This is a genomic window from Paractinoplanes durhamensis (assembly GCF_016862175.1).
In the GTDB taxonomy this organism is placed as follows: Bacteria; Actinomycetota; Actinomycetes; order Mycobacteriales; family Micromonosporaceae; genus Actinoplanes; species Actinoplanes durhamensis.
In genome coordinates this window covers 57,672-173,014 of sequence record NZ_BOML01000031.1, presented here as the reverse complement: position 1 = coordinate 173,014, position 115,343 = coordinate 57,672, and the positions used below count along the sequence as shown (strand labels likewise).

The window sequence follows — 115,343 nt, the reverse complement described above, 5'->3', positions numbered from 1 at the left end:
TCCGCCGCGCCCACGCGGTGCACCCGGTCACCGCCCTGCAGTCGGAGTACTCGCTGTGGACCCGCGACCAGGAGGAACTGCTCCCGGTGCTGCGCGAGCTGGGCATCGGCCTGGTCGGGTACTCGCCGCTCGGCCGCGGTTTCCTGACCGGCGCCCTGCGGACCCCGGCCGACGTGGAGAAGCTGGACGACAGCGACTTCCGCAAGGGGCACCCGCGCTTCACCGGCGAGAACTTCCAGCGCAACCTGCGCCTCGCCGACCAGGTGCAGGAGATCGCCGGCCAGATCGGCGCCACCCCCGCCCAGGTGGCCCTGGCCTGGCTGCTGAGCAAGGGCGACGACATCGTGCCGATCCCCGGAACCAAGCGGGTCACCCGGGTCGAGGAGAACATCGCCGCCGACACCGTCGAGCTGACCCCGTCGCAGATCGGGGTCCTGGACGCGATGGCACCCGCCGAGGGCGGCCACCACACCGACACCCAGATGCAGATGATCGAACGCTGACTTCTCGGTTGTGCAGGACCGCCCGCGCCGCGTGGGAGGTCCTGCCAGTACCGGGTCCGACCGATACTCCCTGACCTGCGGTTTTCCGGCCGTTTCGACCTGATCGGCGCGATGTGCGCGACGCTGGGCATGACCGCACTGGTGTACGGCATCATCGAGTCCACTTTCGCGGCGATCGGCGTGGGCCTGCTGCTACTGGCAGCGCTGGTCGCCAACGAGGCCCGAGCCGACCAGCCGATCATGCCACTGCCACTGTTCGCCGACCGCCGCCGCACCGGCGCCTACCTGGTCCGGATGCTCTACCTGGGCGGCATGATCGGATTCTTCTTCTTCACCTCGCAGTACCTGCAGGGCGTACTCGGCTTCAGCCCTCTCGACGCCGGAATCGCATTCCTGCCGATGTCCGCGGTCAACTTTGCGGTCGCCGTGCTGGTCAACCGGGCGGTGCGCCGCTTCGGCGCCACCGGAGTGCTGATCGCCGGCGTAGCCGCCACCCTCGCCGGTCTGGCCCTGCTGAGCCGGGCCGGCGCGGACAGCGACTATCGCACCGCGGTAGCACTGCCGATGGTGCTCATCGGCATCGGCCAGGGCCTGGCATTCGCCCCGATGACCGCAGCCGGCCTGGCCGGCGTAGCCACCGAAGACGCCGGCGCCGCCGCCGGCCTGATCAACACTTTCCACCAGCTCGGCAGCGCACTCGGTCTGGCCGTCCTGGCCGCGATCGGCTCCGCCGCAGTCCCACCCGACGCCGTTGGCACCGAAGCCTTGGTCGACCGGGTAAGCGCCGCCCTGACCGGCAGCAGCATCCTGATCGCAGGCGCGCTGCTGCTGGTCATAGCCTTGATCGCTCCCCACGGGCGAAGCCGTAAGGACAAGGTGGAACGGCGCCGGGACCGCGAGCCGTCGCTGAGCTGACTGCGGGTTTCGGCCTGCGGATGGTAGGCACGACTATGGCTCGCACCATCGTGATCTGTTGCGACGGCACCGGTAACACCTTCGACGAGCCGTATCGCCAGTCAAGCTTCCGCACCTGCGGCACAACCCGATCGTGCGGAACGTGGCGCACGCGCTCGCGCTCCACGAACGGCGAGCGTGGTTCAAGGCCACCACGTGGGGACAGCTCGACATCGATTGCTGCCGGGCAACGACGCGAGTGCACGAACAGCGAGACCGCCGCGCTGGGCTCCCACGTTGCCTGCAAGACATGGCGGGCGCCAAGCGGATCCGTGCAGCACGCGCCGCCGGCCGAGCCGCCGGGCAGCTGACCCCAGACCCCGCAGCTAGATCACCCGGCTCAACGAGCCAACCGAGCCCGCTCACGATCGGCCGGCTCGGCCTGGTTCGACGTTGTTCCTGTTGCAGGTGGCCGTGGCGGAGCGCGTTGGGTGTGAGGTTGGGGTGTGGCGGCGGGTAGGGCCGCTGTCGTGGCGGTGGGTTCATGGGCGTGGGTGGTAGAGGTTGCGTCGGGGGTGTTGCTGCGGGTCGATGTCGGGTGGAGGGATGAAGTCGGGTAGCCCGTCGGGGCCGAGGCGGATCTTCCAGCCGGCGGCGGGGTGGTGGATGAGTCGGTTGGTGGTGTCGGCAGAGCAGGACCAAATTGTTGAGGGAGGTAGTGCCGCCGTTGGTCCAAGGGGTGATGTGGTGGGCGTCGGTCCAGTCAAGCGGTTCATTTGTCACATTCGGTGGATCCGATGATTCGACGGCCGTCCGTACCGATCCAAGTCGGGCGGTTGGCCCGCAGCCTCCGGCAGGTGTGAGAATGAGCGGGTGGGTATCAACCAGATGCTGTCCCGCGCAGGCAATGTTGCCGACCGTATTCCCGGCCAGGGCGAGTTTGCCGGTCCAGCCGTCGGCCTGGTCGAGCTGCCCAATCGCCTGTGCTGGTCGGGCAGCCCCGTGTTCGACGTCACGAACCCGCCCCGGCGACTGACCCTGTACACAACATTGATCGGCGAAGGGCAACGGGCTGACCTGGCCCGGTGGATCAACTGGGCACACCTGATCGAGGATTGGCCGAAGGTCCGGCGACTGACCGCCAGAGACCTGATCGGCGTCTGGGAGAAGCAACTCCCGGATCTCGCAGCGGTCTGACCCGGGCGTGGATCCGTTCCACCAACAGCTCGCCCGGATAGCCTTCGCCGCCTCCGAGGACCTCGGCCTCGTCCTGGCCGGCGGGTATGCGATCAGCGCCCACCAGCTGACCAGCCGACCATCTCGCGACCTCGACTTCGCGACCGTGTCCACCCTTCCTCTTGACGTCATCACGGACCGGCTCTCCGACGTTTACCGCGCCGCCGGTTACGACGTTCAGGTCATCGAATCAGCTCCGACCATGGCCCGCTTCGAGGTCCACGACGGGAACCAGCGCTGCGAAATCGACCTGCTGAAGGCAGGTATCCAGCCGCCGGTACGGTTGGGCATCGGCCCGGTCCTCGCGCTCGACGATGCGGTCGGACTGAAAGTCGGCGCGTTGCACGACCGGGGCACCCACCGCGACTTCATCGACGTGCACGCCGCACACACCCGAGGCGGCTATTCGCTGCACGAGCTCGAACGCCTCGGTGCCGCCCACCTCTCACGGTTCACGCCTCGCGAACTACTCGACCGGCTCGAATCGGTCGAATTTCTGGACGACGAGACTTTCACCTCCTACGGCCTGACCGACGACGACGTCACCGCCCTGCACCACTGGTCGCGATCCTGGGCCGGCGACATACGTACCCGGATCGTCACGGACGACGATATGAGCCTGCCGGCCGAACCGGATCCAGACTGGGACTCGTACCTCGACGATTGAGTCGGCACTTACGAAACACCGCTTCCGCTTCACCGGATGTAATGCGCGATTCGCGCCCTCGTCGACGGCGTCGTCGCTCCTGCGGCAGGATCGAGCACAGCGTGGTGCAGGCCAATATGGCAGCTACGTTCCACGCCCGGCTCGGTCCCGCAGGCGTCGACCCAATGTTCTTATGGTGCCCGCCGCCCCAGCGGGGTGGGCGGTCGCAGTCGGGGTGGGCGCAGCCGCGGTCGCGGATGGCGAGTGCTTGGCGTAGGACTCCGGTGGCCGGGCGTCGGCTGCGGCCGGCGTCGAGGATCTGCCCGGGGGCCGCCGAGAGTCATTGGCAGGATGCGGGCGTCGCAGGCGAGCCGGCGGGCGGTGGTCGCGGAGAGTCGGTGGCCGGTGTCGGTTGTCGTGGTGCCCAGGGCTTGGGTGAGTGGGTCGTAGGCGACGGTGACGGTGACCTGGGGTGGCTGGCCGCCGTCGTCGGGTAGTTGGTTGGTGCGTAGGGCGAGGCGGCAGATGTCGATGAGGGCGTCGGCGCGTTGTTGGGCTGGGCTGCGTTTGTCGCCGGGTGTGGGTGTGCACAGGGGGTGCAGGGCGGCTTGCAGGGTGGCGGCGTCTTCGAGGCCCAGGGTCCCGCGTAGGTGGATCATGCCGTTGACCGGCGCTGACAGGGTGAAGCCGCGGCGGGTGTGGGCGCGGGCTTCTTGGCGGGCGAGGGCGGCTTCGTCGGCTTGGTCGGCCAACATGGGACCATCTTCGAACATGCGTACTACAGTTTTCGGCCTCCCGGACCCGGCTGTAGATCCACATTCACCATCTGCGAACAGGGGCCAACGGGCTGACGTGAAAGCTCGCGTGAGCCTGTGGCTCGGGCCGCGACGTAGCCGTGGGCGACCGATCTGTGCAGGCCGGCCTCTGTGCGGCCGGGCCGCACCTGCTGCTTCGGGTCTAGCGGGTGGGCGGCTTGCGGCGGTGCGCTCGTGTTTGTTTTCCGGGCGGTTCGGGTCGCCAGGTGGCCTGCGGTGGTCTGGAAGCAGATGGTCTGAGATCCGCCGGCGATGGGGAGCGCAATCCCCGCGGCGTTCCCCATCGCCTCCCTCGCGTTCGCGCAGTCCACGCGGTCGAGTCGGCCGTAGTCCTCGTTCATGGCGTGGCGGGCCGGGCCGCCTTTGTGCTGGTGGGTCACCCATGGGGGCACGGCTACCTCGGTGAAGCGAGAATTGCTCAGCTCGGTGGGGCGTCTCTGATGAAAACGATCCCGTCGAAGCGGGGCAGGTGGGCCGGGTCCAGCGGGGCGTAGCCGAACCACGGGGACACGCGCGGGGTGAGCGTCTCGGCGGCCAGTCGGCGGGGGTCCGCGATGAATCGGTCGCCTGGTTGGGCGTACAGGAAGCCCTCGATGGTGTTGGGGGGTGGGGTTTCCACGTTGTGGGTGCGGAGCGTGCCCACGGCGGTGGGCAGGAAGGCGTAATCGTCGCCCAGCCGGCTGCTCACCGTTGCGCCGGCGCTCCACCACTCCAGCGGCATGCCGCCCATGCGCATGCTGCTCCGGTCGCGCTGCAGGTGGCTGTTGTGCGCGTACACCAGGGTCGGCGAGCGCTCGGCCAGGGCCAGCAGGTTGGCGGCCATCATCGCGGCCCGGATGCCCAACAGCCACGGCAGCCGGCTCGGCGAGCTGTCGGCCATCCAGAAGTGGTAGCGCAGCAGGCCGACGGCGGTGCGGGCGTTCAGCCACGCCCGGGACCAGCCGTCGGCGATCAGCAGTGGCGTCTGGATCTCCAGCAGCGCCACCAGATTGTCGGCCAGCCGGCGCAGGCGGTCGGCCGATGCGGTCTGGCCCACCGACTGGGCCGGGTCGCGCATCGCGGCCGGATTGGTCCAGAGGTCGTCGGCGCCGAGGAGGTCCTCCAGCGTCTCCAGAGTGCACGGGAGCAGGCCGGGGTCGACCCGGTCGGCCAGGTAGCCGTGCAGGGCGGTCAGGGCCTGGCGCGGGCTGGAAGCGGCGGTGATCTCCAGCGGGCCGTCGAAACCGGCGAAGCGCACCTGCTCCGGCGCGGGGCGGTCCTCGTTGTACGAGCGCATCCAGCTCACCAGCGAACGGTTGGGCGGGTAGGCGCCCCACTCGTGGCTGAAGCCCTGGGCCATGACGGCGTCCAACGAGCCGGCGCCGGATGTCACGTAGTCGTCCACGAGCTGGGCTCGCAGGCAGTCGATCTCCAGGACGATGGTCCGGTAGCCGGCCTGCTCGACGAGCTGGCGGAACAGGTCGTTGCGGACGTCCAGCAGGACGTCCTCGCCGTGGGTGGGCTCGCCCAGGGCCAGCAGGCGCGGACGAGCCGGAAGCAGACTCAGCACGGTGTCGGCGTTCATGCCGTAAACGCTATCGTTGAACCTTCGGTGGAAACTTTTGCGCGATGAAGGCGAAAAAGTGCGGCGAAACCTTCAAACCAGGCCGGTTGATCTGGCGCGGCGGCACGGGCTCTCGACCCAGGCGGTCCGCAACTATGAGGACGCCGGCATCCTTCCGGCCGCCGATCGCACCGAGCACGGCTATCGCATCTACACGCCGCGGCACGCGCAAGCCCTCGGCACCTTCCTCGCCCTGGTGCCGGGGCACGGGCATCCGGCGGCCACGGCGATCATGCAGGCGGTCAACCGGGACGACGTGGGGGAGGCGCTGCGGCTCGTCGACGAGAGTCACGCCCAGCTGCTCGAGGATCGCCGCACCCTCGAAGCCGTCGAGGCGGCGCTGAAAGACCTGGTGCCGGTGGCGGCGGAACGTGGTGACACGTTCGTCGGGCCGCTCGCCGGAAAGCTCGGGATCCGTCCGGCCACGCTGCGCAAATGGGAACGCGCGGGGCTGATCGAGCCGGGCCGGGACCGGCAGACCGGCTATCGGGTCTACCGGGCCGCCGACGTGCGCGACGCCCAGCTCGTCCATCAGCTGCGGCGCGGCGGCTACCCGCTGGCCCGGATCGCCCCGCTGATCGCGCAGGTCCGGACGGCCGGCGGCGTCGCACCACTGGCGTCGATGCTGGCCGATTGGCGGGCCCGCCTCGCCGACCGCGGCCGCGCGATGCTGGCCGGCGCCGCGGCGCTGGACGGATACCTGGGATCAGTTGGTGTTGACGGTCAGGGTGCCGATGCCCTCGACCGAGTCGATGTCGATCCGGTTGTCGGCGTCCGCCCAGCCGGCTGAGTTGATGACCTTCCCGGGGGTGGTGTCGTTGCGGATCACCCCGTCGAGGACCACCCGTCCGGCGCCGACGCGCAGGGTCATCCGTACCGGAACGCCGTTGGTCTTGATCTTCAGTTGGTTCATGCCGTGGGTGATGCGGAGCGGCAGGGTTCCGCTGGCCGGGGGCGGGGTGAGGGTGAAGACGTGGGCGCCGCCGGCCAGCTCGAGGGCGGCGAGTTTGCTGTTCGCCAGGTTGGCGGTGGTGTCGTAGTTGCCCGCGCTCAGTTTCAGGCTCCAGCGGACGCCGGAGTTCAGCGTGATCGTGATCGCCGGCGCGGCGGTGCTCGCCGCCTTGACCAGGGTGAGGCGGTGGTTGGTGCCGCTGTCGGCGACCTTCGCGGTGACCTTGCCGGTGGTCTTGCCCAGGGTGACCCGGTAGAGGTCGGTCCCGAGTTTCTGGCTGCGTACGGTCACCGAACCGGAGCTGGCCGCCACGTCGAAAGTGCCGTTCGCGGGCAACTTCGGCGCGACCGTCGTCGGCGGTGGTGCGGCCGGCGCCGACGACGGTGGCGCCGAGGACGTGGTGACCGACGGCTCGGGTGCGATGACCGCGGGACCGGTCGGGACGGGTGAACCGGTGGCGTCGTCGGGGCTGGTCGCGGTGGCGGACGCGGCGTTTCGCTCGGTGATGTGCCGGGCCAGCACGCCGCCGCCCACCATGAGCAGGGCCAGCACGACCGAGCCGGCGAGGATGAGGCGCGGGCGGCGGTCGGGCCGCTTGATCACGGGGGCGGGTGGGAGATCGTCGGTCGCGTGTCGCGGGCCGGTGGTGGGCCAGAATTCGGCGACCGGCGGTGCGGGGTCGGCCCTGGGCAGATCCACGAGGTTCTCCTCCCCAAAGGTGCACGATGCATCCATGGGTACGGAGGAAGGGGGCGGAATGGATCAGGAGGTCGACACACTCCCCGCCCTTCTTAACGTATAGCGCACCCGGGGTCTTGCGGCAAGACCCCGGTGGTGACGGAGAATCGTCGGGCTACCGCGGAAATACCCCCAAATGGGAGCTGCTGACGTGAGTGCCGTTACGGACAGTGTTTTCGATCTATCTGAGCATCCGGCCAAGGCGGGGGCGGCGTCGATCGCGGCGGACGAGCTGCACTTCGCCGGGATGGCGGCGAGCCTGGCGCAACTGCTGGCCGAGCTCACCGATCGGCTCGATGTCGCGCGCCGGGCGCCCGCCCGGATGGGCCGGCAGGCGGTCGACCGGGATCAGGAGGTCCGCCGGCTGAGTGGTCGCCTGCGCACCCTGCGGCGCTTCAGCCTGGACCTTTGCCTCGGGCGCATGGTGGGTACGGACGGCGCGGACCCGGTCTACATCGGCCGGCTCGGGCTCGCCGACGTCAACGGGCAGCGGCTGCTGGTCGACTGGCGGTCGCCGGCCGCCGAGCCGTTCTTCGCGGCCACCCACGCCGCGCCGATGGGCCTGGCCAGCCGCCGCCGCTACCGCTGGAACCGCGGCCGGATCACCGACTACTGGGACGAGGTGTTCACCCCGGACGGCCTCGACGGGAACGCCGCGCTCGACGACCAGTCGGCCTTCATCGCCAGCTTGGGCAGCAACCGGTCGGCCCGGATGCGCGACGTGCTCGGCACGATCCAGGCCGACCAGGACGCGATCATCCGGGCCGGGTCGGCGGGAGCGCTGGTGGTCGACGGCGGTCCGGGCACCGGCAAGACCGTCGTCGCCCTGCACCGCACCGCCTACCTGCTCTACTCCGATCCGCGGCTCCACCAGCGCCGGGGCGGTGTGCTGGTGGTCGGCCCGCATCAGCCCTATCTGAACTACATCGCCGACGTCCTGCCCAGCCTCGGTGAACAGGACGTGCAGACCTGCACGCTGCGCGATCTGGTCCCGGAGGGCGCGTCCGCCGGGCCGGAGACCGACCCGGAGGTGGCCCGGCTGAAGTCGTCGGCCGACATGGTCACGGCGATCGAGGCGGCCGTCCGGTTCTACGAGGAGCCGCCCGTGGGCAACCAGGACTGGGCCGCGGCATTCGACGCGGCCGAGCCGGGGACCCCGCACAACGAGGCGCGCGAGCAGGTCTGGGCGGAGCTGCTTTCGCTGCTCAACCCGCCAGAAGAGCAAAAACGCGATTTGCGTACGGCGTTCAGCCGCGCCTGGCCACTCCTCGAACCGACCGACCTGGTCGCCGACCTGTGGTCGGTGCCCGCCTATCTCCGCAAGTGCGCGCCGTGGCTGACCCCGGCCGAGGTTCGCACGCTGCAGCGCCCGGACGCGCAGGCCTGGACGCTCGCCGACCTGCCGCTGCTGGACGCGGCCCGGCAGCGGCTCGGCGATCGGGAGGTCGCCGCCCGGCAGCGCCGCAACGACGCCGCGCTCGCCGCCGACCGCCAGCGGATGGACGTGGTCGTCGACGACCTGATCGCGGCCACCGCCTACGACGACGGTGAAGGAGTGTGGACGATGCTGCACGGCGAGGACATGCGGACCTCGCTGGCCGATGAGTCGGGGCTGCGGTCCGCCGACCCGGATCGGCTGGCCGGCCCGTTCGCGCACATCGTCGTGGACGAGGCGCAGGAGCTGACCGACGCGGAGTGGCAGATGCTGCTGCTGCGCTGCCCGTCCCGCAGCTTCACCATCGTCGGCGACCGCGCCCAGGCCCGGCACGGCTTCACCGAGTCGTGGCGGGAGCGCCTGGAACGGATCGGCCTCCACCGGATCGGCCTGGCGTCGCTGAGCATCAACTACCGCACCCCGGCCGAGGTGATGACCGAGGCCGAGCCGGTGATCCGCGCGGTGCTCCCGGACGCCAACGTGCCCACGTCGATCCGCAGCAGCGGGATCCCGGTCCGGCACGCGCCCGCGACGGAGCTGACCGCGATCCTCGACCGCTGGCTCGACGAGAACGCCGAGGGGATCGCCTGCGTCATCACCGTCGACCGGCCGACCTTGAAAGCCACCGACCGGGTCCGGTCACTGACCCCGGAGCTGGCCAAGGGCCTGGAGTTCGACTTGGTCGTGCTGGTCGATCCGGAGCGATTCGGCGACGGCATCGAGGGCGCTGTCGACCGTTACGTTGCGATGACCAGGGCGACCCGCGAGCTGGTGGTGACTCAGGGCTTGCGGGCAACGCCGCAGTAGGCGGAGAGGACCAGGGACGGGTCGGGGTCGTCGACGGCCGGCCGCCAGCGCGGCAGCTGGACCAGGCCGGGCGCGACCAGTTCCAGGCCGGTGTAGTAGGCGGCCAGCTGCGCTGTCGTACGCAAATGCTGGTTGGTCGGCATCCGCTTGTTGAGGCCCTCGGCGGAGGCGGCGACGTTGGCGTCGGCGCTGATGTCGAGCGCGGTGTCCGAGTGCGCGAGATAGCTGCCGGACGGCACCGCGTCCATGATCTCGCGGACGATCCGGGCCGGTTCGTCGGCGTCCGGAATGTACTGCAGGATCATCAGGAACAGCACCGCCACCGGTTGGCTGAAGTCGAGCGTGCCGGCCGCCTCGGCGAGGATGCGGCCGGTGTCGCGGGCGTCGGCGTCGACGTAGGCGGTGGTGCCGGTCTGGCTGGTCAGCAGGGCCCGGGCGTGGGCCAGCACGATCGGGTCATTGTCCACATAGACCACCCGGCTGTCCGGCGCCACCTCCTGCGCGATCTGGTGGGTGTTGCCGGCGCTGGGCAGCCCGGTGCCGATGTCGAGGAACTGCCGGATGCCGGCCTCGGCCGCGAGGTAACGAACGGCCCGCCGCAGGAAGGCCCGGTTGGCCCGGACGCCGGGCAGGATCTTCGCGCCGCCGGCCAGGGCCCGCTCGCCGGCCTGCCGATCGGCCTCGAAATTGTCCTTGCCGCCGAGCCAGTAGTTGTAGACCCGGGCCGGGTGCGCAACGGTGGTGTCGAAGGGGAACTCAGCGGTCGCCAACGCGGCCTCCTCAGGATCGCAAACGCCGCCAACATCCTCTCGCGCCGGGCCACCCGCCCGCTACCCGAGATCACGCAGTGCGTCGGTGACGGCCGGGTCGGCCGGTGAGGTCACTGCCGGTGGGCGGCCGCGGACCGCGTCCCACGCCGCCTTGCCGCTGGCCAGGTAGTCGCGGATCGACTTCGACGTGCGCAGCGTCCATGAGCAGTGGCAGGGGGCCACCACCCCGTCGGCGTCGACGTCCAGGTGGCGACAGAGGGTCACGGCCCGGTCCACATGGTACGACTGGGTCACCACCAGGGCGCGCTTGATTCCGTAGACGTCGCGGGCCCGGGTGCAGGAGTCGTAGGTGTCCAGGCCGTGCGGGTCGCGGACGATCCGGGCCGCGGGCACGCCCAGCGACACCAGGTAGGCCGCCATCGCCGCGGGCTCGTCACCGGACGAACCGTCGCCGTCGCCGGAGACCAGGAGCACCTTGGCGCGGCCGCCGGCGATCAGCGCGGCGGCGGCCTCCAGGCGGCCGCGCAACCGGGGCGACGGCCGGCCGTCGATCACCTCGGTGCCGAGGACGATCGCGACGTCCGCGGTGGGTGCGTCACTCTCCGCGTACACATGGCCTTGTGCGGAGAGTGAAGTCCAGGCCCAGGGGGTACTGACCGCGATGAGTGCGGCGACGGCCGCGGCGGACAGCCGCTTGATCTTCATGGCGGAGCCGAGCCTAGCCCCCACGCGCCACCGACAAACTGGTATACATCGATGCATGGGGAACCGATGACCGACGCCAATGTCCTTGCCGCTCAGCAGTGGGTGAATGCCACCTATCAGTCCGCGCCCGGCTACCTCCGCTGTCCGGAGGACGGGCTCACCGGGTGGGCGACCGTGCTGTCGCTGACCCAGGGGCTGCAGTTCGAGCTGGGCATTTCGCCGACCGTCCAGAACTTCGGGCCGGGCACCTTCACCGCGGTGAAGAACCGCAACCGGCTGCCCGCCGCCGAGACCAACGCCAACCTGATCCGCATTGTCAACGCCGGGCTCTGGTGCAAGGGCTACTGGGCGTCGAGCGACCTCGGGGTGTGGACCGCGCAGTCGCAGTCCTCGCTGGTGCAGCTGTTCGCCGACGCCGGCCTGGTCTACGGCAGCACGGCCTGGCCGCACATCTGCAAGGCGCTGATGCGGATGGACCAGTTCCGCCTGGTCGGCAACGGTGACCTCACCGTGCAGAAGCTTCAGCAGCGGCTCAACTCGCGCTACACGGTGGGGCTGGCCATCCCGGCGATGAGCCTGGTGCCGTGCGACGGCGTGGCCTCGCGCGACCTGCAGAACGGCCTGATCATGGCCGTGCAGTACGAGGTCGGCATCGCGGTCGCCTCGATCAACGGGTATTTCGGGGCCGGCACCCAGGCCGGGCTGAAGAGCAAGGGCACGGTCGTGCCGCTGCCGGCCGACCTGCGCTACCTGTTCCGGTCGGCCTGCTACCTCAACTCGCCGGCGCTGGGCGTCGCCTACGACCCGGCCGACATCGAGACCGGCACCGACACCGCGAGCCACCTGGCCTGGCTGCGCGCGTTCCAGCAGTTCAGCCAGATCCCGCAGACCGCCACCAACGACTTCACCACCTGGGCCGAGCTGCTGGTCGCCAGCGGCGACACGGCCCGGCCGGCGACCGGCTCGGACGGCATCGCCGAGATCACCGCCGAGCGGGGCCAGGCCCTCTACGCGGCCGGTTACCGCATCGTCGGCCGCTACCTCGACGAGCACCTGCCGCCCACCGACCCCTATTACCTGGGCAAGGCGCTCAAGCCGGGCGAGCCGCAGACCATTCTGGACGCCGGGCTCCGGCTGTTCCCGATCTTTCAGTACAACGGGACGGTGCTCACCAACTTCACCTACGAGAAGGGGTACGACCAGGGCACCATCGCGCACGCGAAGTCGGTCGAGCACCGGCTCCCGGCCGGGACGTGCATCTACTTCGCGGTCGACTACGACGCGCTGGACGCCGACGTCGACACCAACATCAAGCCGTACTTCGAGGGTGTGAAGCAGGCGCTGGCCGCGGCGGGCGAGCGTTACACGTTCGGCATCTACGGCGCCCGCAACGTCTGCACCCGGGTCTCCCGCGAGGTCGGCGCGACCTGGTCGATGGTCGCCGCGATGTCCTGGCAGTATTCCGGCAACCTCGGCGTCCGGATGCCGGAGAACTGGTCGTTCAACCAGATCCGCGAGTACGACTTCCAGCCCGGCTGGGGCCTCGACGCCGACGTGTGGCGCGACGGCGCCGACCCTGGCGTGTCCATTCTCGACGCTCTCCCGGAGGTCTGACCCGTGGTTACCCGACGCACCCTTTTCGGCGCCGCGGCCGGCGCCGGCGCGATCACCCTGGTCCCCGGCACCGCGGAAGCCGCCGGCCGCAGCACGTTCAACGGCTGGCGGATCGACCCCGGCGCGATCACCGAGTACCGGATCGAGGGCTCCCGGGCCACCGTCCTGCTGCGCACCGGCGCGGCCGCGGCCGTCCTGCTGCACGTCGCCCGCCGCTGGCACTACGAGATCGCGCCGCTGGACACCGGCGAGGGTGGCGTCACCGCCTTCAGCACCGACCGCACGGCCGGCGCCGCCTTCGAGTCGGCCTACCTGTCCGGTACGGCGATCGCCCTGCACCCGCACGCCTACCCGCTCGGTGGCAGCGAGACGCTGTGGCCGCACCAGGAGGCGATCGTCCGCGACATCCTCGCCGACCTGGACGGCACGGTGGTCTGGGGCGGCGACCTGAAGCCGGCCAAGCTGTCGCACTTCCACCTGGCCGTCGGCCCGGCCGACAAGACCCTGCGGGCGGTGGCCGCGCGGGTCGACACGAGCCGCCCGGTCAGGGTGCGCCGGCAGACCGCGGGAGCGGTGGCCGACCCGGCTGATCACCGAGCAGGGCGGCGCCCAGGGGTGTGATCGTGTGCAGCACCGCCTTGCCGACCCGGCTGGTGTGGATGAGCCTGGCCTCGCGCAGCACCGCCGTGTGCTGACTGACCGAGGCCGGGCTCACGCCCACCCGCCGGGCCAGCTCGGAGGTGGTGCTGCCGGCCCCGATCGACTCGAGGACCGAGGTGCGGGTCTGCCCGATCAGCGCGGCCACCGCGGTGTCCGACATCCTGCGGTCGCCGATCACCGACGGGTCGCGCGGAACCGGGTAGACCAGCACCGGCGGCAGCGACGCGTCGCGCAGCACGTCGGGCTGACCCCAGGAGAAGTAGGACGGGACCAGCCACAGGCCGCGCCCGTCGAGCGAGAGCTCCTGGTCGAACGGGGTCTCCACCTCGAGGACCGGGGAGCTCCACCGCATGATCGGCCGGAAGCTGTCGAGCAGGCCGTCGTAGCCGTGGTCGAGCAGGGCCCGGGCGCGGCGGGACCGGTCGGCCTCGATGTGCGCCTGCGCCTCGGCCCAGAACGGCTCGACCACCGACTGATATTGCGAGTGCATGGCGGCGGCCAGCCGCTGCAGCATCGGCCGGTCGCCCTCGGCGAGCTTGCGCATCCACGACGGGGTCGGCTCGCCCAGCCGGCTGAGCTCGACCATGTCCTGCATGAGCCGGGTCTTCGGGGTGGACAGCAGGGCCTCGATGCCGTCCGGCATGCCCCGCCGGCCCTCGGCCGGGGTGAGGAAGTCGGGGTAATAGCGCCTGCGGATCAGCGGGATCAGCATGTCGAGGTCGGTGCGCCGGGCGGCACGCACCGCGTGCTCACGCCACGGCCCGTAGATCGGGGCCGGGCCGGGTCGCTGGAGGCGGAAGACGCTGAACACCGTCTCCCACATCGGGTCCGGCTCGCCGGCAATCCGGACGCGGCCGATGTCCTCCGGCGTGAAGAAGATGCGCAACACGTCGGCTCCCGGGGGCTGCCTTGCTGTCCCGGAATCTTAGCTCGGCGATCAGGAGGGGCCGAGCCGCCGCCGCACGCACCCCCGGCTGGGACCGTCCCCCGTATTACGCAACCGCCACAGCAGTCAGCTCGCCCGGTGGCCGGCTCGACCAGATGACCATCCCCGGCCCGCGCAGTTGCAACAAGACATTTAATGCCTCGCTGAATAGTTAAGACTCCGAACTGCCCAGGTTCGTTGCCTTCCGATGGCGGATGTCCGATCCCGGACGGGCTCCTCCGCACCCGCCACGAATGGTTTCCTACAGGCATGCCGACCGCCATGACGTACGCGGAGTTCGCGGCCCGGGAGGCGCACGGTGTCTCGCCCGCCTACGAGACGCTGTCCGTCGCCGTGTCGCACGACCCGGACGTGCTCGCCCTTCTCGACACGCTGCCGCCGGCCAAACGCCAGCCCAATTTGCTGTACGCGGTGGTCACCTTCCTCGGCGGCCCGGTCACCGACCAGGCCGCGTTCCGCGCGTTCGTCCGGGAGCGCTGGGCGTCGATCGTGCCGGAGATGCGCACCCGGGCGACCCAGACCAACGAGACCGGTCGCTGCGCGCTGCTGCTGCCGGTGCTCGCCGCGCTGCCCCAGCCCCTCGCCCTGCTGGAGATCGGCTGCTCGGCCGGCCTCAACCTCTACCCCGATCGCTACGCCTACCGCTACGGCGATCACCCGCTCGGCGACAGCCCGGTGGTCCTCGGCTGCGACCTGACCGGAACCCCGCCGCCGGCCGCGTTGCCACAGGTGGTGTGGCGGGCCGGCCTCGATCTCAACCCGCTCGACATCACCGATCCGGCCGACGTGCGCTGGCTGGAATCGCTGATCTGGCCCGAGCACCACCACCGCCGCGAACGGTTGCGGGCGGCGGCGCGCATCGCGGCGGCCGATCCGCCCCGGCTGCGGCGCGGTGATCTGGTCGACGATCTTGCGGTAGTGGCCGAGGCGTCGCCCGAGGGCGCCACGCTCGTCATCTTCAACACGTCGGTGCTCTATCAGGTGCCGCCGGACCGGCGGCGTGCGTTCACCGATCGGGTACGCGACCTGCCCGGCCACTGGATCTCGGTGGAAAACCCGGCAACCTTTGCGTACGCCGGAATCCCGGACCCACCGGACGAGACGCTCTACAACATCCTCGCCCTCGACGGCCGCCCGCTGGCCTGGACCCGGCCGCACGGGCAGGCGATGAGCTGGTTCGGACGGGAATAGGCTCGGCGGCATGCTGACCCCGCTCGTCGTCGCCCCGATGGCCGGTGGTCCGACCACCACTGACCTGGTGATCGCCGCGGCGAAGGCGGGCGCGACCGGGTTCCTGGCGGCCGGCTACAAGACGCCTGCGGCCGTCGAAGCCGAGTTGCGAGCGGTGGCCGGCGAGCCGCACGGGCTCAACATCTTCGTGCCGATGCCGGCCCCGGCCGACCCGGCGCCGCTGGACGCATACCGGCGGTTGCTGCAGGCCGAGGCCGACCGGTACGAGGTGGACCTGCCCCCGCTGCGCCTGACCGACGACGACCACTTCGCCGCGAAGGTCGAGCTGGCGGTGGCGTACCGGGTGCCGCTGGTCAGCTTCACGTTCGGCGTACCCGATCGGGTCGTTGTCCAGGCGTTGCGCGACGCCGGCAGCAGCGTACTCATCACGGTGACCTCGGCCGGCGAAGCCCGCGCCGCCCTCGCCGCCCGCCCGCAGGCGTTGATCGCCCAGGCCGGCACGGCCGGCGGGCACGCCGCCACCACCCACCCGGACGGCTATCGCGGAGCCGGCACCGCACTCGAGGTTCTCGCCGCCGTGCGCGCGGTCGCCGACGTCCCGGTGGTCGCGGCCGGCGGCACCGCCACCGCCGCCGATGTGCACGCCCTGCTCGACGCGGGCGCCACGGCGGTGCAGTGCGGCACCGTCTTCCTGCTGGCGGAGGAAGCCGGCACCCGGGCTCCGCAGCGCGCCGCCATGCTGTCCGGCGACTATCGCGAGACCGTGGTGACCAGGGTGTTCACCGGCCAGCCGGCCCGGGCGCTGCGCAACCGCTTCACCGACACCTACGGCGATCGCGCGCCGATCGGCTACCCGGCGATCCATCACCTGACCGCCCCGATCCGCGCCGCGGCCGCCGCCCGCGGCGACGCGAGTGCCCTCAACTTATGGGCGGGCACCGGCTTCGCCGATGCCCGCCCTGCCCCCGCCGCCGACATCATCGGCGGCCTCATCAACGCTTGAGAATCAGGTCGCGCACACCGCGTACGCGGTCCGGGACCAGTTGCTCGCATAGCCGTTGCGGTCCTCGGCCGAGCTGAAGTTGACGTGGTCACCGCTCACGAACAGGCTGGCCGAATCCACCTGGCCGAAGCCGGAGTTGATGGTGCCGCCACCGCTGAGCGCCCGGGTGCCGGCCGGGCAGAACACCTGGGTGGCCAGCTGGGCCGGCGGGGACGCCGTCTCGGACGAGTTGAACTGCACGCTCAGGCCGGCCACCGGGTTGGCGCAGACCGCGAACGCGGTCACGAACCAGGTGTTGGCCGCGCCGGTCTCGTCCTCGAACGCCCGCACGGTGACGCTGTTGAGGTTCAGGCTCGGCTGGATGTCGTCGAGGATGACGTTGAAGTTGCCGGTCGACACGTCGCCGAACCCGCCGAGCATCTGCTTGCCCGGGCTGCACGTCGCGGTGGCCTCCCGGCTGCTCGCCGAGTTCTCCCCGGCGAACGGCGAAATGATGAGCTCGTAGCCGGGCGGCGTGACGGCGCAGATCGCGGTGATGGTCAGCGCCCAGTTGCCGGCCGAGCGGGTCTCGTCCTCCTCCGCGCCGTAGACGATGGTGCCCTGGTCCTGGCCGTTGATGCCGATGATCGGACCGGTGACCCGGACGAAGACCCCCGGCTCGCCGAAGGCGATCGCGGATCCGCCGACGATCCGCTGCCCGACCGGGCAGTTCGCGGCCACCCCCTTGTTGTCGAAGGAGTTGGTGGCACTGATGGCGTTGACCCGGGTCAGCGCCGAGACGGTGGTCGCGGCGAGCGCCGCGTTCGCGGCCGGTACGCCGCTGAATACCGCGGTGACCGCGACGACCACGGCCAACGCGACCCGAACGGGCCGGAAGTGAATAGTCATGGGCCACACGGTCGCCGGGGCCGATGGGCAACCGATGGGGAACCGATGGGAAGTCCACTACGCGACATCACGGTCAACTGCGGCGTCGCGAACGGTTAGCGTGCATTTGTGCGCTTCGATTTTCTCGGACCCTTGGAGGTACGGGACGGCGAGCGGCTGGTGGCGCTCGGCGGGCCACAGCAGCACACGGTGCTGGCCGTGCTCCTGGCGCACGCCGGCCAGGTCGTGTCGGTCGACCGGATCGCCGACCAGCTCTGGGGTGAGGCGGTCCCGCCGCGAGCCCGGAGCCTGGTGCAGGGATGCGTGGCCGGCCTGCGCCGGGCGCTGCGCGACGGCCCGGCCGGCCTGCTGGCGACACGCAACCACGGCTACCTTCTCCAGCTGCCACCGAGCTCGTCGGACTTGCAGCGGTTCGAGGAGCTGGCCGAGGCGGCCCGGCGCTTCGCGGCCGAGGAGTCGCCGGCCGACGCGAGCGCCCTGTTCCGGGAGGCCCTGGCCTGGTGGCGCGGCCCGGCGTTCGACGGCATCGACGCCCCGGCCTGCCGGGCCGAGGCCGCCCGCCTCGAAGAGCGCCGGCTGAGCGTGCTCGACGAGTGCATCCGGGCCGAGCTGCTCCTCGACCGGCCCGCGAGCCTGGTGGCCGAACTGCGCGGCCTGGTGCAGGACCACCCGCTGCGGGAGTCGTTCTGGGCGCACCTGATCACCGCGCTGCACCGGGGCGACCGGCGGGCGGACGCGCTCGCCGCCTACCGCACGGCCCGCCGCACCCTGGTCGAGGAGCTCGGCATCGAGCCCGGCCCGGCCCTGCGTGAGCTGCACCGCCGGATCCTCGACCCCGGGGAGCAGACCCCACCGCCCGGCCGCCCGGCGCCCGCCCAACTGCCCGCCGCGGTCTCCGCGTTCACCGGTCGTGCCGCCCACCTCAAGCGCCTCGACGCACTGGTCAGCCAGGACACGGTCGCGATCGGCGTCATCTGCGGCACGGCCGGGGTCGGCAAGACCACCCTCGCGATCGAGTGGGCGCACCGGGTCGCCGACCGGATGGACGGCGGCCAGCTCTACGTCAACCTGCACGGCTACGCGACGTCGCCGCCGCTGCAACCGGCCGAGGCGCTCGGCGGCTTCCTTGCCGCCCTCGGGGTGCCCGCCGACCAGATGCCGGCCGAACCGGACCAGGCCACGGCCCTCTACCGAACGCTGCTGGCCGGCCGGCGGATGCTCGTCGTGCTGGACAACGCGTCCAGCGCCGAGCAGGTCCGGCCGCTGCTGCCCGGCGGCGCCGGCTCGGTCGTGCTGATCACCAGCCGGCAGACGCTCGGCGGCCTGGTCGCCCGGGACGGCGCCGAGCATCTTCGACTCGGCGTGTTCGACCCGCGGGAGGCGGACACGCTGCTGGCCCGGGTGCTGGGCGCCGAGCGGGTCGCCGCCGAACCGGCCGCGGTGGCCACCCTGGCCCGGCTCTGCGCCTACCTGCCGCTGGCCCTGCGGATCGCGGCCGCGAACCTCAAGCTCGCGCCGGAGTCCACGGTGGCCGAACACGTCGCGGAGCTGCGCGGCGACCGCGGGCTCGGCGCGCTGGCGGTCGGCGGGGACGACGCCAACGCCGTACGGGCCGCGTTCGATCTTTCCTACGCCCGGCTGGACCCCTTCACCCGGCGGCTGTTCGGCCTGCTCGGCGCCGCGCCGGGCCGGGATGTCACGGTCGCCGACGCGACCGCCCTGGCCGGAACGGACGCGGCCGCCGCACTGACCCGGCTCGCCCAGGCCCACCTCATCGACGTCCGCGGCGGCCGGTACGCGTTCCACGACCTGCTGCGCCTGTACGCGGCCGAGCGGGCCGCGGCCGAGGACCGCGACGACGCGCTCGGGCGGCTCTACGACCACTACGTCCGGCACGCCGAGGCGGCCGCCGACGCGCTCTATCCGCACATGTTGCGGCTGCGCCCGTCGCCGCCGGACCTGCCTCCGATGACCCATGCGACGGCGCTGGCCTGGCTGACGGCCGAGCATCACAACCTGGTGCTGGCGGTAGCGGCGGCCGCGGGAGGGGCCGGTTGCCTGCTCGCCGACGCCCTCCGCGGCTATTTCCACCTGTCCCGGCACACCGCCGACTGGCTGACCGTCGCCGAGGCGGCGTTGGTCGCGGCGCGGCGCGGTGGCGATGTCCGGGCCCAGGCCGCGGCGCTGCACAGCCTCGGCACCGCGCGGCGCAGCATGGGCGAGTTCGACGTCGCGCTCGACCACTACACCGAGACCCTGCGGCTGGCCCGGGCCTGCGGCTGGACCGAGTCGGAGGCCACCACCCTCGGCAACCTCGGCATCGTCTGCCGCAAGCAGGGCCGGCTGGCCGAGGCGGCCGCGCACCTCGACGCCGCGCTCGCCGTCGACCGGCGCAGCGGCCGCCGGGCCGGCGAGGCCAACAACCTGGGCAACCTCGCCGCCGTCTACCAGGACATGGGCCGCCTGGCCGAGGCCGCGGACTGCTACGCCGCGGCGCTCACCCTGAACGGCACCCTCGGCAGCCGGCACGGCGAGGCACTGGCGCTGACCGGGCTCGGTCAGGTCAGCCACCAACTCGGCCGGCTCGACGATGCCCGCCGGCACCTCGACGCCGCGCTCCGGCGCTACCTGCAGGTGGGCGACCGGGACGGCCAGACGGTGATCGAGTGCTGCCTGGCCGAGCTGGACTGCGACCTCGGCCGGCCGGCCCGGGCGCAGGAGCGGGCCGCGGCGGCGCTGGAGGTGGCCCGGGAGACCACCGACCGGCAGACCGAGATCATGGCGTTGAACGCGCTCGGCCGGGCGGACGGCCTGCTCGGCCATCATCGCCGGGCGATCGACCAGCACCAGCTCGCGTACGACCTGGCCCGCCGGACGGCCAGCCTGCAGTTCGAGGGTCTGGCCCTGATCGGCCTCGCGGTCGTGCACCGCAAACTCGGCCGGCACGACGACGCCGCCGGGTTCGCGCTGCGGGCCAAGGCCCTGGCCGGCCGGGCCGGCATGCGCCTGCTCGCCGATCAGGCCGAGGCGACGCTCACCGCGGCGTGAGCGGGCCGGTGAGCCGGGCCGTGAGCCGGACCGTGACCACCAGACCGCCGGCCGGGCCGGGGACGAGGTCGAGGGTCCCGTCGTGGGCGCGGACGATGCGGTGCACGATGGCCAGCCCGAGCCCGACGCCGGGGTGTTCGTCGGTGCGGACCCGTTCCGCGCCACGCTGGAACGGCTCGGTGAGGGTCGGCACCAGGTCGGGGGCGAGCCGGGGACCGGTGTTCGCGACCCGCAGCACGCTCGAGTCACCGTCCGTCCCGGTGTGGACCGTCACGGTGCCGCCGGACGGGAGATTGTGGACGATCGCGTTCTGGACGAGGTTCGTCACCATCCGGGCCAGCAGCTCGGCCGAGCCGGCCGCCGGGGCCGCGCCGCCGGTCACCTCCAGGGTGATCCGGCGCTGTTCGGCCGGCGGGAGCAGGGTTTCCGCGGCCTCCTCGGCGAGCAGCGAGAGGTCGACGGGGTCGCGGGTGACGCGGTCGCCGCGGCTGAGCAGCAGGAGGGCCTCGGTGAGGTCGATCGCCCGGGTGTTGACCTCGTGCAGCCGCTCGACCAGCTCGGCCCGGTCCGACGCCGGATCCTTGCGGGCGACATCGAGGAGCGCCCGGGTGATCGCCAGCGGCGTACGCAGCTCGTGCGAGGCGTTGGCGGCGAACCGGCGCTGCTCGGCGACGTGCGACTCGAGCTGTTCGAGCATCGCGTCGAACGCGTCGGAGAGCTCCCGGAACTCGTCCCGGCGGCCGGTCATCCGGATCCGGTGGGCGAGCGACCCGCTGCCCACCAGCCGCGCGGCCGCGGTGATCCGGGTCAGCGGGGCGAGCATCCGGCCGGCCAGGATCCAGCCGCCGACCAGGCTGAACACCAGCAGCAGGGCGAGGACCGCGGCGGCCCGCGGCGCGAAGGCGCGCAGCAGCTCGGACCGGACCGGGAAGACGCCGTCGACCGGCGGGTTGCCGGAACCGGGCGCGATCAGCCCTTGCTCGGGGACGTAACGCAGCAGGAACACCCACACCGTGGCGAGCAGCAGCACCCCGGCGACCATCAGGAAGGCGGCGTAGCTGAGGGTGAGTTTCAGCCGGGCGCTAGCCATGGGTCTCGATCCGGTAGCCGACGCCGGGCACGGTCACGATGATCCACGGCTCGCCGAGCCGCTTGCGCAGGGCCGAGACGGTGATGCGTACGGCGTTGGTGAGCGGGTCGGCGTTGCCGTCCCAGGCCCGTTCCAGCAGCTCCTCGGCGCTGACCACGCCGCCCTCGGCCGCGACCAGGACCTCCAGCACGGCGAACTGTTTACGGGTCAGGGCGACGTACCGCTCGTCCCGGAAGACCTCCCGGCGGAACGGGTCGAGGCGCAGCCCGGCCAGCTCGCGGACCGGCGGCCGGGCGTGCGCGCGCCGCCGGTCGAGCGCCCGCAGCCGCATGACGAGCTCGCGCAGCTCGAACGGTTTGGTGAGGTAGTCGTCGGCGCCGAGCTCGAACCCGGACGCCTTGTCGTCGATCCGGTCGGCCGCGGTGAGCATCAGGATCGGGATGCCGCTGCCGGAGGCGACGATGCGCCGCGCGACCTCGTCGCCGGACGGGCCGGGAATGTCGCGGTCGAGGACGGCGAGGTCGTACGAGTTGACGCCGAGCAACTCCAGGGCGGTGTCGCCGTCGCCGGCGATGTCGGCGGCGATCGCCTCCAGCCGCAGCCCGTCCCGGACCGCTTCGGCCAGGTAGGGCTCGTCCTCCACGATCAGTACGCGCATGCCCGCAGCCTAGGATCCGCCGGCTCCGCGGCGGGGCGGCGCCACCAGCGCCGCGACGCGAGCCCGGCCAGCACCGCGCCGGCCGCGTTGACCAGCACGTCGTCCACCGACGACACCCGGTCCAGTTGGAAGACGTACTGCGCGATCTCGACCAGGACCGAGCAGCCGGCGCCGAGCGCCAGGATCCGGGGCACCGACGCGAGCGCCGCGAACCGGATCGGGGCGAAGAACCCGAGCGCCGCGAAGATCACCAGGTTGCCGCCGATCCCGAGCGGTCCCATCGTGATCAGGTCCCGCAGCGGGATCAGGCTCAGCCGCCCGGGCACGACCCCGGCCCCCGGCCCCGGCTGCAGGGTCAGCCACACCATCGGCACCGTCCCGTAGACCATGCCCACCTCGGCCAGCGACTTACGCCAGGCGTCGGCCCGCGGCACACGGGACAGCGCCGCCACCACCAGCGCGGCCACCGGCAGCCCGGCCACCAGCATGAATACGATCCCGTTGTCGGTGTCGTAGCAGCCGTGCCAGTGCCCGGCCAGGCAAGACGGGGCGGCCATCAGGAACATCCGGCGCATGGCGAACAGCGCGCCGGCCAGGCCGACGATCGCCAGGCCGAGAGTCGCTTTACCCACCGGCGCCGCCGTCCGCCGTGGCTCCGGTGATGGCCTGCTCCTCCTGCGCGAGCATCTCCTGCAGCGGGGCACCGTCGGAGTTGCCGAGGATGACGGCGACCCAGCCGGTGTCCGGGTAGATGCTCCAGTTGGCGCCGACCCCCGGGTTGCCGCCGGCCCGCTGCCACTGCCACTGGCCGTTGGAGATGTGCATCGCGATCCCGTACGTCGCGAACGACGCCGGCCCTTGCGGGATCTTGGGCGCGAGCAGCACGTCGGCCCAGACCCGGTCGAGCAGTGTGCCGTCGCGCAACGCGGTCGCGAAGCGCACCAGATCCGGGGCACTGGCGAAACCGCCGTCGCCGGGCGCGTCGATGAAGGCGCGGCCCGGGTTCTTGCCGAGCACGTACGGGAGCGGGCTGCCCTGGCCGAGGTGGCGGAGGGCGTCCACCTGGCGGCCGTCGGCCAGCGCCATGTACGGATGCGCGAGGTGCCGGTCGGTCAGCCACTGCGGCCGGGTGGCGAACGACGCACCGGTCATCTTGGCGCGCCGGAGGATGTTCTCCTCGACGTAGTCCCAGTACGACTTGCCGGTCACCGCCTCCACGATCAGCGCCGGAATGGTGACGTCGGGCTCGGCATGGTCGGTGTTGGGGGTGCCGGGAACGCCCACCAGCTTCGCCTGCCGGGCCCGCCGTTCGTAGAAGTCGTGCACCTCGGCCCGGCTCTGGAAGATCCGCTGCACGTCCTCGGCCGGCCCTTCCAGCCGGGAGGTGCCGGACAGCATGTGGTGGATGGTCACCTGATCGGCGACGTCGGTGGCGAAGCCGGTCAGGTGGGTGCCGATCGTGTCGGTCAACGCCAATCGGCCCCGCTGGGCCAGCTGCAGGATGGCCACCGCGAGGAACGGCTTCCCGGCCGAGCTGAGGTTGAACGCGGTGCTCTCCCGGTTGGGGATGCCCCGCTCCCGGTCGGCCATGCCGTAGCTGCGGGACAGGACGGTCCGGCCGCGATGCGACAGCAGCACCACCCCGGAGAACTTGCCCGCGGCGGCCAGCTGCGCGACGTACCGGTCGTAGGCTCCGATGGTGTGAGGCTCGGCGCCCGTCAGTGGCACCCCGACGGCGACCAGCCCCGTCCACCCGAGCAGCCGCCGCCGGTCGATGCCCGCTCCCGAAAGATTCATGCCTTCACCCAAGCCGACGGCCTGTTGCAGGGGCGTATGCGTTTTCCGATACGCCGGCGATACATCGATCAGCCGGGGGCGAGCCGGACCGCGAGGATGTGCTTGCACGGCCCCCGCCCGAGACCGTGGCTCGCGAACCAGGTGCAGCGTTCCCCCGAGCTGCGCGGCTGCGCCTGCAGGAGGCGGCGCACCTGCGCGGCCGGATAGACGGCGGCCGGTCGCATGGCGCGGGCGATCACGGTCAGTTCGGCGAGGCTGCGCACCCAGCGCTCGGGCAGCGGAACCCGGCGCTCGACCGCCTCGGCATCCAGGGTGCGGACCCGGACCTCGTCGTCGCCGACCGCCAGGTGCATCGGGTCGGCGCCGGACAGCCCGGCGAGCGCGTCCCGCATCGGGCCGTTGAAGTCCACATTGGTGGTGCCGCGGGCGCGCGGCGCCGAGCCGAGACCGTCCGGCAGCACGTCCAGCCGGGCATAGACCCCGCAGTCCGCCGAGAAGCTCTCGAACCGCAGCATCGCGCCGTCGCTGGTCACGATCGGGTCGGCGGCGCGCAGGATCGCGGCGAGCATCGCCGGCGGCGTGTAGAAGCGGGTGCGGGCGACCCGGGCCACGGTGAGCAGCCCGGCCGCGACGATCGGCGGCCGTTCGATCAGGCCGCGCCGGCCATCACCGGCACCGGGATCCGTCGCGGGACCAGCGTCGTGAGCGCCTCGGCCGCCTGGATGCGGCAGCCCGCGTCCTGCGCGGTCAACGCGGCGGCCAGCACGGTCGCGGCCATCGGCCCGAGCCGCCCGGGGTGGGCGAGCAGCGCGTCGAGGCGTTCCGGGGTCCGGCCGTCGTTCTCCGGGTAGGCGGCCGACATCGCCTCCTCGATCTCGGCCGCGAAGAACGCCTCCGCGTCGTGCGGCCAGGTCTGCGCCTGCCACCGGACGAAGTCGGCCGCTCGGGCGGCCGCACCGGCTCGTCGAGGCGGCTCAGCTGGTCGGCGAACCGCCAGCCGAAACGGTCGTCGGCCGGGATGTCCGCGAGCGCGGCGACGATCTCGTCGACAGAAGCCATGATCGGATTCTGCCGGATCGAAATCAGTTCGACGAGGATGACAACCGGGCGGGCGGCCGTCCCCGTCCAAGGGGTGACGAACCTACGGAGGGCCGGGGCGATGCAGGTTGGTGCGAACGAGGAATACGTCGAATACGTCGCGGCGAAGATCCCTTCCCTGCGGCGACTCGCGTACGTCCTCGCCGGCGACCCGCATCGCGCCGACGACCTGGTTCAGCAGACCATCACCACGCTGTTCGTGAAATGGCGGCGGGCGCAGACCGCCGACAACCTCGACGCGTACGTGCGGACCATGCTGGTGCGCACGTTCCTGGACGAGAAACGACTGGCGTGGGCCCGGGTCCGGCTGTTCCGGGAGTTGCCCGAACCGCCGCCGTTCAGCGACGGCGGTATCGAGGATCGTCAGGTTGTCCGTGCCGCGCTGGGGCAGGTTCCCCGGCGGCAGCGGGCCGTGCTGGTGCTGCGGTTCTTCTACGACCTGCCGGTCGAGGAGGTGGCCGGCGCGCTCGGCTGCTCCGCCGGCACGGTCAAGAGCCAGACCGCACGCGGACTGGCCACCCTGCGGCGCCTGCTCGGAGAGCGGGAGCTCGCGGGTTACACCGTCCAGAACTGAGAGGAGCCGACCCACCATGCCTTCCGAAATCGATCTGCTGCGGTCCCTCGACGACGAACCGCCGGCCCCGTCCACCGTGAACATCGACCGTGCCATCCAGTCCGGGCGCCGCCGCAACCGGCGCCGGGGCTGGGGGTACGCCGGGGTCGCGGCGCTGACCGTGGTCGCGGTCGCCGGCGTCGCGGTCGTCAACGCCCGCACCACCAAGACTCCGTCCAACCTGGCGGCGACGAAGAAGCCGACCGCCACCGCCAGCGCCAAACCCAAGGCCGCCTACACGATCCCGGGCACGGCCGGCTGGGTCGCGCCGGTCGCGGCCGCGCCGACCAGCTGCACCATCGCCAAGCTGCCGGTGCCCAGTAAAGAACCGATGGCGCTGGTCTCCGGCGGCGACCCGACCGGGGCCTACCACGTCGGCCGCACCTATCCCAAGGGCGGCGGCTATCAGGCCGTCATCTGGCACGGCGGCACGGTGACGAAGGTGATGCTGCCCGGCGACCTGGAGGAGTCGCTGCGCGACGTCAACTCCGCCGGCACCGCAGTCGGCTGGAGCTACACGGGTGGCAGCGAGGAGGAGACCGGCTCGGTGCCGTACGCCTACGTCAACGGCAAGGTGGTCAAACTGCCCGGAGTGCAGCGGGGCGGCGCCGAGGCGATCAACGAGGCGGGCGCTATCGTCGGCGACGACGAGAGCGCACCGGCGACCGACGCGAGCTCGCACGCGATCTTCTGGCCGTCGGCGACGTCGAAGCCGGTCCGGCTGCCGGTCCCGGCCGGGGTGCAGGCGTCGGCCGCCGTCGACATCGACGAGGACGGCACCACGGTCGGCAATCTCGACCTGAAGACGCCGTACGTCTGGTTCGCCGACGGCACCCACCACGACCTGGCGCTGCCCACCAACAAGGGAAAGACGGCCGTGGCCGCCCGGGTCTTCTCGATCCGCAACGGCATCGCGGTCGGGGTCGCCGACGAGACCGACCGCAACGGGGGCGGAGCGGGCAAGATGTGGGCGGTCCAGTGGAACGTGCGCACCGGGGAGACCAAGGTCCTCGGCGGCTTCGACATGAGCCCGGACGCGATCAACGCCCAGGGCTGGATGGTCGGCATCGACACCAAGGGCTACGCGATCCTCGACACCGGGGGCCGCACGCTCCAGTTGCCAATGCTCGCCAAGCACGACCCGGGCAGCCTGACCAACATCCCGAACGCGATCAGCGACGACGGCCGCACCATCGTCGGTCAGTCGGACAACGCCAACGACGTGATTCAGCCGGTGGTCTGGCACTGCCAATAGTTTGCCGCGGCACAGGGGTCGCTCAGCCATCTCACAGAAAGTCGACGCACAGTAGTAGGAGCTACCCCGTTCGGTAACTGGAGGAAAGATGCTCGCCCTTCTCAGCCTGGTGCTGCTGCTGTTCCAACTGTTGCTGGTGGCGCGTGCGGTGCTCGACTGGTCCGTCGCGCTGGCCGGGCCGTCCATGGCCGGTTCACTCCGGTACCGATTGACACGCGGAGTGACCGCGGTCACCGAGCCGATCTTGGCCCCGATCCGCCGGGTGATCCCGCCGTTGCGGGTCGGCGGCATGTCGATCGACCTGGCTTTCATCATCGTGTTCTTCGGAATCGTGCTGGTCCGTTCGTTCATCTCCTGACGACAGAGCCGGGCCGGTTGTTGCCTCATCCCGCGAGGGGGATGCGAGAGGCACGACCGGCCCGGATTCTGTATCCATGACTGTTCAGTTCACCGCCGACGACTACGCCCAGCGGATGCGGCGGGCGGTCGAATCGGCGACCTCGGCCGGCCTGGCCGGCGTGCTGGTCGGCATCGGGCCCGACCTGGCCTGGCTGACCGGCTACAAACCGACAGCGGTGACCGAGCGCCTCACCATGCTGGTGCTCACCCCCGACCGGCCGGCCACCCTGGTGGTGCCGGCCCTCGAACGACCGGACGCGGCCGCCGCCCCCGGAGCGCCCGCGCTCACCCTGCTCGACTGGTACGACGCCGCCGACCCCTACCACGTGGTCGCGCCGCTGCTGCACCCCGGCGGCCGCTACGGCATCTCCGACTCCACCTGGGCGATGCACCTGATCGGCCTGCAGGAGGCGCTGCCCGGCACCGGCTATCACGCGTTGTCGGTCTGTCAGCCGATGCTGCGGGCGGTCAAGGACCACCACGAGCTGTCCCGGCTGGCCGCGGCCGGAGCGGCCGCCGACGCGGCCTACGGCGAGATCCTCGGCGTCCGCTTCGCCGGCCGCCGGGAGACCGAGGTCGCCGCCGACCTCGCCGCGCTGCTCCGCAAGTTCGGCCACGAGCAGGTCGACTTCACCGTGGTCGGCTCCGGCCCGAACGGCGCCAACCCGCACCACGAGGCCGGCGGCCGGGAGATCCACGCCGGCGACGCGGTGGTGCTCGACTTCGGCGGCCTGCTCGACGGCTACGGCTCGGACACCACCCGCACGGTCAGCGTCGGCGAGCCGGACGCCGAGGTCCGCGAGGTGCACGCGATCGTCCGGCGGGCCCAGCAGGCGGCGTTCGAGGCGGTCCGGCCGGGCGTGCCGTGCGAGGAGATCGACTGGGTGGCCCGGCAGGTGATCCAGCAGGCCGGCTACGGCGAGTACTTCATCCACCGCACCGGCCACGGCATCGGCGTCACCACCCACGAGCCGCCCTACATGGTCGCGGGGGAGAAGCAGCCGCTGGTCCCGGGCATGTGCTTCTCGATCGAGCCGGGCATCTATCTGCCCGGGCGCTTCGGCGTGCGGATCGAGGACATCGTCACGGTCACCGCGGACGGCGGACGCCGGCTCAACAACACCGACCACGGCCTGGCGGTGGTTTCCTGAATTGGGCCCGCCGCGAGCTGGGATTCGCGGCGGGCCCAACCATTTTGGGGGTGGATCAGGAGACGGTCTTCGGCTGGGTCAGGTCGTAGACCGTGCTGCTGCCGACGGTGGTCGCCGTGTAGTTGGCCGCGACCCACTCGCTGATCGACGAGCCGCCGCCACCACGGCCGCCGCCGCCCATGCCGCCGCCACCGATGTAGTAGTGGATCTCGCCGGCCTTCACGTAGGCCTGGAACTCGGCGAGGGTCGGGGACGGGTCGCTGCCGGTGAAGCCGCCGATCGCCATGACCGGCCGGCCGCTGCCGAGCTGCAGCGGCGCCGCCTGCATCGAGCCGTTCGTGGCCGCCGCCCACCGGTTGCCGGTGGCCTTGAGCAGCGCCACCACCTCGGCGCTGGCCTGCCCACCACCGAAGCCGCCACCGCCCCCGGTTCGCCCGGCACCGTTCTGACCGGCACCGCTCTGACCGGCACCGCTCGGCGGGTTGCCGCCGTTGTTCTGACCGGTGCCGCCACCGGGGAAGCCACCACCGGGGAAGCCTCCGCCGGCGTCCGCGGTGCCGCCCGGGGCGCCACCGGGGAACCCGCCGCCGGTGCGATCGCCGCCGAAGCCGCCGCCGCGACCGAAGCCGCCGCCGGACGACACCCCGGAGGGCCCGGAGGTCGGGATCGACCCGCTGTGCGCGACCCCGGCGGTGCTGACACCCCAGGCGGCCGTGGCCGCCCCGGTCGTCGCCACCGCCACGGTCGCGACCGCCACCACCCCGACCCGGCGGAGCAGCTTGGCCGGAACCAGCAGCGCGAGGCCGGCGACGATCCCGGCGATCAGCACGAACCAGCGCAGCCCCGGCGCCCACGACACCCGGCCGAGCAGCACGTAGTCCCAGACGCCGGTCACCACGACCATCGCGGCCAGGCCGAGACGGGCGAGGATGCTGTCCTTCCAGCCCCACAGCACCCGGGCACCGATCGCCACCAGCGCCGCGATGCCGGGCGCCAGAGCGATCGTGTAGTACGGGTGCACGGTGCCGCTCATGTAGCTGAAGACCAGGCCGGTGACGACGGTCCAGCCACCCCAGAGGACGGCCGCGGCCCGGGTGCGGTCGGTGCGCGGCGCCCGCGCCGTACCGATCAGCAGTGCCACCAGCGCGACCAGCGCGGCCGGCAGAAGCCAGGAGATCTCCAGGCCGAAGCTGTCGCCGAACATCCGGGCGATGCCGGTCGAGCCGCCGAAGCCGGTGTTCCCGCCGCCGCCGCCCGGCCCGCCGCCGCCCCCGCCGCCGCCGTTGCCCTCGCCGCCGAGGATCCGGCCGAGGCCGTTGTAGCCGATCGCCAGCTGCCACAGCGAGTTGTTGGTGGAACCGGCGATGTACGGCCGGGAGTCGGCCGGCCACAGCGACACCAGCAGCACCAGCCAGCCGCCGGAGACGATCAGCGCGAGCCCGCCGATCAGCAGGTCGCGCAGGCGCTTGAGCAGGCCGGTGGGCGCGGCGATCAGGTAGACCAGCGCGAACCCGGGCAGCACCAGGAACGCCTGCAGCATCTTGGTGAGGAAGCCGAAGCCGAGCAGCACGCCGACGAGCGCGAGCCACTTCCAGGACGCGGTCTCGACCGCCCGGACGGTGGCGTACGCGGCCGCGACCATCAGCAGCACGAGCAGCGCGTCCGGGTTGTTGAAGCGGAACATCAGCACCGCGACCGGGGTGAGCGCGAGCGCGGCCCCGGCGAGCAGGCCGGCGGCCGGCCCGAACCAGCGGCGCACCGCGGCGTACAGCAGCGCGACACTGCCGACGCCCATCAGTGCCTGCGGGGCCAGCATGGCCCAGCTGTTCACCCCGAAGATCCGCATCGACAGGCCCATCACCCACATCGCGGCGGGTGGCTTGTCGACGGTGATGGCGTTGCCCGCGTCGAGGGAGGCGAAGAGCCACGCCTTCCACGACTGGGATCCGGCCTGGGCAGAGGCCGCATAGAACTCGTTCGCCCACCCGGAGGCGGACAGGTTCCACAGGTAGAGCACCGCGGTGCCGGCGAGCAGCACCCACAGCGCGGGCCGGGCCCAGGCGGGGTCGCCGAGCCAGGCGCGGCGCCGGGGCGACGGCGGCTGCTCCTGCTGCTCGGCGGTGGTGGCGCCGTCGGCCGGCGCGGAGGACCCGCGCCCTTCCGGGGCGGAGTCGAGGGTCAACGTCATGGTTGCCACTTTCGCCCGGAGTGCTACGCGGACTCTAGGAGCAACCTGTGCGGTAGCTGTAGATCTCTGCTGAAGTTACGCGGGTATTACGCCTGATTTGAGCACCCGTAACGCCGTCGAAACGGTCTCCGCCATCGCCGAGCGCGCCGACGCCAGATATCGACGCGGATCGACGAGGTCGGGCTGGTCGCCGAGGGTCGCCCGGACCGTCCCGGTGAACGCGGTGTTCAGTGCCGTCCCGATGTTGATCTTCGCCATGCCGCCGCGCACCGCCGCGGACAACTCGTCGTCGGGCACCCCGGACGAGCCGTGCAGCACCAGCGGCACCGGGACGGCCGCGGCGAGCCGGGCGATCAGGTCGTGGTCGAGCCGGGCGCTGCGGGTGGTCATCGCGTGCGACGAACCGACCGCGACGGCGAGCGCGTCCACCCCGGTCGCGGCCACGTAGGCGGCCGCCTCGGCCGGGTCGGTGCGGGCGCCCTTGACGTGCGCGCCGCCCTTGCCGCCGATCTCGCCGAGCTCGCTCTCCACCCAGAGCCCGGCCGCGCGGCAGCGGCGGACGGCGGCCGCGGTGGCGGCGACGTTGTCGGCGTAGGAGAGCCGGGACGCGTCGTACATGACCGAGCCGAAGCCGTTCGCCGCCGCCTGCGCGAGCAGATCGTCGGACTCGACGTGGTCGAGATGCAGCGCGACCGGCACCCCGGCCGAGGAGGCGATGGCCCGGGCGGCCGCGGCGATCGGCGCGAGCCGGCCGTGATGGAACCGCACGGCGTTCTCACTGATCTGCAGGATCACCGGCAGCCCGGCGGCCTCGGCGCCGGCCACGATGGCCTCGGCGTGCTCGATGGTGATGACGTTGAAGGCGCCGACCGCCCCGCCCGCCGCGTGCGCGGCCGAGACCAGGTCACCGGTGGGTGCGAACACGAGAACCTCCTGATGCGGATGCGGGGATGGCGGCCCGGGTCTGCCGGTAGACCTCGGGATCGAAGGCGCCGGCGACCGGCGCGGCGACGGCGGCGGCGCTGAGCGCGACCGCGTCGGCGAGGAGTTCGGGCCAGGGTGTGTGGTCCCGCAAACCCCGGCTGAGTGCGGCGACGCACGCATCGCCGGCCCCCGTCGGGTTTCCGTCCACGGGTACGGGCGGGGCGCACTCCCAGACCTCGTCGTGCGCGACGGCCACCAGCCCGGCCGCGCCCCGGGAGACCACCACCGGCCCGGTCGCCAGCGCCCGCGCGGCCGCGACGACCGGTCCGGGAGCGAGGGCGGCGAGTTCCTCGGCGTTCGGCTTGGCCATGGCCGGGGCGGCGAGCAGGCCGTGCCGCAGGGCCGGCCCGCTCGTGTCGAGCAGGGTGGGCACGCCGGCCCGCTTGGCGTGGGCGATCAGGACGGCGTACGCATCAAGCGGGACGCCCGGTGGGAGGGAACCGCTCAGAGTGACTACCGTGGCCGGGCCCAGCAGCTCGCGGAACTCGGCGAGGAAGAGGGCCCACTCGGCCGGTGTGATGGTCGGGCCGGGCTCCCAGAAACCGGTGGCGTCGCTGCCGTCGACGACGGCGACCGTGCGCCGGGTCTCGCCGCCGATCCGGACGAAGCCGGACCGCACGCCCTCGTGCCGCAGCAACTCGGCGACCCGGGTGCCGGTGGCGCCGCCGAGCAGGCCGGTGGCCAGGACCGGCTCGCCGAGCTGGTGCAGGACGCGGGCGACGTTGAGGCCCTTGCCGCCGGGGCGTTCGGCGACCGTGGCGACCCGGTGGGTGCCGTACGGGACGAGCGCGTCGACCGCGTAGGTCAGATCGAGGGCGGGGTTGAGGGTGACAGTGACGATCATGATAATTGCCCCGTCTCGGGCCGAATACTGACCGAACGTGCCTGTAGAAACCAGCTATTTGCCGCGTACCGTGCTGCGGGATCGAAGAGGGAGACGGACATGGTCGAGTTCGACGTTCTGGTGGTGGGCGACGCCAACCCCGATCTGCTGTTGCGCGGCGACGTGCGGCCCCGGTTCGGCCAGGCCGAACAGCTGCTGACCGCGGCCGACCTGGTGCTCGGCGGCTCGGCGGCGATCACCGCGGCCGGCTGTGCCCGGCTCGGGCTGCGCACCGGGCTGCTGGCGGCGGTCGGTGACGACGTGTTCGGCGGGCTGGTCCGGGCGCAGTTGTCGGCGCTCGGCGTGACGCTGCTGGCCGCCGACGGCCGGGGCGCGCCGACCGGGCTGACCGTGGTGCTGTCCGAACCGGACGATCGCGGCATGCTGACCCTGCCCGGCACGATCGCCGCGCTGCGACCGTCCGATGTGACCGATGACCTGCTCACCCTGGCCCGGCACGTGCACGTGGCGTCGCTGTACCTGCAGCCGGGTCTGGCCGCCGGCCTCGACGACGTGTTCGCCCGCGCCCGGCGCCACGGCCTGACCACGTCGCTGGACACCAACTGGGACCCGGCCGAGGAGTGGCAGTCGATCGCCCGGATCCTCGAGCACACCGACGTGTTCCTGCCCAACGCCAACGAGCTGCGCGCGATCGCCGGCCTCGACGACACCGACGAGGCCGCGTCGAAGCTGGTCGCCAGCGGCACGACGGTGGTCATGAAGAACGGCGCGGCCGGTGCCAGGGCCTGGTGGCCGGGCGGCAGCTGCGACGCCCCGGGCCGGGTGGTCGACGTGGTCGACACGACCGGCGCCGGCGACAGCTTCAACGCCGGCTTCCTGGCCGGCCGGCTGAGCGGCCTGCCGATCGAGGAAGCGATCGGCTGGGCCGCGGTCGCCGGTTCGCTGAGCACCCGGGCGGCCGGTGGAACGGCCGCCCAGGCGACCCGGGCGGACATCGTCAGCCCTTGATGCCGGTGAAGGTCATCGTCGCGATGAACTTCCGCTGGGCGAAGAGGAACGCCAGGATCAGCGGCATGGTGGCCACCACGTTGCCGGCCATCAGCTGCGACCACTGGGTGCGCCGCATGCCCTGGAAGTTGGCCAGCCCCACCTGCAGCGTGAACGTGTGGTCGTCGGAGATCGCGACCAGCGGCCAGAGCAGGTCGTTCCAGCTCCACAGCAGAGTGATGATGGCCAGCGTGGTGAGCGCCGGCTTGGCCAGCGGCAGCACGATGCTGCGGAAGGTGCGCCACCGGCCGCAGCCGTCGATCAGCGCGGCCTCCTCCAGTTCGGCGGGCAGCCCGAGGAAGAACTGCCGCATCAGGAAGATGCCGAACGCCGAGGCCAGCCACGGCACGTACGCGGCGGCCAGGGTGTCGACGATGCCGAGCCGGGCGAACATCAGGTAGGTCGGGATCATCAGCAGCTGGATCGGGATCATCACGGTCGCCAGGATCAGCACGAACGCGAGGCCGCGACCGGCGAACTTGAGCCGGGCGAAGCCGTAGCCGGCCATCGAGCACAGCGCCAGGTGGCTGACTACGGCGATGCCGGAGACAAGCACCGTGTTGATGAACCAGCGCAGCGCCGGTGTCTCGCTGAACAGATGCCGGTAGCCTTCCAGGTGCAGGCTGGTCGGGATCAGCTTGGGCGGGAACTGGTTGATCTCGGCGCTGCTCATGAACGAGGTGAGCAGCATCTGCACGAGCGGCAGCACGAAGATCAGCGCGAGCGGCATGAGCAGCAAATGCCAGGGGCTGAACGGAAGTTTCCAGCGCATCAGAAGACCTCCGAACCGCGGCGCCGCGAATACCAGATGACGAGCAGGCTGAGCAGTAGCGTCACGATGAACAGCAGATAGGCGGCGGCCGCGCCGTACCCCAAGCGCTGGGTTTGAAAGGCCAGCTCGTAGATGTAGTAGACGATCGTCTGCGTGCTGTTCAGCGGCCCGCCGCGGGTGGTGGTGTAGATCAGGTCGAACAGCTGCATCGCGGTGATCGTCTGCCAGATCGCCGCGAAGACCGTGACCGGCCGCAGCTCCGGCAGCGTCACGTGCCGGAACACCCGCCACTTCGACGCGCCGTCCATCCGGGCCGCCTCGATCAGGTCCTTCGGGATGTCCTGCAGCGCGGCCAGGTAGATGACCGTGGTGAAGCCGACCTCACCCCAGAGCGCGATCAGGCAGATGATGTAGATCGCCTGGTGCTGGTTCTCCAGGAACTGCTGCTGCGGCAGACCGAGGTGGCGCAGCACGTCGTTGGCCACGCCGAACTGCGGGTTGAAGACGAAACCGGCCAGGATGCCGGTGGCCGCCGCCGACGCCACGTAGGGCACGAAGATGCAGGTGCGGTAGAAACCGATCAGCCGGATCTTCTGGTTGAGCGCGATCGCGATGACGATGCCGAGCACGATCGAGCCGGGCACGAACAGCGCGGTGAGCAGCAGCGTGTGCTTGGTCGCCGCGATCATGTCCGGGTCCTGCAGCAGCAGCTGGTAGTTGCGCCAGCCGACCTGGGTCGCCGGGGCGATGCCGTTCCACTTGGCCCGGGAGATGAAGAACGCCCAGACCGCCGGGAAGATCGACAACCCGATGACGATCGCGGTGGCCGGCCCGGCGAACGCCCAGCCGGTGAGGTTCCGCCGCAGAGCGCGGCCACGAGGGCCGCGCTGTGCGGGAGGCGGGGTGTGAGTACGCGGCGTCGCCGCGAACGTGAGCGCCATCAGTTCACCAGGGCGTCGGCCGACTTCTTGGCCGCCTCGTCCAACGCCTCCTTGGGTTGGCCCTGCCCCTGCATCACCTTGGCGATGGCGTCGCCGACGTTGCGGGACAGCACCTCGTAGCCGGGTGCGGTCGGCCGGGCCTGCTTGGCGTTGGCCAGGTTGTCGAAGAACTTCTGGCCGCCCGGGTACTCCTTGACGTAGGCGGCGAACTCGGGGGAGTCCTTCTCCGAGGTGCGCAGCGGCAGGTTACCGACCGCGAGGTTCCACTTCGGGTCGATCTCCTTGCTGGTCAGCCACTTGGTGAAGTCGCGGGTGGCACCGGCCCGGTTCACGTCGCCGTGGTCGAACAGCACCCACAGGTCGGGACCGGAGACGGTCTGGTGGTCGCCGTTGTAGCCGGGCAGGTCGACCACGCCGTACGCAAGCTTGGCCTCTTTGATCTCCAAGAGGGACCAGGGGCCGGAGAGCATCATGGCGACGTGTCCGCTGTTGAACAGCGGCGCGTACTTCTCGTCGGTCTGGTCCAGATACATCGACTTGTCGTCGACCGCCATCTGCCGGAACGTCTCCAGCGCGGCCACCCCGGCGTCCGAGTTGAAGGCCGGCTTGGTGCCGTCGAGGATCTTGCCGCCGTGCTGCCAGAGCAGCGGCCACAGGTGCCAGGTGGTGTCCTCGCTGCCGGAGACCGAGTAGGCCGTCCCGTACGTATTGGTGGCCTTGTTCGTCAGCTTCTTGGCCGCGGCCCGGAAGTCGTCCCAGGACCACTGGTCGGTCGGGTAGGCCACCCCGGCCGCGTCGAACAGCTTCTTGTTGTAGATCAGCGCCAGGTTGTCGACCAGCGCCGGGATGCCGATGACCTTGCCGTCGGCGGTGGCCACCTCGCGGGCCGCGGCCGGGAAGTCGTTCCAGTCGAAGGCCGCGTCGTTCACGTAGGACGTGAGGTCCTGGGTCTTGCCGCTCGCCCCGAGGTCACCGGCCCAGTTGCCGAAGGCGTAGGAGACGTCCGGGTAGCTGTCGCTGGTGAACCCGGCGGACAGCTTGGTGAGCAGGTCATCGGTGGTCGGGGCGCCCGGCGAGACCTTGATCGTGACGTTCGGATGCGCGGTGTGGTAATCGGCCGCGAGCTGCTCGGCGACCTTCTCCTGCTCCTCCGGTTGCCCGGTCCACCAGGTGATCGTGACGGCGGCCTTCGGGTCGTAGCCGGCCGCGGCGTCCTTGCCGGAGTCGGTCGTTCCGCCCATGCAGGCGGAGAGGGTCAATGCGGCGCCGAGGCCGCCTGCCAGCAGCCGGAACGACCGGCCGCGCCGAAGGTTGGTCATCTCGTGCACCTCTTCAGGGGGTAAGAACCACGGATCGGGTGAGCAGTCGAGGACGGTCCGGATCGAGACCGCGGTGCGCGGCCATGGCCAGCGCGAAGCGCTGGGCGAGCACCAGCTGAGCGAGGGGATCTTTCTTGTTGCGGTACGCCGTGGCCCCGGCCTCGCGGGCCACGTCGTCGAGCTCGATCGGGGTGGCTCCGAACGACCAGACCAGCGAATTGCGCCCGGCCACCGCGACCGGGCCGTGCCGGAAATCCTTGGCGGGGTACGACTCCGAGTAGGCCTGAGCCGCCTCGCGGACCTTGAGCGCGGCCTCATGAGCGAGTCCGACGGTCCAGCCGGTGCCGAGGTAGACCAGGTGTTCGATGTGCGCCGGGTCGGCCGGCAACGGCTCGTCCAGCGCCGCCCGGCCGTCCGCGATGACCGGCTCGATGTTCTCGCCGAACGCGTGCCGGGCCAGCACCAGCGTGGTGGTGGGGAACCGGGTCTGCACGACGCTGCGCTCGTCGGCGAAGTCGAGCACGAGCTGGCTGTTGGTGAGGCCGTCCACGGGTTCGCCGCGGACGGCGGTGATCGCGATCGTGCGGGTCGACGACGGGACCATGCGGAGCGCCTCGAGCACCTCGGTCGAGGTGCCCGAGCGGGTGACCGCCACGATGCGGTCGTAGTGGCGGCGGGGCACGAACTCGGATGCGCAGACCGCGTCGGTCTCGCCGAAGCCGGCGGACTCCCGCAGCTCGGCGAGGCTCTGCGCGACGAACCAAGAGGTGCCGCAGCCGAGGATGAGCATCCGCTCGCCCGGGGCGATCAGTTCCGCCCGGGCCTCGTCGGTCCGGCTGAGGCTCTGCCGCCACACGTCCGGCTGGCTGGCGATCTCGGCTGCGGTGTCATTCATGTTCGAGGATTATGCTCGTTTGCGCTCGCTTAACAAGATGTGCGCATCAAACGAACAGTCCAGAGTGCGCGCTTACCGTTGGAGTCATCGCAGGGCCTCCGGAAGCAGGTCGCCGTGGGCCGCGGTCAGCTCGTCGCAGAGGTCCCAGATCTGCTCCACGGTCAGGGTGGCGGCGGTGTTCGGATCGACCATCGCGGCCTGCCGGACCATCCGCTTGTCGCCGGTCAGCGCGGCCTGCACGGTCAGCTGGCCGACGCTGACGAAGCTGCGGTTGAGGGCGGCGCACTGGGCGGGCAGATCGCCGACGCGTTCCGGGCGCACCCCGAGGCGGTCGACGACGCACGGCACCTCGACCGCGTAGCTCTCCGGCAGGTTGCTGATCAGGCCGCGGTTGGCGACGTTGCCGTGGATCCGGCGCATGGTGCCGGTGACCATGCTGTGGATGACCTGCGGGGCGTACTCGGTGGCGTCCCGCGTCAGGTCGAGCTTCTCGCCGTTCTGCAGGGCCGCGCGGGTCGCGTGATATTCGGCCACGTTGTCCGCGCTGATCCGCAGGTAGTCGCCGACCGGGATGCGCAGCCGCTCGATCTCCTGGTCGTGGTGCAGATACCAGGGGACGTACTCGGCGGAGTGCTCGCTGGTCTCGGTGGGGAAGTAGCCGAGCCGCTTGTACATGTCCATGCGTACCCGTCGTCGCAGCTCCGGGGTCTTTTCGAGGAGCTCGTCGAGTTTCGGGTAGAGCGATTCGCCGCGGTGCTCGAACCGCAGCAGCCAGGCCTGATGGTTGACGCCGGCGCCGGTGTAGTCGATCTCGTCGAGCGGCACGTGCAGCAGCTCGGCCAGGTCGTGCACAGTCCAGAACACCGAATGGCAGAGGCCGACCGCCTTGATCTGGGGCGCCTTCGCCGCGAGGTAGCCGATGTTCATCGCCATCGGGTTGGTGTAATTCAGTAGCCAGGCATCCGGACAAATCTCTTGGATGTCGCGCGCGATGCCGTCCAGAACGGGAAATGTCCGGAGTGCTCGGAAGATGCCGCCGACCCCGAGCGTGTCCGCGATCGTCTGCCGCAGCCCGAACTTGGCCGGGATCTCGAAGTCGCGCACGGTCGCCGCGTGCATGCCGACCTGGATCGAGTTGATCACGAAGTCGGCGTCCTGAAGGGCCCGCCGCCGATCCAGCGTCGCCTTGATCATCGGGTGGCATCCGAGCTGGTCAGCGGTTTGCCGGGCGATCGCCTCGGCGGTCTGAAGGCGCTCGGGGTCGATGTCGTGCAGGGCCAGCGTCACGTCGCGCAGCTCGGGGAAGGACAGGATGTCGGCCAGCAGCTCGCGGGTGAAGACCACGCTGCCGGCGCCCAGGAAGGCGATCACAGTCATGGGCGGATTCTTGGCGTACGCGCTTGGAACGCGCAATACCAACTGGTGTATCGCTTGAAAACGAACTACATTGACTGCTCGTTTGATCATTGCCGATATCGAGGGATCCATGAGTTCGCTTCGCCGGGCCGACCGGGTGTCGGCCATCCTCGAACGGGTCGCCAGCAGCGGCTCGGTCGACGCCGGGCACCTCGCCGACGAGTTCGCGGTCTCACCCGCCACCATCCGCCGCGACCTGCAGGTCCTCGAAGATCAACGGCTGCTTTCCCGTACGCACGGTGGCGCGGTCGCCGTCGACGTCGCCTACGAGTTGCCGGTCCGCTACCGCACCGGGCAGCACCGCGAGGAAAAGGCGCTGGTCGCCAAGACCGTCGCCGCGCTGCTGCCGAAGGGCCCGCTGACCCTCGGCCTGACCGGCGGCACCACCACACACCTGCTGGCCCGGCTGCTCGCCGAGCGGGTCGACCTGACCGTGGTGACCAACGCGCTCAACATCGCGGCCGAGTTGGCCCTGCGCCCGCGACTGAAACTGATCATGACGGGCGGGGTGTCCCGCACCCAGTCGTACGAGTTGGTCGGCCCGATCGCCGACCAGGCCCTGAAGGGGCTGAACATGGCGGTGGCGGTGGTCGGGGTGGACGGCATCAGCGCCCGCGGCGGCCTCACCACCCACGACGAGATCGAGGCGAACACCAACGCCACGATGATCCGCCGCGCCGACCGCGTCATCGTGGTCGCCGACGGCTCCAAGGTCGGCAAGATCTGCCTGGCCGGCATCTGCCCGATAACCGACGTGTCGATGCTGGTCACCGACGCGAGCGCCGACTCCGTGGGGGTCGAGGCGATCCGCCGGGCCGGCACCGAGGTGGTCGTGGCGGGCTCAGCATGACGGTTCGATTGCTGCTTGTCGGTGCGGGGCAGCGCGGGACCACCTATGCCCGGCGCGCCGAAGCAACCGGGGCCGGGCGGGTGGTGGCGGTGGTCGATCCCGATCCGGCTCGGCGGGCGCTGTTCGCCGTTCCAGGCTTCGCCGACTGGACCGCGATCGACTCGAGGATCGCGGACGCCGCGATTGTGGCCACTCAGGACCGGGACCATGAGGGCCCGGCCGTTCATCTGGCCGGGCTCGGCTATCACCTGCTGCTGGAGAAGCCGATGGCGCCGGTCGAGGAGTCGGCCCTGCGAATCGCGGCGGCGGCTGACGACGCGGGGGTCATGCTCGCGGTGTGTCACGTGCTGCGCTACACGGCGTACACAAATTGGTTAAGTCTTTTCTTTTATCAGGAAAAGTCGGGCGAATAGTCAGCGTGCAGCACCTCGAACCTGTGGGGTGGTGGCATCAAGCGCATTCGTTCGTGCGCGGGCATTGGCGTGACACCGCGAGCTCGTCGCCGATGCTGCTGGCGAAATCCTGTCATGACATCGACTGGCTGCTCTATCTTGTCGGCGATGACGTGCGGCGAGTGAGTTCGTTCGGGGGGCTGGCGCATTTCCGGCCGGAGTCCAAACCGGCCGGGGCCGGCGATCGCTGCCTGGACTGCGCGGTGGAGCACGACTGTCCCTACTCGGCGCCGCGGTTCTATCGGAACGCCGGGCCGGGCTGGCCGGTCTCCGTCGTGACCGATGGTGATCTGACGGAGGCGCTGCGGACCGGGCCCTACGGGGAGTGTGTCTACAACGGGCAGAACGACGTCGTTGATCATCAGGTGGTCTCGATGGAGATGGTCGGCGGCGCGACGATCTCGTTCACGATGACCGCGTTCACGCCGGCCGAGCAGCGCAAGACCCGGATCTTCGGGACGCACGGCTACCTCGACGGGGACGGCGCGAGCGTCCGGTACGTGGACTTCCGGACCGGCGCCGAGGAGATCTTCACCGTGTCCGATGACCCGTCGGCCGGTCACGGCGACGGGGACGACGGGCTAGCCGACGCGTTTCTGGCCGCCGTTGCCGACGGCGACCCGTCGCTCATCCGGTCGGACGCCGCCACCAGCCTGGCCGGCCATCGCGTGGTCTGGGCGGCGGAGCGGGCCCGGCTCACCGGGACGGTCGTAACGCTTTCCTAGCCGCTGGCCGGGCAGCTCGATGTAGCGGTAGGCGAGCCAGGACAGGCCGAGCAGGGCGGCCAGGAACACGGTCGCCGCCGGGATCTGGGCCGCGCCGTGGAAGTGGTCGCGCAGCCAGGGGCCGGCGAGCACGAAGACCGGCACGTGGATCAGGTAGAGCGAGTAGCTGATCACGCCGACCCAGGCCAGCGAGCGCGGCACGCGGCGGTGCCGGCAGGCGAAGCCGATCGCGAAGGAGCCGCCGATGATCACCAGGGTGATCACCGCGCGGGTCATGTAGACCGGCGTCAGAGCGTTCAGCGAGCGCAGCTCGGCGAACCAGTTGATCAGGCACGCGACGCTCACCGCGGCCGCCGCGACGGCCGCGTGCCGTTTGCGGATCTGGCCCTTCTCGGCGCGGTAGATGGCCGTGCCGGTGAACATCACCGCCGGGATCAGCAGGCCGTCCCAGACGTGCGACGGATCCTGGCTCGCGAACAGCAGGGCCAGGACCAGGGCGATCAGCGCGAGGGCGCCGGCCACGACCGCGGCCCGCCGTTTGCTGAGCAGTCCGGCCAGGCCGGCGATCAGGACGGCGGCGATCGCCAGCGGCAGCATCGGGGAGAAGAGCTGGCGCGGGGGCAGCGGCACGGTGGCGACCGCGGCCACCGCGAGCACCACCGCGATCGGCGCGCTCGCCCGGTGCGCCCCGAGCGCGAACAGGCCGGCGACCAGCAGGTAGAAGGCCATCTCGAAGCTGAGCGTCCACATCACCGGTGTCACCAGGTCGTAGCCGCTGAACTGCGGAAGCATGGTGAGGTGGGCGATGGTGCCGGCCGCCGGGTGCTCCTTGAGGTAGGGCGCGACCGGCAGCACCAGGACGACGGCGACGCCGACCGCCAGGTAGAGCGGGAAGAGCCGGGCGGCCCGGGCGACCCAGAACCGGCGCAGGTCGCCGTGCCGTTCCAGCGACGCCGGGATGATGTAACCGCTCACCAGGAAGAACAGCATCACCCCGGCCACCCCGGCGTTCAGCCAGCTGGAGGTGAAGGCGCGGACGTCGCGGAACAGGAAGTGGGTGAAGTGCGCGTAGACCACGAGCAGAGCGGCGACCGCGCGCAGCGCATCGAGCCAGGCCATTCTCTGATGCGCTGCGGCGGCGGGCATCCGCGAAGGATACTCACGGTTTTTCTCAGTAGCCCACTCGGAACGTCGCGTCCTGCTTCTCGGTGGTGGTGCTGACCGGGTCGATGCGCAGCACGTAGTTGGAGTGCCGCAGGTATCGATCCGGATAGTTGTACGACCGGAACGACGTCCACGAACTGTCGGCCAGGCCGGCGGTCTTGTAGAAGGTCGCGTCGGCCTTGAAGGCGGTCGAGCCGTCGCTGGTGGCCAGCTGGATCGCGTAGTTGGAGTGCCGGAGATACATGGTCGGGTAGTTCACCGACTGGAACGACACCCCGGTGCTGTCGGCCAGCCCCGGCACCAGCTTCCACTGCTGGTCCTGCCACTGGTCGAACGGGTATTCGTCGATCCGCCCGACGTTGCTGTAGTGCCGGATGTAACGGCCGGGGTAGTTGTAGGACTTGACCCGGTTCCAGCTGGGCGAGCCCCACTTGGTGAGCAGGTTCGACATCTCGGTCGCGGTGAGCGGCGTGATGCCCAGGTGCTTGGAGTTCAGCGGCTGGGTGTAGGTGCGGTCGTTGAGCAGCGACCAACTGCCGGTGGACAGCGCGCTGGTCGACCAGGCGAAGAACCGCCCGTTCGGGCTGTAGGTGTCGCCCCACAGCGTGTACCCGTTGCCGGACAGGGCCGGCACCAGCTGCGGCGCCTCGACGCCGCGACCGGGATTGATCACGCTGGTGTAGGTGGTGAAGCTGCCCGGGTTGAGCGTCGACGACTTCGCGCCGAACAGGCCGCCGGTCCCGCGGTAGTAGAAGTAGTTCACCCCGCCCTGGCTGACCAGGTTGCCGTCGATGACGTCGGTGCCGTTGTCGAAGAACACCTGGCCCTCGGTGGCGGTCTTGAAGTCGGTCGTGTAGCTCACCATGATCACGTTGTGGCCGCCGACCACCGACGAGTAGATGACGCCGTACTGGTTGCGACCGGCGTCCCAGTAGGCCTCGGGCGCCCACGAGTGGGTGGCCAGCGAGTTGACCTTGAGCCGCCGGTAATTGGTGAAGGTGCGCAGGTCGGTGGAGTCCCAGACGTGGATGTACTGGCTGTTGTAGCTCCAGTCGGTGCCCTTGAGGTCGGTGGCCAGGACCTCGAAGGTGCCGTCCTGCTTACGCAGGATGTAGGGGTCGCGCAGGCCCTGGGCGCCGGCCGTGGCGGTGGCGACCGGGGCGTTCTGGTTGAGCGGCGTCCAGTTCAGGCCGTCGCCGCTGACCGCGATGTGCAGGTCGTAGTTGGCGGCCGACATGTTGGGGGATTCGGTGAAGTACGCCATGGCATAGCCGGCGTAGGTGGCTGCGGCGGCGGGGGAGGCCGAGCCGAAGACCACGGCGAGAACGGCGGCCAGTACGGCGCCGCCAAACTTCCGCTTTGAGGACATGTAGTGAACGTTAACAATCACTACTTTCAATGGAAAGAGCCGACGCTCTCCATCCCCGTGTCATACCGCTTCCAGGTGCCCTTGCCTGCGGATTTGGCGGCATACATCGCGACGTCGGCCCGCCGGATCACCGCCGAGACACCGTCGCCCGGCTCGGCGCCGGCCGCCCCGATGCTGGCGTTGGCGACGATCCTGGCCCCTTCGACGGAGACCGGCTCGGCCAGCGCGGCCAGCAGGCGCTGGGCCGTCTGCTCCGCCTCCGGGCCCTGGCAGTCGCGCAGCAGGATGCCGAACTCGTCGCCGCCGAACCGGGCCGGCAGATCGCCGTCGCGCACCGCGGCCCGCATCTTGTCCGCCACCGAGATCAGCAGCTGGTCGCCGGCCGCGTGCCCGAACGAGTCGTTCACCTGCTTGAACCCGTCCAGGTCGATGAGCAGCACCGAGGTTCGCTGGATGTCGGTGGCCAGTGCCGCCTCGACCTGCTCGTGGAAGTGCGTGCGGTTGGCCAGTCCGGTCAGGCCGTCGGTCAGGGCCTGATGGCGCAGCCGGGTCTCGTGCTCGCGCAGCTTCTTGATCAGGTCGGTGTTGTCGTGGAAGGCCACCAGTTGCCGGCCGGCGACCAGCGCACAGATCAGGCCGAGCCCCACCACGACGCCCCACAGCCGGAAGTCGACACCCTGCGGCAGCACCACGATCAGGGCGCCGAAGACGATCGCGATCGCGCCGTACGGCAACAGGCTGTAGGGCTTGCGGCGCCGCTCGGTGAACGGCGCCGGATCGAACTTGGCGATCACCAGTTGGATGCGCGGGCCGAGCGCGACCAGTAGCGACGGCATCAGCCGGATCAGGTAGATGGAGCCGGCCAGCGCGCCGCCCGGCTCGGGGGCGACGAAGAAGCCGAGCGCGGTGAACGCGGCTGCGGCCATCATCGTGATCGCGGCGGTCTTCCGCATCGGCGCGTTGCCGCTGAGGATCATCTTGACCGCGCCGAAGCAGGCGGTGATGGCGGCGCCCGCCGCGGCCAGGGTCGCGGCCAGGTCGGAGAAGTCGTCCTGCCCCGGGTGGGCGGCGAAACACCAGGCCACCACCGCGCCGGCGACCAGCACCGAGGCCGAGTCGAGCCAGAACGCGAGCCGGGTCCGTCCGGTGCGTCCCGGGTGTGGGTAGGCCAGCGTCGCTACCACCATCACCACGAGCCCGATCGCGAAGCAGCTGGACTGCACCAGGCCGCCGGTGGTCGACCAGGTTCCCGGCGGGTCGAGGAAGGTCAGGACCGTCTGAAAGGTGTCGCCGAACAGGAAGAGCACCCCGGACGAGGCCAGCACCCGCCAGAACCGCCGGACCGCCCCGGACGCGATGCGCGAGACCTGCCAGGACGAGATGACCAGCAGCGTGTCCAGCGGCAGCTGGAACGTCCAGAAGACCTGCACCTGCCGGTCGGCGTTCGCGGCGAGGAGGTAGAAGAGCACCGTCGCCAGCCCGGTCCACAGGATGGCGGCACTGATCACGGGATCGCGAATCCAGCTCCGCAACCGCTCAGCGCCCTTCACAGCCGTCCTGATCGACCGGGGCGCGCTCGGCTTGAGGATGTTGTGAATCCTGATCTTTGCAAAGCCTTCCAAGGCTCTGAACAGGCACTCGTCACAGCAGCCCCACAGGTCCTGCAAGATCTTTCAGGAAGTCATTGACGTATTTGAAACAATCAAGCATCCTCGTCGTAACGGACGGCCGTCCCATCCCTTTCGCCCCCGCATCCTTAGGAATCCCCTATGAAGCGAAGCCTGCGTGCGATAGCCGCCGGTGCCGTTCTCGCGGCGAGCGGCCTGGTCGCGTTCACCGTCCAGACGGTCACCGCGAGTGCGGCCGTCACCCTGAACAACAGCGATGTGACCGCCAACCTCTGGAGTTGGAACTGGAACTCCATCGCTAAGGCCTGCACCGACCAGCTCGGCCCGGCCGGCTACGGCGCGGTCCAGGTCGCCCCGCCCGCCGAGTCGGTCAGCCTGGCCAGCAGCGACAACGGCGCCCACCCGTGGTGGGAGATCTACCAGCCGGTCTCGTACAACCTGACCAGCCGCTTCGGCACTCGCGCGCAGTTCTCCACCATGGTCACCACCTGCCACAACGCCGGGGTCCGGGTCTACGCCGACGCCGTCGTCAACCACACGGCCGGGGCCAACAACACACTGACCACGACGTACGGCGGCAGCACCTTCAGCCCCACCGGCTACACCTACCCGGCGGTGCCGTACACGTACGACGACTTCCACCACGCGAACGACGGCTACTGCAGCGACGACGACGCCGTGATCGACGACTGGAACAACGTGTCGGAGGTCCAGAACTGCATGCTGCTGTCGCTCTCCGACCTCAAGACGCAGAGCACCACGGTCCGGGCGAAGATCGCCGCCTACCTGAACGACCTGATCGGGCTCGGCGTCGACGGCTTCCGGGTGGATGCGGCCAAGCACGTCGCCAAGACCGACTTCGCCGCTATCCTCGCGCTGCTCAACAAGACCACCGCCGAGAACAAGACGCCGTACATCGCCCAGGAGATCTTCACCGGCGCGAGCAACAGCGAGCTGCTGCCGTCCGCCTTCACCTCCAACGGTGACGTGCTCGGCTTCTCCTACGCGATGGGCCTCAAGACCCAGTTCAACAACGGGACGCTGGGCAACCTGGCGACCATCCCGTCCTGGAGCCTCGACGCGACCAGCGCCCAGACCGCCGCGATGGTCACCAACCACGACCTCGAGCGGGACGCCACCACCCTGCGGTACATGGACGGGACGAAGTACACGCTCGCCAACTACTTCCTTCTTGCCTACCCGTACGGCAAGCCGTTCGTCTACGACGGCTTCGCCTTCTCCACCTCGAACACCGGGCAGTCCCCGCCGGCCGACTCGAGCGGTTTCGTCACCGACACCAGCTGCACCAGCGGCGCCTGGCAGTGCATCACCCAGTCGACCGGGGTGAAGGGCATGGTCGGCTGGCACAACGCCACCGCCGCGACCACCACGGTCTCCGACTTCACCACCACCAACGCCAACGTGATCGGCTTCCACCGGGGCTCGCTCGGCTGGGTCGGGATCAACAACTCCAGCAGCGCCTCCACCGCCACCTACACCACCGGCCTCGCCGACGGCGTCTACTGCGACGTGATCACCGGTGCGGCCACGACGTCCGGTTGCGCCGGCACGTCCGTCACGGTTTCCGGGGGTACGGCGTCGGTCACCATCCCGGCCAACAGCGCGGTGGCGATCCACGTCAACGCCAAGTCCGGGGCCGGCAACCCGACCACGTCGCCGACCACCACACCTACTACTACACCTACCACTACACCCACCACCGCGCCGACGACGTCCACGCCCACCACGTCGCCGACCAGCAACCCGGCCACCGTCGCGGCCACCTTCAACGAGTACGCCACCACCGCCTACGGCACGAACGTCTACGTCGTCGGTAACGTCGCGGCGCTCGGCAGCTGGAACACCGCCAACGCGGTCGCCCTCTCGGCGAGCTCCTACCCGGTCTGGTCCGGCACGGTGAACCTGCCCGCCAACACGGCCATCGAGTACAAGTACATAAAGAAGGACGCCGCCGGCAACGTCACCTGGGAGACCAACGCGAACCGTACGGCGTCGACCGGCACCGCCGCGGTGACGTACGACGACACCTGGAACGTGGCCGTCGACGCCGCGGTCAACTTCAGCGTGACCGCGAGCGCGGCGACCGGCACCGGCGTCTACGTGATCGGCTCGATCGCGGCGCTCGGCAGCTGGGCGCCCGCCTCGGCCATTCCGCTGACCGCGAGCGGCACGACCTGGCGCCGCGCGGTGGCCGTGCCGCAGAGCACCAGCTTCGAGTACAAGTACATCAAGAAGGACGCGGCCGGCAACGTCACCTGGGAGTCCGGGAGCAACCGGACATACACCACCGGAACGGCGTTGACGTACAGCACAAGCGACACCTGGAAGTAGCCGTTCGGGCAGCCGGTCGTGGCGCACTTCGCCACGACCGGCGTGGCCTGCGTCGCAGGCGCGCGCTCATAATTAATGAAGGGTTATTGTGACCGCATGCGTGCACGTCTCTCGGATATCGCCCGACAGGCGGGCGTCAGCGAGGCGACGGTTTCGCGCGTCCTCAACGACCGCCCCGGCGTCTCGGCCGACACCCGCCAGGCAGTCCTTACTGCCCTCGATGTCCTTGGCTACGAACGACCGGAACGCCTGCACAAACGCAGTGCCGGTCTGGTCGGCCTGATCGTCCCCGAGCTGGAGAACCCGATCTTCCCGGCCTTCGCCCAGGTGATCGAGTCGGCTCTGGCCCAGACCGGTTTCACCCCGGTGCTCTGCACCCAGACCCCGGGCGGCGTGACCGAGGACGAATACCTCGAGATGCTCCTCGACCGTCAGGTCAGCGGCATCGTCTTCGTGGCCGGCCTGCACGCCGACACGACCGCCGACCACGACCGTTACCAGCGCCTGATCGACCGCCCGCTGCCGATCGTCTTCGTGAACGGCTTCGCCGACGGCATCTCGGCCCCCTTCATCTCCTGCGACGACAAGCAGGCGGCCGAGTCGGCGGTGTCGCACCTGGCCGCCCTCGGCCACGAGCGGATCGGTTTCGTCTCCGGCCCCGAGCGGTTCCGTGCCGTCCAGCGCAAGCTCGACGGCTACCACAGCGCGATGCGCCGGCACGTCCCCTCCTACGATCATCGATCCCCGTCCGAGATGGTCGCCCTGACCCTGTTCGGGGTCGAGGGTGGCGAGGTCGCGGCCGGCCAGCTGCTGGACCGGGACGTCACCGCCGTGGTGTGCGGCTCCGACCTGATGGCCCTCGGCGCGATCCGGGCCGCCCACCGCCGCGGCCTGCAGGTGCCGCGCGACATCTCGGTGGTCGGCTTCGACGACTCGCCGTTGATAGCTTTCACCGACCCGCCGCTGACCACGCTCCGCCAGCCGGTGGCCGCGATGGGCAACGCCGCGGTCCGGGCCCTGGTCGACGAGATCCACGGCCACGCCGCCCCGCGCTCGGAGTACGTTTTCCCGGCCGAGCTTGTGGTCCGCGGATCGACGGCGGCCGCTCCGACCCGCCGGCTGACCAAGCAGACCCACATCCCGGCGGCCTGACCTGGGGTTCCGCGTGATCGCGGGCGGGTACATGACGACGGGGACGGCATCCGGTGGCGGCCGGGTGCCGTCCTCCCCCTCCTCGAACTTGGTCAGGTGAAGCGGGCCGCGATCCAGGTGGCCACCGTGCTCGCCGAAAGAACCACGGACGAGTCGTGGGTGGCGCCGGCCAGCTCGGTGAACGTCACGGGCTGGGTGTAGGCCTGCAACTGCGGCAGCAGCAGATCGTGCGTGATGAAGTAGGGGACGGCCTCGTCATCGGTGCCCTGCACGATCAGGATCGGCGCGCTCGGCGCGGTCTGCGCCGGGTTGTCGTTGTTCGCGAGCTTGGTGACCACCGCGTCCGGCAGCGCCCCATCGACCAGGAGCTGCTCGGCGGTCAGATTCTCGTAGGCGGCCAGGATCTCCATCAGGCAGCCGCTGGTCAGGGCGGACGTCTTGGTCTTCGCCTGGGCGGCCAGCACCGTGTTCGGGTTGAAGGTGGAGTCGACCGCGGCCAGCCCGTAGAGGCCCATCACCAGGTAGCCCTGGCCGGGCGTGCCGGGGATCAGCGGGGCGAACGCGTCCACGTTGGAGACCGGCGCGATGCTGGCGGTGCCCTTCAGCACCAGGGCGCCGTCGTAGCTCGGGGCGATCTGGCTGGCGAAGAGCGCAGCCTGGCCGCCCTGCGAGTGGCCGTCGATCACGTACTGGGTGGAGAGGGCACTGTCGAGGTTGCGGGCGGCCTTGACGCTGTCGATGACCGCGCGAGCCTCGCTCCCGCCGACCAGGTAGGGGTGCGACTGTGTGGTGCCGAGGCCGGCGTAGTCGGTGGCGGCCACCGTCCAGCCGCGGCTGAGCAGGGCGGCGACCGCGGTGCGGGCCTCCGGCCAGAAGACGTTCTGGTTGGCGGACGGGGCGCACTGGTCGGCGAGTCCGGTGCTGCCGTGCGCCCAGGCGACCGTGCGGTTCTTCTTGTTGGTCTTGGGCGTGAGGATCAGCGCGGTGGCGTAGATCAGGCTGCCGTTGATGTCCGTTGTGACGTATTGGATGCGCTTGCCGGTCGCCAGCGGGCTCAGCTCGGACGGCAGGGTGGCCGTCGCGGAGGTGAGGACCACGCCGGGCAGCGAGGCGGCGGAGGCTGCCCCGGCCGGCGCGGAGAGGGTCCCGCAGACGGCCAAGATAACGACCAGTAGTAAGCGCGGACTTGTTTTCACACGTGTTCCATTCCCGTGAGTAGGGTTGATGATCAGAGCCGGGGCATAGCGTATGGCGATTACCGACCCCGGCTGAAGTACGCAGATGCGTAGTCCTTCTGGTACTGGCTCCGGAGTACTGATCGCAGCGCCGACCGAAAAACGATTCAAATGCGACCTGATTCGACAAACCATTCCGGGATTTCGAGGCGATCAAATTCCAAGATCAAAATCCGCGCCGAGTACGCCGTGAGCCGGCAATTCCGCAGGCCGCAGCCCTCGTGCCGGCGGTCGCGGAGATCGCCGCCCGGGGCCCGCCGAACCTCCACCGAACGTGATCGTCTGGTAGTCCGGCGCTTTTCCGGTCTGACCGATTCTGATAGGTCGGCCCACGAAGCCTTCAGCGGCTCGAATATCGCCCGCTAGCTGCTCGTACCTCTCCGTGACGCCGCCGCGGACGGCGCGCGGGGCGTCGAGGATGCATCGTGATCGACCGCCGGTGACCCCGTCCGAGATGACGTTGAGTATGCGCCTGGATCATCGTCGGCGAAAGAGGGGGATTCGCGAGCTTTCGCGCCTGGCGGCAACCGGCGCCGGCGTCGCCGAACGCACCTTTGCGCAGGTGGTGGGCGGTGGCGATCGGGATGATCGTCGTGTTAGGACAGCCAGGTCAGGCGGCAGTGTCGAGCGGTGTCGAAGTGGGCCGCGGGAAGGCATGCGGCACCCTTGCCCGGCGGCAAATAGTCGCAGGTGAACAGCGCCGCCGGCCGCCATGGAGGCGGCCGGCGGCGGTTGCGGTTAAGATCCTTGCCGGGAGATCCGTTCGTCAATTGATCACCGTTATTTGATCTCTGGGCGGGTGCCGGTAATCGTCGTGGAGCGGCAATGAAGGCGGGTGCGGCAATTGGCGGGCCGCCCGCAACTTGCACAGTTTCGGGCACCGTGGAGCCCGTCTCCGGCGATTGGCACATTCAATCGGCGAACACGCATTGTGTTTGCGGCGTCACTGTTCGTACTCTGTTGAGCACTAGATCATTGATCGGTGTGAGTGCGAGCAAGCGGGCCGCGTCCCGCGGGGGAGCAAAGCATGCTTATCAAAGTCGTCGACCAGATCACGGATGAAGATCTGCACAGCGCTGCATGGCGCCTCTACCAAGACGCGTTCGACGAACTGAACACGCTTGCGGTCCAGCGGCACATGATGTTCCCGTCCGAGTTCGACGAGGTGATGCGTGACCCGCGCGTCAGCAAGTACCTCGCCCTCACCGACGAGGGCACGCTGTGCGGGATTGCCACGTACACCAACGACCTCGATGCGGTGCCGTTGATCGCACCTCAGTACTTCGAGCGGCACTGGCCGGAGCACTACGCGTCCCGGAAAATCTGGTACATCGGCTTCGTCGCCGTGAGCCCGGAGCACCAGGGGCGCGAGGCGTTCGCGCAGCTGGTGGAGCAGATGTACCTGGTCGCAGCTACCCAGAACGGCCTGGTCGGGCTGGACATCTGCAGCTACAACGATGACGTCCGGCACATGTCCCGCATCTTCCGCCTGATGATCAGCCGGGTGACCGGCACCATGAAATTCAGTCGGATCGACCAGCAGTCCTATTGGCTCTACGAGTTCCCGACCGCCGCGTAGCGCGATCTGGTCGCCTCAATCCATCGGCGACCTCCACATGGTCCAGAGCGGCGGCCCGTCGGGTAGATCGATCACGGACCGGACCTGATATCCGTGTCGCAGGTACAGGTCGCGGTTGCGCGGGTCGTTCGCCTCCAGATAGGCGGGTAACCCGGCCGCGTCGAGCCGGCGATGATGCCGGCGCAGAAGCGTGCTGCCGAGCCCGAGGCTCTGCTCATCGGGCCGGACGGCGAGGAAAGCAAGATAGTGGTGCGGCGTGGTGGGGTGTTCGGCCTCCATCACCGCATCGAGCAGGCACATCCGATCGTGTGCCTCGCCGGCGATCTCCTTCAGCCGGCGCTCGTAATCGATCGGTGACGGCAGAGCGGCCGTGAGCGGGAACCACAGGGCGGCACCGGTCAACCGGCCGGTGCCGTCCTTCGTCACGTAGATCTCGCCGTGCCGCACCGCGTGCTCGATGAAGATCGCGAAGTAGTCGGGGCTGGCCGCGTGGCGCACGTCGTCGTCGGGCTGCAGCCATCGGGCAATGGGCCCGTCGTGCATGGCGGCGGCGACAAGATCGGTGAGCTCGTCCGGGTCGACGGGGTCGACGCTGCGGATCACCAGATCATGGACGGCGTGCGTCATCGCGCGCGTCTCCTTATTACTAGTAGGGGTAGCCACGGGCGCCGACCGGGTCCGCGTGGAGTTGCTTGGGCGGGAGCGCCGCTTCGGACAGGATGCTCACCCGGCCGTCGGCGCCGCGGCCGATCTGGGCGTAGACCTCGGGCCGGCCGGCCCGCATGATCGCGGCCCAGATGAAGCCGAGCCCGGCCACCGCGAGGTAGAGCACGGGGATCAGCCACTGGAAGACCGAGTCGCCGTCGACCTGGAGCAGCTCGCCGAAGCCGATCACCGTGGCGGTGAGCGCGACGGAGAGAAGAAGGAAGGAGAGGAACGGTGCGATGTACGCCCGCCAGACGCTCTCCGACCGGCGGCTCCGCATGAAGAAGCCGATCACCGCGGCCGAGGTCGCCCACATCAGGATCAGTACGCCGAGGCCGCCGATCGTGGTGAGCCAGGCGAACACGTAGACCAGTGGTTCGGCGCCGGCGAACGCATACGCCGTCAGGACCAGGATGGCCAGCACGCTCTGGGTGATCGAGCCGGCCAGCGGCGCACCGGTCCGCGGGTGGGTGCGACCCCACGCCGCCGGCAGCACACCCTCACGACCGAGGGCGAACTGGTAGCGGGCCACCGCGGCGTGGAACGCGAGCAGCGCGGCGAACACGCTGGTCAGGAAGAGCAGGTAACCCATGTTGACCAGGGGTGCCGGCAGGTGCTTGCCGACCAGGAAGAAGACCAGGTCGGTCTGATGCTCGGCGGCGGTCGCGTGGATGTTCTCCGGCCCGGTGCTGACCGCCATCGCCCAGGAGGACACGGCGCACAGCAGCCCGGCGAGGATGACGGCGATGTGGGTGGCCCGGCCGATCGTGCGCTTCGGGTCCTTCGTCTCCTCGGAGAGGACGACGGTGGCCTCGAAGCCGACGAAGCCCGCCACGGCCAGCACCAGCAGGGTGCCGACGACCGGGGTGAGCAGCGGCCCGGGGTTGAAGGGAGAGAAGGTGATGTGCCCGTCGGCCGGGTTGCTCACCATCACGAAGTCGTAGAGCAGGACGATCGCGATCTCGGCGACCAGCAGGACCGCGAGGACCTTGCCGCTGAGGTCGACCCAGAGCAGGCCGAGCACGGTGACCACCAGCCAGGCGGCGATGGCACACACATACCAGGGGGTGACCACGCCGAACGCGGCGAGGATGCCGGAGGCGGCCGAGCCGAAGAGACCGAACAGGCCGATCTGCATCAACGAGTACGCCGGGAGGGCCACGAACGCCGCGCCGACGCCGATGACGCGGCCGAGCCCGTGACTGATGTACGAGTAGAAGGCGCCGGAGTTGACGATGTGCCGGCTCATCGCGACGAAGCCGACCGTGAAGAGGGACAGAATCCCGGCCACGGCCACATACGCGATCGGTACCGCGGTGCTACCGATGATCGCGTAGATCGCGGAGATGGCTCCGATGATCACGGTCAGCGGCGCAGCGCCGGCCACACCGAAGAACACCACGGACGGGACGCCGAGCCTGTTCTTGGCCAGCGCCCGCGCCACGATGTCCGGCTCGGCGGGTTCCTTCTGCAGCATCAACATCCTCCCGGCCCATTGGTCTGTGTTGTTCCGCCGGAGGTGGTGCCGCCCGATGGGGCTCACCGCCGACCGACGGTAAGAACCGAGCCAACCGAGGCCTCGGTGAATTCGATGAGGTCACGGAGATCCCCGGTGAGCGCGCTGACCGCGCTCGGCAGCGAGTGGAACGCCTGCCGGTGCATCTCGAAGTCGTAGAGCACGTGCCGGGTCAGCCCGGTCGCGGCTACGAGACCGACCAGCACGCGGTCGGTCAGGCTCAGCTCGATGCCCCGAACCAGCAGATTGGCCAGGCGAGCGGGGGCCCACGCGGCCGCGTTGCGCTGCTCGGCGCTGTTCGGCAGGTAGACAGTCTCGGTGGAGAGCATGCGCCGGCGGGTGACGAGGTCGACCGCTCCCAGTCGCACCAGCCGCTCGCCCACCCGAACCTCGGCGTCCTGCGAGAGGAACGCGAGCCACGTGCGGACATCACGGTGTTGCGGCTGAGCTATCAGCAGGTCGAGAATGTCGTGCGCCAACGCGTCGGCCGGAGGGTGCCGATCGAGGATGATGAGGTCGCCCTCGGCGATCCCGATTCGTCCTTCGAGGATCAGCTCCCCCAGCAGCGCCGCGGCAAGTCCTAAACCGGTCGCGCGCGGGTGCAGTCGGGACCGGCCGGTGCGGTCCTGGTGTGCGATCAGGAAGTACTGGTCAGCCAACACGCTGCCACGCCCCTTAGACCCAGATAGACCCAAGTTTTGAAAGATCACTGTGAGTACAGGAAGTCAATACTCGATGTCTGCCGCATCATGTACCCAACATCAAGGTCAATACAAGAAGTACTAGACTTCTTGTTTAGGGCTTGAGTCCACCTTGGATCATGAGCGGGCCGGTCCGTAGGATCGGCTACCAGAGGAAACCTGAGGACCAAGGGGAGTCCAGGTGTCCGTTGATGAAGGTCCCACGCTGCGACGGCGCCGACTGGGCGCGGAGCTGAAACGGTGCCGCGAGGCTGCCGGATTGACGCAGGAGAATGTCTCGCGTCATTTCGAGTGGCACGCTGCGAAGGTCACGCGGATCGAGACCGCGCGCGTGGCCGTGACCGCGCGCGATGTGCGCGATCTACTCGATCTCTACCACGTCCGGGACGAGGCGTACCGCGAGGCGCTCATCGAGCTTGCCCGCATGTCCCGCGAGCGCACCTGGTGGAGTGACTACCGGGACGTGATCCGGCCGGGCAACTTCGTCGGCCTGGAGGCCGGTGCCTCGGCGATGCAGACCTGGGAACCGACCATCGTGCCTGGTCTTCTGCAGACCGAGGCCTACATCCGGGCGCTCATGCGCACCGGCCGGTCGTTCGACCCGCCGCACGAGATCGACCGGCGGGTGGCGCTGCGCCTGACCCGCCAGGGCCGGCTGACCGAGCGGCGCCCGCTGGAGCTCACCGCGTTCATCGACGAATCGGTCGTGCGCCGCGTGATCGGCGGTCCGGAAGTGATGGCGGAACAGCTCCGTCATCTAATAGAAATGGCTCAATTACCGAATGTGATGGTGCACATCCTACCGTTCGGTTCCGGTGAGCACGCGTTCCTCGGTGGACCGGTAGCGCTATTGGAGTTCCATGGCGTAGACGCGCAGATGAACCATGGGATATCCAGACCGGAAACCACCCATCTGGATGTTGTCTATCTTGAAGGTCTTGCGGGAGACTCTTACGAAGAGCAACCGGCCGAGGTTGCCCGTTACCGAAAAGAGTTCGAGCGATTGAGCGCGAAGGCGCTCGACCATCGCCAGACAATCAAGATGATCGAGAGCCTGCTGGTCGCTTAGGGCTCCGAGACAACCGCATATTTGAAGGGGGGTGCTTGAGGTTGCTCACGCACCATCTCAACGGCGCTGTCTGGAAAAAAGGCAGCCGCAGTAACGGCAGTGGCGGCAACAACTGTGTCGAGGTCGCCATCCTCGACACTGGCGTTGCCGTCCGGGACAGCAAGGACCGGTCTGGCCCGGCTCTCATGTTCACGCAGGCGGAGTGGATCGCCTTCGTGGACTCGGCCAAGGACGGCGAGTTCGACGTTTCCTGATCCGAGAGCCTACCGATAGGCACGCACCGATGGGAAGTGCTTACGCAAAGTCAACTTCTCTCGATGTGGGACTAGCGGGGTTGCTGCAGCGCCCCTCACGGGGCGTTGCAGCGCCGATACTTCCCGTATTTGCCGGTCGCATTTGCCGAGGTCGGGCGACTCGGCGGGATCGGTGTGCTCAAATTGACACACTCAGATGGCCGAAATTAACGTGAAAAAGCTTTCGGCCGGGCCCGGGCGACTCTAGGTTTCCAGATGTGGAGCTGGAGTTACGCCATCTTCGAATGGTGCTGGCCATCGCCGAGGCGGGCAGTGTCACCAAGGCCGCGGCGGCGCTCGGCCTTGCCCAGCCTGCCCTGACCACGCAGCTTCAGCGCATTGAGCGGATTCTCGGCGGTGCGCTGTTCACCCGTGATCGGCGGGGTGTTCTGCCGACTCCGCTCGGCGATCTCGTGCTGGCCCGGGCCCGGGTGCTCATCCCGGCCGTGACCGGCCTGCACGACGAGGCCAGCGAGCTCATCACGGCCGGCGGGACGGCCCGGTATCGGGTCGGCGCCACCAACGGGCCGATCGTGGCCGGCCTGGTCCGGCGGCTCAACGACGCCCACCCCAACGGCCCGGTCTCGATGCGCTCCACCTCGTCGGGGAACGAGATCGCCCAGTCGGTGGTCGAGGGACGACTCGACTACGTCGTGCTCGGTGCGTGTGCCAACCCGCCCGCGCTCCTGCCGTCCGGCCTCAACTGGCAGGTCGTCTCGGTCGACGCGGTCTGGGTGCTGATCCACGAGCGGCACCCGCTGGCCGGCCGGGACGAGATCGCGCTCAGCGAGCTGGCCGACGAGCAGTGGGTCGGTGCGCCCGGCGACGGGTGCTTCTACGAGTGCTTCGCGGCCGCCTGTGCCCGCGAGGGCTTCGCGCCCCGGGCCCCGACCGAGATCGCCGTCAGCAGCGCGTTCGACCTGGTCGCGGCGGGTGATGCGGTCGCTCTCAGCCAGGGCACGGTGCGCCGGGTCGAGGGGGCCGTCGCGATTCCGCTCGCCGGGGTGCCGCTGCGCTGGCGGCATCTGCTCGGCTGGGACTCGGAGACCCCGGCGGCCGGGCATGCGGCCGAGCTCTACGGGTATGCCGTGGAGGCCTACCTCGAGGTGCTCCGCCAGCGGCCCCGCTACGCGCGCTGGCTGGCCATGCATCCGGAGCTCGGCGTCCAGAAATCGGTGTCGCTCTTCCCGACGCACGGCACGCCGGGTCGCCCCGGCCAGAAGATCGGCCGGAGCGACCCGAAGATCGCCTAGCGGTTGCTCAGCAGGTGCCGAGCATGCTGGTCAGCGCGGTCTTCTCGGCGCTGGTCACGGTCAGCGCCCAGACGTACTTCACCCGGACCCAGGCCTTGGCGTAGGTGCAGTAGTAGCCGCTCAGCGGCGGCTTCCACGAGTCCGGCGACTGGTCGCTCTTGGACTGGTTCACGTTGTCGGTGACCGCCCACAGCTGCGGGTTGGTCAGGTCGTTGGCGAACGACTCGCGCTTGGCGGTGGTCCAGCCCCAGGCGCCGGAGATCCACGCGTTCTTCAGCGGAACCATGTGATCGATGTCGACGTCGGACGCGGCCGTCCAGGTGGCGCCGTCGTACGGGCTGTACCACGAGCCCGAGGTGGCGGCGCAGGCCGAGCTGACGACGACGTTGGTGCCGTCCCGCTTGAGCACGGTCTCCCGGGTGTTGCAGGTGCCGGAGATCGTGTCCCAGGTCGGGAACAGGTCACGGTCGTACGTGGTGGTGTGGGTCCACGCGGCCACGGTCAGGCCGGACAGCTGGGTCTTGGCGGCCGACGTGGTGGGAATGCCGGGTGCGGTGGCGAACGCCGGACTGCCGAACCCGAACTGGAGCAGGGTCGCGAGCAGGAAGGTGGCGAGCGCCGAACGAAGGAGTGTCTTCAACGGGGGGGTCCTCCGGGAGTCGCGGAACGCGGCTGTTGATCCAGGAGTCTCGACGTTGAAATCGATCACCGTCTAATGTCAAAAAGTATATTCACGTACGACTATGGAACGAATGCGTTTCGGTTGATCGCTCCGAACGTGTCGATCATGGATTGACCTGGGCCTTTGCCGAAGCGGCCCACCAATCGGCGGCGACCAGCTCGGCGATCAGGGTTTCGGTCAGCAGGCGTACCCGGGAATCGTCGTCGTGCCGGAAGCGGACCGCCAAGGCCGCGCCGGGCGCCGCGCCGCCGACCGACACGATCGTGGAGCCTCGGCTGTGCATCCATTCGAGGGCCTGCTCGTCGTATCGGGAACCGGGGAACAACAGCGATCGGTACCGGAGAGTCTTTGTCAGATATACGTCTACGTGCGCCCAGTCGCCGGTCTCGCAGCCGTCGGCCGCGACCCGGGGGCCCTCGCGGAACATCAGTGCCGATTGCAGGGCCGAGGAAAGGCGTTCGACCGGGGCCATCGGGAAAATGCCGTCGGCGTTGCCGAGCAACTCGGCGCAGCGGGGGAACCAGGCGTCGCGGCGGTCGAGCAGGTCCTCGGTGGCCTCGGCCGCCCGGGTGACCAGTGCGGCCGTGTCCGGGCCATCGGTCAGGCGGGTCACCAGGGCGTCCAGCAGGGCCAGGGTGTGCTGGAACGAGCGGCAGGCCACGCCGCCGGCCTCCACGCCGGCGGCCATGTCCACCACGGCGGTCGCCTGTTCGGCCAGAGGTGAGGACGGGACGTTGGTCAGGGCCACGTAACGCGGGATCTTGGCCACCGCGTCGAGCGTCTCCCGGCTCGTGCCGGAGGCGGAGATCGCCACGATCAGGGTGTCGTCGCCGGGGAACGGGAAGCCACCGTCGGCCGACGCGTACTCGGCGGCCGCGTCGATGCCGGCCGCGCGGAGCCGGCGGGCGGCCACCTGGGCCGCGTAGCGGGAGCTGCCCATGCCCAGGAAGATCACGCGGCGGACCGGGCCGGCGAAGGCCCACGGGTCGTCGGTGGCCAGCCGGGCGGCCAGCGCGCGCAGGGCGGCCGGCTTGGCCTCCAGGTCGGCCTTGAACAGTGCCGGATCCAACGTGATCACCCGTACCAGGATCGGAGGACACCCATCGGCGCGTATCGCCAGCGGGGGAGGAAGCGGGCCGCGTAGATCAGCTCGCGGCATTCCTGCTCGACCTCGAAGGGCCGCAGCAGTTTCTCGTCGAGCAGGTGGGCACAGCCGTGCGCGGCCAGGCCGGCCCGGTACGCGGTGAGCAGGGAATCCGCGGCCTCGCGGCCCCAGGCGAGCAGGGCTTCGCGGTGCCGGCCCGCGGTGCGGCGGTTCGCGATCTCGGCCACGTGCAGGACGCTGGTGCGCAGCTGGGCGAGATCGCGGGCGACCGGTTCGGGGCGCGGCGTGACGGTCGGATTCCCGTCGAAGTCGGTGACCGCGTAGCCGTCCCGCCAGCGCAGCACCTGCCCGACGTGCAGGTCACCGTGCAGCTCGATCGGCGGCGCCGGGGAAACATAGCCCGATAAAGCGGAAATGTCGGCGGAGATTCGCGGTGCGACGTCGCGGAGCCAGACGCCGTCGGCGTCGTCACCGACGGCGGCAAGGGCTTCGGCCAGCGCTGGGCTGCTCGTGTTGGTGAGCAGAGCAGGGGTGGTGTTGGTGAGCAGAGCAAGGGTGGCGTGCAGGTCGGCGGCCAGTCGGCCCAGGTCGGGGGCGAAGTCGGCCGGGGGGCCGCCGTCGAGCGAGGCCAGCAGGGCGTTCGTGCACCAGTCCCAGCCGTCCTCGGCCTCCGGGAGGAAGCCGGTGACCAGGGCGACCAGGGCGCCGTCGCGGAACAGGGCCGCGTGCGGGGGCGGCATCCGGGTGAAGCCGGCCGCGGCCAGGTGGGCCAGCAGGCGCGGGGCGCGGGCGTCCGGCTCGGGGGTGCGCATCCACTTGACCACCACCCGCTCGCCGACCACGACCGAGACGTTGGTCTGGTCGACCGTGATCGGGCGCTCGTCGCGGGGGACCGGGCCGAGCGGCACGTAAATCCGCAGGTCGAAGCCGGGTGGTGCGGCGCCGGTGGTGATCGCGTCGACCAGGTCGGCCGACGCTGCGGGGGCGATCGTCACGCGGCGGCCCGCAGCGGGTTGCCGGTCACCTGACGGGCGTAGGACAGGATCAGCTCGGCCGCCTCGTCGGTGCGCAGCGTCGGATGGCGGGCCACTATGCGGTACCCGTACGCATCCTCCAAGGCCACCAGGTTGCGGCCGAGGGTGAGCGAATCGGCGGTGAGGGTGAAGGCGCCCTGCGCCGCACCCGTCTCCAGGATGGTCTGGTACATCGACACCTGGCGGTCGAAGAGCGACGTGAGCAGCGCGGCGTAGACCCGGTTGCGGCCGGCCAGGCCGCCCAGCTCGCACAGCAGGCGCACGTCGGCGTCCTCGCCGTCGACCGGCAGGCCGGAGCGGATCGTCACCACCAGCTTCGCCGCCGGGTCGGTCAGGCCGGCCAGGCGCTGCATCCGCTGCTCGTAGAAGCGCTCCATGCCGGCCTGGTTGGCCTCCAGCAGCAGATCGCTGAGGTCGGGGTAGTGGTAGAGCACCGCGCCCGAGGTGAGACCGGCCTGTTCGGCGACCTGATTGAGCAGCACCCCGTCGGGCCCGTGCCGGAGCATCGCCCGCTGCGCCGCCTGGATCAGGTCGGCACGGCGCTCGGTCCTCGACTTCCGCGTTGCCATCTTCCAGCTCCCCGATTCAATATGCGGCCATAACCATAGGCTCTGCATATTGACTGTGCGCAAGGGCGCTTGTTGAATTCACCTTCAACAAGCCAACCCGGGAGAGTCGATGTCCCTCACGGTCCTGTTCATGCCCGAGAGTGCCTACGGGCCGACCAACAACTGCATCGGTATCGGCCATGTGCTGCGGCAGCGCGGGCACCGGGTGGTGTTCGCGGCCGAGGCGTCGTGGGCGGGCAAGCTCACCGCGCTCGGCTTCGAGGAAGACCTGGTCAGCCTGGCCCCGGCGCCGGACGAGCCGCAGGACGCCGGGCAGTTCTGGAAGGACTTCATCCGGGACACCGCGCCCGAGTTCCGCAAGCCGACGATCGAGCAGCTGGAGACCTGGGTCAAGCCGGTCTGGCAGGAGCTGATCGACGGCGCCCGGTTCTGCCAGCCGCAGCTGCTCGACATCATCGCCCGGGTCAAGCCGGACGTGATCGTCGAGGACAACGTGGTGGCGTTCCCGGCGCTGAACACCGCGGGCGTGCCGTTCGTCCGGATCGTGTCGTGCAACCCGCTCGAGGTGAAGGGGCCGGACATCGCGCCGGTGTTCTCCGGCTACCCGGCCGACGACCGCAGCGGGTGGGCCGACTTCCTCGCCGAGTACGACCGGACGCACCGCCCGATGTGGGAGCAGTTCAACGACTGGGTCGTCTCGACCGGGGCGCCGGCGCTGCCCGACCTCGAGTTCATCCACGAGGGCGACCACAACCTGTACGTGTACCCGGAGGTGCTCGACTACCGGAAGTCGCGGCGGCTCGGGCCGAACTGGCAGCGCCTCGAATCGTCGGTGCGGGAGACCGACGACTCGTACGATCTGCCGGAGGGCTTCGCTGACGGGCACAAGCTGATCTACTTCTCGCTCGGCTCGCTCGGGTCGGCCGACGTCGAGCTCATGCGGCGGGTCGTCGCCGCCCTCGGGGCCACCGAGCACCGTTACATCGTGTCGAAGGGCCCGCTGCACGAGGAGATCGAGCTCGCCGACAACATGATCGGGGCCGAGTTCCTGCCGCAGACCTCGATCATCCCGCTGGTCGACCTGGTCGTCACGCACGGCGGCAACAACACGACCACCGAGGCCATGCACTTCGGCAAGCCGATGATCGTGCTGCCGCTGTTCTGGGACCAGTACGACAACGCGCAGCGGGTGGACGAGACCGGCTACGGGGTCCGGCTGGACACCTACGGCTTCCGCGACGAGGAACTGCACGCGGCGATCGACCGGCTGCTCGGCGACGACGCGCTGCGGGCCAAGCTCGAAGCGGACGGTGCGGCCATCCGGGCGGCCGACGGCGTACGCGTCGCGGCGGACGCCATCGAGAAGATCGGGTTGGAGCGCAAGTGACGGAATTGGTGAACCCGGCCTCCGGCGTGCGGCTGGAAGATATGCCGGACAGTGCGGTCGCGGACGTCGCCAAGGCCGTCGCCCGCGCTCGCGGTGCTTTTGAGCAGTGGCGGGAAGCGACGCCGGGGGAGCGGGCGCGGGTGCTGCTCCGCGTCGCCGACCTGGTGGAACGGGACGCCGAGGAGATCACCCGGCTGGAGGTCGAGGAGACCGGGAAGCCGCTGCCGGTCATGCGGGACGGGGAGTTGACCTTCGGTGTCGACAACCTGCGGTTCTTCGCGGGGGCGGCGCGGTCGCTCGACGGGACCGGCGCCGGGGTGCTCTCGTCGGGCTACACGTCGATGCTGATCCGCCGGCCGGTGGGCGTGGTCGGGTCCATTGCGCCGTGGAACTTTCCGCTGGTCATGGCGGTGTGGAAGATCGGTCCCGCGGTGGCGGCCGGGAACGCCGTGGTGATCAAGCCGGCGCCGCAGACGCCGCGGTCGACGCTCGCGCTCGCGCGTCTCTTCGAGGAGGCGGGGGCGCCGGCCGGACTGGTCGGGGTCGTCACCGGGGGAGCCGCGATCGGGTCCGCGCTGGTCCGGGACGACGGCGTCGACATGGTCAGCGTGACCGGGTCGACCGCGACCGGGCGGGAGGTGATGCGCGGCGCCGTCGACGGGCTCAAGCGGGTGCACCTCGAGCTCGGCGGCAAGGCGCCCGCGGTGGTGTTCGCCGATGCCGACCTGGCGGAGATGGCGGGCGGGGTGGCGATGGGCGCTACCTACAACACCGGGCAGGACTGCACGGCCGCGACCCGTGTCTACGTGGAAAAGTCGGTGTACAAGGATGTGGTGGCGGCGCTGGAGGATGCGCTGCGGCGGATCCGGCCGGGCGATCCGTGGGCGGCGGACACCGACATCGGGCCGCTGATCTCCGCCGTACACCGTGATCGGGTTGCCGGTTTTGTCTCTCGGGCCGTTGACGGTGGGGCACGGGTGGCGGTTGGTGGCCGGGTTCCCGACGGGCCGGGATATTTCTACCCGCCGACGCTCGTGATCGACGCCGCGCAGGGCAGCGAGATCGTGCAGGACGAGATTTTCGGGCCGGTGATCGTGGTGGTGCCGTTCTCGTCCGAGGACGAGGCGGTGGGGCTCGCCAACGACACCCGCTACGGGCTCGCGTCGTCGATCTGGACCCGGGACGTGGGCCGGGCGCTGCGCGTGGCGCATCGGCTCGACGTCGGCGTGACCTGGATCAACGATCACCTACCGATCGCGTCCGAGGCGCCGCACGGTGGGGTGAAGGGGTCCGGCTTCGGCAAGGACATGAGCCAGGAGGCGATCGGGGAGTACTCGGTCACCCGGCACCTGATGATCAAGCACGCGGCCCCGGTGGCCAGGGATTCGTTCCGGCCCGCTTAGCTTTACCCGGTTAACCAGAAGACGGCCGGTGCCCGCCAGCACCGGCCGTCTTCCCTACCTTCTGATGTCAGATGCGGCCGAAGTCCTGGGTGTAGTACGGCGCGCCGCCGGCGGTGTACGCGACGCCGACGCCGACCGCGATGCTGCCGCAGTTGAGGATGTTGGCGCGGTGGCCCGGGCTGTTCATCCAGCGCGAGACGACCTCCTGGGCGGTGCGGTAGCCCCAGGCGATGTTCTCGGCCGAGGCGCCCCGCTTCGGGTAGCCGGCCGCGACCTCGCGGGCCACGAACGTGCTGCCGTTCGAGCCGGTGTGGTCGAAGAAGCGCTCGGCGACCATGTCGGCGCTGTGCGCCCGGGCCGCCTTGATCAGCCGGTCGTCGATGCGCAGGGCCGGGCAGCCCTTGGCGGTGCGCTGCACGTTGGTGAGGCGCACGACCTCGGTCTCGAGCTGCGTCATCGCACTGGTGGACACCTTCGGCTTCGAGGCTGCGCTGTCGGCGGCGAAAGCCGGGGCACTCGCGAGAGCGGGCGCGGCGACCAGGGCGGCGATGACGGCGGCGCGGCGAACGAAGCGCTTCAAAGTGTGTCTCCCTCGGCATGCGGTGTCTGGCGAGATACCGATCGGGGGGAAGCGCCGCGCGGTGAGCGGGTAAACCGACCCGCACCCCCGCCTCACCGAAACGCAACCGAGGCTCAGCGGTCGAGCCGGGCCCGGACCTTGCCGGTGTCCGGGTGGCGCAGGTCGGTCAGGATGCTCATCGCCTGCTGCCACGCCTCGCGGGCGGCCGCCGGAGCGCCGGCGGCCTGGTGGGTGTCGCCGAGGCGGGTCAGGGTGTCGGCCTCGTTGAAGCGATTGCCGAGCGTACGGAACAGGGTCAGCGCCCGCCGGAAGCAGTCGACCGCCTCGGCGTGCGCGCCGAGCCGGTGCTGGACGAAGCCGAGGCTGTCGAGGGTGTTGGCCTGGCCGTGCTCGTCGCCCAACTCCTCGAAGATCGCCAGCGCCCGGCGGCAGCTGTCCAGCGCCTCGCGGTCGTCGCCGAGCTGGGCGGTGTACCACCCGATGCTGTTGAGGGCGTGCGCCTCGCCGTTGCGGTGGCCGGCCTGCCGGTACAACTCGAGGGCCAGCCGGCCGTGGGCCAGCGACCGCTCGGGCGCCTGCCGCCGCTCGAAGAGGTAGCTCAGGTGGTGGTGGGCCCGGGCCTCGCCGGTCCGGTTGCCCAGCTCGCGGTACTGCGTGAGGCCGAGGTTCAGCTCGTCCTCGGCCTCGTCGAGCCGGCCCAGCCGGACGCTGGTGGTGCCGAGCTGATGGTGCGCCCGGGCCTGGACCGCCGGGTCGTCGAGGCGGACCGCGGCGGCGAGCGCGGTGCGGGTGACCGCGGCCAGCTCCGACCACAGACCGCGCCGGCCGAGCACGGTGCGGACCGTCCAGACCAGCTGCCACGCGTGCGCGTCGAGGCCGTGCGCGGCGGCGTGGTCGATGGCGGCCAGCAGGGTGGCGTGCTCGGCGGCGAACCAGTCGAGGGCGGCCCGCTCGTCGGCGAACGACTCGGGCCGCACCGCCGGCCCGGGCGCGGCCAGCGACACCGGGTCGCGGGCCGGATAGAGGCGCCGGTCGGCGGCGTACGCGGTGTGCAGGTAGTGGTCGAGGACGCGGAGCCGGGCGGCGTCGTGGTCCGGGTCGGCCGCGGCCAGTTCGGCGGCGTACGCGCGGAGCAGGTCGTGGTGGGTGTAGCGGCCGGGCCGGTGCTCGAGGAGCAGGGATGCGCCGGTCAGCTCGGCGAGCAGGGTGCCGCTCTCAGCCGGCGCGAGCGCGGCGAGCGCGGCCGCCGCCGGGGCCGCGATGTCGTGGCCGGGGTGCAGGCCGAGCAGCCGGAACAGTCGCCGGGCCGGGGCGGAGAGCGCATGGTACGAGTGCGCGAGCACCGCCCGCAGGTTGGTGTGCGGGTCGGCGCCGGCCAGCGCGTCCAGCCGGTCGCGGGCCCGGTCCAGCTCGCCGGCCAGGGCGGCGAGCGGCGCGGTGGGCCGGGCCGCGGCGCGGGCGGCGGCGATCGCCAGCGCCAGCGGCAGCCGGGCGCAGCTCTCGATGAGACCGGTGACCGCCTGCCATTCGTTGACGACCCGGTCCGCGCCGAGGCGCCGGCTCAGCAGCTGGGCGGCCTCGTCGGTGCTGAGCAGCCCGAGGTCGACCGGGTGCGCGGCCTCGGCCGCGACCAGGCCGGTGAGGGTGCCCCGGCTGGTGACCACGACCAGGCAGCCGGGCGTGCCGGGCAGCAGCGGCCGGACCTGGGCCTCGTCGAGCGCGTTGTCCAGCACGATCAGCAGGCGGCGGCCGGCCAGCTCGGACCGGAACAGCGCGGCGACGGCGTCCAGCCCGGCCGGGATCCGCCGGGCCGGCACGTCCAGCGCGAGCAGGCAGCGGCGGATCGCCTCGGCCGGGTCCATCGGCGGCTCGGCCGGGTCGAAGCCGCGCAGGTTGAGGTAGAGCTGCCCGTCCGGGAACCGGTCGGTGAGCCGGTGCGCCCAGTGCACGGCGAGGGTGGTCTTGCCGACCCCGGCCGTGCCGCGGATCAGCACGATCGCGCCGGGGTCGTCGGCCAACTCGTCGAGGCGGGCCAGGTGGTCGTGGCGGCCGACGAAGCCGCGCACGTCCAGCGGCAGCTGCCGGGGCCCGGATGGCGGTGGCGGCGCGCGGTAGGACACCATCGGCGGCACCGGGCGTTCCTCGTGCAGGACGCTCTGGTGGGCCCGGCGCAGCTCGGCCCCCGGACTGACCCCGAGCTCGTCGGCGAGCCGGTGGCTGACCCGGGCGTACCGGTCGAGGGCCTCGGCGGTGCGGCCGGCCGCGTGCAGTGCCCGCACGTAGGCGGCGGCGACCGACTCGACCAGCGGGTGTTCCTCGGTGAGGTCGGCGAGGGCGGCGGTGACCGTGGCGGCGTTGCCGGCCTCCAGCTCGGCCAGCGCCCATGCGGCGACCACGTCGAGCCGCTCGTGCTGCCAGGCCGAGCGGACCCGGCCGGCCCAGTCGCCGGGCAGCCCGGCCAGCGGCTCGCCCCGCCACAGCCCGACCGCCTCGCGCAGCAGCCGGACCCGGTCGGCGCCGGCCGCGGTGCTCCGGGCCCGGTCGGCGAGCCGGCGTAACCGGTGCAGGTCGATCTGGTCCTCCTCGGCCTGCACCTGGTAGCCGCCGCTGCCGCGGATCACCCGGACCGGGCGGCCGCCCAGCTCGGCCGCGACCCGCAGGGCCACCCGGATCCGGGACACGTGGGCGCGCATGGCGGTGCGGGCGCCGTCCGGCACGTCGGTTCCCCACACCCGGTCGACCAGCGTCGGCCAGGTGACCGGGCGGTTGGCGTCGACGACGAGGGCGGCGAGCACGTGGTGCTGGCGGGGTTGCAGGGGCGCGACCGGTTTGCCGGCCACCCGTATCTCGACCGGACCCAACAGGAGTAGCTCGGTCATGACCCCGCCCCCACGGTGCATATACACGGCGCCACAACGTTTTCACAACGCCGCACACCATCACAACCATCAATCATTTCGCGGGATGCTCATCGATGGACCCGGGGGCGGCAATGGGGACGAATGTGACCGCACGCCGAATCGTGGCGTGCCTGGCCGGACTAATACTGATCATGGCCGGGTTGCCCGGCAGCGCGGGCCAACTGTCCACCATGGCCGCCGCGGCAAATGACGAGCCGGCCGCCGCCACCCCGCCGCCCGACGGCTGCACCGGCACGACGACCAAGCAGGTCACGGTGACCGCCAAGGACGTCGTGGCCGCCGATCATCGGGTGGCGGTCGCACCGGCCGGCGCCACGATCGACTACCAGGGCGTCCGTCTCACGGTCGGGCCGGGCGCGGTCTCCTCGCCGATCGAGATCGGGATCAGCGCGCTGAGCTCGGCCGAGCTGCCGCAGATGGGCGACGAACTGGCCAACGTGACCGGCGGTGTCCAGCGCGGCTGGCGGTTCACCCCGCACCCCTACCGGTTCGCCGCGCCGATCGAGATCGCCCTGCCCTACGACCCGGCCACCGTCACCAAGGACTTCCGCCCGCAGGACGTCTACTCGTTCTTCTTCGACGATCAGGCCGGCTGCTGGAAGGCCCTCGACCGGGTCCGGGTCGACGAGAAGAACCACCTGGTCGTCTCGCGCACCGACCACTTCACCGACATCGCGAACGCGGTGCTGACCCTGCCCGAGTATCCGCAGGGCACCTCGTTCAACCCGACCCAGATCAAGGATCTGCAGGCCGCCAACCCGGCGACCGGGGTCACCATGATCAGCCCGCCCGGCGCGACCAGCACCGGCGAGGCCCGGTTGTCCTACCCGATCGAGGTGCCGGCGGGGCGGGCCGGCGTGCAGCCGGACCTGTCGATCGGCTACCACTCGGCCGGCGCCAACAGCTGGCTCGGCCAGGGCTGGGATCTGACCGTCCCGGCCATCACCGTGGACACCCGGTGGGGCGTGCCGCGCTACGACAACGGTCTGGAGTCGGAGACCTACCAGCTGGGTGCCGATCAGCTCGCTCCGGTCGCGAACCGGGGGCCGCTGGTCGCCCGTACGGCGGAAAAGGTTTTTCATCCCCGGGTCGAAGGCTCGTTCGCGAAGATCATCCGGCACGGGTCGGCGCCCTCGGCGTACTCGTGGGAGATCGTCGACAAGTCCGGCACCCGCAGCTTCTACGGCGGCACGCCGCAGTCGACGCTCGCCGACGACGCCGGCCACATCTTCGAGTGGGCGTTGCGCGAGGTGCGGGACACGCACGGCAACGTGATGCGGTTGCAGACCGTGATCCAGGAGGACGCCGGGATCACCGGTGGTAGCGTGCCCGGCCGCAACCTCTACCTGCAGAAGATCACCTACACCGGTACCGCGAACGCCGACGGACCCTACGCGGTCACCTTCATCCGCGACCGGGAGCTCGAGGAGGCGCGCCGCGGCGACGTCTCGATCGACGCGCGCGGCGGCTTCAAGCGGGTCACCGCCGACCTGCTGCGCCGGATCGAGGTGACCCTGGACAGCCTGCCGATCCGGGCCTACGACCTGGACTACACCACCGGCGCGTTCGGCAAGACGCTGCTGAAGTCGGTGACCGAGCTCGGCGACGACAACCTGCCGTTCGTCACCCACTCGTTCGGCTACTACGACGACGTGCGCGACGGCTCCGGCGCGTACCAGGCGTTCGATCCGGTGTCGTGGACCTCGCCCGACGATGACGTGCGCAACGCCGCCCTCGGCGCGGTCGGCGGCGGCGAGGCCGGCGCCCTCAACGCGAACAGCAGCACCAGCGCCGGCGGCCACCTGTACGTCGGCTTCGGCCCGACCCGCTCGAAGACCAACTCGACCGGCATCAAGGCCGGCTTCAACAGCACCACCGACACCGGCCTGCTCGCGCTGGCCGATGTGGACGGCGACAACCTGCCGGACAAGGTGTTCACCCGCGACGGTTCGGTGGTCTACCGCAAGAACCTGTTCCGGCCGGGCGGCCAGGCCCGGTTCGCCGACGAGGTGCTGCCGCTGCGCAACCTGCCCGGCATCTTCCGGCAGAACAGCAGCTCCTCGACGGTCGGCGTGGAGAGCTACCCGGGCGGCGCGGCCGTCCAGCTCGACCACGTGGACACGTTCACCACGACCACCCGCTACCTCGCCGACGTCAACGCGGACGGGATCACCGACCTGGTGGACGGCGGCACCGTGCTGTTCGGCCGGATCGGCGCGGACGGTGCGCCGGTCTACGGGCTCTCGTCGGAGACGCCGGTGCCGATCGGGTCGGCCCCGGTGGACGCCGCCGGGCTGGTCGGGGACCTGACCGCGGACCGGCAGCGGGAGATCGAGTCGCACCCGCTGGTCGACACCGTGCGCCGCTGGGTGGCGCCCTACGACGGCACCGTGGCCATTTCCGGCGGAGCGCGGCTGACCGGCGAGCCGGCGGACTACGCCAAGGCCGACGGCGTGCGCGTCGCGATCCAGCGCGAGGACAGCGAGCTGTGGGCAACGACGATCGGGGCGACCGACCACGGGACGCACGATCCGTCCGATGTGGACGCCGTCACGGTCAAGCGCGGCGACCGGCTCTACTTCCGGATCCAGTCCCGCTTCGACGGCGCCTTCGACCAGGTCGCCTGGGATCCGCACATCGCATACCCCGGGTTGCCGGCAACCACCGACGTCAACGGCCTTGATGTGTACGGCTACCAGGCTTCCACCGATTTCACCCTGGCCGGCCGCGCGAGCACGGTGACCGCACCCACCGACGGGACCCTGCACCTGGCCGGCGCCCTGACCAAGAAGGGCGCGACCACCGACGACGTCACCGCGGTCATCACCCGGGACGGCCAGACCGTCTTCACCGGCACGCTCGCGGCCGCCGACACCGGCTCGATCCCCGTCGACCTCGACATCCCGGTCACCAAGGGGCAGGCGCTGACCTGGCGGGTGCACACCGACTCGCCGATCGACCTGAGCCAGATCTCGTGGACGCCGACCGCGTCCTATCCCGGCTCGTCGATAAACGCGCCCTACGACATCGACACCTACACCGTCGACGACCTGACCGCGCCGCAGGCCGCGTACGTCGCACCGGCGACCGGCGACCTGACCGTGCGGCCGGCGGTGACCGGCGACGGTCGCACGGTGCTGACCGTCAAGAAGCGGGGCGCGCTGCTGGCCAAGAAGGTGGTCGGGGACGGCGACCTGGTGGTTCCGGTGACCGAGGGCGACGAGCTCTTCTTCGACCTCAGCACGCTCGACGCCGCGGTGACCGGCGGCTCGGTGCAGGCCGGCCTCGATCCCGCGGCACTGACCGACGCCCCGAGCGCGCTCCACCGGGCCGCGGTCGAGGGTGCCTTCCCCCGCCCGTACCGCGGCTGGGGGGTGATCGGCTACAACGGCAACGCCGCCGGGCCGATCGCGCAGAACAGGCTGGTCATCGACGAGTCGTGGACGGCCGACCTGCCGTCCTCGGTGGACCCGCAGGCGCAGAAGGACGAGTTTGCCGCCGACCCGAGGGTCAGCCCGCCGGACGCGTTCCCCTACGCCCCCGACCCGGCCGGCAACCGCTGGGCCGCCGACGACCGTACCTGGGCCGGCCCCGGCACCGCCGCCAGTTCCCGGCTCGGCACCGAGGCGATCGCGGTGCCGGCCGCGGGCGACTTCGCCACCGTCAACGCCGTACCCCGGCTGTCCCGCTCCACCCAGATCTCGCTGACCGGCGGCGTCTCCGGCGGCATCGGCAGCCTGGGCGGCAGCATCGCCACCGGCGACAGCACCGCCGAGCTGGACTACCTCGACCTCAACGGCGACGGTTTCCCGGACGTCATCGGCGCGGGCGGCATCCAGTACACCGACCCGACCGGCACGCTCGGCGCGACCCGGGCCACCCTGCCGGACGGCGACGTGCGGCGCACCGCGACCGAATCCGGCAACGCCAGTGCCGGCAGCGCCGCCCGCACCATCACCACCGGAAGCGGCCACGCGGCCCCGCCCGCCGATGCCACCGCCAACTCCGCGCAGACCGGCAACGACATGCCGCCGCTCGGCGTCGGCGGCAACCTCGGCACCGGTCGCTCCGACACCGCGTTCGACCTGCTCGACATCAACGGCGACAGCCTGCCCGACCGGGTCTACGCCGACGGCCGGGCCGCGCTCAACCTCGGCTACCGGTTCGCCGCGCCGGAACCGTGGCCGGGCGGCAAGCTCAACGCCGGCGACAGCACCAGCAGCGGCGCGAACATCGGCTTCAACACCGACTTCTACGGCTTCGCCGGTGGCGCCTCGTTCAGCACCAGCCACAGCTCGACCAACGCGAGCCTGGCCGACGTCAACGGCGACGGCCTCGCCGACCGGGTGTTCGCCGGCAACCCGATCCGGGTGGCGATCAACACCGGGTCCGGCTTCGCCGAACCGCAGCCGTTCGCGGGCGGCCCGTCCGGCGTCAACGACGACGCGAACGCGCAGCTCGGCGGCGGCGCGTACATCACCTTCCACGCCTGCTTCTTCATCATCGCGGGCTGCGTGATCATCAACCCGGGCGCGAGCGTCAGCACCGGCGTCGGCCGCACCGAGCAGGTGCTGCGCGACATCAACGGCGACGGGTTCGCCGACCAGCTCCGCTCGACCAGCGACAACCAGCTGACCGTCGCCGAGAACACCACCGGCCGCACCAACCTGCTCAAGACGGTGAGCCGGCCGATGGGTTCGCGGATCGACCTGGACTACACCCGGGCCGGCAACACCTTCGACCAGCCGCAGTCGCAGTTCACGCTCAGCCGGGTGGCGGTCGCCGACGGCCACGCCGGTGACGGGGTGGACAGCCAGGTGACCACGTTCCGCTACGGCGGTGGCGTCTACGACCGGCTCGAGCGGCAGTTCCGCGGCTACGGGTCGGTGGTCACCGAGCTGCGGGACACGGCCGATGCCGTCTACCGGTCCACCACCCGCACGTATGCGACCGACAGCCACTACACCCGCGGTCTGCTCACCGCGACCCGGACCACCGACGCCGGCGGGCGGGTCTTCCAGGAGACCGCCCGCAGCTACCAGCTGCGGGCGACCGCCGGTGGGTTCTTCCCCGCCCTGGTCCGTAGCGACGAGCGCTACTTCGAGGGGCAGGCGACGGCCGGCAAGTCGACCTACACCGAGTCGAGCTACGACGACGTCGGCAACGTGGTCCGGCAGTTCGACGCCGGGGACGCGGGCACCGCCGACGACGTCGAGACCAAGACCCGCTTCACGTACGAGGACACCGCCTGCCGGGCGACGAACATCGTCGGCGAACCCAAGTCGGTCGACGTGCGCGGCGGCGGGGTGCTGATGCGGCACCGGGAAGCCACCGTGGACTGCGCCAACGGCGACCTCAAGCAGTTCCGGGCCTACCTGGCCGACGGCAGCGTGGCCACCACCGACCTGCTCTACTTCGCGGACGGCAACCTCAAGTCGGTCACCCAGCCATCGAACGCCCAGGGGCAGCGGTACAAGCTGACGTACGCCTACGACCCCGCGCTGGCCACCTATGTCACCTCGACCACGGACAGTTTCGGCTACACGTCGACGGCCAGTTACAACCTGAAGTTCGGGCAGATCGAGACCAGCACCGACGTCAACGGGCAGCAGTCGCGGACCCTCTACGACCGGGTCGGCCGGCCCGACACGATCACCGGCCCGTACGAGACCGCGTCCAACCACCCGACCGTCGACATCGAGTACCACCCGGAGGCGGCCACCCCGTACGCGGTCACCCGCAACATCGACCGCAACGCCGACGGCACCATCCGCACCAACTCGATCGACACCGTCGTCTTCACCGACGGCCTCGGCCGGATCCTGCAGACCAAGAAGGACGTCACGCTCGGCGGCGTCGAGGCGATGACCGTGTCCGGCCGGATCGTGCACGACTTCGCCGGCCGGATGGTCGCCCAGTCGTACCCGGTCAGCGAGGCCAAGGGCGTCCTCAACACCCGCTTCAGCACCAAGGTCGACACGATCGCGCCGACCCGGCTCGACTACGACATCCTCGACCGGCCGACCCGCACCGTGCTGCCGGACGGAACGGTGACCACGGTGGCCTACGGCTTCGGCGCCGACCGGGCCGGCACCACCCAGTTCGAGTCGGCGACCACCGACGCGAAGGGCGCGGTCACCCGCACCTACAGCGACGCCCGGATGCTGGAGACCGCGGTCAAGCAGGCCGGCATTTGGACGAGTTACGCCCACGACCCGCTCGGTCAGGTCACCGCGGTGGTCGACGACAAGGGCAACACCACCCGCAGCGCCTACGACAACCTCGGCCGCCGGACCCTTGTCGACAACCCCGACACCGGCAGGACCAGCATGGGGTACGACCTGGCCGGCAACCTGGTCAAGGAGGTCACCGCCGTCCTCGCCGCCGAGCGGGACGCCATCACCTACGCCTACGACTACAACCGGCTCACCGGCATCGACTACCCGTCCGACGACGACGTCGGCTACTACTACGGCGCGCCGGGGGCGGCGGACAACGGTGCCGCCCGGGTCACCAAGGTGGTCGACGCGGCCGGCACGGTCACCCGCGGTTACGGGCCGCTCGGCGAGCTGACCGCCGAGACCCGCACCGTCACCGAGGGGGTCTCGAAGGCGACCACCTACACCACGAAATACCAGTACGACACGTGGAACCGGGTCCAGCGGATGACCTACCCGGACGGTGAGGTGCTCACCTACCACTACGACAGCGGCGGCCTGGTCGACAGCGCGATCGGCAGCAGCACCTACCTCGCCAAGATGGAGTACGACGTCTTCGGCCAGCGGACGCTGATGCAGACCGGCAACGGCGTGCGGACGGCGTACACCTACAGCGCCGCCGACCGCCGGCTCGCCACCCTGCAATCCAGCCAGGCCGACGGCACCACCTTCCAGAACGCCAGCTACGGGTACGACCAGATCGGCAACGTCACCTCGATCGCCCAGACCGCCGGGCCGCTCGGCGGGCTCGGCGGGACCGGCGCCGAGTCGTTCGGCTACGACGACCTCAACCGGCTGACCACCGCGCAGGGCAGCTACTTCCCGGCCTCCGGCAAGACCGACCAGTTCCAGCTCACCCTCGGTTACGACAGCATCGGCAACATCACCGGCAAGAACCAGACCCACGATCTGGTCACCGGAGGCGTGGCGGCCGCGGTCAAGGACACCAGCTATCAGTACGCGTACGCCTACAACGGCACCCAGCCGCACGCGCCCAGCTCCGCCGGGCCGTTCACCTTCAAGTACGACGCCAACGGCAACATGACGTCACGGTCCGGCCCGGGCAAGCAGAAACTGCAGCTGACCTGGAACGACGCGAACCAGCTCGCCTGCTCCGGCAGCAGCGGGTCGGCTACCGACCTCGTACTCGTAACCGCTTCTTCGTCGTCTTCTTCCTGCGAGACCCGTTATGTGTACGACGATCAGGGCAACCGGGTCGTCAAGGACGGCGGGTCGAACGATCTCGCCGTCTACCCCAACCAGAACTTCACCCAGCGCAACTCGACCACCTACAAGCACGTCTTCGTCGGCAGCGACCGGATCGTGTCGAAGGTCGTCCAGACCGGCGCGCAGTTCTACTTCCAGACCGACCACCTCGGCTCCACCGCGTACGGCACCGACGGCACCGGCAAGGTCGTCGAGCACAACCGGTACCTGCCGTCCGGCGAGAGCTGGGCCGCCGAGCGGACGACCGCGGCCCCGAGCCCGTACGGCTTCGCGGGCAAGGAGCTGGACACCGAGACCGGGCTCTACTACTTCGGCGCCCGCTACTACGACCCGCGGACCGCGGTCTGGCAGACGCCCGACCCGATGATCGGCAGCTACCTCGACGGCGCACCGGCCGGCGGCGTCGGGAACCCGGGCAACCTGTCCGCCTACACCTACGCCGGGAACAACCCGGTCCGGCTGGCCGACCCGGACGGACGCTGGATCACCATCGCCGCCGGAGCCGCGATCGGCGCGGTGATCAGCACCGGCTTCGAGGGCTACGCGCAGTACCGGGCGGGCGAGTTCAGCGCCCGAAGACTGGTCGGCGCGGCGGCCGGCGGCGCGGTCAACGGCGCCATCGAGGGCGCCACGCTCGGCGCCGGCTTCCTGGTCCGCGGGCAGGTCGCCGGGGTGGCCAACGCGGTCGGCAGCAGCGTCACCCGGACCATCACCGGCGAGGCGCAGAGCCTCGACCAGACCAAGGCCGACTACGAGAACGGCGTCATCTTCCACGGCCTCGGCACCGCGGCCGGCAAGGTCGGTGGCAAGGTCATCGACGCCGCGAAGTCCCGCTTCTTCGGCAAGACCGAATCGGCGGCGGCATCGGCGGAGACCGCGGGCGGCCGGCTCGGCTGCAACTCGTTCGCCGCCGACACCCCGGTGCTGCGGGCCGACGGCTCGACCACCCGGATCGCCGACCTCAAGCCGGGGGACAAGGTCCTGGCCACCGACCCGGCCACCGGGAGAACGTCGATCCGGACGGTCACCGAGACGCACGTCAACCTCGACACCGACCTGACCGACGTGACCGTCCGGGACCGCTCCGGCGCCGTGCAGGTGGTCCACTCGACCGCCGGTCACCCGTTCTGGGACGGCACCCGCAAGGCCTGGGTGATCGCCGCCGACCTGCGGCCGGGCGAACGCCTGCGGACCGCCGACGGCACCGAGGTGACCGTCGTCGGGGTCCGGTCCAAGCTCGCCGGGCAGGACATGTTCAACCTGACCGTGAGCGGCGTGCACACGTTCTACGTGCTGGCCGGCGCCGTCCCGGTCCTGGTGCACAACGCGAGCTGCTCCACCAACGCCGAGATCCTCGGCGCGGCCATGGTGAAGGCGGGGATCGCCCGGCCCGCCGAGACCGCGGCGCACCACATCGTGGCCAGCGGCGCGGTGAGGGCGGATCCGGCCCGGCAGGTGCTGAAGAAGTTCGGCATCGACGTCAACTCGGCGGAGAACGGCGTGTTCCTCCCGCAGAACCTGGGTTCGGCCAACCCGACCGGAGCGTCGGCGCACTCGGTGATCCACAGCGGCTACTACTACGACTACGTCAACGATCTGCTGTCGAGGGCGAAGAACGCGACCGAGGCGCAGGCGGCCCTGGATCAGGTCCGCCAGCAGTTGAAGGACGGCCGCTGGCGCTGAACCGGCCCGCACCCGGATCGCACATCGACCGCACCCGAGTCGGGCGCCACGGCCGCTAAACCGGCGGCCGTGGCGTCCGATTGGCTGGTGACCAGATCGCTGACCAGGGGAGTCCTACGATGTCGAAGCTCAACATGATCGCCGCCTACCTGCGCAGTGCCCTCGACAACGACGAGGGTGCCACCGCGGTCGAGTACGGCCTGCTCGTCACGTTCATCGCGATCGTGATCATCGTCGGGGTCAGCGCCTTCGGCACCCACCTCAGCGACGTCTTCACCAACCTGACCTCGAAGTTCTGATCTCGGGGTTCATCCGGCCGCTGGGGCGGCCGGATGACCTCCATAGATTTAAGGTTATTTAAAGTTAGACATCGATGTGCCGGCCTACTGTTAACCACCTTGCCAATCCCCCCGAGACGGCTAACAGGTAGGTATCCCCATGCACAGACGGAAGCTGCTCGCGGTCGCCCTGTCCACCGTCGTGGTCGGCGCGCTCGGAGTCCTCGGCATCACCAACGCGTCCGCCGCCACCCTCGACCCGACGCTGCCGCCCGGCGGCAACTTCGACCTGGCCATCTGGCAGCTCCAGCTGCCCACCGGCTCACCCGGCTCGCCGGACACCATCTCCGCGGCCAAGCTCAAGGGCGCGAGCGGGTACCGCAACCCGGCCTACTTCTGGACCGACAAGACCGACGGCTCGATGACCTTCTTCGCGCCGGAGAAGGGCGTGACCACGCCCAACTCCAACTACGCCCGGTCCGAGCTGCGCGAGATGAACCGGGACGGCTCGGCCGCCAACTGGACGCTGGCCGGCAGCCACACGCTCAGTGCCCAACTGCGCATCCCGTCGGTCACCAAGAACGTCTGCGTCGGGCAGGTGCACCTCGGCACCGGCGGCTCGTCGACCAAGCCGCTGCTGGAGCTCTACTACCGCCCGAACGGCGACATCTACCTCGGCACCGAGAACTCGCCGGCCGGCGGGCAGACGCTGCACAAGGTCGGCAACGTGGCGCTCGGCGTGAAGTGGACCTACGTCATCAACGTGACCGGCAACAAGATCAATCTCACGGTCAACGGGACCAAGACGTCGTACACGATCCCGTCGTCCTTCAACCCGTACCGGCAGTACTTCAAAGCCGGCTCCTACAACCAGTCCTCCTCGGAGAGCACCAGCAACGGCGCGAAGGTGAAGTTCTACAGCCTCACCGTCACGCACAGCTAGCCGCGCAGCACTTTGATCACCTCGGCGAACTGCTCCATGAAGAGGGCGTTCACCCCGATGTAGGAGACGTCGAACTCCTCCCGGCGCCGGCACAACAGGTCGGCGATCCGCTCGGCCGAGCCGACCAGGAACGCGATGCCGCCGTTCCAGGCCATGTCGCGCGGATCGCCACCGACCATCCGGGACAGCCACGACGGAATGGCGTCGACGGTCGCGGCCACGGCCGCGACATTCAGGTGCAGCTCCAGCTGGTCGAAGCGCTCACCGGCCGCGTCGCGCAGTTGCGATACCGTACGCGCGAGCTCCGGCTCCAGGGTCTGCGGTGGCAGGCCGAGCGCCACGATGTCGGCCTGGGCCGCGGCCAGTCGCAGCATCCGGGGCCGGCTCGCGGCGATCATCACCGGCGGCGCGTTCTCCAGCTTGCGGACGGCCGCGATCGTCGACGCCACCCTCTGGAGCCGGTCCGACGGCGTACCGAAATCGCCGCCCAGCGTGGCGGCGTCCTCGGCCGCATCCGGCCGGCCGCCACCCAGTCCGAGCTCGAACCGGCCGTCGCTCACCTGCTGCAACGTGGACGTCTCCCAGGCGACCAGCCCGGGGGAGCGGTTGGCGGCGCTCAGCACATAGCTGCCGACGTGCAGGGTGGAGGTCGCGGCGGCGGCCGCGGCGAGTGCCGGGAACGGGGCGAACGTCTGCAGGGTGTCCGGGACGAGCAGGGTGTCGAAGCCCAGCTCCTCGGCCCGCCGCGCGGTGGCGGCCCACTCGGCGCCGGACGGTGCATTTCCGGCGACGACGCCGAATCGGAACTCACGCTCGGTCATCCGGGCATCGTCTCGCGGGTGCCCGGCGGGGGTCGTCCGACCTGGGGATGCTTCCGTCGTACGACCTAGGGAGTATGGCCCGGAAAGCGCTCCCACGGGTGGCGCAAGGGTTTTCCCTGATTCGGAGACACCCATCGATGCCTAGCGTCTCACTTCAAGTCGTCCTGGTGTGACTTATCGTCCACTGGACCTTGAGCCTGCCCAAACCCCCGGGCAGAAAAAGGAGTACCCGCGTGAAACGTCGAACCCCCCTGATCATCGCGCTAGCAGCCGGTACCGCGGCTGCCGGCGCGCTGGTCTCGGTGGCCGGGCCGGCCACCGCAGAGCCGATCGATCCCGCCGCCGCCGTCAAGCTCGCCGCCACCAAGGCCGACGCTCTCGTCGCCAGCAAGCCTGCCGTCCTTCAGGCCAGCTCGAGCGACACGTTCCAGCGTCAGGCCGTCCTCTCGTCGCACGGTCTCAACTACACCCCGTACCTCCGGTTCTACAAGGGCCTGAAGGTCGAGGGCGGCGACTTCGTCGTCCTGACCGACGCGAGCGGTGCGACCAAGTACACCTCGGTCGCGCAGAGCAGCCCGATCGGCGAGCTGTCCGTCACCCCGAAGATCGCCGACACGGCGGCCCAGGCCACGGCCAAGGCGCAGCTCAAGACGGTCTCCGGCGTGGAGGGCACCAAGCTCGTCGTGGTCGCCGCGGAAGGCAAGGCCGCCAAGCTGGCCTGGCAGACCACGGTCAACGGCACCGGCGCCGAGGGTGCCAGCCGGCTCACGGTCAACGTCGACGCGCAGACCGGTGCCGTGCTCGGCACCAAGGAGCACGTCACCGAGGTGACCGGGACCGGCTCCGGCTGGATCAACGGCTCGGTGTCGATCGACACCACGCTGTCCGGCTCGACGTACTCGATGAAGTCCTCCACCCAGGCCACCATGCAGTGCCAGGACGCGTCGACCAACACGACGTTCAGCGGCACCGACAACGTCTGGGGCACCGGCGTCGGCACCAGCAAGGAGACCGGTTGCGTCGACGGCCTCTACGTCGGCGAGGGCCAGACCAAGATGCTCTCGGCATGGCTCGGCCGTAACGGCCAGGACGGCTCCGGCGGCGCGTGGCCGATCCGGGTCGGCCTGAACGACCAGAACGCGTACTACGACGGCACCCAGGTGCAGATCGGCAAGAACACCGCCGGTCAGTGGATCTCGTCGGCGGACGTGCTGGGCCACGAGCTCGGCCACGGCATCGACGACACCACCCCCGGTGGCATCTCGGCCAGCGGCACTCAGGAGTTCGTCGCCGACACGTTCGGTGCGGCGACCGAGTGGTACCTCAACAACGCGAACGACCCGCCGGACTACCTGGTCGGCGAAGAGGTCAACCTGGTCGGCTCGGGCGAGATCCGCAACATGTACAACCCGTCGGCGCTCGGCGACGACAACTGCTACTCCAGCAGCACTCCGAGCGACGAGGTGCACGCCGCGGCCGGCCCCGGTAACCACTGGTTCTACCTGCTCGCGCAGGGCACCAGCGGCAACGGCCAGCCCGCCTCGACGACCTGTAACAGCACCACGATCACCGGCCTCGGCATCCAGAAGGCCATCACGATCATGTACAACGCGATGCTGCTGAAGACCTCGTCGTCTTCGTACCTCAAGTACCGGACCTGGACGCTCACCGCGGCCAAGAGCCTGTACCCGACCGACTGCACCGCGTTCAACACGGTCAAGGCGGCCTGGACCGCGGTCAGCGTGCCGGCTCAGACGGCCGACCCGACCTGCACCGCCAGCACCACCGCGCCGACGACCGCGCCCACCACGGGCACGACGACGACGCCCACCACCGCCCCGACGACCGCCCCGACCAGCGGCACCTGCACCTCGGCGCAGCTGCTCGGTAACAACGGCTTCGAGAGCGGCGCGACCACCTGGACCCAGACGTCCGGCGTGATCTCGACGGCGTCCGGCACCAACACGCCGTACGCGGGCACCTACTTCGCCTGGCTCGACGGCTACGGCTCCGCCCACACCGACACGCTCACGCAGTCGGTGACCATCCCGTCGACCTGTTCCGCCGCGACGCTGAGCTTCTACCTGAAGATCACGTCGTCGGAGACCAGCACCACGACGGCGTACGACAAGCTGACGGTCAAGGCGGGCTCCACGACGCTGGCGACCTACTCCAACCTCAACAAGGCCACCTGGGCGCTGAAGTCCTTCGACGTCTCCTCGCTCAAGGGCCAGACCGTGACGATCTCGTTCAGCGGCGTGGAGGACTCCTCCCTCGCGACGTCGTTCCAGGTCGACAACACCGCCCTCAACGTGAGCTGAGGCTTCAACACCCCCCAAAGGTGGGAGGATCGGCGCTGGTGGTCGGCGTCGGTCCTCCCCTTTTGTGGACCGAATCCTGTTGTCTACGGAATGATGGCCTCGACCGCCCGCAGCGTCGCGCCCGCCTCGACCGGGTCCGCGCCCGCGCTGGTCAGGAACTTGCGGCCCTCGGCCAGCTCGAAGTGCATCGGGTCGGAACCGCCGCGCCAGGCCATCCCCGGCTCGAAGCCGTGCGCGACCATCGACTTGACGAACATCAGGCCGTAGCCGTGCTCCCCGCTGAACTTGCCGGCCTTCGCCTCGTTCTCTCCCCCTTCGGGGTCCGGGGTGAAGAAGCCGCCCCGGCTCTCCGGCATGAGCCCGAAGAGTTGGTCCAGGGCCGGGTCGTTGACGTCCAGCTTGGACCCGAAGACGAAGCCGTCGGTGTTGTTGATCAGCCCGTCCTTGAGGCTCTTGAGCGTCAGCAGCTGGAACTTCTCGTCGATCAACGTGTCGATCTTCTTCTTGCCGAGCACCGCCGTCTTGTCGTCCCGGAACTTGCGGCGCAGCGCGAGGTCCTCCTTGGTGGTGACGACGTCGGCCTCGTTCTGGTCGAACGTCGCGGCGGCCGGCACGATCCGCTTGGCCAGGTCGGTGAAGCGGGGCCCGAGCTTGTCGGCGGCCGCCTTCAGCGTCGCGACCGTCTCCTTGGCCGAGCCCACCTTGGCCGGCTTGATCTCGAACTTCGCCTTCGGCACGATCCCGGTCAGCGCCTCCTCCAGCGGGTCCACGCCGCGCAGCACCCCGCCGACCGCCTCCTCGACCTTGGCGAGGTCGGGGTCGGACAGACCGGCCGCCTTCGCCGCGTCGATCCGGGCCTGCAGCGCCACCGCGTCCTGATGCAGCTGCCGCAGCTTGCCGACCTCCGGGCCGGCCTTCCGGGCCGCCCCGGCGTCGGCCTGCTGCAGCGCGGTGATCTTGTCGGCCCGCTCCTGGAGGCCGAAGTCGCTGGTCAGCAGCTCGACGTCGATGTTCGCATCCTTGAAGTGCTGGTCGAGCACGGCGATCTTCTCGTCGATCTTCTTCGTCCACGGCTCGAACAGCTTCGGCAGGTCGGGGCCGATCTTGGTGCGGACCTCCGTGTAGTGCTTCTCGGCCGCCGCGACCGCGTCCTTCGCCGCCTGGATCTCCTCCGGCTTCGCCTTCGGCCGCTTGGCCAGCAGCCGGGCGAGCTTGCGCTGGGCGGTCGGCACCGCGAAGCGGGCCTGCTCCAGCTCCCGGAGCCGATCCATGGTGCCGGCCGGCAGGTCGGTCTTGAACTTCTCCGACCCCTCCTGAAGCCGCTTGTACTCCGCCTCCACCGAGTCGAGCAGCTTCTTCGACTCGACGGCGTCGGCGGTGCCGGCCCCCATCTTGATCTCCAGGTCGATCCGCTTGTCGCTCTCGACACTCGTCTTCATGTCCGGCCGGCCGCCGGTCACCATCTCGAACAGCGCGATCAGCCGCGGGTCCTTGATCTTCGGCGTCGCGGCCGCCCGCCAGTCGACCGCGAACCCGGCCGCGTGCGTGAACCAGCCCCGGCTCAGCTTCTTTTCCACCCGGAACAGATGGTCGCCGCGCATCCCCAGACCCACCGTGGTGCCCGGCATCGGCACCCCCTGCGCCTCCAGCTCGGCCTTCACCTCCAGCAGCCGCTCCCGGGTCGAGACGTGCGCCCACAGCTGCTCGCCGTCGCCCACGTCGATCGGCTGGATCTCCTCGAAGTGCTTCTGGATCACGGCGTCGTCGTTGCCCATCGCCCACCGCATGGTCTTCATGAAGGTCACCCGGTTGCGGGCCCGCGCGTCCAGCAGCGCCTGGTTGCCGGCGTCGGCCGCCTTGACCTGGCCCTCGCTGAAGTTGTCGATCTGCCGCTTGATGTGCGCGGGGAGGGCCTCGATCCAGTCGATCGGTGGCGGCGGCTCCGCCACCTTCGCCACCGGGGGCGTCGTGCCGGCGGGCTGCGGCGGCGCCGGCGCTTTTTGGGGTACGCCGGTAGTAGTTCCCGGCCCGTTGGTGGTCGGGCCGGGCGGCGCAGGGCCGAACGCCAGCGGACCCGCGGGGCCGGCCGACGGCGTACTCACATCGGAGCCCAGCCATTGCGCCACCGCGCGGTTGCCCGCCAGGCCGCCGATCGCCGCGACGTCGTCGCGGCCGTTCGGAGCCGCGCCGAGCCTGGCCACCGTCTCCTGGTTGCTCTGCACCGGCGGCCGCGCCGGCACCGGCGCGGACTCCTGCTCCGCCGCCGCATCCTCCGCCGCGCGGAGCCGTCCCACCATGCAGAGACCGTAGGCCGTCACGGCCGTCGATGGTGTCAGCTAGACGTCGATCACTGGGCGAGCGAACTGTCGCACCCCGGGAGCACAATGCAGTCGTGGCGAGTCAGGCGCTGGTCGGCAGAGTGGGCACGGTGATCACCGCGATCCGCGGCGGCGAGCGCGCGGGCGAGGTGCGTCTGAAGGTGGATGGTCTGGCGCACTACTACCTGGCGTTCGCGGCGACACCCATCGCCGCCGGTGCCGAGGTCCTCGTCATCAACCACCGTGGCGCGCGCCAGGTCGACGTCGAGCCATGGCCCGTCGAAGAAGGGTCGTAGGACAGTGTTCGGTTATCGGGTGCCCGCCCCCAACGAAGCCTTGCTGATCAGTGGTCGCAAGCAGCGGGGTGCGGACGCGTTGCCGTTCAAGATCGTCACAGGGCACGGCGTGTTCGTCGCGCCCGTCTTCTCCAAGGCCACCCGGCTGACCCTGGCCATGCAGGAGGCCGAGGTCATCGAGGACTGCTACACCAAGCAGGGCATCATCCTGGCGGTGCAGTCGGTCATCGCGTTCAAGGTCGGCGACGACCACGACTCGATCGCCGCCGCGGCCCGCCGCTTCCAGGGTGACCAGTCGCAGATGCCCACCCTGGTCGGCCGGATCTTCTCCGGCCACCTGCGCAGCATCATCGGCAGCATGACCGTCGAGTCGATCATCCGGGAGCAGCAGACCCTGGCCGACGCGATCGTCGACGCCAGCAAGACCGAGATGGCCCGGATCGGCCTGGCCGTCGACTCGCTGCAGATCAGCAGCATCGACGACAAGGGCGCCGGCTACATCAAGGCGCTGGCCGCGGTGCACGAGGCCCGGGTCAACCAGGAGGCGAAGATCGCCTACGCCGAGGCCGACCGGGCCAGCGCCATGGCCCAGCAGGAGAGCATCCGCCACCAGGCCGAATACGCTCGGCAGACGGCGATCGCCAAGGCTCAGTATCAGGCCGAGATCGACCAGGCCCAGCAGACGTCCGCCCAGGCCGGCCCGCTCGCCGCCGCCCGCGCCGCGCAGGACGTGCTGGCCGAGCAGGCGGTCGTCGCGCAGAAGAACGCCGAGCTGCGCCAGGCCCAGCTGATCGCCGAGGTGATCCGCCCGGCCGAGGCCGAGGCCGAGCGCATCCGCGCCCTGGCCCGGGCCGACGCCGACGCCACCAAGCTGTCCGCCGAGGCCGCCGCCGCCCAGGGCCGGATCGCCCTCGACCAGGCGATCATCGACAAGCTGCCGGAGATGATGCGGGCCGCCGCCGAGGGCCTGCAGGGGGCGAATGTCACGGTGCTCGACGGCGCCGAGGGCCTGAACAGCGTGGTCGCGTCGCTGGCCGCGCAGGGCATGACGATGCTGGAGACGCTGCGCGGCGGCCTGCGGGGGGAGACGCCTCCCGGCACCGCGGTGGCGCCGATCGCGCCGAGGTCGGTCGCCTGAGTTGCGGTTCTTCCCGAGCCGGCCGGCCTGGTCGGCTCGGGTTGCGCCGTGCACGGGCCTGGTTATATTGGGCCGTCGGTCCCCCACAGGAAGAAAATGTCGTTTTGCTGCCCTTGATGCGGAAACTCGTCCTGGCCGGCGCGGCCATCGGTCTCACCCTCACCGCCGCTGCCGGTTGCTCCGGCAAGCCGGAGGGCGACTCCGGGCCGATCTGGGCCGGCTCCACCCAGAGCCTGCCCACCTCGGCGGCCGCTCCACCCGCCGCCACCGCGGCCGCCCCGTCGCCGTCCGCCACCGCCGCCACGAAGGTCACCTACACGTTCCCGGTGATCGGCAAGAACAGCTACGCCCGCACCCACCACGACTACCCGGCGTCCGATGTCATCACGGCGTGCGGCAACAAGTTCGTGGCGGTGACCAGCGGCGTGGTCCTGGCCGTGTCGGCCAAGGACACCTGGACGGCGAAGAAGAACGACGGCGCCACCCGGGGCGGCCTGTCGGTGTCGATCCTCGGCGACGACGGCGTCCGCTACTACGGCTCGCACCTGTCCTCGATCGCCGACGGCATCGAGCCCGGCGCCCGGGTGAAGACCGGCCAGACCCTGGCCAAGACCGGCGACACCGGCGACGCGAGCGCCTGCCACCTGCACTTCGGCATCTCCCCGCCGTGCGCGAAGCAGGGCGACTGGTGGAACCAGCGCGGCACCCTCTACCCGTGGCCCTACCTGGACTCATGGCGCAAGGACGGCCAGAAGTCCCCGGTCGCCGCGGTCAAGGCCTGGCAGAAGAAGAACGGCTGCCCCAAGGCGCCCACCGCCGACGCCTGAGCTCACCCCGGCGTCCGGCCGCGGATCGCCCAGGCGGTGGCGGTCAGGGCGATCGAGCCGTCCGGGCGGCGGGGCAGGCGGGCGTCCAGCAGGTCGCGGATCTCCCAGCGGCGGTTCGGAACGAGCCGGGACAGATAGGCCGGGGCCGCGCCCTGGCCGCCCAGGAACGGCTGCCAGTAGTCGTCGAAATCGGTGAACACGGTCGGGACCGTGATCGGCCTGGTCTCGACGTCATCCAGGCCGGCCGCGGTCCAGGCGGCGGCCAGGCCGGCCGGGTTGCAGATCGGGAAGCGGACGGCCTCGTCCTCGGCGGCTGCCGCCGGGTCGACCGCGCGGGCCGCGTCCCAGAACCAGCGCATCAACTGCATGCCGTCGGCGTAGTCCCAGACGTACGACGCCACCGTCGCGCCGGGGGCGGCCACCCGGGCGAACTCGGTGACGGCCTGCTCGGGGTGCGGCACGAAATTCAGGGCCAGGCCGCTCACCACCGCCCCGAACGCGTCGGCCGCCAGCGGCAGGGCGGCCGCGTCGGCGTTCAGCACGGTGCCGGCGCGGGGCTCGCGCAGGAAACCCAGGGACATGTCGGCCCCGACCACCAGGGCGGGGGCGGCGGCCGCGAAGATCGCGCCGGTCAGCGCGCCGGTGCCGCAGCCGGCGTCCAGCCAGCGCGCGCCGGGCGGCACCGCCAGCCACCGCACGAACTCGGCGGCCACCGGGCGGCTCCAGCGGCCCACGTATGCCTCGTAGGCGGCACCGACAGCCCACACGTCACCGGCCATACCCGGTAGGATATGTGTGCCGACCACACTGCGCGCCCGCGGCCCGCGGTGGGAGGCTTCGGCGATGGAAGAGGTCTCCGTCGCCGTCCGCGGCATCTCCCTCAACGTTCTGGTCGACGGCCCGGCCGACGGCACCCCGGTGCTGCTCGTGCACGGCAACTGTTCGTCCGCCGCCTTCTGGCGGCCACTGCTGCGGCACCTGCCGCCCACCCTGCGGATCGTCGCCCCGGACCTGCGTGGGTACGGAAGCTCCGAGACCGCGCCGGTCGACGCCACCCGGGGTCTGCGCGACTTCGCCGACGACGTGGCCGCCCTCCTCGACGATCCGGCGCTGTTCGCCGGTGATGAAAAGGTCACCCTCGTCGCCCACTCGATGGGCTGCGGCGTTGCCATGCAACTGCTCGTCGATCACCCGGAGCGGTTCAAGAACCTGCTGCTGGAGGCGCCGCTCAGCCCGTACGGCTTCGGCGGCACCCGCGACCTCGACGGCACTCCGCTGCCCGACTTCGCCGGCACCGGCGGTGGCGGCGCCAACCCCGACTTCGTGCAGCGGATCCTCGCCGGCGATCGCAGCGCCGACAGCCCGACCAGTCCGCTCACCGTGCTGCGCACCGCCTACGTGGCCGACCCGGCCAGCCTCGGCGCCGACGAGCAGCTGCTGCTCGACACCGTGCTGAGCACCGCGATCGGGGACGACAACTACCCGGGCGACAGCAAGCCGGTGGACACCTGGCCGGGCATCGGGCCGGGCGACCGGGGTGTGCTCAACACGATGGCGCCGAACCACTTCAACGTGGCCGACGCGCTGGTGGCGGTGCCGGTGAAGCCGCCGATCACCTGGGTGCGCGGCGATCGGGACGCGATCGTCTCGGACACCTCGTTCTTCGACCTCGCCTACCTCGGCTCGATCGGCCTGGTGCCGGGCTGGCCGGGAGCGGACGCCGCGCCGCCGCAGCCGATGGTGAGCCAGACCCGGGCGGTGTTCGAGCGCTACGGGCCGTACACCGAGGTCGTCTACGAGAACTGCGGGCACTCGCCGCACGTGGAGCGGCCGACCGAGGTGGCCGCGGAGCTGCTGAAGTTGACCTAGATCTGGCGGTCCCGGCCGGCGTAGACGCCGGCGATCAGCTGCGGGACCATCAGGGCGATCATGAAGGCGAGGGGTACCCGCCAGCCACCGGTGTGGTCGTGCAGCAGGCCGATCAGGATCGGGCCGGGAATGGCCAGCAGGTACCCCACGCTCTGCGCGAAGGCGGACAGCTTCACCACCGTCGCGGGCGAGCTGCCGCGCAGCCCGATCATCGTGAGGACCAGCGGGAACGCGGTGTTCACGATGCCCAGCAGGATCACCCACAGCCAGGGCGCGGCGGCCGGGTCCCACCACAGGCCGGCGTAACCGGCGATGCCGAACAGGGCGAGGGTCGCGGCGATGACGCTCTGGCTGCGCAGCCGGCCGGCCAGGGCGGACAGCGCCAGGCCGAGCGGCACGCCGAGGAACGACGTGGTGGCGAAGAGCAGGCCCGCCTCGTCGGCGGAGAGACCGGCGTCGCGGTAGATCTGCGGGAGCCAGCCGATGATCACGTACGCCGAGGTGGACTGCATGCCGAAATACACGGCGAGGGCCCACGCCACCGGGTGCCGGCTCACCCGTACCAGATCATCGGCTTTTGTCACTGGGCCCTGGGAAAAAGGTTCCCGGGTCAGCGGGAGCCAGGCGGGCAGCGCGACCGTGGCCAGGATCGCCCAGCAGGCCAGGCCGAGCCGCCAGCTGCCGCCGAACGCGTGGGTGAGCGGAACCGTCGCGGCCGCCGCGAGCGTGGCGCCGAGGTTGAGGGCGACCGAGTAGAGGCCGGTCATGGTGCCGACCTGGGTCGGGAACTTCTCCTTGACGATCACCGGCAGGAGCACGTTGACGACCGCGATGCCACCCAGTGACACCAGGCTGAGCAGTAGGAACAGGGCGACGCCGGGGGCGTAGGGGCGCAGCGCGAGGCCGGCCGCGAGCACCGACAGGCCGACGATGATCACGCGAGCGGCGCCGAAGCGCCGAGCCAGCCGGGGCGCCGCGAGGCCGACGGTGGCGAAGCAGATGACGGGGACCGACGTGAGCAGCCCGGCCGTGGTCGAACTCATGCCGAGCCCGTCGCGGATCTCGCTGAGCACCGGGCCGATGCTGGTCACCGCGAGGCGCAGGTTGAGCGCCGCCAGGAGCAGGGCGACCACCGCGGCGATCCGGCTGCGACGGGAATCGATTGTCAGCTGCTCTTCCGCGGTCACCACTTACACATCATCGGTGTCACACACCGGAAACGCGCGGGGGAGTGCCCCCACTCACACGGCTTCCTGCTCCTGTTCGACCTGCTGGTTCCACTCGCGCTTGGTCGACTGCCAGCCGTCCTCGTTGAGGCCGCGACGCCAATAGCCGGAGATCGACAACTGGTCGAGCGGGATGGCGAGCTCCTTACGCAGGAACGCCCGGATGTCCTTCACGAAGTTGGCCTCGCCGTGCACGAACGCCTGCAGCTTGCCGGCCGGGAAGTCGAGGGCGCGGACCGTCTCGGCCAGCAGCTCGCCGACCGGGCGGGCGCCGCGGTGCAGCCAGACGATCGGCGCCTCGGTCTCCACCTTCTGCTCCTCGTCGGGGCCGTCGACCTCGATGAACGCGTGCACGAGGGCACCGGCGGGCATGCGTTCGAGGGCCGCGGCGATGGCCGGCAGCGCACTCTCGTCGCCGGCCAGCAGGTGCCAGCCGGACTCGGCCTCGGGCGCATAGCCGCCACCCGGGCCCATGAAGTGGAACTCGTCGCCGGGCCGGGCCCGCAGCGCCCACGGGCCGGCCACGCCCTCGTCGCCGTGCACCACGAAATCGATCCACATCTCCGGGATCTCGGGGAGCCAGCGGCGGATCGTGTACGTCCGGACGACCGGCCACGCCTCGCGCGGCATGGTCTCGCGGACCGCGCCCATGTCGAACGGCTCCGGGTAGTCGAAGCCGTGCTGCTTGAACAGCACCTTCACGTAGTGGTCGGTACAGGAGCCCGCCTCGATCGCGCGCAGGCCCTCGCCGCCGACGACCACGCGGACCATGTGCGGGGTGAGCTGCTCCACGCGGGTGACGACTGCCCGGTGGGCAGGTCGCGCCGGCCTGTTCGGCATGCTGGTCCTCTTCCGCTCGGAATCAGTGGTAAGGCTACCCTCACCTCTTCCGATCCCGCATACGACAAGACGGCCCGGTCGATTTCGACCGGGCCGCCGTGCACATCGCGGTACTACTGCCAGGGAGTACCCGGGCGACGGCGCCGGGTCAACGCCATCAGCGAGAGGCCCGCCAGCATCATCACGACCGCGCCGCCGAGGAAGGCGACCGTGTTGGTGCCGGTCAGCGCCAGCACCCCGCCGCTCTTCTGGTCCTGCTGCGTGGTCTTCGCCGCGACCTGGTCGATCGTCGGCGCCTTCTCGCCGGAGTTCAGCACACCGTCGTCGTTCGAGTAGGTGTAGTCGGACGCCGCGGCCTCGGAACTCTTGCTCGCCTTCGGCTTCGCGGTCACCTCCGACTTCGTCGAGCTTTCGGTCGCGTCACTCTCGGTGGTGTTGCTGTCGCTGCTGCTTTCCTCGCTGCTTTCGGTGGTACGCGTGGAAGCAGGCTTGCTGGTGCTCGTGGTGGCCGGCTTGCTGGTCTGCGTGGTGGCCGGCTTCGTGGTGGTGATCGTCGCCTTCGGCGTGAAGTCGCTCTTGGTGTCCGGCTGAGCGGCGGTGGCCGTGGCGGTCGGCGTGGGAGCGGTGGTCGGCGCGGTGGTGGCGGTGCCGCCGTTGTTCCCACCGTTGTTGTTACCGCCGTTGTTCTGGCCCCCGCCGTTGTTCTGGCCGCCGTTGTTGCCGCCCTGCTGGCCGCCGCCGTTGTTGCCGCCGTTATTCCCGCCCTGCTGGCCGCCGTTGTTGCCGCCGCCGTTGTTGCCGGCGGGGGTGGCGGTGACCCGGATGCGGATCGCGTCGATGGCCGGGGTCTCGTTGGCGCGCTCCATCATCGGCACGCGGTGCGAGCCGTCACCGGCCCACGAGGCGCACTGAGCGGTGCCCTCCTGCGGCAGGCCGGCCACCTGGATGGTGACCTCGTCCGGGGTCTGGCTGCCCTTCTTGTCCTCGGTGGCCACGAAGAACGCGGGCACCGGCGACGGGTCGGGCGCCTCCCGGGTGGAGGTGAGCATCCGGCACGCGGTGTGGAAGTGGCCGCGCTCGATGCCGTTCTGCAGCACCGAACTCTCCACGTAGTACCCACCGGCGCCGGCCGCGAGGAAGCGGTCGCGGATCAGGTTGCGGGTGCTGACCTTGAGCGTGAACGGGGTGTTGACCTGAACCGTCCGCGGCGACTGGGTGATCAGCAGCGACGGGTTGTTCTTCGCGGCGCTGACCTCACCGAACTCGGTGGAGACGCAGCGGTCGCCCTTCTGGAAGCCGTCGTGCGCCAGAAGGTTCGAGTCGACGCAGGTGTCGGTGAGGATCACCTGGCCGTTGACCACCTTGCCGGCGCCGCTGCCCGCGGGCACGTCGTTCTCGGCGGCGCTGGAGATCGTGGTGAACGCGACGACCGCGCCGAGTGCGGCGATCACCGCACCGACCGCGAGGAGCCGCCGGTTGCCGCCGGATGGCGCGGCAGCACGTCGGTAAGCCGACCTACGCATGCGCGATACCTCTTTTTCGAAGAATCTGCCCGGTTCCCTGACAACCGGCTCCCAGACGGTAAGAGGCAGCCCGCGAAATAGCAATTAAGGAAGCCAATTTGATGAATTCTTGGTCGAGTCTTAAAGAAAAGATATGGCGGCGGGTTCGAACCCCGAGCATCCTCCGAACGGATGATGCTCGGAGTTCAACAAGATCACGATAAATTTCGCTGACCTGCGAAGATCGACAGAGCCCGCTGTACGCCCCCGCGCACCGGCCGCTCGCCCCGCACCGCCCATGAAATGTAAACCATTCGCGACCGTGCGAACCTGAGAGGTCGCTATGAGTATGAATCAGGCGCCCATTGTTCTGCGCTATTCGGGCCAGCTTCCGCGGGCCGCATAGGTGTCCCGCAGGGCGGTCAGGTCGTCGGTCATGATGCCGTCGACGCCGAGGTCGAGCAGGTGGTTGATCTCGGCCGGGGAGTCCACCGTCCAGACGTGCACCTGCAACCCGGAGCGGTGGCAGCTCCGGAGGAACGCGCGGTCCACCACCCGGAACCGGCCGTGCCGGACCGGGACCTGGGCCGCCACCACCGAGGGCGGCAACCGGAGGCGGGCGCCGGCCAGCGAGGCCAGCCGGAGCCGGGCCACCCCGCGCATGCCGAGGGAGGTGGCCGCCGCCGGGCCGGCCAGGCGGCGCAGCGTCGCCAGGCGGGCGTCGCTGAACGACGCCAGCAGGACCCGGCTCTGCGCGCCGGCCCGGCGGACGGTGTCCACCGTGGGCGCACCACCGGAGTCGGCCTTGACGTCGATGTTGAAGCGGATGTCCGGCCAGGCCACCAGGACGTCCTCGAGGCGGGGGATGGCGGCCGCCCCGCCGACCCGCAGCGTGGCCAGGTCGGACCAGCGCAGGTCGGCGATCCGCCCGGCCTGGCCGGTGAGCCGTTCCAGGGTGGCGTCGTGGAAGACGACCGGCACGCCGTCGGCGGTGGCGTGGACGTCGGTCTCCACGTATCGATAGCCGAGCTTCACCGCCCGCTCGAACGCCTCGGCGGTGTTCTCGTCGCCGTCCGCTGCGCCGCCGCGGTGGGCGAACGCGAGGGGGGTCGGGGCGTCCAGATACGGGTGGGCCGGCACGACCGGATTCTACCGAGGCTGATCTTGAAAGGACGCGTTTGTTGCGCAGAGGTAAAAGTCTGTCGATGCCATTGACGATCTTGGGAGTTGCTGACCAAGGTGTGATCACGGCGCGACGGAAGGTGGCGCAAGCTGGACGCGAGCGAGTTCGACGTGGTCATCGTCGGAGGTGGGACGGCCGGTTCGGTCATCGCCTCCCGGTTGTCCGCGGACCCGGCGGTGCGGGTGTGCCTGATCGAGGGCGGCCCTTCGGACGTGGGTGACCAGCGGGTTCTGCAGTTGCGGAACTGGCTGAACCTGCTGGAGACCGAGTTCGACTACGACTATCCGATCGTCGAGCAGCCGCGCGGCAACTCGCACCTGCGGCACTCGCGGGCCCGGGTGCTCGGCGGATGTTCCTCGCACAACACGATGATCAGCTTCCTGCCGCTGCCCGGCGACTTCGCCGACTGGGTCGCGGCCGGGGCGACCGGCTGGTCCTACGACGAGATGCTGCCGTACTGGAAACGCCTCGCCGTCAACATCACCCCGGTGGCCGAACCGCGCAATCCGCTCGCCGCCGACTTCGTGGCCGCCTGCCACACCGCGCTCGGCGTGCCGATCGTCGAGGACTTCAACGCGTCGCCGTTCGTCGACGGCACCGGCTTCTTCTCGGTCGGCTACCACCCGGAGACCGGCGTCCGCTCCTCCGCCTCGGTCTCCTACCTGCACCCGCACCTCGACCGCCCGAACCTCACGATCATGACCGAGACCTGGGCGTTCCATCTCGACCCGGCGACCGGCGTCACGGTCCGGCAGGGCGACGAGGTCAACATCATCAAGGCCCGGCACGAGTACGTGCTGAGCGCGGGCGCGATCGACACCCCGCGACTGCTGCTGCTCTCCGGCATCGGCCCGGCCGCCGACCTGGAACGGCTCGGCATCGACGTGCGGGCGGACGTGCCCGGCGTCGGCGAGCACCTGCTCGACCACCCGGAGTCGCTGATCCTCTGGGAGGCGAGCAGGCCGATCCCGCCGATGTCGGCGATGGACTCCGACGCCGGCCTGTTCGTCCGCCGCGACCCGTCGGCCGAGCGCCCCGACCTGATGTTCCACCTCTATCAGATCCCGTTCACGGTCAACACCGCACGGCTCGGGTACGACGTGCCCGCGCACGGCTTCGGGATGACCCCGAACGTGCCGCGCCCGCGCAGCGCGGGCCGGCTCACCCTGGCCGACGCCGACCCGGGCACCAAGCCGCTGCTCGACTTCCGCTACTTCACCGACGCCGGCGGCTACGACGAGCAGACCATCGTGGACGGCCTGCGGCTGGCCCGCGAGGTGGCCGCCACCGAGCCGTTCGCCTCCTGGATCGCCCGGGAGATCGCCCCCGGCCCGGCGCTGCGCACCGACGAGGAGCTCTCCGCCTACGGCCGGGCCGCCCACCACACCGTCTTCCATCCGGCCGGCACCTGCCGGATGGGCGCGGCCGGCGACGAGCTGGCCGTGGTCGACCCCGAGCTGCGGTTGCGCGGCTTCCCGAACGTACGCATCGCCGATGCCTCGGTCTTCCCGACGATGCCCACGGTGAACCCGATGGTGGCGGTGTTCCTGATCGGGGAACGCGCCGCCGACCTGATCAGCGCCGATCTGAAGTAGGCCCGGAGGGCACATGACGTCCACGATCACGGTCGAGCACCTGTGGAAGGTCTTCGGCCCGAAACCGGAGCGGGTGGTCGGCACCGAGCTGGCCGCCCTGCCCCGGGCCGAGCTGCGGGCCCGGACCGGCTGCCTGGCCGCGGTCAAGGACGTCAGCTTCGCGGTCGAGGCCGGCGAGGTCTTCGTGGTGATGGGGCTGTCCGGCAGTGGCAAGTCGACGCTGGTGCGCTGCCTGACCCGGCTGATCGAACCGACCAGCGGCGAGATCGGCATCGACGGCGAGCCGGTCCGGGAGATGAACCCGCGCCGGCTCCGGGAGCTGCGCCGGCACCGGGTGGCGATGGTCTTCCAGCACTTCGGGCTGCTGCCGCACCGGTCGGTGCTGGACAACGTCGCCTACGGCCTGGAGATCCAGGGAGTGGGCCGGGCCGAACGGCATCGGCGGGCCGGCGAGATGCTCGCGCTGGTCGGCCTGGACGGCCACGAGCAGCAATACCCGGAGCAGCTGTCCGGCGGCATGCAGCAGCGGGTCGGGCTGGCCCGGGCGCTCGCCATCGACCCGGCCGTGCTGCTCTTCGACGAGCCGTTCAGCGCCCTGGACCCGCTGATCCGCCGGGACATGCAGGCCGAGGTGCGCCGGCTGCACGCCGAGGTCGGCAAGACGCTGCTGTTCATCACCCACGACCTGGCCGAGGCGCTGACCCTGGGCGACCGGATCGCGGTGCTCCGCGACGGCGAGCTGGTGCAGGTCGGCACCCCCGAGGACCTGGTCGGCGACCCGGCCGACGACTACGTGGCGGACTTCGTCCGGGACGTCCCGCGCTCCGACGTCCTGACCCTGAAGTGGATCATGCGCGACCCGGCCCCCGGCGAGACCGTCGAGGACCAGCCCCTGCCCGCGGCCACGGTGATCCGCGACGCGATCCCGCGGGTGCTCGGGGCGAAACTCCCGATCCCGGTGGTGGACGGCGACCGCCGGGTCGGCGTGGTCGACGCCGACCAGCTGCTGCCGGCCCTGATCGGCCACCACCGCCAGGTCCCGGTATGACGGCGACGATGACGCGGCCGGTGCTTAGGGCGGGGGCTCCGCGATGGGGGCGAGTCCTGCCGGTGCTCCTGGTTGTCGCCGCGGTCGTCGGGTATCTCGTTTTTCGCACCGATGCCGCCGCCGACTCCGAGGACGCGGCGGCGTTCCGGTTCTTCACCCAGGTGCGGGACTGGGTGGACGCCAACCGGGACACCAGCCCGGTCTTCCTCTACGGCGTCAACTACGTGCGGCTCGGGGTGCGCCTGCTGGTCGACGCGGTGCGGAGCGGGCTCTCCGGGCTCGGGTTCGCGGGCCTGGTCGCGGCGGTCACCGCGCTGGCCGCGGTGCTGGCCGGGTGGCGGACCGCCCTGGTCGCGCTGGGTGGGTTCCTCGCGTTCGGGTTTCTCGGACTGTGGACGGAGAGCGTCGACACGCTCGTGCTGACCGTCTCGGCGGTGCTGCTCGCGGTGCTGATCGGGGTGCCGATCGGGGTGCTCGCGGCCCGGGTCGGCTGGGTCGGCGCGGCGCTGCGGCCGGTGCTCGACGTCATGCAGATCATGCCGACCTTCGCCTACCTCGCGCCGATGACGCTGCTCTTCCTGATCGGCGAGCCGGCCGCGGTGATCGCCACCCTGATCTACGCGGTGCCGGCCACCATCCGGATCACCGAACTGGGCATCCGCGAGGTGCCGGTGACCACGGTCGAGGCGGCCACCGCGCTCGGCTCGACCGGGCGGCAGCTGCTGACCAAGGTGCGGCTGCCGCTGGCCCGGCCGACCATCGTGCTCGCGGTCAACCAGACGATCATGATGGCGCTGTCGATGGTGGTGATCACCGCCCTGATCAACGCGCCCGGCCTGGGCCAGAACATCGTCCAGGCCCTCGAACGGGTCAACGTCGGTGCCGCCTTCGACGCCGGCCTGGCGATCGTGGTCATGGCGGTGGTGCTGGACCGGATCACCGCCGGCGCGGCCCGCCGCCGGGCCGGCCGGTGGGGCCGGGGCCGATGGGCCGCTGCGGCCGCGGCGCTGGTCGCGGTGGTCGTGGTCGCGCTGCTGCCGATCGGCGAGGACCTGCCGCGGGTCTCCTTCGCGGCGCCGGTCAACGACCTCACCGGCTGGATCGAGCTGCACTGGTACGACGCCACCGAATGGCTCAAGAACGCGGTCAGCGCCGGGCTGCTCGACCCGCTCGAAACCGTGCTCACGACCACCCCCTGGTGGCTCTTCGTGCTGGTGGTAGCGGCCTTCGGCGCGCTGGTCGGCGGGTGGCGGACGGCCGGGATCGCCGGCCTGGCCGCGGCCGGGATCGCCGGGCTCGGGCTGTGGCAGCACGCCATGCAGACGCTCGCCACGGTGCTGGTCACGATCGTGCTGACGATGGCGATCGGGGTCCTGCTCGGCATCTGGTCGGCCCGGCACGACTGGTTCGCGGCCGGCCTGCGCCCGGTGCTGGACGCCGCGCAGACCATGCCGTCCTTCGTCTACCTCCTGCCGGCCGTGGCGCTCTTCGGCGCGAGCCGCTTCACCGCGGTGGTGGCCGGTTTCGTCTACGCCTTCCCGCCGGTGGTCCGGCTCGTCGACCGGGGGCTGCGGGACGTGCCGGCCACCGTGGTCGAGGCCGCCACCGCGGCCGGCTCCACCTCGTGGCAGCTGCTCTGGAAGGTGCAGCTGCCGATGGCCCGCGGCGGCCTGCTGCTCGCCGCCAACCAGGGGATCGTCATGGTCCTGGCGATGGTCGTCCTCGGTGGCCTGGTCGGCGCGGGCGCCCTCGGCTACGACGTGGTCGCCGGCTTCTCCCAGCGTGAGGACTTCGGCAAGGGCCTCGCGGCCGGTTTCGCCATCGTCCTGCTCGGCATCCTGCTCGACCGCCTTACCCAGGGTTTCCACCATGCGAAGGGACCTCGCTAGATGAGACTGCGGACGGCTGCCTCGGCGGCTCTGATATTGACCCTGACCGCCTGCGGCGGCGCCACCTCGGGCGCGGGCGAGACCGCGCCGAGTGCGGGCGCGAAAGGCACCGTCAACCTCGCGGTCAACCCGTGGGTCGGCTACGAGTCCAACGCGGCGGTGGTCGGCTACCTCCTCGAGAAGAAGCTCGGCTACAAGGTCGACAAGAAGGAGCTCAAGGAGGAGGTCTCCTGGCAGGGCTTCGAGACCGGCGAGGTCGACGTGATCCTGGAGAACTGGGGGCACGCCGACCTGAAGAAGACCTACATCGAGCAGAAGAAGGTCGCGGTCGAGGTCGGGAAGACCGGCAACAAGGGCCTGATCGGCTGGTACGTCCCGCAGTGGATGGCCGACCAGTACCCGGACATCACCGACTACAAGAACCTCAACAAGTACGCGAGCCTCTTCAAGACCTCCGAGTCGAAGGGCAAAGGGCAGCTGCTCGACGGTGACCCGTCCTACGTCACCAACGACGTGGCGCTGGTCAACACCCTGAAGCTGGACTACACCGTGGTCTTCTCCGGCAGCGAGGCGGCGATCATCAAGGCGGCCCAGCAGGCCACCGCGCAGAAGAAGCCGCTGCTCTTCTACTTCTACGAGCCGCAGTGGCTGTTCGCCAAGGAGAAGTACGCCCGGATCACGCTGCCGCCGTACACCGCGGGTTGCGACGCCGACCCGAAGAAGGTCGCCTGCGACTATCCCATCGACGAGCTCGACAAGATCGCCAGCAAGAAGTTCGCGGACGCCAACAGCACCGCCTACCAGCTGATCAAGAACTTCCAGTGGACCAACGACGACCAGAACCTCGTCTCGGACTACCTCACCAACCAGGGCATGAGCGCCGACCAGGCGGCCGAGAAGTGGGTAAACGAGCACGAGTCGACCTGGAAGCCGTGGATCCCGGCGGGGAGCTGACCCATGCCCGGACCGAAGGTGGTCATCATCGGTGCCGGCATCGTCGGCTGCTCGCTCGCCGATGAGCTGACCGCGCGCGGCTGGACCGAGGTCACCGTGCTGGAGCGGGGCCCGCTCTTCGTGACCGGCGGGTCCAGCTCGCACGCGCCGGGGCTGGTCTTCCAGACCAACCCGTCGCGGACGATGGCCCGGATGGCCCGCTACACCGTGGAGAAGCTGGCCGGCCTCGACTGTTTCCGCTCGGTCGGCAGCCTCGAGGTGGCCACCACCCCGGAGCGGCTGGCCGAGCTGCACCGCCGCTTCGGGTACGGGCAGTCGTGGGGGATCGGCTCGGCGGTGGTCGACCCGGCCGCCTGCGCCGAGCTGTTCCCGCTGGTCGACAAGGACCGGGTGCTCGGCGGGCTGCACGTGCCGACGGACGGGCTGGCGCTGGCCGTGAAGGCGTGCGAGATGCAGGCGGCCCGGGCGGCCATGCGCGGCGCCCGGTTCGTCGGCGGCGCCGAGGTGGTCGAGATCCTGCAGCTCGGCGGCCGGGTGGTCGGGGTCCGCACCGCGGACGGCGACTTCCCGGCCGAGATCGTGGTCAGCTGCGCCGGTTTCTGGGGGCCGCGGATCGGTGCCCTGGCCGGGGTGCCGATCCCGCTGCTGCCGATGGCCCACCAGTACGCCCGGACCACGCCGGTCGGGGCGGCCGACGACCTGCCGATCCTGCGCCACCAGGACCGTGACCTGTATTTCCGGGCGCACGGCGACACCCTCGGCGTCGGCTCCTACCTGCACGAGCCGATGCCGGTCGACCTCGACGGCCTGGCCGCCGGGGCGCATCCGTCGATGCTGGCGTTCACCCCGGACACGTTCGCCGAGTCGTGGGCGGCGGCCGGGGACCTGCTGCCCGCGGTGCGCGACGCCGAGCCGACCGACGGCTTCAACGGTGTCTTCTCGTTCACCGCCGACGGCTTCCCGCTGCTCGGCGAGTCCCGCGACCTGGCGGGCTTCTGGACCGCCGAGGCCATCTGGGTCACCCACTCGGCCGGCGCCGCCAGGGCCGTCGCCGAGTGGATGGTCACCGGCCGGCCCGGCGACGACCTGCACGAATGCGACCTCAACCGGTTCGACCCGGCGCAGCTGGCCCCGGCCTACGTGCGGGAGCGGTCGATCCGCAGCTTCGTCGAGGTCTACGACATCCTGCATCCGCTCGACCCGCCGTCGGTGCGGGACCTGCGGGTGAGTCCGTTCCACGAGCGGCAGGCCGAGCTGGGCGCGGTCTTCGGCGAGGCGGCCGGCTGGGAGCGTCCGCTCTGGTACGCGAGCAACCCGGCACCGGCCGACCCGCCGGCCCGGGACGAGTGGTCGGCGCGGCACTGGTCGCCGATCGCGGCGACCGAGGCCCGGCTGACCCGGGAGACGGTGGCGCTCTACGACATGACCCCGCTGACCCGCCTCGAAGTCCTCGGCCCGGTCGGCTTTCTCCAATCGCTGACCAGCGGGAACGTCGACCGTCCGGTCGGCACCGTGGTCTACACGCTGCTGCTCGACCAGGCCGGTGGCATCCGCAGCGACATCACCGTGGCCCGGCTCGGCGAGAGCCGCTTCCAGATCGGCGTGAACGGGCCGCTCGACCTCGACTGGCTGCTGCGGCACGCCCCGGACGGGGTCACGGTCCGTGACGTCACCGGCGGCACCTGCGGGGTCGGCCTCTGGGGGCCGGCGGCGCGGGACCTGGTGCAACCGTTGACGGACATCGACGTACGCACGGAAGGGTTCAAGTATTTCCAGTGCCGGGAGGGTTATCTCGGGGCGGTTCCGGTGACCATGCTGCGCCTCTCCTACGTGGGGGAGCTCGGGTGGGAGATCTACACGCGGGCCGAGTACGGGCGGAAGCTGTGGGACACGCTGTGGGACGCCGGTCGTGAGCATGGCCTGATCGCGGCCGGGCGGCACGCGTTCACCAGCCTGCGCCTGGAGAAGGGCTACCGCGCCTGGGGTGTCGACATGACCACCGAGGACGACCCCTGGCAGGCCGGGCTCGGCTTCGCGGTGCGTGGCGACGTCGAAAGCACCTCTCCGGAGCGGCTGCTGACCTGTCTGGTCTTGGCCGATGCGGGCCATGTGCCGCTGGGGCGGGAACCGGTCTATCTCGACGGGCAGGCGGTCGGGCACGTCACCAGCGCGGCCTTCGGGCACACCATCGGCGCGCCGATCGCCTATGCGTGGCTGCCGGTGACCGCCCCCGGTACCGAGGTGGAGATCGGCTATTTCGATCGGCGGCTGCGGGCGACCGTGACCGCCGAGCCGCTCTTTGATCCAAAGCACGAGCGCCTTCGGCGATAAGGAGCACCAATGTCCTCGTACGATGTGATCGTTGTCGGTCTCGGCGGGATGGGCAGCGCCACCGTGCTGCAGCTCGCCGCCCGCGGGGTGCGGGTTCTCGGCCTGGAGAAGTACGGTCCCGCGCACGATCGCGGTGCCAGCCACGGCGGTTCCCGGATCACCCGGCAGTCGTATTTCGAGGGCGCCGAGTACGTCCCGCTGCTGCTCCGCTCCTACGAGCTGTTCGACCAGCTGGCGACCGACTCGGGCCGAGACGTGATCATGCTGACCGGCGGCCTGATGATCGGCCGCCCGGAGTCACGGACGGTGTCCGGCAGCCGGGCCAGCGCCGAGAAGTGGGGCCTGCGGCACGAGATCCTGGACGCGGCCGAGATCCGCCGCCGCTTCCCGACCCTGGCCCCGGAGCATGACGAGATCGCCCTGTTCGAGGCGAAGGCCGGCCTGGTCCGTCCGGAGGCGACGGTGGCGGCCAATCTGGAACTGGCCGGGCGGAAGGGCGCCGACCTGCGCTTCGACGAGCCGATGACCAGCTGGGAACCGGCCGGCGACGGGGTGCGGGTGACCACCGCGAAGGGCACCTACACGGCCGGGCAGCTGGTGATCACGCCCGGACCGTGGGCGCCGGAGCTCCTCGCCGACCTCGGCGTGCCGTTCGCGATCGAGCGGATGGTGCAGTTCTGGTTCACCCCGCGCGGCGGCATCGACCCGTTCCGGCCGGACCGGCATCCGATCTACATCTGGGAGGACACCGAGGGCGGCCAGATCTACGGCTTCCCGGCGATCGACGGGCCGGACGGCGGCGCCAAGATCGCGTTCTTCCGGCGGGGCACGCCGACCACGCCGGACACCCTGGACACCGAGGTGCACCCGGGCGAGATCGCCGAGATGACGGCCTACTGCGGCAAGCGGCTGCCCGACCTGCCCGGCGCGTTCCTGCGCGGCGAGCCGTGCATGTACAGCACCACGCCGGACGAGCACTTCGTGATCAGCCGGCACCCGGCGCACGAGGCGGTGACCGTGGCCTGCGGCTTCTCCGGGCACGGGTTCAAGTTCGTGCCGGTGGTCGGGGAGATCGTCGCCGACCTGGCCACCACCGGCACGACCGCCCACCCGATCGGACTGTTCGACCCCCGCCGGCTGACCGGAGCGCCATCATGACCTCGTCGCTGCTGCCCACCCTGGCCGGGCACTACTACACCGACCCGTCGATCTTCGCCGCCGAGCAGGAGCTGATCTTCGAGCAGATGTGGTTCTGCGTGGCGCGCGGCGAGGACGTCGCCACGCCCGGCGCCTACCGCACGGTCGAGGTCGGCCGGGAGAGTCTCCTCGTCACCCGGGCTCAGGACGGTGCCGCGCGCGCCTTCCTCAACGTCTGCCGGCACCGTGGCGCCAAGCTGTGTGTCGAGGAGTCCGGCGCGGTCAAGCGCACCTTCCGCTGCATGTACCACGCCTGGGCGTACGACCTGGACGGCAAGCTGGTGGCCGCGCCTAACCTGGTGAAGATGCCGGACGTGGACCGGGTCGAGTACGGCCTGCGGAAGGTGCACGTCCGCGAGTGGCTCGGCTACGTCTGGGTGTGCCTGGCCGACACCCCGCCGTCGTTCGAGGACGAGGTGATGGGCGCCTGCGTGGAGCGGCTCGGCGATCTCGCCTCGATCGAGCGCTACGGCCTGGACGCGCTGACCGTGGGCCGGCGGATCACCTACGACGTGCGGGCCAACTGGAAGCTGATCATCGAGAACTTCATGGAGTGCTACCACTGCTCGACGATCCATCCGGAGCTGGTGCACGTGCTGCCGGAGTTCGCCGGCGGGTACGCGGCCCAGTACTACGTCGGGCACGGTGCCGAGTTCGGCCGGGACGTCGAGGGATTCACGGTGGACGGCAGCGCCGGGCAGCGACCGATCTCGACGATCGCCGCCGAGCAGGACCGGCGCTACTACGCGATCACCATCAAGCCGCAGGTCTTCATCAACCTGGTGCCGGACCACGTGATCTTCCACCGGATGTATCCACTGTCCGCGGACCGGACGATCGTCGAGTGCGACTGGCTCTATCCGCCCGAGGTGGTCGCGTCGGGCGCCGACCTGTCGCCGGGGGTGGAGCTGTTCGACCGGGTCAACCGGCAGGACTTCGAGGCGTGCGAACGGTGTCAGCCCTCGATGAGCTCGCGGGCGTACGCCGCCGGTGGCGTCCTGGTGCCCAGTGAGCACCACATCGCGGCCTTCCACCAATGGACCCAAGATCGGCTTACGTCCCGGAAGTCCAATTTGAGGTAAATAACCGCGACTCGCTTACGCGGCTCTGCGCATTGTCCTACCTTTGGCCACGTCCAAGTAGGGCAAATCATCCGAATTGGAGCGCAGAACCGTGTTCTCTTCACGTTCTTCGCGAGTTGCTCGCGGCGGCCTCGTGGCCGCTCTCACGTTCTCGATAACGATCGCCACGGCGCCCGCCAACGCGTTCGGCGCCCGCGACGACGCGCTTATCGATTACCCGACCTTCTCCGGGGCGTCCAAGACGCTCGACCGCAACGGCACGGCCGACCTCATCACCTCGTCCGGCCGGGTCCACCAGCGGATCCTGCGCCTGTCGGCGGGCGGTTTCCGCCAGGCCGGATCGGCCTGGGACCGACAGAAGCTCGACGTGACCGACTCGTTCGAGTCGACTTTCAAGGTTTACCTGCACCATGGCGCTCCCGGTGCTGACGGCATCGCCTTCCTGGTGCAGAGCGAGGGCCCGCGCGCCCTCGGCGGCTGGGGCGGAGGTCTCGGCTACCGCGGCATCAAGAGGAGCGTCGCGGTCGAGTTCGACACGTTCCAGAACACGCCCGACCCCAGCAGCAACCACCTTGCGGTGGTGCTGGGCGGCAACCCGGACGTCCACAACACCGTGGCCGAACCGTCCATCCCGCTCTACGGCCGGCCGTTCCTGGCCCGGGTCACCTATGACGCCGACACCAACGACCTGCGCGTCTACGTGCAGTCGCTGCGGGCCGGTGCCGAGGAGCAGCTGGCGCTCGAGGACAACGTCGACCTGGCCCGCCAGATCAACGACACGGAAGCCTGGGTCGGCTTCACCGCGGCCACCGGCAGTGCGCTCTCGAAGCAGGACATCTACTCCTGGTCGGTTCAGGGCTTCGGCGCCTGATCCCGTCACCGGCGCCGCCGGTGTCGCGCATGTCCGGCGACACCGGCTACGCCTGCCGTAACTCCCCGTAACTCCCCGCACGACCGAGCCTTGGAGAACTGTCATGTCCACGGTCCCCTACGTTCCCCCATCAGCTGGGGCGGGTACCGCGTTGCCGCCGCCCTCGGTGGTAGATGCCAGCGAGCCCCTGGTCAGCGTCATCATCCCCGCGCTCAACGAGGCGCGAAATCTTCCGCACGTGATGGCCGCGCTGCCCGAGGTCGACGAGGTGATCCTCGTCGACGGTGGCTCCACCGACGACACCGTCGAGGTCGCCCGCCGCCTGATGCCCGGCATCCGCGTCGTCACCCAGAACCGGCGCGGCAAGGGCAACGCCCTGGCCTGCGGGTTCGCGGCGGCGACCGGAGACATCCTGGTGATGATCGACGCGGACGGCTCGACCGACCCGCGGGAGATCCCGAGCTTCATCGCGGCGCTGCGGGCCGGCGCCGACTTCGCCAAGGGGTCGCGGTTCCGCGGCTCGGGCGGCAGTGCCGACATCACCCGGCTGCGCAGCGCCGGCAACAAGTGCCTGAGCCTGCTGGTCAACACGATGTTCCGGACCCGCTACAGCGACCTCTGCTACGGCTACAACGCCTTCTGGGCGCGGCACCTGGACGTCTTCGACCTGGACAGCACGTCCCCGGCTCCGGAAGGGCGGGACGGCCGGCTGTGGGGTGACGGCTTCGAGATCGAGACCCTGCTCAACCTGCGCGCGGCCCGCGCCCGGCTGCGCATCGTCGAGGTGCCCAGCTTCGAGCAGGCCCGCATCCACGGGGAGAGCAACCTCAACGCGATGACCGACGGCCTGCGGGTGCTGCGGACCATCGCCCGGGAATGGCCGCGGCGCGGCGATGCCGTCCGGCGTGTCACGGAGCGCGCCCGGTGAAGATCGGCGTCGTCACCGGCGCTTACCACCCCGATGTCGGCGGGGTGGAGACGCACGCACGCCGGCTCTGCGCGGCCCTGGTCGCGGCCGGCGACGAGGTCGAGGTGCTCACCCAGCACGGGGTGGGCACCGACGAGACGATCGACGGGGTGCTGGTCCGACGCTTCCCACTCACCGTCGCCGCCCCGAACTACCGCTTCTCGCTCGCCCTCTGGCGGTACCTTCGCGACCACGCCGGACGCTACGACGTCCTGCACGCGCACAGCTATCACGCCCTCGCCGCGCTGCCGGCCGCCCTTACCAACGACACTCCGCTGGTCTTCACCCCGCACTACCACGGCACCGGGCACAGCCGGCTGCGCCGGGCACTGCACCCGATCTACCGCCCGGTCGGCCGGCGGCTCGTGGCCCGCTCGAACCGCCTCATCTGCGTCACCCACGCGGAGCGGGAACTGCTGGAACGCGACTTCCCGGAGGCCGCCGACCGGATCGTCGTCATCCCCAATGGCACCGACCCGGCCACCTTCGTCGGGCGGTGCGGTGCCGAACCGGCCGACGAACCAGGGGTGCGCATCCTCTGTGTCGGCCGGCTCGAACGCTACAAGCGGGTCGACCGGGTGATCCGCGCGATGCGGCACCTCGGCGACGACCACCGTCTCGACGTGGTCGGGTCCGGCCCGGCCCGCGACGAGCTCGAGCAGCTGGCCCGGCGGCTCGGCCTCGTCGACCGGGTGCGGTTCCACGGCCGGCTGGCCGAGGACGCGTTCGCGGGGCGGATGGCGGCGGCTGCGGCGGCCGTCTCCGCCTCGGCGCACGAGGCGTTCGGGATGGCGGTGGCCGACGCGCTCGCGGCCGGCCTGCCGACCGTGGCGTCGTTCATCCCGGCGCACCGGGAGCTGGCCGTGATGGCCGGCTCCGGTGTTCCGCTGTGGCTGGTCAACCCGGACGACGAGGCCGCGCTGGCCGACGCGCTGCGGACCGCGGCGTCGACCGCGCGGGCCGATCTCGGCCGGCACCCGCTGCCCACCTGGAGCGACGTGGTGCTGGAGACCCGGGAGGTCTACGCGAATGTCGCGCCGCGGGTGCGACTCATCCAACAGAGTGGAGCGGGAGCCTCCGAACGATGACCCTGACCGCGCCCGCCGCCGTCCGGTCCGAGGAGACCACCGAGCCCGGCCCCCGCCGGGACCACAGCGCCGCCTGGTGTGCCGCGTCGCTGACGGTCGCGGGTGCGGCCGGGGCGGTGCTGCTGGTCGCCGCCGACCGGGCCGCCGAATGGGGCCGGGGCCGCCCGTTCGAGCTGTTCTGGCTCGGCATGCTGATCTTCACACTGCCGGTCGCCTACTGGGCGGGACGGCGCGCGACCGGGGCCCGGCTGCGGCTCGCGGTGCTCATCGCGTACGCAAGCTTCTCCTTTCTCCCCAAACTCCTGCGCAACCCGACCGGTCCGCTGTACCACGACGAATTTGCGCATTGGCGGCAGAGCCGCCAGATCCTGCTCGACGGGCGCCTGTTCGAGGCGAACCCGATCGTCCGGGTGGTCGGCGACTTTCCCGGCCTGCACGCCACGGTCGCCTCGGTCTCGTCGCTGACCGGCCTCTCGATCTGGCACGCCGCACTGGCCGTGCTGATCTCCGCACACGTGCTGATGGTGCTGGGCGTGGCGGTGCTCGCCCAGGAGATCTGGCGGGACGCCCGGACCGCCGCGATCGCCGCCCTGATCTACGGCCTGAACAGCTCGTTCCTCTTCTTCGACACGCAGTTCGGCTACGAGTCGATGGCCATCACGCTGTGGGTGTGGACGCTGGTCGCGATGGTTCGCGCGCTGCGCTCGCCGGCCAAGGCCGGGCTCGCCGTGCTGCTGATCGGCGCCACCGTCGTCACCCACCACCTGACCGCGCTCGGCCTGATCGCCACCATGCTGATCATCACGCTGGTGGTGACGGTTCGCGCGATTCGCCGGCGGGAGGCCGGTCCGGTGCTCTGGACCGCGTGGGGGCTGACCCTCGCCGCGCTGGTGATGACCACGTTCTGGCTGCTGTGGGTGGCGCCGAAGACGGCCGGCTATCTCGACCCCTACCTGGGTAAGGCGCTCGACCAGTTCGCCGGGATGTTCAAGGACAACGGGGAGAGCGGGCGGACCCTCTTCAAACAGTCGATCGCGCCCTGGTGGGAGCAGAAGACCGCGTTCGCCGCCCAGATCTGCGCGCTGGTGGCGATGGCCGGGGCCGCGTTCCACCTCCACCGGAAGCGGGAACGGGAACCGGTCGCGCTGGCCATGCTGCTGATCGGCGCCTGCTACTTCCCGGCCGCGGTGCTCATCCTCACCCCGTCCGGGGCCGAGGGGGCGCGCCGCTCGTGGGCGTTCAGCTACCTCGGCATCGCGCTGGTGGTGGCGCCGCTCGCGGTCGCGCTGCTCGACCGGTGGTCGGCGAAGGCCGCGGCCGGGCTGCTCACCGTCTTCGCGATCGTGCTGGTCGGCAACACCGCGGCCGGGATGAACCCGTCCTACCGGTTCCCCGGGCCGCCGGTCTACGGCTCGGACACCCGCGCGCTCACCCCCGAGGTCGCGGCGGCCGCCGACTGGCTGCGCGAGACCCAGGGCCGGCGGCTGCGGATCGTCGCCGACCGTTACTCCGGGCTGATCTTCGGCTCGTTCGGCGGGCAGGACCCGGTGACCGGCTCGGTCACCTTCCCCACCTACGACGTCTACCTCACCCAGCCCGGCCGGCCGCTGCCGCCGGACCTGATCGGGCAGCTCAGCGCGTGGCGGTTCGGCTTTCTGGTGGTGGACCTGCGGATGGCCCGGCAGGTGCCGGAGATCGGCATCTACTTCGAGACGAACGAGCCGATCCCGCACAACGGCCGGCCCGGCTTCACCCTCGGTCAGCTCACCAAGTTCGACAACATGCCGGGGACCATCAAGATCTACAACAGCGGGCACATCGCGATCTACCGCTTCGACTTCGCCACCCTCGGTCACCCGGCGATCGGAGCGATGAAGTGACCACCCCCCGCCTCCTCGCCGCGGCGCTCACCGCCACCGGGATCCTCGCCCTCGCCGCCGGGCATCCGGAGATGCGCTGGTGGCTGCCGCCCTGCCTGCTGCTCACGCTGCTCGCGACCGGCGAGCTGTGGCTGCGGGTGCTGGTCGCCGAGGCGGTCGCGCCGGCCGCCCGGTTCGGTCTCGGCGCGATCTGCGGCCTGGTCAGCCTGCCGCTGGTCGCGCTCGTGCTGCAGCTGCTGTCGGTGCCGGTGCGGGCGGTGCCGATCACCGCCGGTCTCGCCCTGCTGGCGGTGCTGCTGAGCGGGGTGGCGCTGCTGCGGGAACGGTCCGGCCGGGTGCCGGAGGACCCGCGCTTCGCGCGAACCCTCGCGGCGATCGCGATCCCGGCGGTGGTCACCGCGGTCATCGGGGGTGCGGCTGCTTTGGCGTACGTGCGGATGCCGCACCCGGCCCAGCCCGGCTACACCAGCCTGGCCCTCGGCGGCTGGGCGGCCGACATCACCGGCCCGGTGGTGTTCCCGCGGGCCGGCCTCGACGTGCCGGTCCGGCTCCGCAGCAGCGGCGAACCGGGCTCGGTGGCGCAACTCCGGGTCAAGGTCGGCGACCGGCCCGCCGCCAAGCCGCTCCCGGTGACCGTGGTCGCCGACACCTCCCGCTCGTTCGACGTGCACGTGCCCGCTCCGCTGACCGGCTGCCTGCACCGCATCGAGATCAGCGTGGGCGGGGCGAGCACCGTCTTCTACGGACGAGGGCCGGCCGCGTGCTGAAGGCCGTCGGGCGGGACTCGCTGGCCCGCAACAGCGCCCTGATCATGGCGAGCACGGTCGGCACCAGCGGGCTCGGCTATCTCTACTGGATGGTCGCGGCCCGCGAACTGCCCCGGCCGGCGATCGGCACCGCCACCGCGCTGATCTCCGCGGCCACCGTGGTCAGCATGGTGGCCAACCTCGGCCTCGGGCACATGTTCATCCAGCGGCTGCCGGAGACCGGCACCGCCGCCTGGTCCCGGATCGTCAGCGCCGGGCTGCTGCTCGGCTGCTCGGCGACCGCGTTCGCGTCGATCGCGGCCGCGCTGGTGCTGCCCCGGCTGGCCGGCAACTTCGCCTTCCTGGACGGCTTCACCGCCACCGCCGCGCTGGTCGCCACCGCGGTCGCGCTGACCGCGTCGATGCTGCTCGACTACGTCTTCGTGGCGCACCGGGCCAGCCAGGGGATGCTCTGGCGCAACCTGGCGCTGGCGGCCGGCAAGGTGCTCGCGCTGGCCGGGCTGACCGCGGCCGGGCTGGCCTCGGCGTCCGCCGTCGTGCTCGCGTGGACGGTGCCGTCGCTTGTCGTCTCGGCGTACACGCTGCGGTGGAGCCTGCCGCGGCTGCGGCCCGGCTACCGGCCGGCCGTCGCCGGGCTCGGCACCGAGCTGCGGCACGTCCGCGGGTCGCTGACCGGGCACCACCTGATCAATCTCGCCCAGGCCGGGCCCAGTGCGCTCCTGCCGGTGCTGGTCACCGCGCGGCTCGGGGCGGCCGAGAACGCGCACTTCTACGTGGCCTGGATGACCGCGTCGGTGCTGTTCATGGTGTCGCCGGCGGTGGCGTCCGCGCTCTACGCCGAGCGCACCAACGCGGCCGGGGCGACGCTGCCGCGGGCCGCCGCGGTGACCCTTGTCGTGATCGGGGTGCCGGCCGCGGTGCTGTTCGTGGCGGGTGGGTGGATCCTCGGGCTGTTCAGTCCGGCCTACGCGGCGGCCGGTGGGCTGCTGCTGAAGATCCTGGTTCTCGCCGCCATTCCGGACGCGATCACCAACCTGGCGGTGGCGCACTGGCGGTCGCTCGGCGAGCTGCGCCGTTGCCTGTGGCTCAACGTGCTGATGGCCACCGCGTGCCTGACCCTGACCTGGCTGTGGTTGCCGTCGTTCGGCATCGAGGCGGCCGGGCTGGCCTGGCTGACCGGGCAGACCCTGGGCGCGCTGCTGATCGCGGTGAACGCCGGTCGGCGGCGCCTGGTCCGGTTCGTCTTCTGCGGTTTCGCCCGCGTTTTTGGCTACGCCGCCCGGGAGCGGGTCGCGCCGCGTCCTCGGCGGCCGCGCGGCGGGCCGCGTCCCGCCGCCCAGGGTCGCCCGGCCCCACGCTCCCGTCGCCCCTCTCCACATTCCCGCCCCCGATCGCGATCTTGGAGAGTTCCGTGAGGATCCTGCAGCTGACCAACCTCTATGCGCCGATCATCGGCGGCCTCGAACGCAGCGTCGCCACCAGCAGCGAGGAGTTGGTGCGGCGCGGTCACGAGGTCACCGTGCTCACCCTGGCCACCCCGGCCACGGCTTCGTCCGGGGCTTCCTCCGGGCCGGAGACCCGTAACGGGGTCCGGGTGGTGCGGGTCCGCAGCGTCGCGACCAGCCTGCTGCCGCGGGTCAATCAGGACCCGGGCAAGCCGTTCCACCCGACCGCGCCCGACCCGTTCACCGTCGCCGACATCCGGGCCGAGCTGCGGACCGGCGGCTACGACGTGGTGCACAGCCACGACTGGCTGATGTACAGCTACCTGCCACTGCGCTTCGGGCCGGACGGGCTGCCGCACGTGCACACCGCCCACGACTTCGGGCTGGCCTGCGTGAAGAAGACGTTCGCCCGCAACGGCGGCGGCTGCGTGCCGGGGCCGCGGCTGTCCCGCTGCCTGCCCTGCGCCTCCGCGCAGTACGGCAAGCCCAAGGCGGCGGCGCTCACCGCCGCGCTGCGGGTGCACCGGCACCGGGGGATCGACGCGCTCACCGCGATCTCGCCGTCGGTGGCCCGCGCCCTGGAACACGCGAAGCTGCCGGCCGGGCTGCCGGTGCAGGTGGTGTCCAGCCTGGTCCCGGACGGGCTCGACGAGCTGGCCCGGGACACGCCGCGGCCGGACTGGCTGCCGGACCGGCCGTACATCCTCTTCGTCGGGGCGCTCGGGCCGCACAAGGGCGTGGACGTGCTCTTCACCGCGTACCGGCGGCTGGTGGCCGAATGGTCCGGCCGCGAGCCGGTGCCGGCGCTGGTCTGCATCGGGACCTGGCGGCCGGACACCCCGCCGGTGCCGCCCGGGGTGCTGGTGCGGCACGACGTCGCGCACGCGCAGGTGATGGCGGCCTGGCACGGCGCGGCGGCCGGGGTGGTGCCGTCGCTCAACGAGGCGATGGGCCAGGTCGCGGTGGAGGCCCTTCTGGCGCGTACGCCGCTGATCGCCTCCCGGGTCGGCGGGCTCGCCGACATGATCCGTGACGGGGAGAGCGGCCTGCACGTGCCGCCGAGTGACCCGGACGCCCTGCACGCCGCGCTGGAGCGGCTGCTCACCGACCCCGACCTGGCCGACCGGTTGCGCACGGCCGGCTACCGCCGCGGCCTCGACTACACCGCCGCCCGGGTCGTCCCGCAGATCGAGGAGGTCTACCGTGCCTGCATCGCCTGAAATTTCAGGAAATAGCGTGCGAATCCTGGTGGTCGGCTCCGGCTGGCGGTTCCTGTCCGGGATCAGTTACTACACCTGCCGGCTCGCCAACGCTCTCAACACCCGGCACGACGTCGGCGCCGTCCTCATGCGACAGCTGCTCCCCGCGCGGCTCTATCCCGGGCGCGATCGCGTCGGGAGCAAGCTGAGCGAGCTGAGCTACGACGCCGACATCCCGGTCTACGACGGCGTCGACTGGTGGGGGATGCCGTCGCTGGCCTTCGCGGTACGATTTATGCGCAAATTTCGTCCCGAAGTGCTTGTCTTGCAGTGGTGGACCGGCACCGTGCTCCACTCGTACCTGATCCTCTGCCTCGCCGCGCGGCTCACCGGCGTCCGGGTGATCGTCGAGTTCCACGAGGTGCAGGACACCGGCGAGGCGGAACATCGGCTGGCCGCGGCGTACGTCCGCCGGTTCATCCAGCCGCTGCTGCGGCGCACCGACGGCGTGGTGGTCCACTCCCGCTTCGATCAGAAAACCTTGCGGGAGACGTACGCGTTGACCGACGTCCCGCTGGTGGTGGCCAAGCACGGGCCGTTCGATCATCACGACGCCGTGGTGCCCGAGCCGCGCATCCCGGGCGGCCCGCGCCGGCTGCTGTTCTTCGGCACGATCCGCCCGTACAAGGGGCTCGAGGACCTGATCGAGGCGTTCGGCACGCTGCCCGGCGACTACCACCTGACCGTGGTCGGCGAGACCTGGGAGGGCTGGACCCTGCCCGCCGAGCTGATCGCCGCCTCGCCCGCCGCCGGCCGCATCGAGTTCGTCAACCGCTACGTCGCCGACGCCGAGGTGGACGCGTATTTCGCGGCCGCCGACCTGGTCGTGCTGCCCTACCGGCGCAGCTCGGCGAGCGGCCCGCTGCACATCGCGATGAGCCACGGCCTGCCGGTCGTGGTGACCGCGGTCGGCGGACTGGTCGAGGCGGCCGAGGACTACCCGGGCGCCCGGTTCGCGCCGGCCGGCGACCCGGGCGGGCTGTCCGCCGCGATCCGGGACGCCGACCGCCTGGTCGGCCGGCGGCACGCCGACCCGTCGTCCTGGGCGAAGACCGTCGCCGCGTACGACGAGTTGCTCGCCCGGATCGGGGTGACGCCGGCCCTGATCGATCAGGAGTTGGTGACCACCACGTCGTCGAACCAGACCGAGCCCTTGTTGTCGCCCGACTTGAGGTGAATCTGCATGCTGGCCGAGCCGGCCGGGGCGACCCCGTCCGCGGTCAGCTTGGTCCAGTTGGTCGTGCCCGTCGGCAGCGCCGCCGAGGTGTTTCCACCGAGCCACTTGTCGTTGATGTCGAACCAGCTCAGCGCGATCTGGGTGGTGCCGGTGGCGGCGTTGCCGCGGACCCACACCTCGCCGTGCCATTTCTGGCCGGCGGACACCGGGCCGATCGGGGCGACCCGGAACGACGGTGAACCCGCCGGGGTCTTGCCGGTGCCGGTGAGCGAGACCGACCACTTGCCGGTGCGCGCCTGGGCCTGGGTCTTGACCGCCTGGCCCAGCTCGGGCAGGTAGGGGCGCCACGGGGTGAGGCCGGTCGCGTTCTCGAAGCCGGTGTCCAGCAGCGTGGCCGGCATCGCGGTCCCGGCCCAGCCGGCCTTCACCACGGGCACGGCCGCCTTGGCCACGCCGCTCGTGCGGTACAGCCCGTAGTTGTACTGGGCCGGCAGCCTCGACACGGCCGAGGTGGGGATCGCGCCGGTGGCGAAGTCGGTCAGGGTCCACGGCGCCACCGACTGCACGCCGGCCGACTTCGCGGCCTGGAACACCCGGCCCAGGAAGGCGGCCTGCTCACCCTCGGTGTTCTGCAGGGTGTTCAGGCCGGCCTCGCCGATCACCACCGGCGTCGGTGCGACCGTGGCCTGCGCCTGCTTGATCAGGGCGAGGGCCCGCTCGGAGTTGCCGTAGAAGTGGAAGTCGTAGTAGTCGAGCGGGGTCGCGGTGAACGCCGCCTTGAGCTTGCCCATGCCGGTGGCGCCGGCGGTGCCGTCGACCGAGAAGGTCAGCGGCATGGTCGGGAACGACGACCGGACCGCCGGGATGATCTTCTTGGCCCAGGCGACCGCCTTCGCGTCGCTCGCGTCGATCTCGTTCTGCAGCTCGACCGCGATCACCCGGCTGTCGTCCTTGTACGGCTTGAGGATCGCGTTCGCCCAGCTCGCGCTGCCGGTGACGTCGGCGTAGCCGTCCCACCAGTCGAAGAGCGTGAACTTGACGGTCATCTGATGCGCCGCGGCCATCGTCACGAAGCTCGCGAGCTTGGTGGTGTACTCCGCCGTCGGGGTCGGGAAGCCGAACGTCGACGGGAAGATGATCGCCCGGACGCTGGTGGCACCGAGGGCCTGCGCCTTCGTCAGGTCCGCGTTGATCTTCGCGGTGTCCCAGGTGCTCCACATCTTCGACCAGCCCGCGTTGGACGGGTAGTAGTTGATCACCTTGGCGGTCTTCACCGCGGCGAGACGGGAGGCCAGGGTCGGTGTGGTTACGGCGGCGGTCTTGACGGTGGTCTTGGTGGTGGACTTCGCCACGGCCGGGGCGGGGGCCGTGGGCAGAGCAAGACCGAGCAGAACCGTCGCGGCGAGGACGGCGGCGCGGGAGCGGTGGAGGTTCACTTCGACCCTTCCGTGGGACGAGCATCAGTTCTTCAGGCGGCCCTCCAATCGGCAGACGTTTGTTCGGTGAGGTGGATTGTCTGATTGCTTCGGCGGTGTCTTTGGGTTGCAGCCGGGTTGCTACTGCGGGTAGTGCCGCGGCGTGTACACCCGGGTGGTGCCGTCGGCGCCGGTTACCGCTCGCGTCTGGGTCGAGCCGATAAGCAGCAGGCAGCGCATGTCGACCGTGGCCGGGTCGAGGCCGGCCAGGGTGGTGACCCGGACCGACTCGGTCGGGCCGCCAACGTCCCGGCCGATCACCACGACCGTCTCCGGCGAGCGGTGCTCGAGCAGCGCCGCGCGGGCCCGGACCAGCTGCTCGGTGCGCGACTTCGAGGCCGGGTTGTAGATCGCGATCACCAGGTCGGCGGTGGCCGCGGCGACCAGCCGGGCCTCGATCACCGACCAGGGCTTGAGCCGGTCGCTCAGCGACAGCACGCAGAAGTCGTGCCCGAGCGGCGCGCCGACCCGGGCCGCGACCGCCTGCGCCGCGGTCAGCCCCGGCACGACCCGCACCTCGACGTCCTTCCACTGCGGGTCGTCGGCCACCTCCAGCACGGCGGCAGCCATCGCGAACACCCCCGGATCGCCGGCCGAGATCACCGCGACGTCGCGGCCGCGCTTGGCCAGGTCGAGCGCGAAGGCGGCCCGCTCGGCCTCGACCCGGTTGTCCGAGGAGTGTTTGCGCTGGCCCGCCCGGGTGGCGACCCGGTCGAGGTAGGGGCCGTAGCCGACCAGGTCGTCGGCGGCGGCGATCGCGGCCCGCGCCTCGGGCGTGAGCCACCGCGGGTCGCCCGGGCCAAGTCCGATTACGGTGACTATGCCCGGCTTTTCGGTCGTTTCCTGGTGGAAATCGGCCGCCGCGGGGCTGGGGAGCAGGGCCAGCGAGAAGTACGGCACGGTCTCCGGGTCGACCTCGGCCAGCGGCGCGGTGCGTTCGCTGGTGGTCGAGGCGCGCTCGACATACCAGGCGTCGGCGAGCCGGCCGGACTTCTCCAGGGCGGCCCGGACGTTCGGGAACGTCCGGCCCAGCTTCATGATCGCGGCCGACTCGGTGGTGGCCAGGTGCGCGGCCAGCTCGGCGGCGGGCAGCGTGCCGGGCAGGATGGTGAGCACCTCGTCCCGCTCCATCAGCGGCCGGCCGAGCGCGGCCGACGCGGCGCTCACCGAGGTCACCCCGGGCACGACCAGGGTTTCGTAGCGGTCGGCGAGCCGCTTGTGCATGTGCATGTAGGACCCGTAGAAGAACGGATCGCCCTCGGCCAGCACCACCACGTCCCGGCCGGCGTCGAGGTGGGCGGCGAGCCGGGCCGCGGACTCGGCGTAGAAGTCGTCGATCGCGCCCTGGTAGCCACCCGGATGGTCGGTGGTCTCGGTGGTGACCGGATAGATCAGCGCTTCCTCGATCTGCCCGTCGTGCAGGTGCGCGGCCGCGATCGCCCGCGCGTTGCTGCGGCCGTGCCGGGCCGCGTGATAGGCCACCACACCGGCCGACTCGATCAGCCGCACCGCCTTCACCGTGATCAACTCGGGGTCGCCGGGGCCGACGCCCACGCCGTAGAGCTTTCCGGCCACGAATGTCACTCCGATTCGGACGCGAGGGCGTTGACGGCGGCCGCGGTGATGGCGCTGCCACCCCGCCGGCCACGGACGATCAGATGCTCCAGATCGGAGGCGGCGAGGGCGTCCTTGGACTCGGCCGCCCCGATGAACCCGACCGGGATGCCGAGCACCGCGGCCGGCCGGGGCGCGCCCGCCGCCACCATCTCCAGCAGCCGGAACAGTGCGGTCGGCGCGTTCCCGATCGCCACCACGCTGCCGCCGAGCCGGTCACCCCAGAGGTCGAGGGCGGCCGCGCTGCGGGTGGTGCCGAGCTTCGCGGCCAGCTCCGGCACGGCCGGATCGCGCAGCGTGCAGACCACCTCGTTGCCGGCCGGCAGCCGCTTGCGGGTGATCCCGGCGGCGACCATCTCGGCGTCGCAGAGGATCGGCGCGCCGTCGAGCAGGGCCTTGCGCGCGGCCTCCGCCACCAGCGGGCTGAAGCCGACGTCGGTGGTCAGGTCGACCATCCCGCAGGCGTGGATCATCCGGACCACGACCCGGCGGAGCTCGGCCGGGAACCCGGACAGGTCCGCCTCGGCGCGAATGGTCGCGAACGACCGCCGATAGATCTCGGCCCCGTCCCGCTCGTAGTCCAGATCCATGCTCAGCTCCTGCGTGCCGCGGCGACGATCTCCGTCAGATCCGCTTCGGGGTGGGTGACCGCGCCGTCCGGGGTGGTGACGGCGTAGCCGGTGGGGGTGGCTTCGACCCGCACGTGCGGGCCGGCCGGGGAGCCGCAGCCGCGCTCGCAGCCGAGCCAGTGCACCGGGAGGCCGTCGACGAACCGGGTGGCGGCGAGGGCGTCGGCGCGGATGTCGGCCCGCGACTTGGCACAGCCGGGAAGGCCGGCGCAGGCGGTCACGCCGGTCCAGCGGGAGTCGGGCGCGGCCGGGAGACCGGCCTCGGTGAGGCGGCGCTGCCAGCCGGCGGCCGCCGCCGGCCGAAGATCGGCCACGACGACCCCACGCCAGGGGGTCACCACCAGCTGATCGGCTTCGGCCAGAAGTTCCAGCTGTACGCCGGTGAGCCGCCCCAACGGCACGATCGATCCGACCGCGACCAGACCGTCGGGTTGCGGGAGCACGCCGACCGGCGAGGCGGGGAAGACCGGCCCGAGCGCCGGGGCGTCGCGCAGCGGAATGCCCAGCTCGGCGGCGGTCCGCTCGGCGATCGGCCGGGTGCCGCCGGCCAGCTCGGCCACCCGCCAGGCCGGTTTGACCGTGCCGCGAGCGGCGAGGAAGGCGTGCGCGGCGGTCAGCAGGGCGGTGACCACCCGGCCGGCCGGGACCCGCAGGCCCTCGTCGGCGGCGGCGAACAGGATGGCGAACTCGTCGCCGGCCGGGACCGCGGACACGTCCGGGACCAGCGGCACGGTGCCGAG

General features: G+C 70.7%; 95 protein-coding genes and 1 pseudogene (2 of these 96 cut by a window edge). 50 read left to right on the top strand and 46 right to left on the bottom strand.

The features are described from left to right. Together Adu01nite_RS18510 and Adu01nite_RS18505 are read left to right on the top strand one after the other, a co-directional pair. A protein-coding gene (locus tag Adu01nite_RS18510) for an aldo/keto reductase (protein ID WP_203728133.1) crosses the window boundary here: on the top strand, nt 1-503 show its 3' portion. The gene continues 481 nt to the left of window position 1, outside the view; the window shows 503 of its 984 coding nt (coding positions 482-984); its start codon lies off the left edge, out of view; its stop codon occupies nt 501-503. 111 nt (nt 504-614) lie between these two features. Next, nucleotides 615-1,418: an MFS transporter gene (locus Adu01nite_RS18505; protein ID WP_275414666.1), complete on the top strand. Its 804-nt coding sequence runs from the start codon at nt 615-617 to the stop codon at nt 1,416-1,418. A gap of 33 nt (nt 1,419-1,451) precedes the next feature. Here Adu01nite_RS18505 and Adu01nite_RS47840 read toward each other — a convergent pair whose 3' ends face one another. Then, on the bottom strand, nt 1,452-2,180 hold the full coding sequence (locus Adu01nite_RS47840) for an HNH endonuclease signature motif containing protein (protein WP_239132515.1): 729 nt from the start codon (nt 2,178-2,180) through the stop codon (nt 1,452-1,454). Between the two features lie 90 nt (nt 2,181-2,270). On the opposite strand from Adu01nite_RS47840, the gene Adu01nite_RS18490 reads away from it, so the two are divergent. Both Adu01nite_RS18490 and Adu01nite_RS18485 read left to right on the top strand, forming a co-directional pair. Further along, nucleotides 2,271-2,594 carry a hypothetical protein gene (locus Adu01nite_RS18490; RefSeq protein WP_239132514.1) on the top strand — a complete coding sequence of 108 codons (324 nt, stop codon included), beginning with the start codon at nt 2,271-2,273 and terminating at the stop codon, nt 2,592-2,594. Nucleotides 2,595-2,601: 7 nt separating this feature from the next. Beyond that, nucleotides 2,602-3,300 (top strand): nucleotidyl transferase AbiEii/AbiGii toxin family protein, encoded by a 699-nt coding sequence (locus Adu01nite_RS18485; RefSeq protein ID WP_203728130.1) that lies wholly within the window; start codon nt 2,602-2,604, stop codon nt 3,298-3,300. 170 nt (nt 3,301-3,470) lie between these two features. Here the strand turns inward: Adu01nite_RS18485 and Adu01nite_RS47835 are convergent, their stop codons facing one another. Continuing rightward, the gene (locus tag Adu01nite_RS47835) at nt 3,471-4,034 is read right to left on the bottom strand and encodes a DUF222 domain-containing protein (protein ID WP_239132513.1); all 564 of its coding nucleotides are present in this window, start codon (nt 4,032-4,034) and stop codon (nt 3,471-3,473) included. A gap of 478 nt (nt 4,035-4,512) precedes the next feature. After that, complete coding sequence (locus tag Adu01nite_RS18475; RefSeq protein WP_203728129.1) at nt 4,513-5,658, bottom strand: erythromycin esterase family protein; 1,146 nt, start codon at nt 5,656-5,658, stop codon at nt 4,513-4,515. A gap of 58 nt (nt 5,659-5,716) precedes the next feature. On the opposite strand from Adu01nite_RS18475, the gene Adu01nite_RS18470 reads away from it, so the two are divergent. After that, on the top strand, nt 5,717-6,487 hold the full coding sequence (locus Adu01nite_RS18470) for a TioE family transcriptional regulator (RefSeq protein WP_203728128.1): 771 nt from the start codon (nt 5,717-5,719) through the stop codon (nt 6,485-6,487). Here the strand turns inward: Adu01nite_RS18470 and Adu01nite_RS18465 are convergent. Next, on the bottom strand, nt 6,404-7,348 hold the full coding sequence (locus Adu01nite_RS18465; protein ID WP_203728127.1) for a hypothetical protein: 945 nt from the start codon (nt 7,346-7,348) through the stop codon (nt 6,404-6,406). The genes Adu01nite_RS18470 and Adu01nite_RS18465 overlap by 84 nt on opposite strands. 175 nt (nt 7,349-7,523) lie before the next feature. Between Adu01nite_RS18465 and helR the strand changes: the two genes are divergently transcribed. Then, nucleotides 7,524-9,629 (top strand): RNA polymerase recycling motor ATPase HelR, encoded by a 2,106-nt coding sequence (gene helR, locus Adu01nite_RS18460; protein WP_203728126.1) that lies wholly within the window; start codon nt 7,524-7,526, stop codon nt 9,627-9,629. Here helR and Adu01nite_RS18455 read toward each other — a convergent pair. Both Adu01nite_RS18455 and Adu01nite_RS18450 read right to left on the bottom strand, forming a co-directional pair. Further along, nucleotides 9,602-10,399 (bottom strand): SAM-dependent methyltransferase, encoded by a 798-nt coding sequence (locus tag Adu01nite_RS18455; protein ID WP_203728125.1) that lies wholly within the window; start codon nt 10,397-10,399, stop codon nt 9,602-9,604. The genes helR and Adu01nite_RS18455 overlap by 28 nt on opposite strands. A 60-nt stretch (nt 10,400-10,459) precedes the next feature. Next, nucleotides 10,460-11,104, bottom strand: a complete 645-nt coding sequence (locus Adu01nite_RS18450; RefSeq protein ID WP_239132512.1) for a SanA/YdcF family protein — start codon at nt 11,102-11,104, stop codon at nt 10,460-10,462. 66 nt (nt 11,105-11,170) lie between these two features. Here Adu01nite_RS18450 and Adu01nite_RS18445 point away from each other — a divergent pair, with 66 nt between their 5' ends. Together Adu01nite_RS18445 and Adu01nite_RS18440 are read left to right on the top strand one after the other, a co-directional pair. Further along, nucleotides 11,171-12,718, top strand: a complete 1,548-nt coding sequence (locus Adu01nite_RS18445; protein ID WP_239132511.1) for a glycoside hydrolase domain-containing protein — start codon at nt 11,171-11,173, stop codon at nt 12,716-12,718. 3 nt (nt 12,719-12,721) lie between these two features. Next, nucleotides 12,722-13,339, top strand: a complete 618-nt coding sequence (locus Adu01nite_RS18440) for a hypothetical protein (protein WP_203728123.1) — start codon at nt 12,722-12,724, stop codon at nt 13,337-13,339. On the opposite strand, the gene Adu01nite_RS18435 is transcribed toward Adu01nite_RS18440, so the two are convergent. Next, the gene (locus tag Adu01nite_RS18435) at nt 13,263-14,267 is read right to left on the bottom strand and encodes an ArsR/SmtB family transcription factor (protein ID WP_239132510.1); all 1,005 of its coding nucleotides are present in this window, start codon (nt 14,265-14,267) and stop codon (nt 13,263-13,265) included. The genes Adu01nite_RS18440 and Adu01nite_RS18435 overlap by 77 nt on opposite strands. Nucleotides 14,268-14,573: 306 nt before the next feature. Between Adu01nite_RS18435 and Adu01nite_RS18430 the strand changes: the two genes are divergently transcribed. Beyond that, nucleotides 14,574-15,515, top strand: a complete 942-nt coding sequence (locus tag Adu01nite_RS18430; RefSeq protein WP_203728122.1) for a DUF2332 domain-containing protein — start codon at nt 14,574-14,576, stop codon at nt 15,513-15,515. Between the two features lie 10 nt (nt 15,516-15,525). Next, complete coding sequence (locus Adu01nite_RS18425; RefSeq protein WP_203728121.1) at nt 15,526-16,518, top strand: nitronate monooxygenase; 993 nt, start codon at nt 15,526-15,528, stop codon at nt 16,516-16,518. A gap of 3 nt (nt 16,519-16,521) precedes the next feature. Here the strand turns inward: Adu01nite_RS18425 and Adu01nite_RS18420 are convergent, their stop codons facing one another. Next, complete coding sequence (locus tag Adu01nite_RS18420) at nt 16,522-17,406, bottom strand: hypothetical protein (protein ID WP_203728120.1); 885 nt, start codon at nt 17,404-17,406, stop codon at nt 16,522-16,524. A 108-nt stretch (nt 17,407-17,514) separates the two neighbouring features. On the opposite strand from Adu01nite_RS18420, the gene Adu01nite_RS18415 reads away from it, so the two are divergent. Further along, nucleotides 17,515-20,454 (top strand): AfsR/SARP family transcriptional regulator, encoded by a 2,940-nt coding sequence (locus tag Adu01nite_RS18415; protein WP_203728119.1) that lies wholly within the window; start codon nt 17,515-17,517, stop codon nt 20,452-20,454. Here Adu01nite_RS18415 and Adu01nite_RS18410 read toward each other — a convergent pair. The 6 genes from Adu01nite_RS18410 to Adu01nite_RS18385 all read right to left on the bottom strand — a co-directional run bounded on the left by Adu01nite_RS18410 (nt 20,441) and on the right by Adu01nite_RS18385 (nt 24,861). Continuing rightward, nucleotides 20,441-21,544, bottom strand: a complete 1,104-nt coding sequence (locus Adu01nite_RS18410) for a sensor histidine kinase (RefSeq protein WP_203728118.1) — start codon at nt 21,542-21,544, stop codon at nt 20,441-20,443. The genes Adu01nite_RS18415 and Adu01nite_RS18410 overlap by 14 nt on opposite strands. Beyond that, nucleotides 21,537-22,202: a response regulator transcription factor gene (locus Adu01nite_RS18405; protein ID WP_203728117.1), complete on the bottom strand. Its 666-nt coding sequence runs from the start codon at nt 22,200-22,202 to the stop codon at nt 21,537-21,539. The genes Adu01nite_RS18410 and Adu01nite_RS18405 overlap by 8 nt, the downstream gene beginning before the upstream one ends. Continuing rightward, a complete protein-coding gene (locus tag Adu01nite_RS18400; protein ID WP_239132509.1) occupies nt 22,190-22,834 on the bottom strand; it encodes a VanZ family protein in 645 nt (214 codons plus the stop codon). The genes Adu01nite_RS18405 and Adu01nite_RS18400 overlap by 13 nt, the downstream gene beginning before the upstream one ends. Further along, nucleotides 22,827-23,999: a serine hydrolase domain-containing protein gene (locus tag Adu01nite_RS18395; RefSeq protein ID WP_203728116.1), complete on the bottom strand. Its 1,173-nt coding sequence runs from the start codon at nt 23,997-23,999 to the stop codon at nt 22,827-22,829. Before Adu01nite_RS18395 ends, Adu01nite_RS18400 begins: the two co-directional genes overlap by 8 nt. A gap of 68 nt (nt 24,000-24,067) precedes the next feature. After that, nucleotides 24,068-24,610 (bottom strand): hypothetical protein, encoded by a 543-nt coding sequence (locus tag Adu01nite_RS18390; protein WP_203728115.1) that lies wholly within the window; start codon nt 24,608-24,610, stop codon nt 24,068-24,070. A 38-nt stretch (nt 24,611-24,648) separates the two neighbouring features. Then, nucleotides 24,649-24,861, bottom strand: a complete 213-nt coding sequence (locus Adu01nite_RS18385) for a hypothetical protein (RefSeq protein ID WP_203728114.1) — start codon at nt 24,859-24,861, stop codon at nt 24,649-24,651. A 297-nt stretch (nt 24,862-25,158) separates the two neighbouring features. Here Adu01nite_RS18385 and Adu01nite_RS18380 point away from each other — a divergent pair, with 297 nt between their 5' ends. The 4 genes from Adu01nite_RS18380 (at nt 25,159) to Adu01nite_RS18365 (ending at nt 28,515) form a co-directional block, all read left to right on the top strand. Next, on the top strand, nt 25,159-25,671 hold the full coding sequence (locus Adu01nite_RS18380; RefSeq protein ID WP_203728113.1) for a SigE family RNA polymerase sigma factor: 513 nt from the start codon (nt 25,159-25,161) through the stop codon (nt 25,669-25,671). A 16-nt stretch (nt 25,672-25,687) separates the two neighbouring features. Continuing rightward, nucleotides 25,688-26,965 carry a hypothetical protein gene (locus Adu01nite_RS18375; RefSeq protein WP_203728112.1) on the top strand — a complete coding sequence of 426 codons (1,278 nt, stop codon included), beginning with the start codon at nt 25,688-25,690 and terminating at the stop codon, nt 26,963-26,965. An 88-nt stretch (nt 26,966-27,053) separates the two neighbouring features. After that, nucleotides 27,054-27,323 carry a YggT family protein gene (locus Adu01nite_RS18370; protein WP_203728111.1) on the top strand — a complete coding sequence of 90 codons (270 nt, stop codon included), beginning with the start codon at nt 27,054-27,056 and terminating at the stop codon, nt 27,321-27,323. Nucleotides 27,324-27,399: 76 nt separating this feature from the next. Beyond that, nucleotides 27,400-28,515 (top strand): aminopeptidase P family protein, encoded by a 1,116-nt coding sequence (locus tag Adu01nite_RS18365; protein WP_203728110.1) that lies wholly within the window; start codon nt 27,400-27,402, stop codon nt 28,513-28,515. A gap of 55 nt (nt 28,516-28,570) precedes the next feature. Here the strand turns inward: Adu01nite_RS18365 and Adu01nite_RS18360 are convergent, their stop codons facing one another. The 3 genes from Adu01nite_RS18360 to Adu01nite_RS18350 all read right to left on the bottom strand — a co-directional run bounded on the left by Adu01nite_RS18360 (nt 28,571) and on the right by Adu01nite_RS18350 (nt 32,531). Further along, the gene (locus Adu01nite_RS18360; RefSeq protein WP_203728109.1) at nt 28,571-30,703 is read right to left on the bottom strand and encodes an ArnT family glycosyltransferase; all 2,133 of its coding nucleotides are present in this window, start codon (nt 30,701-30,703) and stop codon (nt 28,571-28,573) included. Nucleotides 30,704-30,778: 75 nt separating this feature from the next. Continuing rightward, entirely contained in the window at nt 30,779-31,627 is an 849-nt protein-coding gene (locus Adu01nite_RS18355; RefSeq protein WP_203728108.1) for a class II fructose-bisphosphate aldolase, read from the bottom strand. Further along, complete coding sequence (locus Adu01nite_RS18350) at nt 31,608-32,531, bottom strand: 1-phosphofructokinase family hexose kinase (protein ID WP_203728107.1); 924 nt, start codon at nt 32,529-32,531, stop codon at nt 31,608-31,610. Before Adu01nite_RS18350 ends, Adu01nite_RS18355 begins: the two co-directional genes overlap by 20 nt. 99 nt (nt 32,532-32,630) lie before the next feature. Between Adu01nite_RS18350 and Adu01nite_RS18345 the strand changes: the two genes are divergently transcribed. After that, nucleotides 32,631-33,539, top strand: coding sequence for a carbohydrate kinase family protein (locus tag Adu01nite_RS18345; protein ID WP_203728106.1), 909 nt, complete (start codon nt 32,631-32,633; stop codon nt 33,537-33,539). Here the strand turns inward: Adu01nite_RS18345 and Adu01nite_RS18340 are convergent. The 5 genes from Adu01nite_RS18340 to Adu01nite_RS18320 form a co-directional block, all read right to left on the bottom strand. Further along, nucleotides 33,529-34,350, bottom strand: a complete 822-nt coding sequence (locus Adu01nite_RS18340) for a carbohydrate ABC transporter permease (RefSeq protein ID WP_203728105.1) — start codon at nt 34,348-34,350, stop codon at nt 33,529-33,531. The two genes, Adu01nite_RS18345 and Adu01nite_RS18340, sit on opposite strands and share 11 nt — an antisense overlap. Then, nucleotides 34,350-35,291 (bottom strand): carbohydrate ABC transporter permease, encoded by a 942-nt coding sequence (locus tag Adu01nite_RS18335; RefSeq protein ID WP_203728104.1) that lies wholly within the window; start codon nt 35,289-35,291, stop codon nt 34,350-34,352. Before Adu01nite_RS18335 ends, Adu01nite_RS18340 begins: the two co-directional genes overlap by 1 nt. After that, nucleotides 35,291-36,610: an ABC transporter substrate-binding protein gene (locus Adu01nite_RS18330; RefSeq protein ID WP_203728103.1), complete on the bottom strand. Its 1,320-nt coding sequence runs from the start codon at nt 36,608-36,610 to the stop codon at nt 35,291-35,293. Before Adu01nite_RS18330 ends, Adu01nite_RS18335 begins: the two co-directional genes overlap by 1 nt. A 13-nt stretch (nt 36,611-36,623) precedes the next feature. After that, nucleotides 36,624-37,505, bottom strand: coding sequence for an SIS domain-containing protein (locus Adu01nite_RS18325; RefSeq protein ID WP_203728102.1), 882 nt, complete (start codon nt 37,503-37,505; stop codon nt 36,624-36,626). A gap of 84 nt (nt 37,506-37,589) precedes the next feature. Then, nucleotides 37,590-38,882, bottom strand: a complete 1,293-nt coding sequence (locus tag Adu01nite_RS18320; protein WP_203728101.1) for an alpha-glucosidase/alpha-galactosidase — start codon at nt 38,880-38,882, stop codon at nt 37,590-37,592. Between the two features lie 109 nt (nt 38,883-38,991). Between Adu01nite_RS18320 and Adu01nite_RS18315 the strand changes: the two genes are divergently transcribed. The 3 genes and pseudogenes from Adu01nite_RS18315 to Adu01nite_RS47825 all read left to right on the top strand — a co-directional run. Then, complete coding sequence (locus tag Adu01nite_RS18315; protein WP_203728100.1) at nt 38,992-39,771, top strand: DeoR/GlpR family DNA-binding transcription regulator; 780 nt, start codon at nt 38,992-38,994, stop codon at nt 39,769-39,771. Then, a complete protein-coding gene (locus tag Adu01nite_RS47830) occupies nt 39,768-40,184 on the top strand; it encodes a Gfo/Idh/MocA family protein (RefSeq protein ID WP_239132508.1) in 417 nt (138 codons plus the stop codon). The genes Adu01nite_RS18315 and Adu01nite_RS47830 overlap by 4 nt, the downstream gene beginning before the upstream one ends. Further along, nucleotides 40,109-40,774, top strand: a pseudogene (locus Adu01nite_RS47825) (Gfo/Idh/MocA family protein); the annotation flags it as partial. The gene Adu01nite_RS47830 and the pseudogene Adu01nite_RS47825, both read left to right, overlap by 76 nt. A 30-nt stretch (nt 40,775-40,804) precedes the next feature. Here the strand turns inward: Adu01nite_RS47825 and Adu01nite_RS47820 are convergent. From Adu01nite_RS47820 to Adu01nite_RS18300, 3 genes are read right to left on the bottom strand one after another with little or no spacing between them, the layout of a single operon-like run. Beyond that, nucleotides 40,805-42,094 carry an acyltransferase family protein gene (locus tag Adu01nite_RS47820; protein ID WP_344518001.1) on the bottom strand — a complete coding sequence of 430 codons (1,290 nt, stop codon included), beginning with the start codon at nt 42,092-42,094 and terminating at the stop codon, nt 40,805-40,807. A 25-nt stretch (nt 42,095-42,119) separates the two neighbouring features. Further along, nucleotides 42,120-43,481, bottom strand: a complete 1,362-nt coding sequence (locus tag Adu01nite_RS18305; RefSeq protein WP_203728099.1) for a glycoside hydrolase family 43 protein — start codon at nt 43,479-43,481, stop codon at nt 42,120-42,122. A 26-nt stretch (nt 43,482-43,507) separates the two neighbouring features. After that, on the bottom strand, nt 43,508-44,989 hold the full coding sequence (locus Adu01nite_RS18300) for a GGDEF domain-containing protein (RefSeq protein WP_239132507.1): 1,482 nt from the start codon (nt 44,987-44,989) through the stop codon (nt 43,508-43,510). 261 nt (nt 44,990-45,250) lie between these two features. On the opposite strand from Adu01nite_RS18300, the gene Adu01nite_RS18295 reads away from it, so the two are divergent. Continuing rightward, entirely contained in the window at nt 45,251-47,461 is a 2,211-nt protein-coding gene (locus tag Adu01nite_RS18295; RefSeq protein ID WP_203728097.1) for a carbohydrate-binding module family 20 domain-containing protein, read from the top strand. A gap of 96 nt (nt 47,462-47,557) precedes the next feature. Beyond that, nucleotides 47,558-48,613, top strand: coding sequence for a LacI family DNA-binding transcriptional regulator (locus Adu01nite_RS18290; protein WP_203728096.1), 1,056 nt, complete (start codon nt 47,558-47,560; stop codon nt 48,611-48,613). A gap of 92 nt (nt 48,614-48,705) precedes the next feature. Here Adu01nite_RS18290 and Adu01nite_RS18285 read toward each other — a convergent pair whose 3' ends face one another. Beyond that, complete coding sequence (locus tag Adu01nite_RS18285; RefSeq protein WP_203728095.1) at nt 48,706-49,809, bottom strand: alpha/beta fold hydrolase; 1,104 nt, start codon at nt 49,807-49,809, stop codon at nt 48,706-48,708. 1,066 nt (nt 49,810-50,875) lie between these two features. Here Adu01nite_RS18285 and Adu01nite_RS18280 point away from each other — a divergent pair. Then, on the top strand, nt 50,876-51,427 hold the full coding sequence (locus Adu01nite_RS18280; RefSeq protein WP_203728094.1) for a GNAT family N-acetyltransferase: 552 nt from the start codon (nt 50,876-50,878) through the stop codon (nt 51,425-51,427). Between the two features lie 15 nt (nt 51,428-51,442). Here the strand turns inward: Adu01nite_RS18280 and Adu01nite_RS18275 are convergent, their stop codons facing one another. The 3 genes from Adu01nite_RS18275 to Adu01nite_RS18265 are packed head-to-tail and all read right to left on the bottom strand — an operon-like array spanning nt 51,443 to nt 54,310. Then, nucleotides 51,443-52,054 carry a GNAT family N-acetyltransferase gene (locus tag Adu01nite_RS18275; protein ID WP_203728093.1) on the bottom strand — a complete coding sequence of 204 codons (612 nt, stop codon included), beginning with the start codon at nt 52,052-52,054 and terminating at the stop codon, nt 51,443-51,445. A gap of 19 nt (nt 52,055-52,073) precedes the next feature. Continuing rightward, nucleotides 52,074-53,615 carry an APC family permease gene (locus tag Adu01nite_RS18270; protein ID WP_203728092.1) on the bottom strand — a complete coding sequence of 514 codons (1,542 nt, stop codon included), beginning with the start codon at nt 53,613-53,615 and terminating at the stop codon, nt 52,074-52,076. A gap of 56 nt (nt 53,616-53,671) precedes the next feature. Continuing rightward, nucleotides 53,672-54,310: a GOLPH3/VPS74 family protein gene (locus Adu01nite_RS18265; RefSeq protein ID WP_203728091.1), complete on the bottom strand. Its 639-nt coding sequence runs from the start codon at nt 54,308-54,310 to the stop codon at nt 53,672-53,674. A 220-nt stretch (nt 54,311-54,530) separates the two neighbouring features. On the opposite strand from Adu01nite_RS18265, the gene Adu01nite_RS18260 reads away from it, so the two are divergent. From Adu01nite_RS18260 to Adu01nite_RS18250, 3 genes are all read left to right on the top strand, one after another. Beyond that, nucleotides 54,531-55,418, top strand: a complete 888-nt coding sequence (locus tag Adu01nite_RS18260; protein WP_203728090.1) for a helix-turn-helix domain-containing protein — start codon at nt 54,531-54,533, stop codon at nt 55,416-55,418. Between the two features lie 41 nt (nt 55,419-55,459). Beyond that, on the top strand, nt 55,460-55,672 hold the full coding sequence (locus Adu01nite_RS18255) for a DUF397 domain-containing protein (RefSeq protein ID WP_203728232.1): 213 nt from the start codon (nt 55,460-55,462) through the stop codon (nt 55,670-55,672). 257 nt (nt 55,673-55,929) lie between these two features. Next, the gene (locus Adu01nite_RS18250) at nt 55,930-56,964 is read left to right on the top strand and encodes a LysR family transcriptional regulator (protein WP_203728089.1); all 1,035 of its coding nucleotides are present in this window, start codon (nt 55,930-55,932) and stop codon (nt 56,962-56,964) included. A gap of 7 nt (nt 56,965-56,971) precedes the next feature. Here the strand turns inward: Adu01nite_RS18250 and Adu01nite_RS18245 are convergent, their stop codons facing one another. The 4 genes from Adu01nite_RS18245 to Adu01nite_RS18230 form a co-directional block, all read right to left on the bottom strand. Further along, nucleotides 56,972-57,604, bottom strand: a complete 633-nt coding sequence (locus tag Adu01nite_RS18245) for an HNH endonuclease family protein (RefSeq protein ID WP_203728088.1) — start codon at nt 57,602-57,604, stop codon at nt 56,972-56,974. 145 nt (nt 57,605-57,749) lie between these two features. Then, a complete protein-coding gene (locus tag Adu01nite_RS18240) occupies nt 57,750-58,724 on the bottom strand; it encodes an SIS domain-containing protein (protein WP_203728087.1) in 975 nt (324 codons plus the stop codon). Beyond that, nucleotides 58,721-59,746, bottom strand: a complete 1,026-nt coding sequence (locus Adu01nite_RS18235) for a hypothetical protein (protein WP_203728086.1) — start codon at nt 59,744-59,746, stop codon at nt 58,721-58,723. Before Adu01nite_RS18235 ends, Adu01nite_RS18240 begins: the two co-directional genes overlap by 4 nt. Next, complete coding sequence (locus Adu01nite_RS18230; protein ID WP_203728085.1) at nt 59,743-60,354, bottom strand: TetR/AcrR family transcriptional regulator; 612 nt, start codon at nt 60,352-60,354, stop codon at nt 59,743-59,745. The genes Adu01nite_RS18235 and Adu01nite_RS18230 overlap by 4 nt, the downstream gene beginning before the upstream one ends. Before the next feature lie 109 nt (nt 60,355-60,463). On the opposite strand from Adu01nite_RS18230, the gene Adu01nite_RS18225 reads away from it, so the two are divergent. Beyond that, entirely contained in the window at nt 60,464-61,741 is a 1,278-nt protein-coding gene (locus tag Adu01nite_RS18225) for a glycosyltransferase (RefSeq protein WP_203728084.1), read from the top strand. After that, nucleotides 61,738-63,144: an aminobutyraldehyde dehydrogenase gene (locus Adu01nite_RS18220; protein ID WP_203728083.1), complete on the top strand. Its 1,407-nt coding sequence runs from the start codon at nt 61,738-61,740 to the stop codon at nt 63,142-63,144. Before Adu01nite_RS18225 ends, Adu01nite_RS18220 begins: the two co-directional genes overlap by 4 nt. 67 nt (nt 63,145-63,211) lie before the next feature. On the opposite strand, the gene Adu01nite_RS18215 is transcribed toward Adu01nite_RS18220, so the two are convergent. Continuing rightward, a complete protein-coding gene (locus tag Adu01nite_RS18215) occupies nt 63,212-63,724 on the bottom strand; it encodes a CAP domain-containing protein (protein WP_203728082.1) in 513 nt (170 codons plus the stop codon). Between the two features lie 113 nt (nt 63,725-63,837). Further along, nucleotides 63,838-66,603 (bottom strand): AfsR/SARP family transcriptional regulator, encoded by a 2,766-nt coding sequence (locus Adu01nite_RS18210; protein ID WP_203728081.1) that lies wholly within the window; start codon nt 66,601-66,603, stop codon nt 63,838-63,840. A 125-nt stretch (nt 66,604-66,728) separates the two neighbouring features. On the opposite strand from Adu01nite_RS18210, the gene Adu01nite_RS18205 reads away from it, so the two are divergent. The 3 genes from Adu01nite_RS18205 (at nt 66,729) to Adu01nite_RS18195 (ending at nt 76,994) form a co-directional block, all read left to right on the top strand. Then, nucleotides 66,729-75,773 (top strand): SpvB/TcaC N-terminal domain-containing protein, encoded by a 9,045-nt coding sequence (locus Adu01nite_RS18205; RefSeq protein ID WP_203728080.1) that lies wholly within the window; start codon nt 66,729-66,731, stop codon nt 75,771-75,773. A gap of 119 nt (nt 75,774-75,892) precedes the next feature. Then, nucleotides 75,893-76,072 carry a Flp family type IVb pilin gene (locus Adu01nite_RS18200; RefSeq protein WP_203728079.1) on the top strand — a complete coding sequence of 60 codons (180 nt, stop codon included), beginning with the start codon at nt 75,893-75,895 and terminating at the stop codon, nt 76,070-76,072. A 139-nt stretch (nt 76,073-76,211) separates the two neighbouring features. Then, entirely contained in the window at nt 76,212-76,994 is a 783-nt protein-coding gene (locus Adu01nite_RS18195) for a polysaccharide lyase family 7 protein (RefSeq protein WP_203728078.1), read from the top strand. Here the strand turns inward: Adu01nite_RS18195 and Adu01nite_RS18190 are convergent. Beyond that, entirely contained in the window at nt 76,991-77,815 is an 825-nt protein-coding gene (locus Adu01nite_RS18190; protein ID WP_203728077.1) for an LLM class flavin-dependent oxidoreductase, read from the bottom strand. The genes Adu01nite_RS18195 and Adu01nite_RS18190 overlap by 4 nt on opposite strands. Before the next feature lie 233 nt (nt 77,816-78,048). Between Adu01nite_RS18190 and Adu01nite_RS18185 the strand changes: the two genes are divergently transcribed. Then, a complete protein-coding gene (locus Adu01nite_RS18185) occupies nt 78,049-80,136 on the top strand; it encodes a M4 family metallopeptidase (RefSeq protein WP_203728076.1) in 2,088 nt (695 codons plus the stop codon). Nucleotides 80,137-80,219: 83 nt separating this feature from the next. Here the strand turns inward: Adu01nite_RS18185 and Adu01nite_RS18180 are convergent, their stop codons facing one another. Then, nucleotides 80,220-82,433 carry a hypothetical protein gene (locus Adu01nite_RS18180; RefSeq protein ID WP_203728075.1) on the bottom strand — a complete coding sequence of 738 codons (2,214 nt, stop codon included), beginning with the start codon at nt 82,431-82,433 and terminating at the stop codon, nt 80,220-80,222. A gap of 131 nt (nt 82,434-82,564) precedes the next feature. Between Adu01nite_RS18180 and Adu01nite_RS18175 the strand changes: the two genes are divergently transcribed. From Adu01nite_RS18175 to Adu01nite_RS18165, 3 genes are all read left to right on the top strand, one after another. Beyond that, nucleotides 82,565-82,750 (top strand): NfeD C-terminal domain-containing protein, encoded by a 186-nt coding sequence (locus Adu01nite_RS18175; protein ID WP_239132504.1) that lies wholly within the window; start codon nt 82,565-82,567, stop codon nt 82,748-82,750. Between the two features lie 19 nt (nt 82,751-82,769). Then, nucleotides 82,770-83,888 carry an SPFH domain-containing protein gene (locus Adu01nite_RS18170; RefSeq protein ID WP_239132503.1) on the top strand — a complete coding sequence of 373 codons (1,119 nt, stop codon included), beginning with the start codon at nt 82,770-82,772 and terminating at the stop codon, nt 83,886-83,888. 116 nt (nt 83,889-84,004) lie between these two features. Next, nucleotides 84,005-84,715 carry a M23 family metallopeptidase gene (locus Adu01nite_RS18165; RefSeq protein WP_203728072.1) on the top strand — a complete coding sequence of 237 codons (711 nt, stop codon included), beginning with the start codon at nt 84,005-84,007 and terminating at the stop codon, nt 84,713-84,715. A gap of 2 nt (nt 84,716-84,717) precedes the next feature. On the opposite strand, the gene Adu01nite_RS18160 is transcribed toward Adu01nite_RS18165, so the two are convergent. Next, entirely contained in the window at nt 84,718-85,494 is a 777-nt protein-coding gene (locus Adu01nite_RS18160) for a class I SAM-dependent methyltransferase (protein ID WP_239132502.1), read from the bottom strand. Nucleotides 85,495-85,558: 64 nt separating this feature from the next. Between Adu01nite_RS18160 and Adu01nite_RS18155 the strand changes: the two genes are divergently transcribed. After that, complete coding sequence (locus tag Adu01nite_RS18155; protein ID WP_203728071.1) at nt 85,559-86,584, top strand: alpha/beta hydrolase; 1,026 nt, start codon at nt 85,559-85,561, stop codon at nt 86,582-86,584. On the opposite strand, the gene Adu01nite_RS18150 is transcribed toward Adu01nite_RS18155, so the two are convergent. The 4 genes from Adu01nite_RS18150 to Adu01nite_RS18135 all read right to left on the bottom strand — a co-directional run bounded on the left by Adu01nite_RS18150 (nt 86,581) and on the right by Adu01nite_RS18135 (nt 91,292). After that, entirely contained in the window at nt 86,581-87,774 is a 1,194-nt protein-coding gene (locus Adu01nite_RS18150) for a CynX/NimT family MFS transporter (RefSeq protein WP_239132501.1), read from the bottom strand. The genes Adu01nite_RS18155 and Adu01nite_RS18150 overlap by 4 nt on opposite strands. 51 nt (nt 87,775-87,825) lie before the next feature. Then, complete coding sequence (locus Adu01nite_RS18145) at nt 87,826-88,650, bottom strand: siderophore-interacting protein (protein ID WP_203728070.1); 825 nt, start codon at nt 88,648-88,650, stop codon at nt 87,826-87,828. A 113-nt stretch (nt 88,651-88,763) separates the two neighbouring features. Beyond that, complete coding sequence (locus Adu01nite_RS49135) at nt 88,764-90,173, bottom strand: hypothetical protein (RefSeq protein ID WP_203728069.1); 1,410 nt, start codon at nt 90,171-90,173, stop codon at nt 88,764-88,766. A 354-nt stretch (nt 90,174-90,527) separates the two neighbouring features. Beyond that, nucleotides 90,528-91,292: a glycerophosphodiester phosphodiesterase family protein gene (locus tag Adu01nite_RS18135; protein WP_203728068.1), complete on the bottom strand. Its 765-nt coding sequence runs from the start codon at nt 91,290-91,292 to the stop codon at nt 90,528-90,530. 153 nt (nt 91,293-91,445) lie between these two features. On the opposite strand from Adu01nite_RS18135, the gene Adu01nite_RS18130 reads away from it, so the two are divergent. The 15 genes from Adu01nite_RS18130 (at nt 91,446) to Adu01nite_RS18060 (ending at nt 110,885) form a co-directional block, all read left to right on the top strand. Beyond that, nucleotides 91,446-92,930: a GMC family oxidoreductase gene (locus Adu01nite_RS18130; RefSeq protein WP_203728067.1), complete on the top strand. Its 1,485-nt coding sequence runs from the start codon at nt 91,446-91,448 to the stop codon at nt 92,928-92,930. 13 nt (nt 92,931-92,943) lie between these two features. Beyond that, complete coding sequence (locus Adu01nite_RS18125) at nt 92,944-93,978, top strand: quaternary amine ABC transporter ATP-binding protein (RefSeq protein ID WP_203728066.1); 1,035 nt, start codon at nt 92,944-92,946, stop codon at nt 93,976-93,978. A 62-nt stretch (nt 93,979-94,040) separates the two neighbouring features. Beyond that, nucleotides 94,041-95,867: an ABC transporter permease gene (locus Adu01nite_RS18120; protein WP_239132500.1), complete on the top strand. Its 1,827-nt coding sequence runs from the start codon at nt 94,041-94,043 to the stop codon at nt 95,865-95,867. Further along, nucleotides 95,868-96,821 (top strand): ABC transporter substrate-binding protein, encoded by a 954-nt coding sequence (locus Adu01nite_RS18115; protein WP_203728064.1) that lies wholly within the window; start codon nt 95,868-95,870, stop codon nt 96,819-96,821. A 3-nt stretch (nt 96,822-96,824) separates the two neighbouring features. Then, on the top strand, nt 96,825-99,152 hold the full coding sequence (locus Adu01nite_RS18110; RefSeq protein WP_203728063.1) for a GcvT family protein: 2,328 nt from the start codon (nt 96,825-96,827) through the stop codon (nt 99,150-99,152). Nucleotides 99,153-99,161: 9 nt separating this feature from the next. Continuing rightward, a complete protein-coding gene (gene solA / locus Adu01nite_RS18105) occupies nt 99,162-100,310 on the top strand; it encodes an N-methyl-L-tryptophan oxidase (protein ID WP_203728062.1) in 1,149 nt (382 codons plus the stop codon). After that, nucleotides 100,307-101,431 (top strand): aromatic ring-hydroxylating oxygenase subunit alpha, encoded by a 1,125-nt coding sequence (locus Adu01nite_RS18100; RefSeq protein WP_203728061.1) that lies wholly within the window; start codon nt 100,307-100,309, stop codon nt 101,429-101,431. Before solA ends, Adu01nite_RS18100 begins: the two co-directional genes overlap by 4 nt. Before the next feature lie 133 nt (nt 101,432-101,564). Further along, nucleotides 101,565-102,302, top strand: coding sequence for an L-type lectin-domain containing protein (locus Adu01nite_RS18095; protein WP_203728060.1), 738 nt, complete (start codon nt 101,565-101,567; stop codon nt 102,300-102,302). Nucleotides 102,303-102,405: 103 nt separating this feature from the next. Next, nucleotides 102,406-103,230, top strand: a complete 825-nt coding sequence (locus Adu01nite_RS18090; RefSeq protein ID WP_203728059.1) for a glycosyltransferase family 2 protein — start codon at nt 102,406-102,408, stop codon at nt 103,228-103,230. Next, entirely contained in the window at nt 103,227-104,357 is a 1,131-nt protein-coding gene (locus tag Adu01nite_RS18085) for a glycosyltransferase family 4 protein (RefSeq protein ID WP_203728058.1), read from the top strand. The genes Adu01nite_RS18090 and Adu01nite_RS18085 overlap by 4 nt, the downstream gene beginning before the upstream one ends. After that, nucleotides 104,354-106,237 (top strand): ArnT family glycosyltransferase, encoded by a 1,884-nt coding sequence (locus Adu01nite_RS18080; protein ID WP_203728057.1) that lies wholly within the window; start codon nt 104,354-104,356, stop codon nt 106,235-106,237. The genes Adu01nite_RS18085 and Adu01nite_RS18080 overlap by 4 nt, the downstream gene beginning before the upstream one ends. Continuing rightward, nucleotides 106,234-107,004: a hypothetical protein gene (locus tag Adu01nite_RS18075; protein ID WP_203728056.1), complete on the top strand. Its 771-nt coding sequence runs from the start codon at nt 106,234-106,236 to the stop codon at nt 107,002-107,004. The genes Adu01nite_RS18080 and Adu01nite_RS18075 overlap by 4 nt, the downstream gene beginning before the upstream one ends. Continuing rightward, complete coding sequence (locus tag Adu01nite_RS18070) at nt 106,998-108,419, top strand: lipopolysaccharide biosynthesis protein (protein WP_203728055.1); 1,422 nt, start codon at nt 106,998-107,000, stop codon at nt 108,417-108,419. The genes Adu01nite_RS18075 and Adu01nite_RS18070 overlap by 7 nt, the downstream gene beginning before the upstream one ends. Further along, complete coding sequence (locus Adu01nite_RS18065) at nt 108,416-109,669, top strand: glycosyltransferase family 4 protein (protein ID WP_203728054.1); 1,254 nt, start codon at nt 108,416-108,418, stop codon at nt 109,667-109,669. The genes Adu01nite_RS18070 and Adu01nite_RS18065 overlap by 4 nt, the downstream gene beginning before the upstream one ends. 16 nt (nt 109,670-109,685) lie before the next feature. Then, nucleotides 109,686-110,885, top strand: a complete 1,200-nt coding sequence (locus tag Adu01nite_RS18060) for a glycosyltransferase family 4 protein (protein WP_239132499.1) — start codon at nt 109,686-109,688, stop codon at nt 110,883-110,885. On the opposite strand, the gene Adu01nite_RS18055 is transcribed toward Adu01nite_RS18060, so the two are convergent. From Adu01nite_RS18055 to Adu01nite_RS18040, 4 genes are all read right to left on the bottom strand, one after another. Further along, complete coding sequence (locus Adu01nite_RS18055) at nt 110,819-112,321, bottom strand: glycoside hydrolase 5 family protein (RefSeq protein ID WP_239132498.1); 1,503 nt, start codon at nt 112,319-112,321, stop codon at nt 110,819-110,821. The genes Adu01nite_RS18060 and Adu01nite_RS18055 overlap by 67 nt on opposite strands. A 120-nt stretch (nt 112,322-112,441) precedes the next feature. After that, nucleotides 112,442-113,935 carry a precorrin-2 C(20)-methyltransferase gene (locus Adu01nite_RS18050; RefSeq protein ID WP_239132497.1) on the bottom strand — a complete coding sequence of 498 codons (1,494 nt, stop codon included), beginning with the start codon at nt 113,933-113,935 and terminating at the stop codon, nt 112,442-112,444. Between the two features lie 5 nt (nt 113,936-113,940). After that, nucleotides 113,941-114,558 (bottom strand): precorrin-8X methylmutase, encoded by a 618-nt coding sequence (locus Adu01nite_RS18045; RefSeq protein ID WP_438871086.1) that lies wholly within the window; start codon nt 114,556-114,558, stop codon nt 113,941-113,943. 8 nt (nt 114,559-114,566) lie between these two features. Beyond that, a protein-coding gene (locus Adu01nite_RS18040) for a ferredoxin-like domain-containing protein (protein ID WP_203728051.1) crosses the window boundary here: on the bottom strand, nt 114,567-115,343 show its 3' portion. Its footprint extends 408 nt past the window's final position; 777 of the gene's 1,185 nt are visible here — the last part of the coding sequence; its start codon lies beyond the right edge, outside the window — the gene reads right to left on this strand; the stop codon is at nt 114,567-114,569.

What these genes read in the sequence shown, in the direction of transcription:
- Adu01nite_RS18190 (WP_203728077.1), bottom strand. Translation starts at nt 77,815, where the DNA reads ATGACCGAGCGTGAGTTCCGATTCGGCGTCGTCGCCGGAAATGCACCG.
- Adu01nite_RS47835 (WP_239132513.1), bottom strand. Translation starts at nt 4,034, where the DNA reads ATGTTGGCCGACCAAGCCGACGAAGCCGCCCTCGCCCGCCAAGAAGCC.
- Adu01nite_RS18090 (WP_203728059.1), top strand. Translation starts at nt 102,406, where the DNA reads ATGTCCACGGTCCCCTACGTTCCCCCATCAGCTGGGGCGGGTACCGCG.
- Adu01nite_RS18395 (WP_203728116.1), bottom strand. Translation starts at nt 23,999, where the DNA reads ATGAATCTTTCGGGAGCGGGCATCGACCGGCGGCGGCTGCTCGGGTGG.
- Adu01nite_RS18295 (WP_203728097.1), top strand. Translation starts at nt 45,251, where the DNA reads ATGAAGCGAAGCCTGCGTGCGATAGCCGCCGGTGCCGTTCTCGCGGCG.
- Adu01nite_RS18420 (WP_203728120.1), bottom strand. Translation starts at nt 17,406, where the DNA reads ATGACTATTCACTTCCGGCCCGTTCGGGTCGCGTTGGCCGTGGTCGTC.
- Adu01nite_RS18445 (WP_239132511.1), top strand. Translation starts at nt 11,171, where the DNA reads ATGACCGACGCCAATGTCCTTGCCGCTCAGCAGTGGGTGAATGCCACC.
- Adu01nite_RS18350 (WP_203728107.1), bottom strand. Translation starts at nt 32,531, where the DNA reads ATGATCGTCACTGTCACCCTCAACCCCGCCCTCGATCTGACCTACGCG.
- Adu01nite_RS18080 (WP_203728057.1), top strand. Translation starts at nt 104,354, where the DNA reads ATGACCCTGACCGCGCCCGCCGCCGTCCGGTCCGAGGAGACCACCGAG.
- Adu01nite_RS18430 (WP_203728122.1), top strand. Translation starts at nt 14,574, where the DNA reads ATGCCGACCGCCATGACGTACGCGGAGTTCGCGGCCCGGGAGGCGCAC.
- Adu01nite_RS18335 (WP_203728104.1), bottom strand. Translation starts at nt 35,291, where the DNA reads ATGGCGCTCACGTTCGCGGCGACGCCGCGTACTCACACCCCGCCTCCC.
- Adu01nite_RS18365 (WP_203728110.1), top strand. Translation starts at nt 27,400, where the DNA reads ATGACTGTTCAGTTCACCGCCGACGACTACGCCCAGCGGATGCGGCGG.
- Adu01nite_RS18425 (WP_203728121.1), top strand. Translation starts at nt 15,526, where the DNA reads ATGCTGACCCCGCTCGTCGTCGCCCCGATGGCCGGTGGTCCGACCACC.
- Adu01nite_RS18100 (WP_203728061.1), top strand. Translation starts at nt 100,307, where the DNA reads ATGACCTCGTCGCTGCTGCCCACCCTGGCCGGGCACTACTACACCGAC.
- Adu01nite_RS49135 (WP_203728069.1), bottom strand. Translation starts at nt 90,173, where the DNA reads ATGCGTAGGTCGGCTTACCGACGTGCTGCCGCGCCATCCGGCGGCAAC.
- Adu01nite_RS18155 (WP_203728071.1), top strand. Translation starts at nt 85,559, where the DNA reads ATGGAAGAGGTCTCCGTCGCCGTCCGCGGCATCTCCCTCAACGTTCTG.
- helR (WP_203728126.1), top strand. Translation starts at nt 7,524, where the DNA reads ATGGGAGCTGCTGACGTGAGTGCCGTTACGGACAGTGTTTTCGATCTA.
- Adu01nite_RS18225 (WP_203728084.1), top strand. Translation starts at nt 60,464, where the DNA reads ATGTCCCTCACGGTCCTGTTCATGCCCGAGAGTGCCTACGGGCCGACC.
- Adu01nite_RS18145 (WP_203728070.1), bottom strand. Translation starts at nt 88,650, where the DNA reads ATGCCGAACAGGCCGGCGCGACCTGCCCACCGGGCAGTCGTCACCCGC.
- Adu01nite_RS47820 (WP_344518001.1), bottom strand. Translation starts at nt 42,094, where the DNA reads ATGCCCGCCGCCGCAGCGCATCAGAGAATGGCCTGGCTCGATGCGCTG.
- Adu01nite_RS18410 (WP_203728118.1), bottom strand. Translation starts at nt 21,544, where the DNA reads ATGGCTAGCGCCCGGCTGAAACTCACCCTCAGCTACGCCGCCTTCCTG.
- Adu01nite_RS18360 (WP_203728109.1), bottom strand. Translation starts at nt 30,703, where the DNA reads ATGACGTTGACCCTCGACTCCGCCCCGGAAGGGCGCGGGTCCTCCGCG.
- Adu01nite_RS18180 (WP_203728075.1), bottom strand. Translation starts at nt 82,433, where the DNA reads ATGGTGGGACGGCTCCGCGCGGCGGAGGATGCGGCGGCGGAGCAGGAG.
- Adu01nite_RS18165 (WP_203728072.1), top strand. Translation starts at nt 84,005, where the DNA reads ATGCGGAAACTCGTCCTGGCCGGCGCGGCCATCGGTCTCACCCTCACC.
- Adu01nite_RS18195 (WP_203728078.1), top strand. Translation starts at nt 76,212, where the DNA reads ATGCACAGACGGAAGCTGCTCGCGGTCGCCCTGTCCACCGTCGTGGTC.
- Adu01nite_RS18200 (WP_203728079.1), top strand. Translation starts at nt 75,893, where the DNA reads ATGTCGAAGCTCAACATGATCGCCGCCTACCTGCGCAGTGCCCTCGAC.
- Adu01nite_RS18290 (WP_203728096.1), top strand. Translation starts at nt 47,558, where the DNA reads ATGCGTGCACGTCTCTCGGATATCGCCCGACAGGCGGGCGTCAGCGAG.
- Adu01nite_RS47830 (WP_239132508.1), top strand. Translation starts at nt 39,768, where the DNA reads ATGACGGTTCGATTGCTGCTTGTCGGTGCGGGGCAGCGCGGGACCACC.
- Adu01nite_RS18315 (WP_203728100.1), top strand. Translation starts at nt 38,992, where the DNA reads ATGAGTTCGCTTCGCCGGGCCGACCGGGTGTCGGCCATCCTCGAACGG.
- Adu01nite_RS18475 (WP_203728129.1), bottom strand. Translation starts at nt 5,658, where the DNA reads ATGAACGCCGACACCGTGCTGAGTCTGCTTCCGGCTCGTCCGCGCCTG.
- Adu01nite_RS18405 (WP_203728117.1), bottom strand. Translation starts at nt 22,202, where the DNA reads ATGCGCGTACTGATCGTGGAGGACGAGCCCTACCTGGCCGAAGCGGTC.
- Adu01nite_RS18305 (WP_203728099.1), bottom strand. Translation starts at nt 43,481, where the DNA reads ATGTCCTCAAAGCGGAAGTTTGGCGGCGCCGTACTGGCCGCCGTTCTC.
- Adu01nite_RS18160 (WP_239132502.1), bottom strand. Translation starts at nt 85,494, where the DNA reads ATGGCCGGTGACGTGTGGGCTGTCGGTGCCGCCTACGAGGCATACGTG.
- Adu01nite_RS18125 (WP_203728066.1), top strand. Translation starts at nt 92,944, where the DNA reads ATGACGTCCACGATCACGGTCGAGCACCTGTGGAAGGTCTTCGGCCCG.
- Adu01nite_RS18230 (WP_203728085.1), bottom strand. Translation starts at nt 60,354, where the DNA reads ATGGCAACGCGGAAGTCGAGGACCGAGCGCCGTGCCGACCTGATCCAG.
- Adu01nite_RS18280 (WP_203728094.1), top strand. Translation starts at nt 50,876, where the DNA reads ATGCTTATCAAAGTCGTCGACCAGATCACGGATGAAGATCTGCACAGC.
- Adu01nite_RS18370 (WP_203728111.1), top strand. Translation starts at nt 27,054, where the DNA reads ATGCTCGCCCTTCTCAGCCTGGTGCTGCTGCTGTTCCAACTGTTGCTG.
- Adu01nite_RS18345 (WP_203728106.1), top strand. Translation starts at nt 32,631, where the DNA reads ATGGTCGAGTTCGACGTTCTGGTGGTGGGCGACGCCAACCCCGATCTG.
- Adu01nite_RS18330 (WP_203728103.1), bottom strand. Translation starts at nt 36,610, where the DNA reads ATGACCAACCTTCGGCGCGGCCGGTCGTTCCGGCTGCTGGCAGGCGGC.
- Adu01nite_RS18385 (WP_203728114.1), bottom strand. Translation starts at nt 24,861, where the DNA reads ATGTCGGCCGCCTACCCGGAGAACGACGGCCGGACCCCGGAACGCCTC.
- Adu01nite_RS18325 (WP_203728102.1), bottom strand. Translation starts at nt 37,505, where the DNA reads ATGAATGACACCGCAGCCGAGATCGCCAGCCAGCCGGACGTGTGGCGG.
- Adu01nite_RS18110 (WP_203728063.1), top strand. Translation starts at nt 96,825, where the DNA reads ATGCCCGGACCGAAGGTGGTCATCATCGGTGCCGGCATCGTCGGCTGC.
- Adu01nite_RS18380 (WP_203728113.1), top strand. Translation starts at nt 25,159, where the DNA reads ATGCAGGTTGGTGCGAACGAGGAATACGTCGAATACGTCGCGGCGAAG.
- Adu01nite_RS18270 (WP_203728092.1), bottom strand. Translation starts at nt 53,615, where the DNA reads ATGTTGATGCTGCAGAAGGAACCCGCCGAGCCGGACATCGTGGCGCGG.
- Adu01nite_RS18450 (WP_239132512.1), bottom strand. Translation starts at nt 11,104, where the DNA reads ATGAAGATCAAGCGGCTGTCCGCCGCGGCCGTCGCCGCACTCATCGCG.
- solA (WP_203728062.1), top strand. Translation starts at nt 99,162, where the DNA reads ATGTCCTCGTACGATGTGATCGTTGTCGGTCTCGGCGGGATGGGCAGC.
- Adu01nite_RS18210 (WP_203728081.1), bottom strand. Translation starts at nt 66,603, where the DNA reads ATGACCGAGCTACTCCTGTTGGGTCCGGTCGAGATACGGGTGGCCGGC.
- Adu01nite_RS18340 (WP_203728105.1), bottom strand. Translation starts at nt 34,350, where the DNA reads ATGCGCTGGAAACTTCCGTTCAGCCCCTGGCATTTGCTGCTCATGCCG.
- Adu01nite_RS18115 (WP_203728064.1), top strand. Translation starts at nt 95,868, where the DNA reads ATGAGACTGCGGACGGCTGCCTCGGCGGCTCTGATATTGACCCTGACC.
- Adu01nite_RS18320 (WP_203728101.1), bottom strand. Translation starts at nt 38,882, where the DNA reads ATGACTGTGATCGCCTTCCTGGGCGCCGGCAGCGTGGTCTTCACCCGC.
- Adu01nite_RS18505 (WP_275414666.1), top strand. Translation starts at nt 615, where the DNA reads ATGTGCGCGACGCTGGGCATGACCGCACTGGTGTACGGCATCATCGAG.
- Adu01nite_RS18275 (WP_203728093.1), bottom strand. Translation starts at nt 52,054, where the DNA reads ATGACGCACGCCGTCCATGATCTGGTGATCCGCAGCGTCGACCCCGTC.
- Adu01nite_RS18375 (WP_203728112.1), top strand. Translation starts at nt 25,688, where the DNA reads ATGCCTTCCGAAATCGATCTGCTGCGGTCCCTCGACGACGAACCGCCG.